111 protein-coding genes and 1 pseudogene (2 of these 112 running past the window's edge) are annotated in these 110408 nt (G+C 70.4%); 57 read left to right on the forward strand and 55 right to left on the reverse strand.

Annotated elements, in window-relative coordinates; all coding sequences use genetic code 11:
- The 3 genes in view from JI739_RS06045 to hda are tightly spaced (at most 58 nt apart) and all read right to left on the reverse strand, a layout consistent with a single transcriptional unit that may run on beyond the window.
- Positions 1 to 540, reverse strand: partial view of a histidinol-phosphatase gene (locus JI739_RS06045; protein ID WP_201682900.1) — the 5' portion only. 138 nt of this gene lie to the left of the window's left edge; only the first 540 of its 678 coding nucleotides appear in the window; the start codon lies at positions 538 to 540; its stop codon lies off the left edge, out of view.
- The gene (locus JI739_RS06050; RefSeq protein ID WP_201682901.1) at positions 537 to 1595 is read right to left on the reverse strand and encodes a GSU2403 family nucleotidyltransferase fold protein; all 1059 of its coding nucleotides are present in this window, start codon (positions 1593 to 1595) and stop codon (positions 537 to 539) included. Before JI739_RS06050 ends, JI739_RS06045 begins: the two co-directional genes overlap by 4 nt.
- A 58-nt stretch (positions 1596 to 1653) precedes the next feature.
- Positions 1654 to 2328: a DnaA regulatory inactivator Hda gene (gene hda / locus JI739_RS06055; RefSeq protein ID WP_201682902.1), complete on the reverse strand. Its 675-nt coding sequence runs from the start codon at positions 2326 to 2328 to the stop codon at positions 1654 to 1656.
- A gap of 111 nt (positions 2329 to 2439) precedes the next feature.
- Between hda and purM the strand changes: the two genes are divergently transcribed.
- Positions 2440 to 3471: a phosphoribosylformylglycinamidine cyclo-ligase gene (purM, locus tag JI739_RS06060; RefSeq protein WP_201682903.1), complete on the forward strand. Its 1032-nt coding sequence runs from the start codon at positions 2440 to 2442 to the stop codon at positions 3469 to 3471.
- Here the strand turns inward: purM and JI739_RS06065 are convergent.
- A complete protein-coding gene (locus JI739_RS06065) occupies positions 3465 to 4316 on the reverse strand; it encodes a SirB1 family protein (RefSeq protein ID WP_201682904.1) in 852 nt (283 codons plus the stop codon). The two genes, purM and JI739_RS06065, sit on opposite strands and share 7 nt — an antisense overlap.
- Before the next feature lie 56 nt (positions 4317 to 4372).
- Entirely contained in the window at positions 4373 to 5938 is a 1566-nt protein-coding gene (gene murJ, locus JI739_RS06070) for a murein biosynthesis integral membrane protein MurJ (RefSeq protein WP_201682905.1), read from the reverse strand.
- 106 nt (positions 5939 to 6044) lie between these two features.
- Between murJ and rpsT the strand changes: the two genes are divergently transcribed.
- Positions 6045 to 6365 (forward strand): 30S ribosomal protein S20, encoded by a 321-nt coding sequence (gene rpsT / locus JI739_RS06075; RefSeq protein WP_201682906.1) that lies wholly within the window; start codon positions 6045 to 6047, stop codon positions 6363 to 6365.
- Positions 6366 to 6555: 190 nt separating this feature from the next.
- On the opposite strand, the gene JI739_RS06080 is transcribed toward rpsT, so the two are convergent.
- Positions 6556 to 6870, reverse strand: coding sequence for a DUF3579 domain-containing protein (locus JI739_RS06080; protein ID WP_201682907.1), 315 nt, complete (start codon positions 6868 to 6870; stop codon positions 6556 to 6558).
- A 207-nt stretch (positions 6871 to 7077) separates the two neighbouring features.
- Here JI739_RS06080 and JI739_RS06085 point away from each other — a divergent pair, with 207 nt between their 5' ends.
- Genes JI739_RS06085 through JI739_RS06100 form a run of 4 tightly spaced genes read left to right on the forward strand, consistent with a single transcriptional unit; the run spans position 7078 to position 11711 of the window.
- Positions 7078 to 8271 carry an aspartate aminotransferase family protein gene (locus JI739_RS06085; protein WP_201682908.1) on the forward strand — a complete coding sequence of 398 codons (1194 nt, stop codon included), beginning with the start codon at positions 7078 to 7080 and terminating at the stop codon, positions 8269 to 8271.
- A gap of 2 nt (positions 8272 to 8273) precedes the next feature.
- Positions 8274 to 9224: an ornithine carbamoyltransferase gene (gene argF / locus JI739_RS06090; protein ID WP_201682909.1), complete on the forward strand. Its 951-nt coding sequence runs from the start codon at positions 8274 to 8276 to the stop codon at positions 9222 to 9224.
- A gap of 21 nt (positions 9225 to 9245) precedes the next feature.
- On the forward strand, positions 9246 to 11375 hold the full coding sequence (locus JI739_RS06095) for a TonB-dependent receptor family protein (RefSeq protein WP_201682910.1): 2130 nt from the start codon (positions 9246 to 9248) through the stop codon (positions 11373 to 11375).
- Between the two features lie 6 nt (positions 11376 to 11381).
- Positions 11382 to 11711 carry a YkgJ family cysteine cluster protein gene (locus JI739_RS06100; protein WP_201682911.1) on the forward strand — a complete coding sequence of 110 codons (330 nt, stop codon included), beginning with the start codon at positions 11382 to 11384 and terminating at the stop codon, positions 11709 to 11711.
- On the opposite strand, the gene JI739_RS06105 is transcribed toward JI739_RS06100, so the two are convergent.
- Positions 11708 to 13129: an aldehyde dehydrogenase family protein gene (locus tag JI739_RS06105; RefSeq protein WP_201682912.1), complete on the reverse strand. Its 1422-nt coding sequence runs from the start codon at positions 13127 to 13129 to the stop codon at positions 11708 to 11710. The genes JI739_RS06100 and JI739_RS06105 overlap by 4 nt on opposite strands.
- Before the next feature lie 17 nt (positions 13130 to 13146).
- Complete coding sequence (locus JI739_RS06110; protein ID WP_201682913.1) at positions 13147 to 14127, reverse strand: Bug family tripartite tricarboxylate transporter substrate binding protein; 981 nt, start codon at positions 14125 to 14127, stop codon at positions 13147 to 13149.
- Between the two features lie 224 nt (positions 14128 to 14351).
- Here JI739_RS06110 and JI739_RS06115 point away from each other — a divergent pair, with 224 nt between their 5' ends.
- The 4 genes from JI739_RS06115 (at position 14352) to JI739_RS06130 (ending at position 17838) form a co-directional block, all read left to right on the forward strand.
- Positions 14352 to 14825: a MaoC family dehydratase gene (locus JI739_RS06115; RefSeq protein ID WP_201682914.1), complete on the forward strand. Its 474-nt coding sequence runs from the start codon at positions 14352 to 14354 to the stop codon at positions 14823 to 14825.
- Positions 14826 to 15019: 194 nt separating this feature from the next.
- On the forward strand, positions 15020 to 15481 hold the full coding sequence (locus tag JI739_RS06120; RefSeq protein WP_354003683.1) for a MaoC family dehydratase: 462 nt from the start codon (positions 15020 to 15022) through the stop codon (positions 15479 to 15481).
- Positions 15482 to 17068 carry a class I adenylate-forming enzyme family protein gene (locus JI739_RS06125; RefSeq protein ID WP_201682916.1) on the forward strand — a complete coding sequence of 529 codons (1587 nt, stop codon included), beginning with the start codon at positions 15482 to 15484 and terminating at the stop codon, positions 17066 to 17068.
- A complete protein-coding gene (locus JI739_RS06130) occupies positions 17065 to 17838 on the forward strand; it encodes an SDR family NAD(P)-dependent oxidoreductase (RefSeq protein ID WP_201682917.1) in 774 nt (257 codons plus the stop codon). Before JI739_RS06125 ends, JI739_RS06130 begins: the two co-directional genes overlap by 4 nt.
- Before the next feature lie 7 nt (positions 17839 to 17845).
- Here the strand turns inward: JI739_RS06130 and JI739_RS06135 are convergent, their stop codons facing one another.
- Positions 17846 to 18619 (reverse strand): fumarylacetoacetate hydrolase family protein, encoded by a 774-nt coding sequence (locus JI739_RS06135; RefSeq protein ID WP_201682918.1) that lies wholly within the window; start codon positions 18617 to 18619, stop codon positions 17846 to 17848.
- Positions 18620 to 18728: 109 nt separating this feature from the next.
- Between JI739_RS06135 and JI739_RS06140 the strand changes: the two genes are divergently transcribed.
- The 9 genes from JI739_RS06140 to JI739_RS06180 all read left to right on the forward strand — a co-directional run bounded on the left by JI739_RS06140 (position 18729) and on the right by JI739_RS06180 (position 26341).
- Complete coding sequence (locus JI739_RS06140; protein ID WP_201682919.1) at positions 18729 to 19751, forward strand: NAD(P)-dependent oxidoreductase; 1023 nt, start codon at positions 18729 to 18731, stop codon at positions 19749 to 19751.
- 60 nt (positions 19752 to 19811) lie between these two features.
- A complete protein-coding gene (locus tag JI739_RS06145) occupies positions 19812 to 20579 on the forward strand; it encodes a DNA-binding transcriptional regulator (RefSeq protein ID WP_201682920.1) in 768 nt (255 codons plus the stop codon).
- 120 nt (positions 20580 to 20699) lie between these two features.
- Positions 20700 to 21641 (forward strand): amidohydrolase family protein, encoded by a 942-nt coding sequence (locus tag JI739_RS06150; RefSeq protein ID WP_201682921.1) that lies wholly within the window; start codon positions 20700 to 20702, stop codon positions 21639 to 21641.
- The gene (locus JI739_RS06155) at positions 21638 to 22285 is read left to right on the forward strand and encodes a flavin reductase family protein (protein WP_201682922.1); all 648 of its coding nucleotides are present in this window, start codon (positions 21638 to 21640) and stop codon (positions 22283 to 22285) included. The genes JI739_RS06150 and JI739_RS06155 overlap by 4 nt, the downstream gene beginning before the upstream one ends.
- Positions 22282 to 23037 carry an HpcH/HpaI aldolase family protein gene (locus JI739_RS06160; RefSeq protein WP_201682923.1) on the forward strand — a complete coding sequence of 252 codons (756 nt, stop codon included), beginning with the start codon at positions 22282 to 22284 and terminating at the stop codon, positions 23035 to 23037. Before JI739_RS06155 ends, JI739_RS06160 begins: the two co-directional genes overlap by 4 nt.
- Positions 23034 to 23885 carry a cupin domain-containing protein gene (locus JI739_RS06165; RefSeq protein ID WP_201682924.1) on the forward strand — a complete coding sequence of 284 codons (852 nt, stop codon included), beginning with the start codon at positions 23034 to 23036 and terminating at the stop codon, positions 23883 to 23885. Before JI739_RS06160 ends, JI739_RS06165 begins: the two co-directional genes overlap by 4 nt.
- The gene (locus JI739_RS06170) at positions 23882 to 24862 is read left to right on the forward strand and encodes a ketopantoate reductase family protein (RefSeq protein ID WP_201682925.1); all 981 of its coding nucleotides are present in this window, start codon (positions 23882 to 23884) and stop codon (positions 24860 to 24862) included. Before JI739_RS06165 ends, JI739_RS06170 begins: the two co-directional genes overlap by 4 nt.
- A gap of 10 nt (positions 24863 to 24872) precedes the next feature.
- Positions 24873 to 25742 carry a fumarate hydratase gene (locus tag JI739_RS06175; RefSeq protein WP_201682926.1) on the forward strand — a complete coding sequence of 290 codons (870 nt, stop codon included), beginning with the start codon at positions 24873 to 24875 and terminating at the stop codon, positions 25740 to 25742.
- Positions 25739 to 26341 carry a fumarate hydratase C-terminal domain-containing protein gene (locus JI739_RS06180; protein WP_201682927.1) on the forward strand — a complete coding sequence of 201 codons (603 nt, stop codon included), beginning with the start codon at positions 25739 to 25741 and terminating at the stop codon, positions 26339 to 26341. The genes JI739_RS06175 and JI739_RS06180 overlap by 4 nt, the downstream gene beginning before the upstream one ends.
- Here the strand turns inward: JI739_RS06180 and pcaF are convergent.
- Genes pcaF through JI739_RS06195 form a run of 3 tightly spaced genes read right to left on the reverse strand, consistent with a single transcriptional unit; the run spans position 26322 to position 28894 of the window.
- Positions 26322 to 27530 (reverse strand): 3-oxoadipyl-CoA thiolase, encoded by a 1209-nt coding sequence (gene pcaF / locus JI739_RS06185; protein ID WP_201682928.1) that lies wholly within the window; start codon positions 27528 to 27530, stop codon positions 26322 to 26324. The genes JI739_RS06180 and pcaF overlap by 20 nt on opposite strands.
- A 16-nt stretch (positions 27531 to 27546) precedes the next feature.
- Positions 27547 to 28191, reverse strand: a complete 645-nt coding sequence (locus tag JI739_RS06190; RefSeq protein WP_201682929.1) for a 3-oxoacid CoA-transferase subunit B — start codon at positions 28189 to 28191, stop codon at positions 27547 to 27549.
- 1 nt (position 28192) lies between these two features.
- A complete protein-coding gene (locus JI739_RS06195) occupies positions 28193 to 28894 on the reverse strand; it encodes a 3-oxoacid CoA-transferase subunit A (RefSeq protein ID WP_201682930.1) in 702 nt (233 codons plus the stop codon).
- A gap of 116 nt (positions 28895 to 29010) precedes the next feature.
- Here JI739_RS06195 and JI739_RS06200 point away from each other — a divergent pair, with 116 nt between their 5' ends.
- Positions 29011 to 29808 (forward strand): IclR family transcriptional regulator domain-containing protein, encoded by a 798-nt coding sequence (locus JI739_RS06200; protein WP_201682931.1) that lies wholly within the window; start codon positions 29011 to 29013, stop codon positions 29806 to 29808.
- 28 nt (positions 29809 to 29836) lie between these two features.
- Here JI739_RS06200 and JI739_RS06205 read toward each other — a convergent pair whose 3' ends face one another.
- From JI739_RS06205 to JI739_RS06245, 9 genes are all read right to left on the reverse strand, one after another.
- On the reverse strand, positions 29837 to 30976 hold the full coding sequence (locus JI739_RS06205) for a sensor histidine kinase (RefSeq protein ID WP_201682932.1): 1140 nt from the start codon (positions 30974 to 30976) through the stop codon (positions 29837 to 29839).
- A 102-nt stretch (positions 30977 to 31078) separates the two neighbouring features.
- Positions 31079 to 33124: an exodeoxyribonuclease V subunit alpha gene (gene recD, locus JI739_RS06210; RefSeq protein WP_201682933.1), complete on the reverse strand. Its 2046-nt coding sequence runs from the start codon at positions 33122 to 33124 to the stop codon at positions 31079 to 31081.
- Positions 33121 to 36717 carry an exodeoxyribonuclease V subunit beta gene (gene recB / locus JI739_RS06215; protein ID WP_201682934.1) on the reverse strand — a complete coding sequence of 1199 codons (3597 nt, stop codon included), beginning with the start codon at positions 36715 to 36717 and terminating at the stop codon, positions 33121 to 33123. The genes recD and recB overlap by 4 nt, the downstream gene beginning before the upstream one ends.
- Positions 36714 to 40226 carry an exodeoxyribonuclease V subunit gamma gene (gene recC, locus JI739_RS06220; protein WP_201682935.1) on the reverse strand — a complete coding sequence of 1171 codons (3513 nt, stop codon included), beginning with the start codon at positions 40224 to 40226 and terminating at the stop codon, positions 36714 to 36716. Before recC ends, recB begins: the two co-directional genes overlap by 4 nt.
- Positions 40227 to 40233: 7 nt before the next feature.
- Complete coding sequence (locus JI739_RS06225; protein WP_354003691.1) at positions 40234 to 43275, reverse strand: AAA family ATPase; 3042 nt, start codon at positions 43273 to 43275, stop codon at positions 40234 to 40236.
- A gap of 5 nt (positions 43276 to 43280) precedes the next feature.
- Positions 43281 to 44447, reverse strand: a complete 1167-nt coding sequence (locus JI739_RS06230) for an exonuclease SbcCD subunit D (protein WP_201682937.1) — start codon at positions 44445 to 44447, stop codon at positions 43281 to 43283.
- Between the two features lie 127 nt (positions 44448 to 44574).
- Entirely contained in the window at positions 44575 to 44934 is a 360-nt protein-coding gene (locus tag JI739_RS06235; protein ID WP_201682938.1) for an H-NS histone family protein, read from the reverse strand.
- A 100-nt stretch (positions 44935 to 45034) separates the two neighbouring features.
- Positions 45035 to 45382 carry a nucleotide pyrophosphohydrolase gene (locus tag JI739_RS06240; RefSeq protein WP_201682939.1) on the reverse strand — a complete coding sequence of 116 codons (348 nt, stop codon included), beginning with the start codon at positions 45380 to 45382 and terminating at the stop codon, positions 45035 to 45037.
- Between the two features lie 49 nt (positions 45383 to 45431).
- A complete protein-coding gene (locus tag JI739_RS06245; RefSeq protein WP_201682940.1) occupies positions 45432 to 45761 on the reverse strand; it encodes a hypothetical protein in 330 nt (109 codons plus the stop codon).
- A 108-nt stretch (positions 45762 to 45869) separates the two neighbouring features.
- On the opposite strand from JI739_RS06245, the gene JI739_RS06250 reads away from it, so the two are divergent.
- Complete coding sequence (locus JI739_RS06250) at positions 45870 to 46148, forward strand: HU family DNA-binding protein (protein WP_201682941.1); 279 nt, start codon at positions 45870 to 45872, stop codon at positions 46146 to 46148.
- Positions 46149 to 46259: 111 nt separating this feature from the next.
- On the forward strand, positions 46260 to 46532 hold the full coding sequence (locus tag JI739_RS06255; RefSeq protein ID WP_201682942.1) for a DUF4242 domain-containing protein: 273 nt from the start codon (positions 46260 to 46262) through the stop codon (positions 46530 to 46532).
- 10 nt (positions 46533 to 46542) lie between these two features.
- On the opposite strand, the gene JI739_RS06260 is transcribed toward JI739_RS06255, so the two are convergent.
- Positions 46543 to 46761: a DUF3606 domain-containing protein gene (locus JI739_RS06260; RefSeq protein WP_201682943.1), complete on the reverse strand. Its 219-nt coding sequence runs from the start codon at positions 46759 to 46761 to the stop codon at positions 46543 to 46545.
- A gap of 282 nt (positions 46762 to 47043) precedes the next feature.
- Between JI739_RS06260 and JI739_RS06265 the strand changes: the two genes are divergently transcribed.
- A complete protein-coding gene (locus JI739_RS06265) occupies positions 47044 to 48192 on the forward strand; it encodes a YeeE/YedE family protein (protein WP_201682944.1) in 1149 nt (382 codons plus the stop codon).
- 9 nt (positions 48193 to 48201) lie between these two features.
- Here the strand turns inward: JI739_RS06265 and JI739_RS06270 are convergent, their stop codons facing one another.
- Positions 48202 to 49134, reverse strand: coding sequence for a LysR family transcriptional regulator (locus tag JI739_RS06270; RefSeq protein WP_201682945.1), 933 nt, complete (start codon positions 49132 to 49134; stop codon positions 48202 to 48204).
- Between the two features lie 115 nt (positions 49135 to 49249).
- Here JI739_RS06270 and JI739_RS06275 point away from each other — a divergent pair, with 115 nt between their 5' ends.
- From JI739_RS06275 to JI739_RS06300, 6 genes are all read left to right on the forward strand, one after another.
- Positions 49250 to 49900 (forward strand): FMN-dependent NADH-azoreductase, encoded by a 651-nt coding sequence (locus JI739_RS06275; RefSeq protein WP_201682946.1) that lies wholly within the window; start codon positions 49250 to 49252, stop codon positions 49898 to 49900.
- A gap of 111 nt (positions 49901 to 50011) precedes the next feature.
- The gene (locus JI739_RS06280) at positions 50012 to 50329 is read left to right on the forward strand and encodes a c-type cytochrome (protein ID WP_201682947.1); all 318 of its coding nucleotides are present in this window, start codon (positions 50012 to 50014) and stop codon (positions 50327 to 50329) included.
- A 13-nt stretch (positions 50330 to 50342) separates the two neighbouring features.
- Positions 50343 to 51623: an NAD(P)/FAD-dependent oxidoreductase gene (locus JI739_RS06285; RefSeq protein WP_201682948.1), complete on the forward strand. Its 1281-nt coding sequence runs from the start codon at positions 50343 to 50345 to the stop codon at positions 51621 to 51623.
- A gap of 500 nt (positions 51624 to 52123) precedes the next feature.
- On the forward strand, positions 52124 to 53479 hold the full coding sequence (locus tag JI739_RS06290; protein ID WP_201682949.1) for a glycosyl hydrolase family 8: 1356 nt from the start codon (positions 52124 to 52126) through the stop codon (positions 53477 to 53479).
- A gap of 150 nt (positions 53480 to 53629) precedes the next feature.
- Entirely contained in the window at positions 53630 to 54094 is a 465-nt protein-coding gene (locus tag JI739_RS06295) for a metallophosphoesterase family protein (protein ID WP_201682950.1), read from the forward strand.
- 62 nt (positions 54095 to 54156) lie between these two features.
- On the forward strand, positions 54157 to 54564 hold the full coding sequence (locus JI739_RS06300) for a MarR family winged helix-turn-helix transcriptional regulator (protein ID WP_201682951.1): 408 nt from the start codon (positions 54157 to 54159) through the stop codon (positions 54562 to 54564).
- A gap of 47 nt (positions 54565 to 54611) precedes the next feature.
- Here JI739_RS06300 and JI739_RS06305 read toward each other — a convergent pair whose 3' ends face one another.
- Positions 54612 to 56108 carry a UDP-glucose dehydrogenase family protein gene (locus JI739_RS06305; RefSeq protein ID WP_201682952.1) on the reverse strand — a complete coding sequence of 499 codons (1497 nt, stop codon included), beginning with the start codon at positions 56106 to 56108 and terminating at the stop codon, positions 54612 to 54614.
- 189 nt (positions 56109 to 56297) lie between these two features.
- On the opposite strand from JI739_RS06305, the gene JI739_RS06310 reads away from it, so the two are divergent.
- The 3 genes from JI739_RS06310 (at position 56298) to JI739_RS06320 (ending at position 59462) form a co-directional block, all read left to right on the forward strand.
- The gene (locus JI739_RS06310) at positions 56298 to 57482 is read left to right on the forward strand and encodes a DNA topoisomerase IB (protein WP_201682953.1); all 1185 of its coding nucleotides are present in this window, start codon (positions 56298 to 56300) and stop codon (positions 57480 to 57482) included.
- 73 nt (positions 57483 to 57555) lie between these two features.
- Positions 57556 to 58521: a UDP-glucuronic acid decarboxylase family protein gene (locus tag JI739_RS06315; RefSeq protein ID WP_201682954.1), complete on the forward strand. Its 966-nt coding sequence runs from the start codon at positions 57556 to 57558 to the stop codon at positions 58519 to 58521.
- A complete protein-coding gene (locus JI739_RS06320) occupies positions 58518 to 59462 on the forward strand; it encodes a hypothetical protein (RefSeq protein WP_201682955.1) in 945 nt (314 codons plus the stop codon). Before JI739_RS06315 ends, JI739_RS06320 begins: the two co-directional genes overlap by 4 nt.
- Here the strand turns inward: JI739_RS06320 and JI739_RS06325 are convergent.
- The 3 genes from JI739_RS06325 to JI739_RS06335 form a co-directional block, all read right to left on the reverse strand.
- Positions 59440 to 60066, reverse strand: a complete 627-nt coding sequence (locus tag JI739_RS06325; RefSeq protein ID WP_201682956.1) for a histidine phosphatase family protein — start codon at positions 60064 to 60066, stop codon at positions 59440 to 59442. The genes JI739_RS06320 and JI739_RS06325 overlap by 23 nt on opposite strands.
- Before the next feature lie 371 nt (positions 60067 to 60437).
- Positions 60438 to 61376 carry a beta-xylosidase gene (locus JI739_RS06330; protein WP_201682957.1) on the reverse strand — a complete coding sequence of 313 codons (939 nt, stop codon included), beginning with the start codon at positions 61374 to 61376 and terminating at the stop codon, positions 60438 to 60440.
- 18 nt (positions 61377 to 61394) lie between these two features.
- The gene (locus JI739_RS06335) at positions 61395 to 62528 is read right to left on the reverse strand and encodes an inositol-3-phosphate synthase (RefSeq protein WP_236589079.1); all 1134 of its coding nucleotides are present in this window, start codon (positions 62526 to 62528) and stop codon (positions 61395 to 61397) included.
- 167 nt (positions 62529 to 62695) lie between these two features.
- On the opposite strand from JI739_RS06335, the gene JI739_RS06340 reads away from it, so the two are divergent.
- From JI739_RS06340 to JI739_RS06395, 12 genes are all read left to right on the forward strand, one after another.
- A complete protein-coding gene (locus JI739_RS06340; RefSeq protein ID WP_201682958.1) occupies positions 62696 to 63811 on the forward strand; it encodes an NAD-dependent epimerase/dehydratase family protein in 1116 nt (371 codons plus the stop codon).
- A complete protein-coding gene (locus JI739_RS06345) occupies positions 63808 to 64875 on the forward strand; it encodes an NAD-dependent epimerase/dehydratase family protein (protein WP_201682959.1) in 1068 nt (355 codons plus the stop codon). The genes JI739_RS06340 and JI739_RS06345 overlap by 4 nt, the downstream gene beginning before the upstream one ends.
- A 26-nt stretch (positions 64876 to 64901) precedes the next feature.
- Positions 64902 to 65855, forward strand: coding sequence for an MDR/zinc-dependent alcohol dehydrogenase-like family protein (locus tag JI739_RS06350; protein ID WP_201682960.1), 954 nt, complete (start codon positions 64902 to 64904; stop codon positions 65853 to 65855).
- Positions 65852 to 66889, forward strand: a complete 1038-nt coding sequence (locus tag JI739_RS06355) for a Gfo/Idh/MocA family protein (RefSeq protein ID WP_201682961.1) — start codon at positions 65852 to 65854, stop codon at positions 66887 to 66889. The genes JI739_RS06350 and JI739_RS06355 overlap by 4 nt, the downstream gene beginning before the upstream one ends.
- Entirely contained in the window at positions 66879 to 68000 is a 1122-nt protein-coding gene (locus tag JI739_RS06360; protein ID WP_201682962.1) for a glycosyltransferase family 4 protein, read from the forward strand. Before JI739_RS06355 ends, JI739_RS06360 begins: the two co-directional genes overlap by 11 nt.
- The gene (locus tag JI739_RS06365; RefSeq protein ID WP_201682963.1) at positions 67991 to 69160 is read left to right on the forward strand and encodes a CgeB family protein; all 1170 of its coding nucleotides are present in this window, start codon (positions 67991 to 67993) and stop codon (positions 69158 to 69160) included. The genes JI739_RS06360 and JI739_RS06365 overlap by 10 nt, the downstream gene beginning before the upstream one ends.
- Complete coding sequence (locus tag JI739_RS06370; protein ID WP_201682964.1) at positions 69157 to 70251, forward strand: CgeB family protein; 1095 nt, start codon at positions 69157 to 69159, stop codon at positions 70249 to 70251. The genes JI739_RS06365 and JI739_RS06370 overlap by 4 nt, the downstream gene beginning before the upstream one ends.
- Complete coding sequence (locus tag JI739_RS06375; RefSeq protein ID WP_201682965.1) at positions 70248 to 71366, forward strand: CgeB family protein; 1119 nt, start codon at positions 70248 to 70250, stop codon at positions 71364 to 71366. Before JI739_RS06370 ends, JI739_RS06375 begins: the two co-directional genes overlap by 4 nt.
- Positions 71363 to 72199, forward strand: a complete 837-nt coding sequence (locus JI739_RS06380; protein WP_201682966.1) for a TIGR04290 family methyltransferase — start codon at positions 71363 to 71365, stop codon at positions 72197 to 72199. Before JI739_RS06375 ends, JI739_RS06380 begins: the two co-directional genes overlap by 4 nt.
- 1 nt (position 72200) lies before the next feature.
- Complete coding sequence (locus JI739_RS06385; RefSeq protein ID WP_201682967.1) at positions 72201 to 73196, forward strand: NUDIX domain-containing protein; 996 nt, start codon at positions 72201 to 72203, stop codon at positions 73194 to 73196.
- Between the two features lie 230 nt (positions 73197 to 73426).
- Positions 73427 to 74944: a WD40 repeat domain-containing protein gene (locus JI739_RS06390; protein WP_201682968.1), complete on the forward strand. Its 1518-nt coding sequence runs from the start codon at positions 73427 to 73429 to the stop codon at positions 74942 to 74944.
- A 240-nt stretch (positions 74945 to 75184) separates the two neighbouring features.
- Positions 75185 to 76438, forward strand: coding sequence for an MFS transporter (locus tag JI739_RS06395; protein ID WP_201682969.1), 1254 nt, complete (start codon positions 75185 to 75187; stop codon positions 76436 to 76438).
- Here the strand turns inward: JI739_RS06395 and JI739_RS06400 are convergent.
- Positions 76428 to 77009 carry a VTT domain-containing protein gene (locus tag JI739_RS06400; protein WP_201682970.1) on the reverse strand — a complete coding sequence of 194 codons (582 nt, stop codon included), beginning with the start codon at positions 77007 to 77009 and terminating at the stop codon, positions 76428 to 76430. The genes JI739_RS06395 and JI739_RS06400 overlap by 11 nt on opposite strands.
- A gap of 147 nt (positions 77010 to 77156) precedes the next feature.
- Positions 77157 to 77648 carry a hypothetical protein gene (locus JI739_RS06405; protein WP_201682971.1) on the reverse strand — a complete coding sequence of 164 codons (492 nt, stop codon included), beginning with the start codon at positions 77646 to 77648 and terminating at the stop codon, positions 77157 to 77159.
- A gap of 121 nt (positions 77649 to 77769) precedes the next feature.
- Here JI739_RS06405 and JI739_RS06410 point away from each other — a divergent pair, with 121 nt between their 5' ends.
- Complete coding sequence (locus tag JI739_RS06410; protein WP_201682972.1) at positions 77770 to 79035, forward strand: phospholipase D-like domain-containing protein; 1266 nt, start codon at positions 77770 to 77772, stop codon at positions 79033 to 79035.
- Positions 79036 to 79119: 84 nt separating this feature from the next.
- A complete protein-coding gene (locus JI739_RS06415) occupies positions 79120 to 79482 on the forward strand; it encodes a hypothetical protein (protein ID WP_201682973.1) in 363 nt (120 codons plus the stop codon).
- Between the two features lie 8 nt (positions 79483 to 79490).
- Here JI739_RS06415 and JI739_RS06420 read toward each other — a convergent pair whose 3' ends face one another.
- Complete coding sequence (locus JI739_RS06420; protein WP_201682974.1) at positions 79491 to 80414, reverse strand: hypothetical protein; 924 nt, start codon at positions 80412 to 80414, stop codon at positions 79491 to 79493.
- A gap of 95 nt (positions 80415 to 80509) precedes the next feature.
- Between JI739_RS06420 and JI739_RS24385 the strand changes: the two are divergent.
- Positions 80510 to 80725, forward strand: a pseudogene (locus tag JI739_RS24385) (Bcr/CflA family drug resistance efflux transporter); the annotation flags it as partial.
- Here the strand turns inward: JI739_RS24385 and JI739_RS06425 are convergent.
- From JI739_RS06425 to orn, 7 genes are all read right to left on the reverse strand, one after another.
- A complete protein-coding gene (locus tag JI739_RS06425; RefSeq protein ID WP_201682975.1) occupies positions 80703 to 81278 on the reverse strand; it encodes a DUF6692 family protein in 576 nt (191 codons plus the stop codon). The pseudogene JI739_RS24385 and the gene JI739_RS06425 sit on opposite strands and share 23 nt — an antisense overlap.
- Positions 81278 to 81733, reverse strand: coding sequence for a DUF305 domain-containing protein (locus tag JI739_RS06430; RefSeq protein ID WP_201682976.1), 456 nt, complete (start codon positions 81731 to 81733; stop codon positions 81278 to 81280). Before JI739_RS06430 ends, JI739_RS06425 begins: the two co-directional genes overlap by 1 nt.
- A gap of 9 nt (positions 81734 to 81742) precedes the next feature.
- A complete protein-coding gene (locus tag JI739_RS06435; protein WP_201682977.1) occupies positions 81743 to 82375 on the reverse strand; it encodes a c-type cytochrome in 633 nt (210 codons plus the stop codon).
- A gap of 134 nt (positions 82376 to 82509) precedes the next feature.
- Positions 82510 to 83373: a universal stress protein gene (locus tag JI739_RS06440; RefSeq protein WP_236589080.1), complete on the reverse strand. Its 864-nt coding sequence runs from the start codon at positions 83371 to 83373 to the stop codon at positions 82510 to 82512.
- Between the two features lie 5 nt (positions 83374 to 83378).
- Positions 83379 to 84857 (reverse strand): SulP family inorganic anion transporter, encoded by a 1479-nt coding sequence (locus JI739_RS06445; RefSeq protein ID WP_201682978.1) that lies wholly within the window; start codon positions 84855 to 84857, stop codon positions 83379 to 83381.
- Positions 84858 to 85186: 329 nt separating this feature from the next.
- The gene (locus tag JI739_RS06450; protein WP_201682979.1) at positions 85187 to 86830 is read right to left on the reverse strand and encodes a DEAD/DEAH box helicase; all 1644 of its coding nucleotides are present in this window, start codon (positions 86828 to 86830) and stop codon (positions 85187 to 85189) included.
- A gap of 240 nt (positions 86831 to 87070) precedes the next feature.
- Complete coding sequence (orn, locus tag JI739_RS06455) at positions 87071 to 87655, reverse strand: oligoribonuclease (protein WP_201682980.1); 585 nt, start codon at positions 87653 to 87655, stop codon at positions 87071 to 87073.
- A 57-nt stretch (positions 87656 to 87712) separates the two neighbouring features.
- Between orn and JI739_RS06460 the strand changes: the two genes are divergently transcribed.
- From JI739_RS06460 to rsgA, 3 genes are read left to right on the forward strand one after another with little or no spacing between them, the layout of a single operon-like run.
- Positions 87713 to 88975, forward strand: a complete 1263-nt coding sequence (locus JI739_RS06460; protein ID WP_201682981.1) for a M48 family metallopeptidase — start codon at positions 87713 to 87715, stop codon at positions 88973 to 88975.
- Positions 88972 to 89310 (forward strand): 4a-hydroxytetrahydrobiopterin dehydratase, encoded by a 339-nt coding sequence (locus JI739_RS06465; RefSeq protein ID WP_236589082.1) that lies wholly within the window; start codon positions 88972 to 88974, stop codon positions 89308 to 89310. The genes JI739_RS06460 and JI739_RS06465 overlap by 4 nt, the downstream gene beginning before the upstream one ends.
- A gap of 9 nt (positions 89311 to 89319) precedes the next feature.
- Entirely contained in the window at positions 89320 to 90243 is a 924-nt protein-coding gene (rsgA, locus tag JI739_RS06470; protein WP_201682983.1) for a ribosome small subunit-dependent GTPase A, read from the forward strand.
- A 19-nt stretch (positions 90244 to 90262) separates the two neighbouring features.
- On the opposite strand, the gene JI739_RS06475 is transcribed toward rsgA, so the two are convergent.
- From JI739_RS06475 to rpsP, 6 genes are all read right to left on the reverse strand, one after another.
- On the reverse strand, positions 90263 to 91261 hold the full coding sequence (locus JI739_RS06475) for a CobD/CbiB family protein (RefSeq protein ID WP_201682984.1): 999 nt from the start codon (positions 91259 to 91261) through the stop codon (positions 90263 to 90265).
- A 72-nt stretch (positions 91262 to 91333) separates the two neighbouring features.
- Positions 91334 to 92053 (reverse strand): CoA pyrophosphatase, encoded by a 720-nt coding sequence (locus JI739_RS06480; protein ID WP_201682985.1) that lies wholly within the window; start codon positions 92051 to 92053, stop codon positions 91334 to 91336.
- A gap of 455 nt (positions 92054 to 92508) precedes the next feature.
- Positions 92509 to 92895, reverse strand: coding sequence for a 50S ribosomal protein L19 (gene rplS / locus JI739_RS06485; protein ID WP_201682986.1), 387 nt, complete (start codon positions 92893 to 92895; stop codon positions 92509 to 92511).
- Between the two features lie 109 nt (positions 92896 to 93004).
- Positions 93005 to 93748 (reverse strand): tRNA (guanosine(37)-N1)-methyltransferase TrmD, encoded by a 744-nt coding sequence (gene trmD, locus JI739_RS06490; RefSeq protein ID WP_201682987.1) that lies wholly within the window; start codon positions 93746 to 93748, stop codon positions 93005 to 93007.
- Between the two features lie 45 nt (positions 93749 to 93793).
- On the reverse strand, positions 93794 to 94357 hold the full coding sequence (rimM, locus tag JI739_RS06495; protein WP_201682988.1) for a ribosome maturation factor RimM: 564 nt from the start codon (positions 94355 to 94357) through the stop codon (positions 93794 to 93796).
- A 22-nt stretch (positions 94358 to 94379) separates the two neighbouring features.
- The gene (rpsP, locus tag JI739_RS06500) at positions 94380 to 94652 is read right to left on the reverse strand and encodes a 30S ribosomal protein S16 (RefSeq protein WP_201682989.1); all 273 of its coding nucleotides are present in this window, start codon (positions 94650 to 94652) and stop codon (positions 94380 to 94382) included.
- Positions 94653 to 94881: 229 nt separating this feature from the next.
- Here rpsP and JI739_RS06505 point away from each other — a divergent pair, with 229 nt between their 5' ends.
- Positions 94882 to 95328, forward strand: a complete 447-nt coding sequence (locus JI739_RS06505; protein WP_201682990.1) for a TM2 domain-containing protein — start codon at positions 94882 to 94884, stop codon at positions 95326 to 95328.
- On the opposite strand, the gene JI739_RS06510 is transcribed toward JI739_RS06505, so the two are convergent.
- Together JI739_RS06510 and JI739_RS06515 are read right to left on the reverse strand one after the other, a co-directional pair.
- Positions 95322 to 96341 (reverse strand): inorganic phosphate transporter, encoded by a 1020-nt coding sequence (locus tag JI739_RS06510; protein ID WP_201682991.1) that lies wholly within the window; start codon positions 96339 to 96341, stop codon positions 95322 to 95324. The genes JI739_RS06505 and JI739_RS06510 overlap by 7 nt on opposite strands.
- Before the next feature lie 201 nt (positions 96342 to 96542).
- A complete protein-coding gene (locus JI739_RS06515; RefSeq protein WP_201682992.1) occupies positions 96543 to 97190 on the reverse strand; it encodes a DUF47 domain-containing protein in 648 nt (215 codons plus the stop codon).
- Between the two features lie 22 nt (positions 97191 to 97212).
- On the opposite strand from JI739_RS06515, the gene JI739_RS06520 reads away from it, so the two are divergent.
- The 3 genes from JI739_RS06520 to JI739_RS06530 all read left to right on the forward strand — a co-directional run bounded on the left by JI739_RS06520 (position 97213) and on the right by JI739_RS06530 (position 99353).
- Positions 97213 to 97908: an RluA family pseudouridine synthase gene (locus JI739_RS06520; RefSeq protein ID WP_201683330.1), complete on the forward strand. Its 696-nt coding sequence runs from the start codon at positions 97213 to 97215 to the stop codon at positions 97906 to 97908.
- Between the two features lie 62 nt (positions 97909 to 97970).
- Positions 97971 to 98591, forward strand: coding sequence for a dioxygenase family protein (locus tag JI739_RS06525; RefSeq protein WP_201682993.1), 621 nt, complete (start codon positions 97971 to 97973; stop codon positions 98589 to 98591).
- Positions 98592 to 98594: 3 nt separating this feature from the next.
- Positions 98595 to 99353, forward strand: coding sequence for an SDR family NAD(P)-dependent oxidoreductase (locus tag JI739_RS06530; RefSeq protein ID WP_354003684.1), 759 nt, complete (start codon positions 98595 to 98597; stop codon positions 99351 to 99353).
- A gap of 19 nt (positions 99354 to 99372) precedes the next feature.
- Here the strand turns inward: JI739_RS06530 and JI739_RS06535 are convergent, their stop codons facing one another.
- The 8 genes from JI739_RS06535 to JI739_RS06570 all read right to left on the reverse strand — a co-directional run bounded on the left by JI739_RS06535 (position 99373) and on the right by JI739_RS06570 (position 106113).
- On the reverse strand, positions 99373 to 100110 hold the full coding sequence (locus tag JI739_RS06535) for a 2OG-Fe dioxygenase family protein (protein ID WP_201682994.1): 738 nt from the start codon (positions 100108 to 100110) through the stop codon (positions 99373 to 99375).
- A gap of 35 nt (positions 100111 to 100145) precedes the next feature.
- Positions 100146 to 100427 (reverse strand): DUF427 domain-containing protein, encoded by a 282-nt coding sequence (locus JI739_RS06540; RefSeq protein WP_201682995.1) that lies wholly within the window; start codon positions 100425 to 100427, stop codon positions 100146 to 100148.
- Between the two features lie 56 nt (positions 100428 to 100483).
- Positions 100484 to 101461 (reverse strand): L-histidine N(alpha)-methyltransferase, encoded by a 978-nt coding sequence (egtD, locus tag JI739_RS06545; protein WP_201682996.1) that lies wholly within the window; start codon positions 101459 to 101461, stop codon positions 100484 to 100486.
- Positions 101461 to 102702, reverse strand: coding sequence for an ergothioneine biosynthesis protein EgtB (egtB, locus tag JI739_RS06550; RefSeq protein WP_201682997.1), 1242 nt, complete (start codon positions 102700 to 102702; stop codon positions 101461 to 101463). The genes egtD and egtB overlap by 1 nt, the downstream gene beginning before the upstream one ends.
- A 117-nt stretch (positions 102703 to 102819) precedes the next feature.
- A complete protein-coding gene (locus JI739_RS06555) occupies positions 102820 to 103200 on the reverse strand; it encodes a hypothetical protein (protein WP_201682998.1) in 381 nt (126 codons plus the stop codon).
- 222 nt (positions 103201 to 103422) lie between these two features.
- Positions 103423 to 104328: an NAD(P)/FAD-dependent oxidoreductase gene (locus JI739_RS06560; protein WP_201682999.1), complete on the reverse strand. Its 906-nt coding sequence runs from the start codon at positions 104326 to 104328 to the stop codon at positions 103423 to 103425.
- A gap of 4 nt (positions 104329 to 104332) precedes the next feature.
- Positions 104333 to 104809 (reverse strand): DUF2269 family protein, encoded by a 477-nt coding sequence (locus JI739_RS06565; protein ID WP_201683000.1) that lies wholly within the window; start codon positions 104807 to 104809, stop codon positions 104333 to 104335.
- Entirely contained in the window at positions 104809 to 106113 is a 1305-nt protein-coding gene (locus JI739_RS06570) for an SDR family oxidoreductase (RefSeq protein ID WP_201683001.1), read from the reverse strand. Before JI739_RS06570 ends, JI739_RS06565 begins: the two co-directional genes overlap by 1 nt.
- A gap of 104 nt (positions 106114 to 106217) precedes the next feature.
- On the opposite strand from JI739_RS06570, the gene JI739_RS06575 reads away from it, so the two are divergent.
- The gene (locus JI739_RS06575) at positions 106218 to 106706 is read left to right on the forward strand and encodes a hypothetical protein (protein WP_201683002.1); all 489 of its coding nucleotides are present in this window, start codon (positions 106218 to 106220) and stop codon (positions 106704 to 106706) included.
- A gap of 82 nt (positions 106707 to 106788) precedes the next feature.
- On the opposite strand, the gene JI739_RS06580 is transcribed toward JI739_RS06575, so the two are convergent.
- Entirely contained in the window at positions 106789 to 107136 is a 348-nt protein-coding gene (locus JI739_RS06580) for an ElaB/YgaM/YqjD family protein (RefSeq protein ID WP_201683003.1), read from the reverse strand.
- A gap of 220 nt (positions 107137 to 107356) precedes the next feature.
- Here JI739_RS06580 and JI739_RS06585 point away from each other — a divergent pair, with 220 nt between their 5' ends.
- Entirely contained in the window at positions 107357 to 107953 is a 597-nt protein-coding gene (locus tag JI739_RS06585; protein WP_201683004.1) for an ATP-dependent Clp protease proteolytic subunit, read from the forward strand.
- Complete coding sequence (locus JI739_RS06590; RefSeq protein WP_201683005.1) at positions 107950 to 108954, forward strand: P1 family peptidase; 1005 nt, start codon at positions 107950 to 107952, stop codon at positions 108952 to 108954. The genes JI739_RS06585 and JI739_RS06590 overlap by 4 nt, the downstream gene beginning before the upstream one ends.
- Here JI739_RS06590 and ettA read toward each other — a convergent pair.
- Positions 108947 to 110408, reverse strand: the 3' portion of a protein-coding gene (ettA, locus tag JI739_RS06595; protein ID WP_201683006.1) for an energy-dependent translational throttle protein EttA. It continues 200 nt past the right edge of the window; 1462 of the gene's 1662 nt are visible here — the last part of the coding sequence; its start codon lies beyond the right edge, outside the window — the gene reads right to left on this strand; the stop codon is at positions 108947 to 108949. The genes JI739_RS06590 and ettA overlap by 8 nt on opposite strands.

Raw genomic sequence — 110408 nt, forward strand, 5'->3', positions numbered from 1 at the left:
GAAAGTGGTCACGATGCGGTCCCACGCGAGCCCGTTCGCGCCGAGCCACTCCTCGAAACGGTGCACCTTGCCCTCGCGCATGGAGGGCACGCCGTCGATATCGCCGGTGATCCAGCCATCGGCGCCACGCGCCAGCCGCACGGCGATCAGCTCCTGCACGCCCAGCGCGTCGGCGATGGGGCGGGTGACGAACTCGTTGGTGGCCGTGATGATGAGGATGCGGTCACCGGCCTCGCGGTGCCGCTCGACCAGCTCGCGCGCCGCCGGCAGGATGGCCGGCCGCACCACCTCCTGCATGAAGCGCCGGTGCGCCTGGGCCGCGGCTTCGGGCCCGCGCAGGCGCACGGCCTCGGTGGCGAAGCGCACGTACTCGTGCACGTCCAGCGTGCCGGCCTGGTACTGCGCGAAGAACGCGTCGTTGCGGGCACCGAACTCGGCCGGGTCGCACCACCCGATCGCCTGGGTGAAGGCCCCCCAGGCATGGTCGGAGTCGATGGGCAGCAGGGTGTGGTCGAGGTCGAAGAGCGCGATGTTCGTCATGTGGTGGCAGCGGTGAATTCGGCCAGCGGCAATTGAGGATGGGCGCGGCGAAGTGCAGCCATGCCCTCGACCGCGCGCTTGCGCCAGCCAGGGCCACGCCCGGTGGCGTCGTTCCATGCACTGTGCAGGTCGTCGGGCCGCGTGGACAACAGGTGTTCGAACAGCGCCGCTGCCTGCTGGACATCCTTGTTGGCTTTGGTGCGAAGGGTGCCACTGCGCTCGCCGGCCACCAGCAGCTTGTGGACCGCGTAACGCTCGGGGGCCGGAATGCTCACCACCACCGCACCTCCGTTGCGGTCGATCAGCACAGCCTGAGCCACCTGTTCGAGCGAGAACTCCATGAAGCGCAGCGGCTGCAGCCCCACGTTCAGGTTGGGCAGCATCACGGGCGCGTCGGCACCGCGATGGTTGGACGTGAGGAAATCGATCTGGAATTCGGGGTCGCCACTGAGCTTGTACGAGGCACCGGCCCCGCCGCTGAGCTGCACCATGGGAATGAACCCCTGTTCGAAGCTGGTGAGGGCCTCGTGCACGTCGATGCGCACATCGGCTGGTAGCGCCACCGAGATGTTCTTGCCGGCGTGCGCAAAATCCACGTCCGTGGTGGAGTTGCCATCTCGCCACCGAACGCCCAGCAGGTTGCCCATCGCCAGGAACGCGTGGGTGCCGACGAGCACGCCGCCGGCCCTGAAGAAACCATAGTCACCCAGCTTCCGAACAGCCCGCAGGTGCTTGGGGAGCGCCGCCGCGCAGCCCAGGGCCACTGCGGAGCGTGCCAAGGGAGCCAACGATTCGTCCGGCCGGACCTGGGCGTTGCGGGCGCGCTCCACTGCGCCGCGCACCGCCTCGGTATCGGGTCCTACATACAGCTGGCGAACGCGACCGTCCAGGTCGCGGAAAGCGAAGTACCAGTAGCGGGCGCCCTGCACGGTCTTCGTCGAAAAGCTGCCGTGCAGGTGCTCGATGCTGCGGTCGAGCTCCAGCGACAGCGCCACGTCCGTCAACTGGGCATAGGCCGTCTGGGCAGACAGGGGCAATTCGGTGTGCAGGAGCATCGGGCGGCCGCAACTATACAACAAACAATTTTTTGTTGTATAGCTCAAACCTCTCGGGTCAACCCTCTTCGAGCATGGCCCGGATCAGGGGGATCGTGATCGCCCGCTGGGTGCGCAACGCATAGGCGTCCAGGTGGTCGAGCAATTGCATCAGGCTGCCGAGGTCGCGCGAGAAACGCTTGAGCATGTAATCCATGACCTCGTCGCCCAGGAACACGCCGCGCTCGTCGGCCGCCTGGCGCAGCACGGAGCGGCGCTCGTGTTCGGTGAGGGCCTGCAGCTGGAAGACATGGCCCCAGCCCAGGCGGGTGCGAAGGTCCTCGCGCAGGCGCAGGTCGGCCGGTGGCAGCTCGCCGGCGGCCAGCACGCCACGCTGCAGCGACTGCGCGTTGATGAACCAGTTGAAGGCGGCGTGCTGCTGGGTGGCCGTGTACAGGTGCACGTCGTCCATCAGCACCGCGGCCCAGCGCTCGTCGAAGGCAGGCGGGTCGGTGCGCGTCGGGTCCAGCCAGCCGCAGAAGGCGCCCTGCTCGCGCAGGGCCTCGGCCACCGCCTTGAGCAGGTGGGACTTGCCGCTGGCGGACTCGCCCCAGAGGTAGGTGGGCACCGGTGAGCGGGTCGGGCTGCCGGTCCAGAGCAAGAGATGGGCGAGCGCCGCCTGGTTGGGGCCGGGACAAAAACTCGCCAGGGTGGGAGGTCGGGCCAGCCCGATGTCCAGGGCGATCTGTTTCATGCAAGGGCCAGGCGCCACGCGAGGAGCGCCCGGATCGGGGTGGGGACGGTCAGTAAAATCCCGCAAATTCTATCGGCCCGTTTCGGCGCTCCACGCGCAGCGCACACCCCCATGACCCAACCCCCCCTGTCGTACAAGGATGCCGGCGTCGACATCGACGCTGGTGACGCCCTCGTCGAGCGCATCAAGCCCCTGGCCAAGAAGACCCTGCGCGAAGGCGTCATGGCCGGCATCGGCGGCTTCGGCGCTTTGTTCGAGGTGCCCAAGCGCTACCGCGAACCGGTGCTGGTCAGCGGCACCGACGGCGTGGGCACCAAGCTCAAGCTGGCCTTCGAATGGAACATGCACGACACCGTGGGCATCGACCTGGTGGCCATGAGCGTGAACGACGTCCTGGTGCAGGGCGCCGAGCCGCTGTTCTTCCTCGATTACTTCGCCTGCGGAAAGCTCGATGTCGACACGGCGGCGGCGGTCGTCGGCGGCATCGCCCGTGGCTGCGAGCTGTCCCACTGCGCGCTGATCGGCGGCGAGACCGCCGAGATGCCCGGCATGTACCCCGATGGCGAATACGACCTGGCGGGCTTCTGCGTCGGCGCGGTCGAGAAGTCGAAGATCCTCACCGGCCGCGACGTGAAGCCGGGCGACGTGGTGCTGGGGCTGGCTTCGTCGGGCGTGCACTCCAACGGCTTCTCCCTCGTGCGCAAGTGCATCGAACGAGCCGCCGGCCAGCTGCCGCAGACGCTTGATGGCCAGCCTTTCCGCGACGCCGTCATGGCGCCCACCCGCCTGTACGTGCGCAGCGTGCTGGCGGCGCTGCAGCAGCATCCCATCAAGGCGCTGGCCCACATCACGGGCGGCGGGTTGCTGGAGAACATTCCGCGCGTGCTGCCCGATGGAATGGCGGCGCACCTGCGCGCCGGCAGCTGGCCGCAGTCCGAGCTGTTCGCCTGGCTGCAGCGCACCGCGGCCATCTCCGACCACGAGATGAACCGCACCTTCAACAACGGCATCGGGATGGTGGTGGTGGTGGACGCGGCGCGAGCCCCTGCGACGGCGCAGACGCTGCGCGCGCAGGGTGAAACCGTTCACGAGATCGGCCGGATCGCCGTGCGCGGCGCCGGCGCCGCCGTGGAAGTTCAGTAGCGCGCCCGGCGCAGGCTCGCCACGCGCTCGGTGATGGCGTCGATGTCGAGCGCGTCGCGTGCGTGGGCCAGGTAGGTCTCGAGGTCGCGCACGGCCTGCGCCGCGTGGCCCTGTTCGGCGTGCGCCAGGCCGCGGTCGCGCCACTCGCCCCAGGCCTCGGGCATGAGGATCACCAGCCGGTCCTGCACCGCGATCAGCCGCAGCCAGTCTTCCTGGGCGCGGTGGATCTCCTTCAGGTTGCGCAGCATGCGGGCGATGATGTCCCGCGGCATCGCCGACTGCAGGTACAGCCCCAGCGGCACCTCGAATTCACCCGTGAGGCCGCTGCGCCGCTTGTAGGGCTCGAGCCGCTCGGACAGCTCCTCGCGCGAGAGCGACTGGCCGGTGAAGGGGTCGATGACCACCTGGCCCTTGGGCAGGTTGACCTTGACCATGAAATGCCCCGGAAAGCACACGCCGCGCGCATGCAGCCCCAGGCCCTGCGCCAGCTCCAGCCAGAGCACGGCCAACGAGATCTGGATGCCGCGGCGGGTGCGCAGCACCACATTGAGGTGGCTGTTGTCGGGGTCGCAGTAGTCGTTGACGTTGCCGCCGAAGCTCAGGTCGCGGAAGAAGAACTGGTTGAGGCTGCGCAGCCGGTGCAGCGCCGGCGCGTCGGCGGGGATGCGGCGCTTCAGGCGCCCGAGCAGCAGGTCGACTTCATCGAGCACCTCCTGCACATCGAGCTCGGGGTATTCGTCCTGCGCGATGCTGGCCGCCGCCTCCAGCAGCGGGAACTGGTCGTCGCTATGCACCAGCGAGCTGAAGTACTCGAGGGGAGTCGGGACCGTGAGGTTCAGCTGCATCAAAGCGTTGTAAATCGCCGTCCCCGCTGCCGTCAAGCCAGGGGCACCGGGCACTTTCACCGAGTTACAAACTGCCGAAGGCGCACGCCACTGGCGGCGAGCGCCGCGAAGTAGATGGCCCCCGCGCCGGCGAGCAGGCCGGCCAGCAGGCTCACCCGCAGCAGCGCCTGCTGGCGCAGCTGGATCCAGGCGAAGCTGCCCGAGGCCCACATCAGGAACACCGCCAGCAGGGCGGTGGCGGCCAGCACCTGCAGCAGGAAGCGGCCCCAACCCGGGCTGGGTTGCCAGCTGCCGCGGCGGCGCAGGCCGAACGCCAGCCACCCCGCGTTGAGCATCGCGCCCATGCCGATCGACAGCGCCAGCCCGGCGTGTCCGAACAAGGGCACGAAACCGATATTCATCAGCTGCGTGGCGATCAGCACCACCACCGCGATGCGCACCGGCGTGCGCATGTCCTGGGTGGCGTAATAGCCTGGCGCCAGCACCTTGATCGCCACCAGTCCCAGCAGCCCGGCGCCGTAACCGGTCAAGGCGAGCGACACCATCCGCACGTCTTCCGCGGTGAAGGCGCCGTAGTGGAACAGCGTGGTGACCAGCGGCACGCCGAACACCAGCAGCGCCACCGAGCTGGGCACCGCCAACAGCACGACCAGCCGCAGGCCCCAGTCGAGCATGGCCGAATAACGCTGGTGGTCCTCGGCCGCGCGGGCCGCGGCGAGCTGGGGCATCAGCACCACGCCGAGGGCGACCCCCAGCAGTGCGGTCGGGAACTCCATCAGCCGGTCGGCGTAGCTCAGCCAGGTGACGCTGCCACGCGGGAGCCAGGAAGCGATCTGGGTGTTGATCAGCAAGGAGATCTGGGCCACGCCGACACCCAGCAGCGCCGGCAGCATCAGCCCGCCGACGTGCCGCGTGCCCGGATGGGCCCAGGCCGTTCGCAATCGGCTCCAGCTCAGGCCGATGCGCGGCACCCGGTGCAGCCGCCGCAGCACCGGCACCTGCACCGCCAGCTGCAGCACGCCGCCCAGCATCACGCCGCCGGCCATGGCGTAGATCGGCTCGATGCCTCGCGCCTGCAGCCAGGGCGCCCCGAACCAGGCAGCGGCGATCATCGCGAGATTGAGCAGCACCGGCGTGGCCGCGGGCGCGGCGAAGCGCCGCCAGGTGTTGAGGATGCCCGCCGACAAGGCCACCAGGGACATGAAGCCGATGTAGGGGAACATCACCCGCGTCATCAGCACGGCCGCGTCCATGACCTCGGGCTCTTTCAGGAAGCCGCTGGCCGTGGCGAGCACCAGCAGCGGCGCCGCGGCCACCCCGACGACGCAGGCGGCCACCAGCACCCAGAACAGCACCGTGGCCACCTGGTCGATCAGCTCCTGGGTGGCCAGCTCGCCATCACGCTCCTTGGAATGCGACAGGGCGGGCACGAAAGCCTGGCTGAACGCGCCTTCGGCGAACAGCCGGCGAAACAGGTTGGGAATGCGGAACGCGACGTTGAACGCGTCGGTCATCGCGCTCGCCCCGAAGATGGTGGCCATGGCCAGGTCGCGCACCAGGCCGGTGATGCGGGATGCCAGCGTCAGCAGGGAGACGGTGGAGGCGGCTTTGAACAGGGACACCGGCTGAGTTTAGCGGCGGGCCAACCCGGCGCCGGCTGCGGTCATGTGCGTGGAATACAATCGCGGGCTTTGCTGGCAACATCCTCAGACACAAAGGAACACATCCATGGCATCCGCCAAGCCCAAGAAAAAGAACCCGCGCCTCGCGTCGGGCCGTAAACGCGTCCGCCAGGACACCAAGCTCAACGCCGCCAACACCTCGCTGCGTTCACGCTACCGCACCGCGGTCAAGAACGTCGAGAAGGCCGTCGCCGCCGGCGACAAGACCCGCGCCACCGAACTCTTCGCCAAGGCCCAGTCGGTCATCGACACCATCGCCGACAAGCAGATCTTCCACAAGAACAAGGCAGCTCGCGACAAGAGCCGCCTGTCCGCCAAGGTCAAGGCCCTGAGCCTGGCCCAGCAGACGCAACAAGCCGCCGCCTGAGGCCCACGCCTCCAGGCCCCGCCCGGGCCCTCGCCTCGCGAGAGCCTGCCGTTTGAAACGGGTGCGCTGACAGCAAGAAACGCAATAACCGCCTTCGGGCGGTTTTTGCGTTTCAGGGGTCAGGTCTAGGCGAACAGCCAACGCCCGCCTGCGTTCGCGCCGCAGGCGCCGTTCCCTGATCCCTGGCCCCCTACCCCCTTCTCTCGGGCACCAGGCACGCCTCCCCCACCTGCAGATCGTTGTCGCGGGCGAAGTTCATGACGAAGTCCCAGGCCATGGGTTCGTGCTCGCGCAACTGGCTGTTGACCACCACGCATTTGACGCCGCCGATGACGGTGGGCACGCACCAGGGGGAGTAGCTCAAGTGGCTGCCGGGGGAGGCGCCGCCTGGCCGGAAGGAACTCATCACCCCCGCCAGGCGCTCGGCCCAGTCGCTCGGCCGGAAGGTGCGGCCCTGGCTGGTGATGCCCTGGATGCAGATCTCTTTGGGGGTGTTCGAATCCATTGAAAACGCAGGAGAAAAGCCGCTGCAGTCAGCGCGAGCGCGTCGTGCTGCACTGCGCAAGTAGTCTATCTTATATAAGAGTTGGACCCGTCCCGGGCGGCGCGGCCCACAGCCCCGGATCATCCTCCAGCGTTGCAAAGACGTGTGCCTAAAATCAGGCCTCAACGGCTCACCGCGTTGAGCCGCTTTTCATTTCTGGAGGATCGAATGGCACTCGCCCCGGCTGCGTCGCCGCACGTCATGAACACCTATGCCCGCCTGCCGCTGGCGTTCTCGCACGGCAAGGGGGTGCGCGTCTGGGACGTCGACGGCAAGGAGTACCTCGACGCGCTGGCCGGCATCGCCGTGAACACGCTGGGCCACGGCCATCCCAAGCTGGTGGCGGCCCTGCAGGACCAGGTGGCCAAGCTGATCCACACCAGCAACTACTACCACGTGCCCGACCAGGAGCGGCTGGCGGCCAAGCTGTGCGAGCTGTCGGGGCTGAGCAAGGCCTTCTTCTGTTCCAGCGGGCTGGAGGCCAACGAGGCCGCGATCAAGCTGGCGCGCAAGTACGGGCACGACAAGGGCATCGAGCGGCCGCAGATCGTGGTGTACGAAAAGGCCTTCCACGGCCGCAGCATCGCCACTCTCTCGGCCACCGGCAACCCCAAGGTGCAGAAGGGGTTCGAGCCGCTGGTCGAGGGCTTCATCCGCGTGCCGCTGAACGACATCGAGGCGCTGCGGCGCGCGACCGAAGGCAACCCCGAGGTGGTGGCCGTGTTCCTCGAGACCATCCAAGGTGAAGGCGGCGTGAACCCGATGCGTGCCGAGTACCTGCGCGAAGTGCGCCAGCTGTGCGACGAGCGCGACTGGCTGCTGATGATCGACGAAGTGCAGTGCGGCATGGGCCGCACCGGCAAGTGGTTCGCGCACCAGTGGGCCGGCGTCGTGCCCGACGTGATGCCGCTGGCCAAGGGCCTGGGCTCGGGGGTGCCCATCGGCGCGGTGGTGGCGGGCCCCAAGGCGGCCGACGTGTTCCAGCCCGGCAACCACGGCACCACCTTCGGCGGCAACCCGCTGGCCATGCGCGCCGGGGTCGAGACCATCCGCATCATGGAAGAAGACGGGCTGCTGGCGAACGCGGCGCGGGTGGGCGATCAGCTGCGTGGCGCACTGGAGCGAGAGCTGTCCGGCCTGGACGGCGTCACCCAGATCCGCGGCCAGGGCCTCATGCTGGGCATCGAGCTGGCCCGTCCCTGCGGCGTCCTCACCGGCCGAGCCGCCGATGCGGGGCTTCTGATCAGCGTCACCGCCGACAACGTGGTCCGCCTGGTGCCCCCGCTGATCCTCACCACCGCCGAGGCCGACGAGATCGTCGCGCGGCTGGTTCCCCTCATCCGCGCCTTCCTGGCGGAATGACGATGCCCATCCAGCACTACCTGCAGTTCACCGACCTCACGGCCGACGAATACGCCTGGATCTTCGCGCGCGCCGCGGCCATCAAGGCCAAGTTCAAGGCCTACGAGAAGTACCACCCGCTGGTCGACCGCACCCTGGCCATGATCTTCGAGAAGGCCTCGACCCGCACGCGCGTGAGCTTCGAGGCCGGCATGTACCAGCTGGGCGGCAGCGTCGTGCATCTGACCACCGGCGACACCCAGCTGGGCCGGGCCGAGCCCATCGAGGACACCGCGCGCGTGATCAGCCGCATGGTCGACCTGGTGATGATCCGCACCTACGAGCAGGAAAAGATCGAGCGCTTCGCCGCCCATTCGCGCGTGCCCGTGATCAACGGCCTGACCAACGAGTTCCATCCCTGCCAGATCCTGGCCGACATCTTCACCTTCCTCGAGCATCGCGGCCAGGGCGAGGAGGGCCGGCCCGACCTGCAGCGCCTGGCCGGCAAGGTGGTGGCCTGGGTCGGTGACGGCAACAACATGGCCAACACCTGGCTGCAGGCCGCCGAGCTGCTGGGGTTCACGGTGCACCTGAGCACGCCCAGCGGCTACGAGGTGGACCAGTCCGTGGCCGGCGTGCGCAGCAGCGCCAGCTACCGCGTCTTCAAGGACCCGCACGAGGCCTGCCGCGGCGCCGACCTGGTGACCACCGACGTCTGGACCAGCATGGGCTACGAGGCCGAGAACGAGGCGCGCCGCCAGGCCTTCGCCGACTGGTGCGTGGACACCGGGATGATGGCGCTGGCCAAGCCCGACGCGCTCTTCATGCACTGCCTGCCGGCCCACCGCGGCGAAGAGGTGCAGGCCGAGGTCATCGACGGTCCGCAGTCCGTCGTGTGGGACGAGGCCGAGAACCGCATGCACGTGCAGAAGGCCCTGATGGAGTACCTGCTGCTCGGCCGGGTCGACGGCTGACAGCCCCCCGTCGCGCGGACGATGTCGTTCCCCCGCGCCCGCCTGCTCGGCGTCGCCCTGTGCGCCGGCCCCGCCCTGGCCCAGCAGGCGACCCCGCCCGAAGCGCCCACGCTGCGCGCCGTCACCGTCACGGCGCAACCCGGTGTCGCACAGTCGGCCTTCGACACGCCGGCCTCGGTGGACGTGGTCGAGGGCGGCGTCCTGCGAAGCGGCCAATGGGGGGTCAACCTGTCCGAGGGCCTGGCGCGCGTGCCCGGGCTGGTGGTGCAGAACCGCCAGAACTTCGCCCAGGACCTGCAGATCTCCTCGCGCGGCTTCGGCGCGCGTTCCACCTTCGGCGTGCGCGGCATCCGGCTGTATGCCGACGGCATCCCCGCCGCCAGTCCCGACGGCCAGGGCCAGGTGTCGCACTTCGACCTGGCATCGGCCCAGCGCGTCGAGGTGCTGCGGGGACCGTTCTCGGTCCTGTACGGCAACGCCTCCGGTGGCGTCATCAGCATCGTCACCGCCGACGGCGGGCCCGACACCGAGATGGAAGCGTCGGCCGCGATCGGCTCGAACGACACGCGGCGTGCCAGCACGCAGGCCTCCGGCCAGACGGGCCGCCTGCGCTGGCGTGTCAGCGGCACCCGGCTGGACACCGACGGCTGGCGCGGCCACAGCGCCGCCCGGCGGGACAACCTCAATGCCAAGCTGCGCTGGCAGGCGAGCGACGACACCGAGCTCACCCTGGTGCTCAACGAGCTCTCGCTGCCGCGCGCGCTCGACCCACTGGGCCTGCGCCGCGCCGAGTGGGAAGCCGACCCGCGCCAGGCCAGCCCCGACGCGCTGCGCTTCGACACCCGCAAGACGGTGGACCAGCTGCAGGTCGGCGCCCTGCTGGCCCACCGGCTGGACGCGGACCACCGCCTCCAGCTGACGGTGTATGGCGGCCAGCGCGACACCCTGCAGTTCCAGTCCATCCCGCCATCGGTCCAGGCCGCCCCCTCCCAACCCGGCGGAGTCATCGACCTGACCCGCGCCTACCGGGGGCTGGACCTGCGCTGGATCCGCCAGGGCCGCAGCGCGGCGGGGCCCTTCACGCTGACCGGCGGGCTGGCGGTGGAAGGCACGCGCGACCACCGCCGCGGCTGGGAGAACTTCGTCGGCGATCAGCTCGGCGTGCAAGGCGGCCTGCGCCGCGACGAGATCAACCGCGCCTGGAGCGTCGCCCCCTATGTGCAGGGACAGTGGGTGCTGGGCGAGCGCTGGAGCGCGCTGGCCGGCCTGCGCCAGACCTGGGTCCGCCTCGAGTCGGAGGACCGCTACATCCGGCCCGGCAATGCCGACGACAGCGGCCGCGTGCGTTATGCCGCGCTCACCCCGGCCGCCGGCCTGGTGTTCCATGCCACCGAGGGCCTGAACCTCTACGCGGCCTGGGGCCGCGGCTTCGAGACCCCCACCTTGAACGAGCTGGCCTACCGCGCCGACGGCTCGGCCGGCCTCAACGACCGGCTGGAGCCGGCGCTCAGCCGGCAATGGGAGCTGGGCCTCAAGGCCGGCCGCGAGGCCGACTGGAGCCTGTCGGCCGCCCTGTTCCAGGCCCGCACGCGCGACGAGCTGGTGGTACTGGCCAATGCCGGCGGCCGCGCCAGCTTCCAGAACGCGCCGGGCACGCGCCGGCGTGGCGTCGAACTCGCCGGCCACGCCCGCTGGGCGTCATGGTCGGGCCTGGTCTCGGCGACTTGGCTGGACGCCACCTACACGCAGGACTTCCTCACCTGCGGCGCGCCGCCCTGCCGCGCGCCCACCCTGCCGGTGGCGGCCGGCAGCCGCATGCCCGGCATCCCCCGCACCAGCCTGTACGGCGAGCTCGCCTGGGCGCAGCGGCCCTGGGGGCTGCACACCGCCGTGGAACTGCGCCGGGTCGGCGAGGTGCCGGTCGACGACCGCAACACCGACGCCGCGCCGGCCTACACCGTGCTGGGCTGGCGCGCAGGCCTGGAGCAGGTCCGCGGACCCTGGCGCCTGCAGCAGTTCGTCCGCATCGACAACCTGGCCGACCGGCGCTTCGTTGGTTCGGTGATCGTGAACGAGGGCAACCGGCGCTTTTTCGAGCCGGCGCCGGGGCGCCAGTGGATGCTGGGCCTGCAAGCCAGCTACCGCTTCTGACTCCACATGAGCAACACCGCCCATCCCTGCCTGAGCTGCGGCGCCTGCTGCGCCAGCCTGCGCGTCGACTTCTCCGCCTGGGAGACCGAGGACCGCGGGGGCTCCGTGCCCTGCGGACTGGTGGTGCCGATCACCGACGAGCTGTGCCGGCTGCGGGGCACCGACCACAGCCCGCCACGCTGCGCCGCCCTCACCGGCACCGTGGGCCAGCGGGTGGCCTGCGGCATCTACGAGTGGCGCCCCTCGCCGTGCCGGGAGTTCGAGGCCGGCAGCGATGCCTGCGACCGGGCCCGGATGCGGCTGGCCCTCCTGCCGCTGCAGACCCTGGCCGGCTAGTCGCGCCAGCCCAGGAGCGCCTTGACCTCGAGGTATTCCTCGAAGCCAAAGACGCCGAACTCCCGCCCGTTGCCCGACTGCTTGTACCCGCCGAAAGGAAGGCTGCGGTCGAAGGGTGCGCCATTGAAATACACCCTTCCCGCCCGGATGCGCCTGGCGACGGCACGGGCGCGCTGGGGATCCCCGGACTGGACGAAGCCCGCCAGGCCGAACGGCGTGTCGTTGGCGATCGCGATGGCCTCCTCGTCGGTGTCATAGCTGATGATGGACAGCACCGGGCCGAAGATCTCCTCCCGGGCAATCCGCATCTGCGGCGTCACGTCGCCGAACACCGTCGGCTGCACGTAATAACCCGGCTCCTGCCTCGGTCGCCCCATGCCGCCCGCCACCAGGGTGGCCCCCTCGTCGATGCCCGACTGGATCAGGGCCTGCACCTTGTCGAACTGGGACTGGCTGACGAGCGGGCCCATGGTGGTCCCGGGGTCCAGCGGGTCGCCCAGGCGAACGGCTTGCACCGCCTCACGCGCCGCGTCGAACGCCGCCTGCCGATGTGCGCGGGGGATCAACATGCGGGTGGGCGACTGGCAGTTCTGGCCTGCGTTGGTGTAGCAGGCGTGCACGCCCTCGATCACGGCTTTGCGGATGTCCGCGTCATCCAGGATGAGATTGGCGGACTTGCCTCCCAGCTCCTGCGCCACCCGCTTGACCGTGTCGGCGGCCAGCTTGGCCACCCGGATGCCGGCGCCGGTGGAACCGGTGAATGACACCAGGTCGATCTCGGGATGGGAGGCGATCGCCTCGCCGACGGTCGGCCCGTCTCCGTTCACGAGGTTGAACACGCCCGGCGGCAGCCCGGCTTCGTGAACGATCTCGGCGAAAAGCATCGAACTCAGCGGCGCGACCTCGCTCGGCTTGAGCACCACGGTGCAGCCTGTGGCCAAGGCCGGGGCCACCTTGGAGGCCACCTGATTCAGCGGCCAGTTCCACGGGGTGATCAGGCCGCACACCCCGATGGGTTCGCGCCGCACGATGCCCGGCCCCATGCGCTGCTCGAACGGGTAGTCCGCCAGCACCCGGGCGGCCTCCTCCAGGTGGAACAGCGCCACCGTCGCCTGGCGCTCGGTGGAAAAGGTGATCGGCGAGCCCATCTCGAGCGTCATCAGGCGCGCGAGCTCCGGCAGGCGCGCGCGAAAGCCGTCGATGATCCTGTGCAGGTAGGCCAGCCGCTCCTGGCGGCTGGTCTCGGAGTAGGTTGCGAATGCCCGTCGCGCCGCCCGCGCGGCCCGGTCGACATCGGCAGCCGAACCCAGGCTGATGCGAGCGAAGATTTCTTCCGTGGCCGGATTGAGCACGCCCAGGGTGGCTGGCGCGGCCGGCTCCACCCACCCGCCATCGATGTAGAACTTCAGCTTGTCCATGGCGCGTTCCGAGGACCTCACTGCACCGAGATCTTGGCCGACTCCACCACCTGCTTCCACCGATCGGACTCGGCGGACATCTTCTCGCGCAGCTGGACCGGCGTGGCGGCCAGAGGCACCAGGCCCAGAGAAGCCAGCTTGGCCTTGCCTTCGGCCGAGCTCGTGTAGCGGTTGATCTCCTGGTTCAGCGTCTCGACGACGGCCGGCGGCATCCCGGCGGGGCCGACCAGCGCATTCCAGACGGTGGCTTCCAGCGGGATGCCCTGCTCGGCGGCCGTGGGCACGTTGGGCAGCCCCGGAAACCGCGTCCTGGAGGTGACGGCCAGCCCCTTGAGCTTGCCCGCCTGGATGTTGGGCGCCAGGGAGGTGACGGGTGCGGCCACCGCATCCACCGAGCCGCTCATGGCGTCGGTCATCGCCGGCGAATCGCCCTTGTAGGGGATGGACTGGAGCTTGGCCCCGGTGTTCATGCGCAAATACTCGGCCGCCAAATGTCCGATGGTGCCGTTGCCGGGGTTCGCGATGGTCACGTCACTCGATGCGGCCTTGCTCATGGAGACGAATTCCGCCAGGTTGCCGGCCTTGACCTGCGGGTTGACCGCGATGACCAGTGGAATCTCGCCGATCAGGGCAATGGGCGACAGGTCCTTCTCGGGATCGAAAGGCATGCGCTTGTAAAGCCACTTGTTGTTCGCCAACGGACCCGAAGTCGCCACTGCCAGGGTGTAGCCGTCCGGCGCCGACTTGGCCACATGGTCGACGCCGATATTGCCGCCCGCGCCGACCCGGTTCTCCACGATGAACTGCTGCCCGAACCGAGAGCTCAGGTGCTGCGCCAGCTGCCGCGCCACCAGGTCCGAGCTGCCGCCCGGCGCGAAGATGGCGATGATGCGAACCGGCTTGCTGGGCCACTTGTCCTGCGCGTGGACGGGGGCCTGCAGGGCCATCAGCAGCCCGGCCGCGGTGGCCAGGGCGCGAACGAAAGTCATTGTCTTCATCGGGTGTCTCCGGTTTGGGTCGGCACAGTGTCCCGAGAGATCGGGACGGCAACAACCGGGCTTTTCCAACTTTCCGCGCAGCGGAATATCGCCGTCGGCGCGGTGCCGCCGGGCGGCAAGCGCCCAGATTTCGCGGCGCGGAAAGCCCGAACAATCCGCATCGGCGCTTCGTGGCTTGCGGCATGCTCGACCCTCAACGCAGACCACTGCCAATCCAGAGGAACATGGCCCCGCGCTTTTTTGAAGACTTCACGATCGGCGAGACCTGGGTGAGCCCGCCCACCCAGGTCACCGCCGAGGAGATCGTCGCCTTCGCCCGCGACTTCGATCCGCAGCCCATGCACACCGATGCGCAGCAGGCCGCCCGCGGCCCGTTCAAGGCACTGGTGGCCAGTGGCTGGCACATCGCCGCGCTGGCCATGCGCGTCTTCGTGCAGTCGGGCGGGTACGGCAGCACGCCCATGGTCGGCCTGGGCATCGACGAGTTGCGCTGGCGCGCTCCGGTGCGTGCCGGCGACACCCTGACGGTCCGGCGCGAAGTGTTCGAGCTGCGCGCCTCGCAGACCAGCCCGAGCCACGGCATCGTGCGCACCCGGGTTTCCGTGATCAACCAGGATGGCGCGGTCGTCATGACGCTGATCAGCGCCGGCCGCGTCCCGACGCGGGCCGGCCGCGCAACGGATCCGGAGCCGGCATGAGCGCCGCCCGGCCGCCCGAAGGCGCTCAGCCCCCTCCGCTTGCGGAGGGGGGAGGAGCAGCCCGCGCAGCGGGCAATCCTGGGGGAGGCATTCCAATGCCCGCCGCCCGGCCGCCCGAAGGCGCTCAGCCCCCTCCGCTTGCGCAGGGGGGAGGAGCAGCCCGCGCAGCGGGCCATCCTGGGGGAGCGTACCCAGTGAGCGTGGTCGTGGCGCATGCCGCCGACCTGGCGGCCTACGTCGGACAGCCGTTGGGCGCCAGCGACTGGATCTGCCTGGACCAGGCCAGGATCGATGCGTTCGCCGCCCTCACCGGCGACGACCATTGGATCCACGTGGACGTGGAGCGCGCCGCGCGCGAGATGCCGCATGGCAAGACCATCGTGCATGGGTTCCTGATGCTCTCGCTGATCCCCGTCCTTCAGCGCGGCATCTACACCATCCAGCAGCGCGGCAGGGGCCTGAACTACGGCTGCAACCGCGTGCGTTTCACCGCGCCGGTGCCGGTGGGCTCGCGGGTGCGCCTGCGCCAGTCGGTGAAGGCCTGCACGCGGCTGGAGGACAGCACCCGGATCGCCTTCGAATCCACCATCGAGCTCGAGGGCGAGGAACGGCCCGCGCTCGTCGCCGAAACCCTGCTCCAGATCTACGACCGCTAGATGAACAGCACCGACCCCCCTCGCGGCTTCAGCCCCTTTCCTGCCCTGATCGCCTCGCACGCGCAGCTGCGCGGCACGGCCACTGCGTTCCGGGTGGACGAACAGACGCTGGACTGGGCCACGCTGCATGCCCGCGTGGGCCACGTGGCACGTGCGCTGGAACGCTGCGGCCTGGCACCTGGCGACCGCGTGGCCTTGCTGGGCGGCGCCAGCCTGCCTTACGTGGAGTGCTTCTTCGGCGCGGTGGCAGCGCGCGCCTGCGTGGTGCCGCTGCCGGTGTCCGCCAGCGTCGAGACGCTGCAGGCGCTGCTGGCCGACTGCGATGCCAGGCTGCTGTTCCTGGACCCCGGGGCGGGCGACGCCGTCATGGACATGGGCACGCGACTGGCCCGTGAGTCGGCGCTGCAGGTGGTGCACTTCGGGCACGACGGCGCCGCCACCCAGGCCTACGCCGCCTGGCGCGCCTCTGGCGAGACCCACGCCGCCCTGCCTGCGGCCAGCGCCGAAGACCCGTTCAACATCATCTACAGCTCAGGCACCACCGGCCTGCCCAAGGGCATCGTGCACCTGCATGGCATGCGGCAGGCGCAGGCCAGCCGCAAGGGCCTGTTCACGCCGCAGGCCCGCACGCTGCTGTCCACGCCCGTCTACTCCAACACGACCATCATGCCCATGCTGGGCACCGTGGCCCAGGGCGGCACCTGCATCCTGATGCGCAAGTTCGACGCCGGCCGCTTCCTCGCGCTGGCCGCTGAACAGCGCGCGACCCACACGATGCTGGTGCCGGTGCAGTACAAGCGCCTGCTGGCCCACCCCGACTTCGACGCCCACGACCTGTCCGCGCTGGAGCTGAGCCAATCGACCGGTGCGCCGATGGAGCTGGACCTGAAGCGCGAGATCCTGCGCCGCTGGCCCGGCCGCTTCCTCGAGGTGTATGGCCTGACCGAAGGCGGCGTGTCCTGCTTCCTGGACGCCCGCGCCCACCCCGACAAGCTGGGCACGGTCGGCAGGCCGGCCTTCGGCGGCGAGGTATTCCTGATCGACGAGAGCGGACGCCGCGTGCCGCCGGACCGGGTGGGCGTCGCCGGCGAGGTGGTGGGCCGCTCGCCCTTCATGATGGCCGGCTACCACAACCGGCCCGAAGCCACCGCGCAGATCCGCTGGTACGACGAGCAGGGCGCGGTGCACCACCGCAGCGGCGACATCGGCCGGTTCGATGCCGACGGCTTTCTGACCCTGCTGGACCGCATCAAGGACGTGATCATCTCCGGCGGCCACAACGTTTATGCCGCCGACCTGGAGGCCGTGCTGCTCCGCCACGCCGACGTGCAGGACGCCGCCGTCATCGGCGTGCCCAGCCCCGACTGGGGCGAGACGCCGCTGGCCCTGGTCACCCCGCGTGCCGGCGCGCAGATCGACCCCGGTGCGCTGCGCGACTGGGTCAACGCCCAGGTCGGCAAGACCCAGCGCCTGTCGGCGGTGGAACTGCGCACCGAACTGCTCCGCTCGGCCGTGGGCAAGCTGTCGAAGAAGGAACTGCGCGCGCCCTACTGGCCCTCCCGACCAACCCCTGAAGTGAGCCCATGAACCCTTCCGCCTCCAGACCGGTCTGCATCGTCACCGGCGCGTCGTCCGGCATCGGTGCCGCCACCGCCCTGCTGTTCGCCCAGCGTGGCCACGACGTGGTGATCAACTACGCGCGGCAGTCCGAAGCGGCCGAGCGCGTGGCCGATCAGTGCCGCGCCGCCGGCGCGCAGGTGCTGGTGGTGCAGGCCGACGTCGGCGAGGACGCGCAATGCCGCGCCCTGGCCGCCCAGGTACGCAGCACCTGGGGCCACGCCGACGCCCTGGTCAACAGCGCCGGCATCACCACGAAGTTCGCCGACCTCAAGGACCTGGACGCATTGGACGCCCACGACTTCGCCGCCATCTACCGCGTCAACGTGATCGGCACCTTCCAGATGTGCCGCGCCGTGGCGCCGCTGATGCAGGGCCGGCCGGCCCCCGGCATCGTCAACATCTCGTCCATGGGCGGGCGCATGGGGTCGGGGTCGTCGATGGCGTATGCCGCGTCCAAGGGCGCGGTGAACACGCTCACCCTGTCGCTGGCGCGCGCACTGGCTCCGGCGATCCGTGTCAACGCGGTGCTCCCGGGGATGGTCGATGGCGAGTGGCTGCGCCGCGGGCTGGGCGAGGAGGTGTTCGCGCAGCGCCGCAAGCGCTACGAGTCGCGCGCCTTGCTGGCCGACGTGGTGCAGCCGCAGGACGTGGCGCGCACGGCCTACTGGCTGGCCTGCGAAGCGCGCAAGGCGACCGGCCAGCTGATCGACGTCGAAGCCGGCTTCATCCTGGGCTGAGCCCCCACTAGCACTGCACGCTCGCGGCGCCGATCCCCGGAAACTCCACCAGCACCCGCTCCCCGGGTTGCGCCTCCAGCAGCCCGCACCAGGTGCCGGTGCTGACCACCGTCCCCTGGCGCACGGGCGCGCCGTCCCGCGTGACGTGCCGCATCCAGTCGGGCAGCACCCAGGCCGGGTCGCCCACCCCGAGGCTGCCGGTGAACACGCGCGGCGGCGCGTCGCCGAGACGCACCCGGCACTCCTGCGCGGCCCAGTTCCCGGGCGCATAGGGCACGAACTCGCCCAGCACCAGGGCGCCATGCACCAGCAGGTCGGCCACCTTCAGCAGCGCCGGTGCGTCGCGCCCGGACTGCCAGCGCGAATCCACCAGTTCGATCGAGACGCACATGCGGTCCACCAGGGCACCCGCCTGCTGCACCGTGAGGCTGCGGGCTTCCTCGGCGCCGACATCGCGGCCGATGCGCAGCGCGACCTCGGCTTCGATCCAGCGGTGGCGCAAGTGCAGGCCTTCCAGGCCGGCGCCGCAGGCGCGTACGCCTGCCGGGGGCAGTGGCGCATGGCGCATCGGCTCCGACCGCGAGGGGCCGCCGGATTTCCAGTGCATCGGGCCCTCCGGGGGCACGCCCAGTTGCGCCAGCAGACGCTCCTGCACCGCATAAGCCTGCGCCAGGGAAGTGACACGACCCTGCAGGGCGTGGTCGTCGGCCGGCGGACCGCCGCGCCAGGCGCGCGCCAGGGCGAGGGCAACTGTATCGATGGGTTCGTGGTTGGCAGGCATGCCGCATTGTCCTGCGGCCCGAGGTGGCCGGATTCCGCCCGGCGGAACGGACAGAATCCTCCGTGGTGCCGGCGCACCGGCACGGCTACGCTGCACCCCCGACTACCCCATGCCCACCCTGCTCGTCTCCCCCCGCATCGCCCGCGATTTCGGCGCTGAGTTGCGCGCCGCCGGCGGACCCGGCCTGCACCTGGCCGTGGTCGATGCCGCCATGCCGCTGTCCCCAGGGCAGCTGGAGGAGGTGGACGTCGCCCTGGTCTCGCTGGACGTGATCGGCTTGTCGACGAAAACGGTCCTCACGCCCTACATGCGCCTGTTCTGCGAGCAGCTGCTCGGCGCGCCCCGGTTGCGCTGGATGCACATACCGAGCGCCGGCGTCGACCGGCCGGTCTTCCAGGAACTGCTGCGACGCGGCGTCCGGGTGACCACGTCGTCGGGCGCCAACGCGCAGGCGGTGGCCCACACCGCGCTGATGGGCGTGCTGCTGCTCGGCCGGGGCGGGCTGCACTGGATCCAGGCCCAGCGCGCCCACCAGTGGGCGCCGCTGCGCGGCGCCGAGGCCCCGCCCGACCTGGCGGGGCAGACCGCCATCGTGGTCGGCCAGGGGCCGATCGGGCGGAGCATCGCGCAGCTGCTGCGCACCCTGGGCCTTCGCGTGCACGGCCTGCGCCACCGGCCGCAACCGGGCGACGCCGGGCAGCAGATCCACGGCTATGCGGCACTGGGCGAACTCGCCCGCGAAGCGCACTGGCTGGTCCTGGCCTGTCCCCTGACCGAAGCCACCCGCCGGCTGGTGGACGCCCGGGTGCTGAATGCGATGCCGCGTGGAGGCCGCGTGGTCAACGTGGGCCGCGGCGGCGTGCTCGATGAAGCCGCGCTGCTGGCGGCGCTGGAGTCGGGCCAGATCAGCGGCGCGCACCTGGACGTCTTCGAGCAGGAACCGCTGCCGCCTGGCTCTGCGTTCTGGGCGCGCCCCGACGTGCTGGTGACGCCGCACAACGCGGGCTCCTCGGCCGGCTATGCGGACCGCTGTGTCCACCTGTTCCTCGACAACCTGGCCCGCTGGACCCGCGCCGAGCCGCTGCTGCAGGAGGTGGCCGGTGACCTGAGGCTGCCGCTGCCGCCTCGGTGAAAGGCCAGGGTGCAGATGAGTCCGCCGGCTACACTGCCGACCCGACACCGCACACCGTCCATGGCCACTGCGCGCCCCATCAACGTCGTGCTCCGGGCGCTGCAGATCCTGCGGGCGCTCAACCAGCAGCCCGTCTCCAGCGTGGACGCGATCCACAAGCACACCGGCATTCCCAAGCCCACGATCGTGCGCCTGCTGCAGACGCTGGAGGCCGACGGCCTGGTGCGGCGCGCACCTCAATACGGCGCCTACTACCTGACCTCCCAGGTCACGGCACTGGCCAGCGGCTACCACAGCGAGCCGCGCATCGTGGAAGCGTCGGCCGCCATCGCCGACGCCCTCACCCAGGAGCTCAAGTGGCCGGTATCGGTGGCGGTACCCGACGGCGACGCGATGATCGTGCGCTACAGCACCATTCCCAACTCACCGCTGTCGTTCTTCCACTCCACGATCAACATGCGCCTGAGCCTGTTGAACCAGGCGCTGGGCCGCGCATTCCTCGCGTTCTGCGAGCCGACCGAGCAGCAGGCGCTGCTCGAGTTGCTGGCGCGCACCAGCGGCGAGCCCATCGTCGGCCACGAGCCCTCCATCCTGCAGATGCTGGCGCAGGTGCGCGAGCGCGGCTATGCGCTGCGCGACCCACGCGTGCGGCCCGAGTCCTCCACCATCGCGGTCCCCATCATCGAAGGCGCACGCGTGGTGGCGACCATCGGCCTCACCTGGTTCAGCTCGGCACTGGACACGACGCAGGCGGTCACCCGCTTCCTGCCGCCGCTGCAGCAGGCGGCGCAGGATATTTCCCGCGCGCTCGCCGCCACGGCGACCTGAGGGCGACGGCAACTTTCCGCTGCGCGGAATCCGCGCAAACTTGGCTTGGCACCGCAAGGGCCGGTGCCGATGATGGGCAACCGCGCAACCGCAAACCGTCCTCCCCCTCCGAGCGAATCGATGAGCCCTCCCCGTCCCCTGCTGTTCGACTCCCATGCCCACCTGGTCGCCGATGACCAGGTGCGCTATCCGCGCCAGCCCATGCAGCGCGCCGCCGACGCGCCCTACCGCCCGCCCGGCGTGATCGGCCGCCCCGGTGGGCACCACGGACCGCACCCGATCAACGAAGTGCCCGACGCCTCGCGCATGCTCCGCTGGATGGCCGAGGAGAACGTGGACGGCGCGGTGGCGGTGCAGAAGCGGATGATCTACCGCTACGACAACAGCTACATCCTGGACTCGTCGGACGCGCACCCCGACACCTTCCTGGCGGTGGTGATCCTGGACGCCGAAGACCCCGCCACGCCCGAGACGGTGCGGCGCTGGGTGGGCGAGCACGGCCTCACGGGCCTGCGCCTTTTCGGCGGCCGCAAGGCCGACGGCAGCATGCCCTGGCTCAATTCCCCGCAAGCGCTCGAGAGCTGGAAGGCGATCGACGACGCCGGCCTGGTCATGGAGCTGGAAGTGCTGGCCCAGGGCGGCGGCGGGCCCTCGATTCCCGCCATCCTCGAGCTGGCCGAGCAGTTCCCCCACACCCGCATCGTGCTGGACCACCTGCTCGAGCCCGAAATGGACGAGGGCGGGCACTTCGGCCTGGACGAACGCTACGAGCGCATGGCCGGCCACCCGCGCATCTTCTTCAAGTTCACCTCCATCAACCTGGACACCTGCCGGGAGACCGGCATTGCCGCCAACCGGCTGCTGCGCCGCGCGGTGGACCTGTTCGGCGCCGACCACCTCATGTGGGGCTCGGACATCGGCACCTCGTCGGGCACCTACAAGGACATGGTGCAGCGCATGGTCGACGCCTCCGACCTGCTCAACCCCGACGAGCAGCGCGCGGTGTGGCACGACACCGGGCGCCGCGTCTTCTTCAAGCCCGAAGCCGGGTCCGGCCGGTGAGCGCCCATCGCTTCACCGTCGTGCCCACCGAGGGCATGGACACCGCCACCGCCTATCGCCTCATCTGCGGCGTGGTGGTGCCGCGGCCGGTGGCCTGGATCACCACCATCAGCCGCGAGGGGCGCGTGAACGCCGCGCCATTCAGCTCCTACAACTACGTGGCGCACAGCCCGCCCATGGTGGCCGTGAACATCGGCACCCGGCTCGGCGAGCTGAAGGACACGGCGCGCAACATCCGCGAGACCGGCTGGTTCTGCGTCAACGTGGCGACCGAGGCCGTGATGGAAACCATGCACCTGTGCGGCGCCGACTACCCGCCCGAGGCGGGCGAGCCCGAAGCCCTGGGTATCGAACTGCTGCCGGGCCAGGCGACCCCGGTCCCACGCATCGCGGCGTCCCCCATCCACATGGAGTGCCGGCTGGATCAGGCCGTGCCCCTGGGCCGCGGCCTCAACACCCTCTACATCGGCGAAGTCCTGACCTTCCACCTGGCCGATGCCGTCTACGACGGCCGCCACGTGGACAGCGTCAAGCTCCGCCCGGTGGCCCGCCTGGGCGGGCCCTACTACGCGGGCCTCGGCGAGATCTTCCACCGACCCGCGCTGCAGCGTCCGCCGGGCGAATCCGCTGGGGAGGCGTCATGAGCTACACCCTTCCGCCGCCGGGCGACTGGCACGTCGGGACCTTCGTCAAGACCACTTCGCCGCAGGTCGTCGAGGTCCTGGGCGGCGCCGGGCTGGACTTCGCCGTGCTCGACGCCGAGCACGCCCCGTACGACCGGGCCGCGCTGGACCTGTCCTTGCTGGCCGGCCGGGCCGCCCGCCTGCCCCTGTTCGTGCGGGTGCAGGACCGCAGCGCCGCCAGCCTGCTGTCGGTGCTGGACCTGGGGGCTGCCGGCGTGCTGGTCCCGCACGTGGACAGCGAGCAGGACGCGCGCGAGGTGATCGCGCACTGCCGCTACGTGGACGGCGACCGCGGCTACTCCAGCTCGCCGCGCGCCGCCGGCTATGGCGCGCTCGGCATGAAGCAGGCGATCGCCCACGGGGACCGCAGCATCGTGATCTGCCAGATCGAAAGCGTGGCGGCGGTGCAGGACGCGGCGCGCATCGCCGCCGTGCCCGGCGTGGGCGCCGTGTTCATCGGCCGTGCCGACCTGGCGCTGTCCATGGGCATCCACGACGCGCAGGACGCGCGGGTGCTCGAAGCCACCGAGGGCGTGATTCGCGCGGCGCAGGCCGCCGGCACGCCCGTCGGCATGTTCGTCGGCAGCAGCGCCGAGCGCGAGAAGTACCGCGCCCTCGGCGTGCGCTGGTTCATCCAGGGCTCGGACCAGTCCCTGCTGCGCCAGGCGGCGCAGGCGATGGCCCGCCCTCGTACTCCGGAGCAAGCAGCATGAGCCCTTCTTCCCCCACCCGTCCCGCCTCCGTCGCGCGCTGGCACGACCAGGCGCCGCAGTCCGAAGCGCCGGGCGCCCGCACCTGGGTCGCGCGCGGCGCCAACTTCGTGGTGGCGCACAGCCAGGCCGCGGACGGCGCGCGCCTGGAGCGCCGCGGCCAGCCCGACGAGTACATGCTGTTCCTGCCCGAGTGCGGCGCCACCATCGAAGCCGGCGGCGAGCGACTCGAGGTCGGCCCCGAGTCGCTGACCATCGTGCCGCCAGGCGACAGCACGGTCACCGTGCACGGCGGCGGGCAGGTGGTGCGGCTGTTCTCGCACCAGGCGCAGGACCTGCTGGCGCTGGCCGGCAATGCCGCCGACTACGCCCAGCCCACGCCCGAGGTGGCGCCGCTGGTGCCCTGGCCCACCCCGGCGGGCGGCTTCCGGCTGCGCAGCTACGAGGTGGCGCGCTACACGCAGGAGGGCAGCAACATGCGCATCTTCCGCAGCACCAACCTGATGCTCAACGTCATGACGCAGCGCATGGTGGCGCGCGACGTGCACAAGCTCAGCCCGCATTCGCACGCCGACTTCGAGCAGGGCTCGCTGGCGCTGCGCGGCGACTGGGTCCACCACATGCGCTACCCCTGGGGGCCCGACATGGCGACCTGGCGCGAGGACGAGCACATCGAGGTGGGCAGCCCTTCGCTCATCGTGATCCCGCCGAAAGTGGTCCACACCAGCCGCAACGTCAACGACGGCGGCGCCTGGCTGCTGGACATCTTCGCGCCGCCGCGCATGGACTTCTCCAGCAAGCCCGGCAAGGTGGCCAACGAGAACGACTACCCGCTGCCGCCGGCCGCATGAAATTCGCCGTCGTCGGCGCCGGGGCGATCGGTGGCTGGCTCGCCGCCCGGCTGGCGCTGGCGGGTGAAGACGTGAGCGTGATCGCCCGTGGGGCCACGCTGGCGCGCATCGATCGGTGCGGCATCCAGCTGCACTCGGACGGGCGGAACGCGCTGGCCCGGGTGCGCGTGGCCTCGTCGGCCCAGGCCCTGGGCGCGCAGGACGTCGTGCTGCTGGCGGTGAAAGCCCCGGCGCTGCCCGGCCTCGCGCCCACCCTGGCCCCGCTGCTGCGAACGGACACGCTGATCCTCCACGCCGGCAACGGCCTGCCCTGGTGGTACTTCCTGCCGCCGGGCCAGCCGTGCTCGGGACTGCGGCTGCGCGGCGTGGACCCGCAGGGCACGGTCGAGGCCGCCTTGCCGCTGCCGCAGGTGCTGGGCCTGAGCGTGTTCGCGGCCTGCCACTGCCCGGAACCCGGTGTGGTGCAGCACGACTCGGGCGGCCGGCTGGTGCTGGGCGAGCCGGCCGGCGGCGAGAGCGCGCGCACCCAGCAGCTGGCACTGCGCCTGCAGCGCGCCGGGCTGGACGCGCTGCCCAGCAGCGACATCCGGCGCGAGATCTGGCTCAAGCTGCTGGGCAATGCCTGCTTCAACCCGGTGAGCCTGCTCACCGGCGCAACGACGGACGAGATGATCGACCAGCCCCAGCTGCACGCCCTGTTCGTGCAGCTGATGGAGGAGGTCATCGCCATTGGCGGCCGGCTGGGGCTGCGCCTGCAGGTCGATCCGGCCAGGCGCATCGCGCAGGCCCGCAGCCTGGGCCCTATCCGCACCTCGATGCTGCAGGATCTGCAAACGGGTCGCGCCGTGGAACTGGATGCCATCGTCGGCACGGTGCTGGAATGCGCCGCCGCCGTCGCCATGCCGGCCCCCACGCTGGCCGGCATCCTGGCCATGGCCCGGCTGCGCGCGCGTCACGCCGGCTTGCCGGCACTCTGAGGAGTTGGCCATGCCCATCACCGCCGAGCAGATCACCCAGGTCACCGCGGACCTGTACGAGTGGTCGCTCAAGAAGGTCCCCGACGACACCAAGGCGGCGCTGGCGCGGGCCGCTCCGCGCGAGCGCAACCCGACCGGCCGCCAGACCCTCGCCATCATGCTCAAGAGCGCCGACGCCGCCGAGCACAGCGGGCACCTGGTGTGCTCCGACGTCGGCATCCCCACCTACAGCGTGAAGATCGGCACCCGGGTGCGGTTCGACGGACCGGTCCGCCAGGCCATCGTGGACGGCTTCGCGCGCATGGCCGCGCGCAGCGACCCACCCATTCTCAAGATGGTGACCAACCCGCTCACGCACGAGCGTGGCCACGCCGGCAAGGACATGCCCATCGTCAGCTTCGATGTGGTCGACGGCGCCGACTACATGGACATCGTCTGCGCACCGAAAGCCATGGGCACCGGCCGCTGGGAGGCCGCGCAGATCTTCGTCTACCCGACGCTCGAGCAGATCGAAGCGTTCGTGCTCGACACCGTGCTCCAGTGCGGCTCCCAGGTCTGCCCCCCGATGGTGGTGGGCGTGGGCATCGGCGGCACCTTCGACCACGCCGCGCGCATGGCCAAGGATGCCGTGCTGCGGCCCTTCGGGCAGGTGAATCCCGAGCCGCTGCTCGAGGGGATGGAGGCGCGCCTGCTGGCCGCGATCAACGAGCTGGGCTTCGGCCCCATGGGCACCGGTGGCGACACCACGGCCATGGCCGTGCACGCCAACTACGCCGCCTCGCATGGCTTCGTGCCGGTGGCGGTCAGCCTGAACTGCTGGATCAACCGCCGCACGCACGCGCGCATCCACGGTGATGGCCGGGTGGAGCGCATCGAATGAAGCAACTGCATCTGCCGCTCTCGCGCGCCGACGTGGAGGCGCTGGAGCTGGGCGAGCTGGTGCTGCTCAGCGGACAGGCCACCATGAGCATCGGCCTGCCCACGCACCAGCGCATGGTGGATCACCTGGACAGCGGCACCGCGCTGCCGGTGGACCTGCGAGATGGCGCCTTCTTCCACCTGAGCTGCTTCAATCGCGAGCGCCCCGACGGCAGCGCCGAAGCCCTGTACCTCAACCCGACCACCAGCACCCGCTATGACGCCTACATGCCGCGCCTGATCGAAGGCTGCGGCCTGCGGCTGGTGGGCGGGAAAGGCGGCCTGGGCGATGCCAGCGTGCAGGCCATGCAGCGCCAGGGCTGCGCCTACCTGTCCTTCCTGGGCGGCGGCTGCACCTTGCTGTCGCAGGCCATCCGGCGCGTGGTGTCGGTGCACTGGACCGAGGCCATCGCCCAGTTCCGCCTGCTCACGCTGGAGCTGTCCGGACTCGGCCCGGCCACGGTCGCCATCGACGCCCACGGCCGCAGCCTCTACCAGCAGTTGCAGGCGCAGGCGTCGCAGCGGCTGCAGGCGTCGCGGATCAGACCCGCTCGAGAATGACCGCGATGCCTTGCCCCACGCCGATGCACATGGTGCACAGCGCGTAGCGTCCGCCGCCGCGGTGCAGCTGGTTGACCGCCGTGGTGGCCAGCCGCGCGCCGCTGGCGCCCAGCGGATGCCCCAGCGCGATCGCGCCGCCGTTGGGGTTGACGCGCGGATCGTCGTCGGCGAGTCCGAGCTGGCGCAGCACGGCCAGCCCCTGGGCGGCGAAGGCCTCGTTCAACTCGATCACGTCCAGCTGCCCCAGCGTCATGCCCGCCTGCGCCAGCACCTTCCGCGTGGCCGGTGCCGGGCCGATTCCCATGATGCGCGGCGCCACGCCGGCGGTGGCCATCGCCACCACCCGTGCGCGCGGCGTGAGGCCGTGGCGCGCGGCCGTGGCCTCGTCGGCCAGCAGCAGCGCGCAGGCGCCGTCGTTGACGCCGCTGGCGTTGCCGGCGGTCACGCTGCCGTCGGGACGCACCACGCCCCTGAGCTTCGCCAGCGCTTCGAGCGAGGTCTCGCGCGGGTGCTCGTCCTTGTCCACCACCAGCGCCTCGCCCTTCTTCTGCGGGATGGTCACCGGCGTGATTTCGGCATCGAAGAAGCCGGCTTTCTGCGCGGCCACGGCCTTCAGCTGCGAAGCCAGGGCCATGCGGTCCTGTGCTTCGCGCTCGATCCCGTAATCCACCGCCACGTTCTCGGCCGTCTCCGGCATCGAATCCACGCCATGCATCTCCTTCATGAGCTTGTTGACGAAGCGCCAGCCGATGGTGGTGTCGTGGACGGCAGCGGTGCGCGAGAAGGCGCTCTCGGCCTTGGGCATGACGAACGGTGCGCGGCTCATGCTCTCGACGCCCCCGGCGACCATCAGCCCGGCTTCGCCGGCGCGGATGGCGCGCGCCGCGGTGCCCACCGCATCCAGGCCCGAACCGCAGAGGCGGTTGACCGTGGCGCCCGGCACGCCGACGGGCAGCCCGGCGAGCAGCGAGGCCATCCGCGCGACGTTGCGGTTGTCTTCGCCAGCCTGGTTGGCGCAGCCGTAGATCACGTCGGCCACGGCTTCCCAGTCGACCCCGGCGTTGCGCGCCATGAGCGCGCGCAGCGGGATGGCAGCCAGGTCGTCGGTGCGTATCGACGACAGGGCGCCGCCGTAGCGGCCGAAGGGCGTGCGCACGGCGTCGCAGATGAAGGCCTGGGGGGTGGTCATCGGGTGCTCCTGTGATTCAGCCGGCCAGGATCGGCAGGCGGGTGAGTTGCTCCAGTTCGTCGTGCGACAGGCCGGGAACCGCGTCGATGAGCTTGAGCCCCCGGGGCGTGCACTCGAACGTCGCGACGTCCGTGTAGACGCGCTTGACGCAGCCCACGCCGGTGAGCGGGTAGTTGCAGCGGGCCACCAGCTTGCTCTCGCCCTTCCTGGTGAGCAGGTCCATCATCACCCAGGTCTGCTTGGCACCGATCGCCAGGTCCATCGCGCCACCGACGGCGGGGATCGCGTCCTTCTCGCCGGTATGCCAGTTGGCGAGGTCGCCGGTGGCCGAGACCTGGAACGCGCCGAGCACGCAGATGTCCAGGTGGCCCCCGCGCATCATGGCGAAGCTGTCGGCATGGTGGAAATAGGCGCCGCCTGGCAGCAGCGTCACGGGCTGCTTGCCGGCGTTGATGAGGTCGTAGTCCTCCTCGCCCGCGGCGGGCGCCGGCCCCATGCCCAGGATTCCGTTCTCGCTTTGCAGGATCACTTCCACGTCCGCGCGCAGGTGGTTGGCCACCTGGGTGGGCATGCCGATGCCCAGGTTGACGTAGGCACCGTCATGGATGTCCTGCGCCACGCGGCGCGCCAGCTCGTCTTTCGTTCGCTTCGTCCAGCCCATCTCAACGCTCCTGCTTGAAACCGGCGCCCTGGGTGGGGACGCGGGCGACCTGAACCACGCGGCTGACGAAGATGCCCGGTGTGACCACGTGCTCCGGATCCATCGCCCCGAGCTCCACCACCTCGTGCACGCTGGCGATGGTTTGCCGCGCCGCCATCGCCATCACCGGCCCGAAGTTGCGGGCGGCCTTGCGGTAAGTGAGATTGCCCCAGCGGTCGCCGCGCTCGGCCTTGATCAAGGCCACGTCGGCGTGGATCGGATGCTCCAGCACATAGTGGCGGCCGGCGATCTCGCGCGTCTCCTTGCCTTCGGCCAGCGGCGTGCCGTAGCCCGTGGGCGTGAAGAAGGCGCCGATGCCGGCACCCGCGGCCCGGATGCGCTCGGCCAGGTTGCCCTGCGGGACCAGTTCCAGCTCGATGCGGCCGCTGCGGTAGAGGCCGTCGAACACCTGGCTGTCGGCCTGGCGCGGGAAGCTGCAGATCACCTTGCGCACACGTCCCGCCGCGAGCAGCGCCGCCAGGCCCGTGTCACCGTTGCCCGCGTTGTTGTTGACCACGGTCAGCTCGCGCGCCCCTTGCTCGATCAATCCGTCGATCAGTTCATTGGGGATGCCGGCCGTGCCGAAGCCGCCGATCATCACCGTGGCGCCGTCCGCGACGCCCTCCAGGGCCTGCGCCACCGATGCCACCACCTTGTCGATCATTCGCCAATCTCCTTCACGTCCGATGGCTTGCATCCGCCCAAGCACGCGTGCTTTAATCTCTGTTCGAATTACGAACGTTTGTTCGAATAAAGAATTCTAGACGAGGAGAGATCCGGATGGCAAACCGCGCGTTGACCGAAGGGCCGCGCCCGGGCGACGGCTATGTGCAGTCCTTCGCCCGGGGGCTGGAAGTGATCCGCTCCTTCAGCGCGGCGGCCCCGCGCCAGACCCTGACCGAGGTGGCCAGCCGCACCGGGCTCACCCGCGCGGGTGCGCGCCGCATTCTGTTGACGCTGCAGGCCCTGGGCTACGTGCACGGCGATGGCAAGCTGTTCTCACTGACGCCTCGCATCCTCGACCTGGGGTTCGCCTACCTGTCCTCCATGCCGATCTGGAACCTGGCGGAGCCGGTGATGGAGGCCCTGGTGGAGGAAGTCAAGGAGTCCTGCTCGGCCGCCGTGCTGGAAGGCACCGACATCGTCTACGTCCTGCGCGTGCCCACCCGCAAGATCATGAGCATCGGGCTCGGCGTGGGCTCGCGCCTGCCGGCCTACTGCACGTCGATGGGCCGCATGCTCCTGGCCGGTTTGCCGGACGAGGACGTGGCGCGGCTGCTCGCCAGCACCGACCTGCGCGCCTGCACCCGCCACACCATCACCGATGCGGCCGCACTGCTGGCCCGGGTGCGGCAGGCGCGCAGGCAGGGTTGGTGCCTGGTCAACCAGGAGCTCGAGGAAGGGCTGGTCTCGATGGCCGCGCCGGTGGTGAACGGGGCTGGACAGTTCGTCGCCGCGCTCAACATCAGCGGCCAGGCGAACCGGACCACGCCCCGGCAGATGCAGGAGCTGCTGTTGCCGCCCTTGCTCGCCGCGGCAGCGGAAGTCTCGCGCAGGGTCTCGCGCAGCCCCCAGTGACAGCGGCTACCAGCGACAACGGCCGGGGTCATCCAGCGCAGGCCGGCAGCCGCACCACGAAGCTCGCTCCCTGGCCGGGGCCTTCGCTGTGGGCTTCGACGGTGCCGCCGTGCAACTCCACCAGCTGCCTGACCAGCGCCAGGCCGATGCCCAGTCCCCCTTGGCGCAGGCCCGTCCCCTCCTGCTCCTGGGAAAACAGGTCGAACACCCGATCCAGCGCCGCCCGGCTCAGGCCGATGCCATCGTCCGCCACGCACAGCACCGCGCGCGGTCCCGATTCCTCCAGCCGCACCTCCACCCGACCCTGGACCGGCGTGTACTTGGAGGCGTTCGTCAGCAGGTTCACCAGCACCCGCCGCAGCTTGAGCGCATCGCCCATGACCTGCACCGGCCGTTCGGGCAGCAGCACCGACGCCACCTGCTGGCGCTCCTGCAGCGCCGGGGCGCAGGTGTCGAGCGCGTCGCGCACCACGGCCTGCAACACCACCGGCTCGCAGCGCGCCAGCACGGCGCTGCCCAGCTTGATGCGGGCCACGTCGGACAGCTCGTCCACCAGGGCACCCAGGCCGCTCGCCTGCCGCTGGACGATCCGCAGCATGCGGCCCACCAGGGGCTCGCGCGCGACCTGCGCACGGGCCAGCACGTCGACCGCGCCGCGGATGGCGCCCAGCGGGCTCAGGAGCTCGTGGACCAGCTTGGACAGGAAGATGTCCTGGTTTTTCTCGGCGATGCGGTGGGCCTCGGCCATGCGGTGCAGCTCCGTCACGTCGTGCGCCTGGAAGAAGATGCCGGCCATCGCGCCACGCTGGTCGAACACCGGCTGCATCACGAAGTCCACGAACATCTCGCGCGCATTGGGCTTGTGGGTGCCGATGCGCACGCGCATGTGCTTGCCCACGTAGGGCTCGCCGGTCGCCCAGACCCGCTCGATCAGTTCCTCGAAGCCCTGGCCGCGCACGCCCGAGAGCACGTCGAAGGCCGGCCGGCCCTTGATCTGCACGACGGGCAGGCCCAGGAAGTCGCTGTAGGCGTCATTGACGAACTCGAAAACGTGCGAGCGCCCCATGACCAGGGCCACGAAGCCCGGGGCGTGGCGCAGGCACTGCGCAAGCACGCCAGGAATGTCGGCGGTGTTCCTGGAGCCGAGGCTGGGGCTGTCGGTCTGCATGGGTTCGGGCGGCTGTCTGGCTGGCTGGGGCCTCCCATGGTGCTAGCCCGGCACGGCCGTGCTCGGCCGGAAAAACACCCTTGACAGCCGCCGCAGGTCAGCTCAACCGAACGATCCGCCGGCACGCCGCACCCGCCGGGCGACCGCCTGCGCCAGCACGTCGCCCCCGCCGGCACGCGCCAGCGTGAACCACTGGCGGGCCCGCGTGATGCCGGTGTAGACCAGCTCGCGCGTGAGCACGCGGCTGTCGGCAGCCGGCAACACCAGGGCGGCGTGCCCGAACTCCGAGCCCTGCGACTTGTGCACCGTCATCGCATAGACGGTCTCCACCGCCTGCAGGCGGCTGGGCAGCACCCAGCGCGGCCCCCGGCCGGCGCCGGGGGATTCGGCGGCGAAGGCCACCCGCAGTTTCCAGCGCACCGCGCCGTCCTCCAGCACCGGCGTCGCCAGGGTGATGCCCACATCGCCGTTCATCAGGCCCAGCCCGTAGTCGTTGCGCGTGACCATCACCGGCCGGCCCGCGTACCAGCCCTGGTCGGTCTCGACCAGGCCTTCGCGGCACAGGATGGCCGCCACCGTGCGGTTCAGGGTCTCCACGCCCTGCGGCCCCTGCCGCAGCGCGCACAGCAACTGGAATTCGCCGAAGGCTGCCAGCACGCGGGCCGCCCACTCGTTCCATTCCTCGGGCCCCGCCAGCGGCGCCGGCAGGCCCTCGCGCATCACCCGCAGGTAGTGCGCATGGCCGGCCGGGGCGGCGCGGCCACCGCTGGGGCCACCCGCGCCGCCGTCCGCCCCCAGCACCAGCCGGCGCAGGCCCTCGCCGCCCAACTCGACGAAGGCCAGGTCGCGCGGCGCGGCGGCTTCGATGCGGGCCAGCCGCGCCGCGTCGCCGGCATGGACCGCCGCCGCCAGCTGGCCGATGCCGCTGTCCTCGCGGAAACGCCAGCTGTGGCGCAGCTTGACCACGACCTGGTCCAGCGGCGTCCCGGCCGCATCCACCAGCGCACTGGGAATGACCTGGCCGGTGAGCGCCTGCAGCTCGCGCCGGTTGTCCTCGGTGTAGTGGCCCTGGTCGGCGCGCCGGCACAGCTCGCCCAGCACGGCGCCGGCTTCGACCGAGGCGAGCTGGTCCTTGTCGCCCAGCAGGATCAGCCGCGCCTGCGGCGGCAAGGCCCGCAGCACCGCGGCCATCATCTCCAGGTCGACCATGGAGGCCTCGTCCAGCACCAGCACGTCCAGCGGCAGGCGATTGCCCTCGTGGTGGCGGAAGTGCCGGCTGTCCGGCAGGCTGCCCAGCAGCCGGTGCACCGTGGACACCTCGGTCGGGATGGCGGCGCGCACCGCCTGCGGCTGCGGCAGGCCCTCCAGCGGCAGTTGCTGCACCGCCCCGGCGATGGACTCGTTCAGCCGCGCGGCGGCCTTGCCCGTGGGGGCGGCGAGCCGGATGCGCAGGGGCCGGCCGGGCATCAGCCCCTGCACCTGCCCCTGCAGCGCGAGGTGCTGCAGCAGGGCCAGCACCTTGACCACCGTGGTGGTCTTGCCGGTGCCCGGCCCGCCGGTGATCACGCTGAAGGCATGCCGGGCGGCGGTGGCGCAGGCCAGCCGCTGCCAGTCCGCGGTCTCGCCAGGGGGCTGCGCGAACAGCACGCGCAAGGCCGCGGCCAATCCTTCGGGCGATGCCGGCCCCGCCGCCAGCCGCGCGGCGATGCCCGCACGCACGGTGCGCTCGTGGTCCCAGTAGCGCCGCAGGTACAGCCGCCCGTCATCGAGCACCAGCGGCGTGTCGCCCTCGCCCGGCGCGACCAGCCGCGGGTGCGCCAGCCGGCGTGTCCAGCCGGGAAGGTCCAGGCCGGCCAGCAGTTCACGCGGGTGTTCGGGCGCGGCGGCCGGGTCGTCCGGGGCGTCGTCGTCATGGCCGCCGCGCTCGGGCGGCAGCGCCAAGGTGCCCACCGGGTCGTCGAGCAGCGGCTGCAACTCCAGGCAGGCGTGGCCCCGCCCGAGCTGGTGGCTGGCCAGCGCGGCGGCCAGCAGCAGGGCCGGATCGGCGTCGGGCGCTTCGCGCGCCAGGAACGCGGCGAAGGCGCGATCGAGTTCGCGGATCCAGCCGGCCCGTACCCAGCGTTCGAGTCGATCCAGCACGCCCCTCATGCCGCCACCTCCTGCGCGAACAGCGCGTCCAGGCCGTCCATCAGCGCGCGCGGCGGACGCTCCAGGTGCAGGCCGCCAGCGGGTCCGCCGTGGCCGCGCAGGAACAGGTAGGCGGCCCCGCCCACGTGCCGGTCGTAGTCGTAGTCGGGCAGCCGGCTGCGCAGGTGCCGGTGCAGCGCGAACAGGTACAGCGCGTACTGCAGCTCGTAGCGATGGCGCAGCACCTCGGCGCGCAACGCCTCGGCGGTGTAGTCGCCATCGACCGCGCCGAGGGTGTTGGACTTGTAGTCGGCCACCCACCAGCGGCCCTGGTGCTCGAACACCAGGTCGATGTAGCCCTTGAACAGGCCGTTCAGCTCCTGCGGCTGCAGCCGGCGCCTGGGCGCCGCGTCCAGCGTGTGCTCGCAGACCAGCGCGTCGATGCGGCGGGCATCGACGCGCCGGGTGGCGAACCAGAACTCCATTTCGACCTGGTAGCCGGCCAGGTCGGCCGGGCTCGGTGCGCCCGGCAGCCGCAGCGGGGCGCGCAACCAGGCGAGCAGCCAGTCGGCCAGCGGCCCGGCCCATTCGGCCCAGCCGCGGGCGCGGCAGCGCTGCTCGAGCAGCCGGCGCAGCCGGCCCGGATCGGCCGCAACGTCCGCGAAGCCTTCGCGACCGGCCCATTCCAGCAGGCCGTGCAGGAAGCTGCCCGGCCCCGCGCCGCGTGGAAAGCCGTGCAGCCCGGGTCCGGCGCCGCCGCGCCAGGCCCCGTCGGGCGCAACGGCCTCTTCCAGGAAGGTGGCTTCGGCGGCGCTTTCGGGCGCGTCGGCCGGCCCGCCCGCCGCCCCCTGCTCGGTGCGCAGGCGCGAGTAGCTCGCCACCCACCACGGCGGATGCGGCGTGCGGCGCAGCGGCGGCTCGGGGGCCCAGTCGCGCGGCGGCCCGGTCTCCTGCCAGCGGCCGGTGGCGGCGGGCGGCACCGGCTGCACCGCGATGGACGGGCATTCGCCGGCCAGCGTCGCCAGCAAGCGCGGCAAGGACGCCGCCTCGAAGGGCTCGGGTCCGCCGAGCAGGCAACCCAGCGCGCTGCGATGCGGCTCCTTGCCCGGCGCCAATCCCACCCAGGTGGCGAAGCGCGCCCGGGTCAGCGCCACGTAGAGCTTGCGCAGGTCCTCGGCCAGCCGCTCGCGGTCGGCCCCGGCCACGGCCTCGGCGTCCGGTCGCAGCGCCAGCCGCCGGCCCCGGCCGTCCTGCCAGGCCAGCGGCCGGTCCCCCTTGACCGCTTTCGCGTGGCAACCGAAAGGCAGGAACACCAGCGGGTACTCCAGCCCCTTCGACTTGTGCACCGTCACCACCTTGAGCAGATCGGCGTCGCTCTCCAGACGCAGGATGCGGCTGTCGTCGCTGGCCGGGCGCTGGGCGGCGCGCTGCTCGGCCAGGTGGCGCACCAGCGCATGCTCGCCCTCCAGTTCGGTGGCCGCCTGCTGCAGCAGCTCGGCCAGGTGCAGCACGTCGGTCAGGCGCCGCTCGTCGCCGGCGGCCAGCAGCCGGTGCGGCACCTGGTGCTCGTGCAGCAGCCGGCGCAGCATGGGCAGCACGCCCTGGCGGCGCCACTGGTCGCGGTAGCGGCGGAAACGCAGCACCGCGTCTTCCCAGGCGGATTCGTCGGCATGCAGCCGTTCCAGCGCCGCCCAGTCCAGCCCCAGCAGGCCGGTGGCCAGTGCCGCGCGCAGCAGGCGATCGTCCTCGGGCGCGGCGCAGGCCTGCAGCAGCCGCTGCAGGTCGGCGGCCGCCTCGCTCCAGTACACCGGGTCCTGGTCCGACAGGTAGACGCTGCGCACTCCCGCCCGCTGCAGCGCGGCGCGCACGCGCCGGGCCTGGGTGCCGGTGTGGACCAGCACCGCCATGTCGCCGGGGCGCACCGGCACCAGCGAGCCGTCGGGCCGGCGAAATCCCGCCCGCCCCTGCTGCCCGGCCTGCAGCAGCCGCAGCACCTCGGCGGCGCAGGCCTCGGGCAGCTGCCGCTCGTCCTCGGCCCACCAGCAGGTCAGCGCCGGGGCCGGTTCCCCCTGCAGCTCCCAGGCCTCCTTGCGGCCGTGCGCCTGCACGGGCAGGAAGGGCAGCGGGTTGCCCGCGGGGGTGCCGAAGCCGAAGGCACCCGCGGGGTCTCGCCGCTCGGCGCGGCCGAACAGGTGGTTGACCGCCTCGCACATGGCTTTGGACGAGCGGAAGTTGGTGCCCAGCGTGTGGTGCTTGCCCTGGGTGTCGGCACGGGCCGCGAGGTAGGCGTGGATGTCGGCGCCGCGAAAGCCGTAGATGGCCTGCTTGGGGTCGCCGATCAGCACCAGGGCCTGCTCGCGGGCGCCGGCGCGCACGGCGTAGATGGCATCGAAGATGCGGTACTGCAGCGCGTCGGTGTCCTGGAACTCGTCGATCAGCGCCACCGGGAACTGCGCCCGGATGCGCTGCGCCAGCCGCGCATCCGCCGACCGCGCCAGCGCGGCATCCAGCTGCACCAGCATGTCGTCGAACCCCATCTCGGCCCGGCGCGCCTTCTCCTGCGCCAGGCGCTCGGCCACCCAGTGCACCGCGTGCTGCTGCACGGCGTCGCGTCCGTCAGGCAGCTCGCCCAGGCGGCGGCGCAGGTCGGCCAGTTCATGCAGCAGGGGGTGGTCGAAGACCGTGCCGGTGGCGCTGGCATCGCGCATGCCGGCGGGGCTCAGGCGGTCCCAGGCCTTGTCGGTGAGCCGGGGCAGGCGGTCGTCGCCATGCGCCCAGTCGTGCAGGGACTGAAGCCAGCGGCCGCGATGACCGAGCGGCCTCGCCTGCAGTTGCCCGGACCGCAGGCTGGCGTCGATCGCCTCGCGCAGCACCGCCACGTCGCGCTGCCACGGCTGCTTCCATTGCGCGAGCGCGGCCTGGCCCGCCGTGCGCGCGATCCGCAGCGCCTCTTGCGGCGCCGCGCCGGCGGCCAGCAGCTCGCGGTGCGGGGCCAGGCTGCGCAGCAGCTCGGCCAAGGCCGCGGGCGTCTTCCACCAGCCGCACAGCGTGGCCGCGTCGGCCGCGTCGAGCGGGTAGACGAAGCTGCGCCACCAGTCGCGCACGGCCTCCAGGAACAGCTCGCCGGGGTCGGGCTGCAGGGTCTGCGCGAGCAGGCTGCCACTGTCGAAGGCGTGCTCGCGCAGCATGCGGTGGCACCAGCCGTGGATGGTGGAGATGGCGGCCTCGTCCATGCCCTCGGCCGCCAGCTGCAGGCGATGGGCGCAGGCCGGCCACGCTTCGGGCGGGTAGCTGGCGCGCAGGTCGTGCAGCAGGTCGCGGCCTGCAGGCAGGGATGGCACCTGGGACGGATCGATCCGGAAGGCCGCCGCGCCTTCGGCCAGGCGCTGGCGCACCCGGTCGCGCAGCTCCTGCGTGGCCGCCTCGGTGAAGGTCACCACCAGGATCTCGGCTGGATCCAGCGGGCGGCCGAAGCCGGCCGCCTCGCCCCCGTGGCCGAGCACCAGCCGAAGGTAGAGCGCGCTGATGGTGAAGGTCTTGCCGGTGCCCGCGCTGGCCTCGACCAGCTGCGAGCCGCGCAGGGGAAACGAGAGCGCATCCAGCAGGCGGGTCATCCGCGCTCCCCCCGTGGCTTGTTGCGCGGCGCCTCGCGCAGCGGCCCCAGCAGGCGCTGCGCGAGCCGGGCGAACTCGCCGTCGGACCAGAGCGCGTCGAAGCCGGGGTAGGTGCGGCCCAGGCAGGGATCGCGCCGGGCCTCGGCGAACTGGTGGCGGCGAGGCTCGTGCTCCTCGTAGCAGCGGCGCGCGGCCTCGCGGGCGGTCTCCTCGCCCTTGGGGAGCTTCTCCAGCCATTCGCTGGCGCTGCGCAGCGCGAAGGGCAGCGGCCGGCACAGGCCCTCGGCCAGCAGCACGCACAGGTCACGCCAATGCCCCCGGGCCACCTCGATGGACAGCGGCAACAGCGTCAGCGTGCCGGCCTTGCTGGCCACCACGCTGGTCATCGGCTGCCCGCCCAGGTGGCCGGCCAGGTGCGCCACCCAGTGGCCCACCAGCTTGTCGAAGCGCCACTGATCCGTGTCCTTGCCGGTGGCCTTCCTGATCAGCCCGGTGCTTTCGAGCACCAATCGGCAACGCGCGCCCTGCCCGTCGGTGCGCAGCTCGCCCAGCCAGTCCTGCACGCGCGGCGCCTGCGCGAGGTCGGCGGGCGCGTGGTCCAGCCACTCGTCGGGCAGGCGCTGCGGCCACTGCTCGCAGGCGGCGGCATGTTCGGCGAACAGGCGCTCCATGGGTTCGGCCAGCGTGGCGCGCACCGGCGCGGCCAGGGCGCCCACCGGCAGGCTGCCGCGCGCGGTCATCACGTCCAGCCCGCGTGCCAGTGCCGCTTCGCGGTCGGCGCCGTGCTCGATGGCGGTCTTCTGCAGGCGGATCAACTCGTCCTGCAGCTGCCAGCGGCGAAGCGGGTCCAGCTCGAAGGGCTCCTGGTCCTCGGCCACCGGGTCGTCGTGGCCGAAGTGGACCTGCAGCCGTTGGTCGAAGAAGAAGCGCACCGGCTCGCGGGCGAAGGCGGCGAACTCGCGCAGCGTGAAGACGCGCTCGCCCGCCGGCGCCGGCAGGGGCTGCGGCGGCTGCGCGAGGGTCGTGGCTTCGCGGGCCACGCGCCATTCGCGCGCGTAGCTGGCCAGGCGCGGATCGCGCCCGTCGAAATAGGCCTCGTGGAACGGCTGCAGCCGATGCTCGCAGGTCAGCGCCTGCAACAGGGCCGGCCCGGCCAGCGCCTGGGGCCGCGCGTCGCCGGCGCGGCGCCAGCAGGCGGCGACGTGGTCGCGCAGCTGCGCCACCAGCACCGAGGCCGGCCGCTCCTGGTTGTCGCGGATGCTGCGCCCGACCCAGCTCACGTGCAGGTGCTCGCGCGCCGACAGCAGCGCCTCCAGGAACAGGTAGCGGTCGTCCTCGCGCCGGGAGCGGTCGCCGGGGCGCACCTCGCGCGCCATCAGGTCGAAGTCGATGGGCGTGCGCGGACGCGGGTAGTCGCCATCGTTCATGCCCAGCAGCGCGATCCAGCGGAACGGGATGGCGCGCATCGGCATGAGGGACGCGAAGGTGACGCCGCCCGAGAGGAACAGCTGCGACAGGCTGGGCCGCTCCACCCGATCGAGCCAGTGACCGCCCACGACAGCCAGCGGCAGGGCATCGACCAGGCCCGCCTCGGCGCATTCCTGCTGCCACGCGTGCAGCGCGCCGCGCAGCCGCAGCAGCACCAGCGATTCGTCGCTGCCGTCGGGCGCCTCGAAGAAGTCGTCCAGCAGCCGTTCCAGCCGCTCGACCCACCGGTCGGGCGCGGCGTCCTCGGTCAAGGCGTGCCAGTGCGCATCGAGCCGGTCCAGCAAGGTGGCCAGCGGGCCGAGCAGCGCGGCGTCCAGCCCGCCGATCTCGTCCATGGGCGCGATGCCCTGCCAGGGCTCGCCGCTGCCCACGGCATAGCCCAGGAACATGCGGCGCAGGCCGAACTGCCAGCTGTTCTGGTCCAGCCCCGGCGGCAGGCCCAGGTGCTCGCGCTGCGGCGCGTTCAAGCCCCAGCGCACCTCGGCGCGCGCCACCCAACGCCGCAGCAGCGGCAGCTCGGCCTCCTGGATGCCCAGGCGGCGGCGGAAGGCCGGCACGTCCAGCAGGTCCAGCAGCTCGCTCGCGGCCCAGCGCGCCTGCGGCAGCGACAGCAGCTTCGCGATCGCGGCCAGCAGCGAGTCGTGCCCGCGCTGCCCGCGATCGGCGATGCCGAACGGGATGTGGCGCGGATCGTCGCGCTCATACAGGCCGAACACGGCTTCGATGTGCGGCGCGAAGGCGGCGACGTCGGGCACCATGACCATCACGTCCTGCGGCCGCAGCTCGGGGTCGGCCGCGAACGCCGCCAGCAGGCGGTCGTGCAGCACCTCCACCTCGCGCAGGGGACCGTGCGTGACGTGGAAGGCGATGGAACGGTCGCCCGCCGCGACCTCGGGCGCGAGCTGGCGCGACTCTTCCACCGGCCGCAGCTCCAGCATGTCGTCCTGCAGCCGGTGCAGCAGGCTGCGCGAGCCGGCGTCGGCATTGGCTTCGAACACATCGACCTGGCGCAGCACGGCCTCGAAGCGCCGGGCATGGGCTTCGTGCTCGTCGTGTTCGTCGAGCATGCGGATGAAGTCGCGGCCCTGCCGGCCCCAGGCGGCGAGCAAGGGGTGGCCAGGCGCCGGCAGGCCGGCGACCGGCCCGCGCGGTGCCTGCCGATGGCGGCGCGCGCGAAGCAGTTCGTGGTCCGGCACGATGCGCGACCAGTCGTGGCGGCAGGGGTTGTGCACGAAGACCAGCACCTGGCTCCAGCGTGCCAGCGCCGCCAGCACCTGCAGCGCCTGGGCCGGCAGGGACGAGACGCCGATCACGGTGATCCGGCGCGGCAGGCCGCGCGGCCGCTGCGCATCGGGCTGCGCGGCGGCGCGCAGGAAGCGCTGGTGCACCTCGGCCCGGCTGCCGTGCGCGGCGGCCTCGCCGGCGTCTTGGCGCAGCACGCGCCACAGGGCGGGCTGCCAGGCGTCGCTGGCGTCCAGCGGCTGCTCGGCGCCGCGCACCGCGATCCGGTCGCGGCCTGAGGCCCAGGCTTCCAGCCAGTCGGCCCGGTACACCTGGTACTGGTCGAACAGGTCGGCCACGCGCTCGCACAGCTGGTGCAGCTTGCGCGGATCGGCCGCGCCGCCCTCGCCACCGCGCAGGAAACGCTCCAACGGCTGGAACACCGGCTCGGCCAGCAGGCCCGGCAGCAGGCGCATCAGCCGCCACACCAGGCGCGACTTGTCGAAAGGCGAATCGGCCGGCACCTGCGCCGCGCCGAGCAGCGCGCGGTAGGCGCGCCAGGTGAACTGCGAGGGCAGCTGCACCTGCAGCGCGGCGGCGATGCCCAGGCCGCCGCGCGAGGCGTCGCTGGCCAGGTGCAGCTTGATCCACTGGGCCACGCCGTTGCTTTGCACCAGCACGGCCTCGTCTTCCAACGGGCCGAGGCTGGCGGCCTGCATCCACTGCGCCATCAGCGCGCGCAGGGTCTCCGGCCGGTTGCCGTGGACCACCATGAAGCCGGGGGACAGCTCGCCGCTCATGTCTTCCTCAGGTGACAAAGCGGGCGCGGCTGCCGTCCTGCGAGGGCAGCAGTTCCAGCCGCGCGTCCATCCATTCGCGCAGCTCGGCGACGTGCGAAATGATGCCCACCATGCGCCCGGAGCGCTGCAGGTCCTTGAGCGTGCGGATGGCGAAATCCAGCGCCTCGGGATCGAGCGTGCCGAAGCCCTCGTCCACGAAGATCGCATCGAGCCGGATGCCGCCCGCGTGGGACTGCACCACGTCCGACAGGCCCAGCGCCAGGGCCAGCGAGGCCAGGAAGGACTCGCCGCCCGAGAGCGTGTCCACGCCGCGGGTGGTGCCGGTGTAGTGGTCGAACACGTCCAGGTCGAGCCCGCCAGCGCTGCGCGCATCCATCGCCACCAGGCGCCGGCGCATTTCGTAGCGGCCCCGGCTCATGACGCGCAGGCGCAGCGTGGTCGCGGCCAGCACCTCTTCGAGCAAGGTGGCCAGCACGTAGCGCTGGAAGGACATGCGCTGCGGGTTCTGGCCCACCGCCGCGTCGGCGAGCGTGCGCAGGTCGGCGTGGCGGCGCTCGATGTCGTCGAAGCTTTGCGCGATGCGGGCGAGCGAGCCGATGAAGCCGCTGGTGTTCTGCAGCTTCGCCAGCACATCGCGCACCGCGTCGCTGGCGGCGGTCTGGCGGGCCTGGGCGTCGCGCAACGCGATCTCCGCCGCGGCCACGTCGGGGCGCAGCAGGTCCTGGACCGCGGCCTGGCTGCGGACGACCCGCTCGCTGGCCGCGGCGAAGGCGCGGTCGAAGGCGGCGGTGTGCTCCTCCTGTGCCGCGATGGTGGGGTCGTCGGCGTGGGCAGCGCGCCAGTCATCGGCATCGGCAAAGCCGAGTTCCCGCAGGCCGTCTTCGAACGCGCCCGCCCGCGCCTGTTCCAGCTGCTCGCGCTGGGTGCGGGTCCGGGCGCTCTCTTCGGCGAAGGCGATGGCACGCGCGAGCGCGCTCGCCTGCTGGGCCGCCGCGTCCTGCGCCTGCTTGAGCGCCTGATGCATCGCCTGTGCCTCCAGGCGGGCCTGCTGCAGCGCGTGCGCCAGCGCGGCGGGCTGCGCCAGTTCGGCGGGAATGCCGGCCTGCCGCTCGGCGCACTGGGTGGCGCGGTGCTGCAGCTCGCGCGCCGCATCGGCGCCGTCGGCCTGCGCCCGCTCCAGGGCCGTGGCGGCCTCCTGCAGCCGCTGGCGCGCGGCGTCCAGGCGCTGCCGCAGCTGGGGCAGCCCGGCGGCCGCGGCTTGCGCGCGTTTCAGTGCATCGGTGGCGGCGGTGAGCACGCCGCCGAGGTCATCGGACGCCTCGGCGCCCAGCGCCGCCTGCGCCGTCTCCAGTCCGCCCTCGGCTTGCGCCAGCCGCAGCCGTGCGGCGGCGAGCGCCTCCTGCGCCTGCCGGTGTTCGTCGGCCGCACGGTCGCGGGCGCCTTCGGCGGCGGCCAGCTGCTCGTCGCTGGCCGCATCGCCGGACGCGTGAGCCGGACTCGGATGCTCGTGCGATCCGCAGACCGGGCACGGTTGCCCGGCTTGCAATTCGCGGGCGATCCGCGCCGACTGGCCAGCCAGCCAGTGGGCCATCGCTTGCTGCCAAAGCTGCATCGCCTGCTCGGCACGGGCACGGCGGGCCTCGCAGGCGGATTGAAGCGTGTCCACCTGCCGCCGCGCGGTCTGGCACAGCGCCAGGAGCCGGTCGCGTTCGAGCCGCTGCGTGCGCAGGGACTGCGCGTGGCGCAGCGCCGCGCCTGCGGCTTCGAGCGACGCCGCTTCGGCACCGACTCGGGCCAGCTCACCTTGCAGTGATTCGCAGGCCTGGCCGGCTTCGGCGTGCGCGCGGCCGGCCTGCTCCAGCTGTTGCGATGCACGCTGCTGCCGCTGCCGGGCCGCCGCATGGTCCGCCTGCGCCTGCGCCAGCAGCCCCACCCGCCCGGACAGCTCAGCGAGCTGCGCGATGCGCCCGGCCAGCTGTTCGCGTCGCGGCGCCAGCGCCTCCTGGCGCTCGCAGGCGCTGCGTGCCGCCGCCTCCTCCTGGCCAGCCCGCTCCAGCGCCTGCGTCCGCTGCGCCGCCAGCGCCCGCGCCTGCACCGACTCGGTACGGGCCTGCTGCCAGTGCTGCTCCAGGGGGCGCAGGCGCGCGGCCAGTTTCATTCGAGCCAAGGCTTGCCTGCGGGCCGACTCCTGGTCCTGCTGCGATCGAAGCGCCTGGAGGGCCAGGGCCGCGGCGTCGTGTTCGGCAAAGCGCTGGGCGTCCTGCCGGGCCTGCGCCAGCCGGTCCTCGGCCGCGCGGGCTTCGACAGCGCTGTGCGCCGCGGTGGCTCGGGCCTCTTCGAGCACGGCGCGCTGCCCCGCTTCGCGCGTGGCGAGCTCGGCCTCGTCCACGACAGCGGCCTGCTCCAGCAAGGCGGCGCGGCGCTCGCGCTCGGCGCGGCCGCGTGCCTGCAGCTCGTCGGCCGCGCGCTTGAGCGACTCTTCGACGCGCTTGTACAGCTCGGTGCCGAACAGCACCTGCAGGATCTTTTCGCGCTCCTGCGAACTGGCCTTGAGGAACTCGAAGAACCGGCCCTGCGGCAACACGATCACCTGCCGGAACTGGCGGCTGTCGAAGCCGAGCAGCCGCACGATGTACTCGTTGACCTTGGACCAGCCGGTGGCCAGCGGGCGTTCGGTGGCGTCGGCGCCCTCGCCCTCGACGGCGAACAACTCGGCCCGGGGCTTCTGGTTCACCTCGCCGCCGCCGCGCAGCGCCTTGCGCGTCTGCTCGGGCACCCGCAGCACGCGGTAGCGGGCCTGGCCCAGCGCGAACTCGAATTCCAGCTGGGTCAGCGTGGCGGCATCGGCATGGTGGCTGCGCATCTGCCGCCCCTCGCGCTCGCCCCCCGAGCTGTCGCCGAAGAGCGCGAAGCACATGCCGTCCAGCACGCTGGTCTTGCCCGACCCGGTAGGCCCGTGGATCAGGAAGAAGCTGTTGCCGCCGAGGCGGCGGAAGTCGATCTCCTGCACGCCCGCGAAGGGGCCGAAGGCCTGCAGCCGCAGCAGCACCGGTTTCAAAACAGCACGCCGTTGGGTGGCGCCTCGAGCAGTTCGCGGGTGGACGCCTCGAACGCGGCGCGCTGCGCCTCGGTCCAGTCCTGCCCCTGCATGTCGCGGAAGAACGAGGCGAACAGGTCGGCCGGGGTGCGGCGGCGGTGGTCACCGGCCCCCGCCCCATCGACTGTCGGGCCGGTGGCGGCCTGGCGCGCGAAGCGGATCTCCATCAGCTGCGGGTAGACCTCGCGCAAGCGGGCCATGGCGTCGAGCACCGGGCCGTCGTCGGTGATGCGGGCACTGAGGTAGTCGGTGCGCGGACCGAAGGCCTCGGCCCCGGCCAGCAGGTCGGCCATGCGGCCTTCGATCACCCGCACGTCACGGCGCGGGCGCAGCCGGTGGGGCGTCACGCGGCAGTTGCCATCGGCCTCGAACTCGAACTCGACCAGCGACACGCTCTTGTCGTGCGCCGCTTCGTCGAAGGAATATTTGAGCAGGCTGCCGGCGTAGCGGATGCGGTCCGATCCGGCACGCTGCGGCCGGTGCAGGTGTCCCAGGGCCACGTAGTCGAAGCCCTCGAACACCGAGGGCGGCACGCCGCCCGATCCGCCCACCGAGAGGGGCCGTTCGGATTCGGACTCGCTGCCACCGGCCACGAAGGCGTGCGCCACCAGCACATGGCGACGATCGGGCTGGAATCCGGAACGGATGCGCGCCAGCACGTGCGACATCGCCTGTGCATGGTCGGTCACCGATTCGCCGCCCTCGAGCGCGCGCGCGAATGCGGGCTCGACGTAGGGCAGCGGGTGGAAGTCGACCGGGCCCTGCCGCCCCTGAAGGGTCACGGCTTCGAGGCGCGAGAGCGTGCCGCGCAGATGCAGGCCCTGGCGCTCGAAGATGGGTCCGCCGAAACCGATGCGTTCGGCACTGTCGTGGTTGCCGGCGATCAGGACGACCGGGATGGCATGTCGCACCACCAGCCGCTCGAGTACGTCACCGAGCAGCGACACCGCATCGGCCGGCGGCACGGCGCGGTCGTAGACGTCGCCGGCGATGACCACCGCATCGACCCGCTCGCGGGCCGCGAGCTCGACGAACTGGTCGAGCACATGGGCCTGGTCCTCGAGCAGGGAACTACCGTGGAACCAGCGGCCCAGGTGCCAGTCGGCGGTGTGGAGAAAACGCATCGTGCCTCAGCGATTCGAAGGAGTCGCAGCATATCGTGAGGCGGTGCGGGCTCATCACGTGAGCCCGCGGGACGAAGCAAGGAAGTGGCGAACGCGGCAATTCACCGCAATTCGCGCAAGGGGGCGTTCAGCCGACCCGGAATTCCTCGAGGCTGCGGCCGGATTCGAGCGCCTCGCGCAGCCAGCGCGGGCGCGGACCACGCCCGGACCAGACCTGGCCCGACGGGTCGCGGTACTTGGGAGCGCCGTCGGCCCCGGCAGCGGCGCGACGCCCGGCCGCGCGGCCCGCCGGGCGCCGCCCCCCGCGCGATGCCGATGCCGATTCGGAACCCGAGAAGCCGAGGTCCCGCGCGGTGATTCCATACACCTCGATCGCTTCGCGCATACGCTCGATGACACCGGCCACTTCGGCTTCACGAACGGATTCGGCTTCCTGCTGCAAGCGTGCGATCTCGGCCTGGATTTCCGCGTAGGTCTTTTTTGCCATGGTCTTATCTAGTAGGTAATTGGGAGCACGAAGTATAGGCAATCCGCGCAATCGCAATCAGGCCAATCAGCCCATCCGCGACGATTTCATTCATTTTTAATCACCCGTCATCGTCGATCGGGTACTTGCGTGCATTGACCTCCAGCTTGTGCCGCACGGCTTGATCGAGGTCGACACCCAGGACATCGGCCAGACGCACGAGATACAGCAGCACGTCGGCGATTTCCTCGCGCACGGCCAATGACGTCGCGGGATCGCGGCCGGCTTCGCGCGACTGGGCTTCGTCCATCCACTGGAAGATCTCATTGAGTTCCCCCACCTCGCCGGTGAGCGCCATCACGAGGTTCTTGGGCGCGTGATGACGCTCCCAATTACGCTGCGCGGCAAAGTGCCTCAAACGCTGCACCAGGGCACTCGCATCGATCAGCATTGAATTTGAATCGGTCATGTCTTGGGTGTTCCGGGCGCGTTGCAGCGATAGCGGCCAATTGCACCGTTCAGGCCTGCCAGACACCCCAGCCGATCCTGCGCAATGCAATGGCGAGTTCCACCTCCATCTGGCGCGCGGCTTCGTAGGTCATGGGGTTGTAGGACTCATAAAGATGCGGCAGCAGGCGCAATCCGAACTCGCGGGCGAATCGGTTCGACTGGATGCCGGCCTTGTGCCGGTCGAAACGAAGGTCGGGATCGAGCCCGGTCATTCCCACATAGACGAGCGGCCGGCCCGCCCGGTATCCAGGGTTGCACTGGCGGAACCGGGCCACTTCCCACGCCGCTCGCGCGAGCTCGACGACATAGACATGGTGATGGCCGGCTGGGCGGGGCACGGCGCATTCTAGGAGCCGGAAGAGTACGCGCTGGCACGCGCGGCGCCCGCGCCGGCCTGCGGACCGCGTGCCGCCGGTACACTCACGCCCTTTTGGAAAGGAGACACCATGAAAAAAGGCGAACTCGTCGAAGCACTGGCGCAAGCCACCGGCGAATCCCAGGCCACGGCCGCCAGGCACCTGGATGCCTTCATCGACGTGATCAGCCAGCAGCTGTCCAGCGGTGACGAAGTGACCATCACCGGCTTTGGCAGCTTCAAGGCCAGCAAGCGCGCGGCCCGCACCGGCCGCAACCCCAGCACCGGCGAATCGATGGACATTCCCGAGTCCACCGCCGTGCGCTTCACCCCCGGCGCCAAGCTCAAGGCCGCCGTCAACGGGCAGTAAACCCGCGCCGCCCCCGGCGGCGCAGACCTTTGGGCCTACTGTGCGTGAACACACCTTGCGCAGGGTGGTCCCAAGGCGCCGAATGACGAGCCGCATCCCTGGAGGTGTCACATGCCCCGCTTCGTCATCGAGCGCGAGATCCCCGATGCCGGCAAGTTGTCCGGCCCTGAACTCAAGGCTGTCGCGCAAAAGTCCTGCGACGTGCTGCGCAGCATGGGCCCGCGGGTCCAGTGGCAGCAGAGTTACGTCACCGACGACAAGATCTACTGCGTCTACTACGCCGAAAGCGAGGCGGACGTGCGCGAGCACGCGCAGAAGGGCGGATTCCCGGCCGACAAGGTCTCGGTGGTCCGCAACGTGATCGATCCGGTCACGGCGGAATGAGCCAGGCGCCTCAGGCGTCTTTCGTTTCCTGCATCCGGTCGGCGTTGGTCGTGCTGTGGCTGCCCTTGAGCCACATCTCCACGTCCGCGGCCCGATCGCCCACGGCCTGCACGGCCTCGCGCAACTGTTCACGGCTGCAGTCGAGCCGACGGGCCCACTGATCGGCTTCGGCGGGGTCGTCCAGGTCGATGCGGTCGGGCTCATGGCCCGGCGGTGATGATGTCTTCATGTGCGGTCTCCGGGTTGGGGCGGTTTCCGCCCAGCCTAGCCGCTCTGCGCGCGCGAGGCTGTAGGTCGCCACACCGTCAGCGAAGGACCTCGTTTGCGGCCGCGGACAGCCTGCGGCTGCAGCAGCGAAGCGCGGGGCACGGCAACTGCTCATAAACGGGTCGCGCACCGACAGGCCCGGCGCAACGATGGCCGCCTGCCGCGCCAGCGCTTCCCCGCATGTCCGCAATGCCTTGGCCCACTCGGTAAACTCCGCCGCTTTGCCCCAGCCTGCAGTCACCCGATGAGCCCCGACGTCGCCCCCCAGACCCTCACCTCCTACGTCCTCTGGGGCGGCCTGCTCCTGGGCCTGGGCCTGGGCGTGGTGGGCCAGTCCACCCGCTTCTGCGTGCGCGGCGCCATCGCCGACTGGGTGGAGTCGCGCAAACCCAGCCGGCTGCTGGCCTGGTTGGTGGCCATCGCGGTCGGCGCGGTGTGCGTGCAGTTGCTGGTGGCCACCGGCAGCCTGGACGCCACCCGCACCCTGGCCTGGGCGCCTCGGCTGCCGTGGGCGTCCTACCTGGTCGGCGGTCTGCTGTTCGGCTACGGAATGATCCTGGCCGGCGGCTGCCCGCAGCGCAGCCTGGTCAAGGCCGGCTCGGGCAACATGAAGTCGGCCGTCACGCTGATCGTCATCGCGGTGGTCGTGCTGATGACCCTTCGCGGCATGCTGGCCAACGTGCGCGTGTCGTGGCTGGACCGCTGGGCGATCGAGCTGGGCACGCCGCAGGACCTGGGCTCGCTGCTGTCGCCGCTGCTGTCCCTGTCGGCCACCTCGACGCGCTGGCTGCTGGCGCTGCTGGTGCTGGGCGCCGTCGGGGTGCTGGCCTGGCGGCTGCGCCGCTCGCTCGACGGCCGCATGGTCGCCGGGGGCGCGGTGGTCGGGCTGCTGCTGGGTGCGGCGCTCTACCTCACCGGCCAGGTCGGGTTCATGGCCGAGCACCCCGAAACACTGGAGCCCGCCTGGTTGGGCACGCAGTCGCGCCGGCCCGAGGGCCTGAGCTTCGCGGCCCCCATGGGCCACCTGCTGGACCTGGCCACGCTCTGGACCGACCGCAATACGGTGCTGAGCTTCGGGGTGGCGCTGGTGCTGGGTGTGCTGGGCGGGGCCATCGCCAGTGCGCGACTGCGCGGCGAATTCCGCTGGGAAACGTTCAGCTCGCCGCGCGAGCTGGGCGAGCATGCCGCGGGCGGGCTGCTCATGGGCTTCGGCGGCATCACGGCCCTGGGCTGCTCGGTCGGCAACGGCGTCACCGGCCTGGCGCTGCTGTCCGCCGGTTCGGTGCTGGCGGTGCTGGGCATCGTCGCCGGCGCGCGGCTGGCGCTGTGGGTGCGGGACCGGCGCGGTGCGCGGGTGGACCGCCCATCGCCGGCCGGCGCGGCGGCCGCCTGAGTCGTTCGCTCACCCCGGCCGGCCACTGCAGCTGGCCATGAGCCGTTCGGTCGTCACCTGCTCGCCCAGGTAATCGAGGAAGCGCCGTACCGCCGGCACCATGCCCCGGCGCGACGGAAACACCGCGTGCATGACACCGACCGGCGGCGCCCAGCCGGGCAAGACCTCCACCAGCCGTCCGCTCGCGAGTTCGTCGCAGCACAGGTAGTCGGGCAGCGTGCAGATGCCGCTGCCTTGCAGCACCGCCGACTTCAGCGTGAGCAGGTCGCCGCTGGTGTAGCGCGGGCGGTGCTGCAGCTCCCATTCGCGCTGGTGCGGACCGACCAGCTTCCAGCTGGCGCGGCCGTCGGGCGCCGCCGACATCGCCACCGTGGACAGCCGGGCGAGGTCTTCCACGCCGCTGGGGCGCCCCTCCCGCTGCAACTGCTCCGGGCTCGCCAGCAGCAGCGTGCGTGACACGCCCAGCCGCTTGACCACCAGGCTGCCGCTGTCGTCGACGCTGGGACGCACGCGCAGGGCCACGTCGATGCCCTCCTCCACCAGGTCCACCACCCGGTTGTCGACCTCCATGTCGACGCGAACCTGGGGATGCCGCGCCAGGAAGTCCGGCATGAGGGGACCCACGGTGGTCTGCGCCAGGGTGACCGGGCACACCACGCGAACCGTGCCGCGGGGCTCTTCCCGCACATGGGCCACGGCTTCCTCGGCGGCCTGGGCCTGCTCGCGCAGCGCGACGCAGTGCCGGTGGTAGGCCTCGCCGGCCTCGGTCAGCGAGAGCTTGCGGGTCGTGCGCTGCAGCAGGCGCACGCCCAACCGGTCCTCCAGCTCGGCGATCCGGCGCGACAGGCGCGACTTGGGAATGCCCAGCGCCCGGCCCGCAGCGGCAAAACCGCCGCGGTCCACGACCTCGGCGAAGTAAAGCATGTCGTTCAGATCCTGCATGGATCGTCCTGTTCATGGAACGAAGTTTCCTGATTCTGCCGTCTTATCGCCGAATACCTCCATCCCCACAATCAATGCCATGCCGAACGCGGCTCAACGAATAGGAGAAACCCTCATGAAACTGCTTCACATCGACTCCAGCGCCCTGGGTAGCCAATCGGTCTCGCGCCAGCTCACCCGCGACATCGTCTCGCAGTGGCGTGCCGCCCACCCCGGCGCCACGGTGGAGTACCTCGACCTGGCCGCGGACGCGCCGAGCCACCTGGACGCGAACTCGCTGGGCTTTCGCCTGGGCACCGCCGCCGCCGAGCTGAGCGAGGTGCAGCGCCGGGAGAACGAGCGGTCCGAGCGGCTGGTGTCGCAGTTCCTCGCCGCCGACGTGGTGGTGGTGGGCGCACCCATGTACAACTTCGCGATCCCCACCCAGCTCAAGGCCTGGATCGACCGCGTGGCGCAGGCCGGGCGCACCTTCCGCTACACCGACAAGGGTCCCCAGGGGCTGGCCGGCGGCAAGACGGTGATCGTGGCGTCCAGCCGCGGCGGTGCCTACGCCGGCACGCCCATCGAAGCGGTGCTCGACCACCAGGAGAGCTACCTGAAAGCGGTCTTCGGCTTCTTCGGCATCACCGACGTGCGCATCGTGCGCGCCGAGGGGGTCAGCATGGGTGAAGCCGCCAAGGCGGATGCGCTGGCCCAGGCGCGGGTGCAGATCCGCAGCCTGACCGATGCGGCGGCCAACCAGGACGACGCCGCCCTGGTCGCCTGACGGACCGTCCGCCCCCGTCGGGGGTTGCCCCGTCTTGTAAGGCGCCGCGGCTGAGGCTTACCCTCGGTTGTTCCGGGACCTGCGTCCCGGAACAACAACAAGGAGAACCTCATGTCATACCGCCTCCTGGCGGCGGCATTGCTGGCCATGTCGGCCAGCGCGCCCGTGCTGGCGCAAGCGCCGCAGAACAGCCTTTACGTGGCCAGCCTGGCCGCCACCTGTGCCAACTGCCACGGCACCCAGGGCCGGGCGGCCGCCGCCTCGCCCTTGCCCACCCTGGCCGGCATGCCGCGCGAGCAGATGCTCGCCCAGCTCAAGGCGTTCAAGGACGGCAGCCGCCCCGCCACGGTCATGCACCAGTTGGCCAAGGGCTACAGCGACGCGCAGCTGGAACAGATCGCCGGCTATTTCGCGGCCCAGAAGCGCTGAAGGAGGCGGCACCATGCAAAGACGATCCTTCCTCCAGTCCTCCGCCGCCATGGGCCTGCTGGGCCTGGGCGCCTGCGCCACGACCGGCGCCATCCCCGACAAGGCCCGCGTGGTGGTCGTCGGCGGTGGCTACGGCGGCGCCACGGCCGCCAAGTACGTTCGCCTGCTGTCCGACTACAAGATCGACGTGGTGATGATCGAGCCCGAAGCGGCCTTCATCTCCTGCCCCTTGTCCAACCTGGTGCTGGGGGGCAGCCGCCAGATCGGCGAGATGACCAATCCCTACACCCAGCTCGCGCGCCGCCATGGCGTGCAGGTGGTGCGCGATTCGGTCAGTCGCATCGACACCGCCGCGCGTCGCGTGCAGTTGGCCGGCGGCCCCAGCATCGGCTACGACAAGCTGGTGGTCGCGCCCGGGGTGGACCTGGAGATGACCGCCATCCAGGGCCTGCCCGCGGCGCATGCCTCGGGCCAGGTGCTGCAGGCCTGGCGCAAGGCCGGCCCCGAGACGGTGCAACTGCGCCGGCAGCTCGAGGCCATGCCGGACGGTGGCGTCTACGCGCTGACCATCCCCGAACAGCCCTACCGCTGCCCGCCCGGCCCCTACGAGCGGGCCTGCCAGGTGGCGTGGTACTTCAAGCAGGCCAAGCCGCGCAGCAAGGTGCTGATCCTGGACGCCAACCCCGACGTGACCTCCAAGGGCGCGCTGTTCAAGCGGGTCTGGGCCGAGCAGTACCCGGGCCTGATCGAGTACCGCCCGCAGCACAAGGTGGAAGCGGTGGACCCGCGCGAGGGCCGCATCCGCTTCGAAGTGCAGGAGGACGTGAAGGCCCAGGTGATGAACGTGCTGCCGCCGATGCGTGCCGGCCTCATCGCCGCGCAATCGGGACTGAGCAACCTGGCCAACAACCGCTGGTGCGGCGTGGACTACCTGACCTTCGAGTCCACGGCCGCGCGTGACGTGCACGTGCTGGGCGACGCGATCCAGATCGCGCCAGGCATGCCCAAGAGCGGGCACATGGCCAACAACCACGCCAAGGTGGCGGCCGCCGCCATCGTGGCCCGCCTGAGCGGCTGGGAGGTCAACCCGGCGCCCATGCTGACCAACACCTGCTACAGCTTCGTGGATGACAAGCAGGTGATGCACGTGGCGAGCGTGCATGCCTACGACCCCAAGGACCGCACCTTCAAGACCGTGCCGGGCTCCGGCGGCCTGAGCCCGGGACCCACGGAGCTCGAAGGCGTGTACGCGTGGAACTGGGCGCGCAACATCTGGGCGGACGCGCTGGCCTGAGCTGAATCGAACGATGCGGGGGCTGCCTTGGGCAGCCCTTTTTCATGGGCGAAGGCCTCTCGCATCTCGCGTTCAAACGTAACTTCTGTGGCTGAACCTTGCTTCGGCCTCCATGGCTCTGCCGGGCCTGAATCTTCCGGTCCCGCAAGAGCTTCGTGGCTGAGTCTTCACATCCCAGCCTCAGCCGTGAAATAAACCTCAGCCTTGATCCGCATCAAGTGCTCGCCAGCCGCCCTGCCTGGGGTTTGCCCACCCGCGCTTTAGCCAAACATTCCTCGGAAATCGTTACGACTGTAGGCGGCGCCGCCGGCGCCTTGTCGGACTTCTCCTACTAGAGTCCGGGCCTTGCTGAGGTTGGCACCGTGCTCGACCGCGAGGCCCCAGGGGGGTCGGCGGCCTGAGGGGACCGGTCCTGAAAAGCCGCAGCTCATCTTTCAACCACGGGAACGCCCGGCCCAGCGCCGCTGCCGAGCCGAACCCTTTTTACAAGTCGTTGAACCATGAGAAGACGCCTGTTCCTTCAGTCCGGCTCGTCCGCTGCCGTCGCCCTGGCCCTGCAGGCCTGCGGAGGCGGTGGCGGTGGAGATCCCAAGCTGGCTGCGGACCTCGCACCGGCCGCGGAACCGACGCCCGGCCCGGCGACGCAGGCCGTTGCCGCCCCGGCCGCCGAGACCACGGCCGCGCCCGCGCCGACCAAGGGCTACCCCTTCGGCTCGCGCCTGGAGCGCTACAAGTTCGGCATCCAGCCGAACCACGTCAGCCAGGAGCAGATGGACCACACCATCAAGTCGCTCTACGACCGCTGGAAGCGCGAGAACGTGGTCGACGTCCCCACCGTCCCGGGCGGCAAGGCCGTCAAGTTCGGCAACAGCACCAGCTATCTGACCGTCTCGGAAGGCATGGGCATGGGCATGGTGCTGGTGGTGCTGATGGAAGGCCACGACCCGCAGGCGCGCGAAGTCTTCGACGGGCTGCTCACCACCGTGCGCGCCCGCCCCGCCTACAGCATCCCCGACCAGCGCGCCCGCCCCTGGCTGATGGACTGGCGATTGGTGCGGGACGGCTCGTCCACCGACGCGGCGGGCGGTGGCTGGAACGCGATGGACGGTGACCAGGACATCGCCATGGCGCTGCTGATGGCCGACCGCCAGTGGGGGTCCGACGGCAAGTGGAACTACCTGCAGGAAGGCATCAACACCATCCACGCGATGAAGTACTGGAACATGAAGGAAGACGGCACGACCAAGGGCCTGCCGCGATCCCATGTGAGCCGTACCTCCGACTACATGATCGGCCACTTCCGCGCCTACAAGAAGGCAACGGGCGATGCGCTGTGGGACCGCGCGGTGGACCGCTCCTACGAGCTGATCAACCTGATGCAGACGCGCTTCGCGCCCGGCACCGGCCTGATGCCCGACTTCATCATCCACACCGACACCGCCAGCCCGATTCCCTCGCCCGGCGGCTACGGCGACTTCGTGGACACCGAGGGCTACTACTACGCCAACGCCCAACGCAACCCGTGGCGCTACGGCACCGACTACGTGTGCTCGGGCGACGAGCGCTGGAAGAACGTGCTGAACAAGCTGATGGCGTTCATCAAGCAGGACACCGGCGGCGACCCGGCGCGCGTGTCGGCCGGCTACCACCTGAACGGCTATGCGATGAGCCGCGCCTACAGCCCCAAGGGCATGATCGGCCCGTTGCTGTGCGGCGCCATGGTCGACCCCGCGCACCAGGAGTTCCTCAATCGCCTGTGGACCTGGAACACCGAGAACTTCACCACGCTCTACTACGACTCCGAGCTGCAGTTGATCCCGCTGATCGTCGCTTCGGGCAACTGGTGGAGGCCTTGACCCCCCCCGAAGCGGCCACCGGCCGCTTCCCCCCCAGGGGGGCGCCAACAGCGGCCCGGCGAAGCCGGTTCCGCGTTGGCACTGGAGCGGCCTACCGCTGCACGGTGGCCTGAGGCCGCGATCGGGAGATGAGCGGATTTTTCTTTCCTTATGACCCACCGCATCGGACTGATCTCGGACACGCATCGGCTGCTGCGGCCGGAAGCGGTGGAGTTCCTGCGCGGGTGTGAGCTGATCCTGCATGCGGGTGACCTGGTCACGCCCGACGCACTCGAGGCCTTGCGTGAGTTGGCGCCGGTGGTGGCCGTGCGCGGCAACAACGACCACGGCGAGTGGGCGCAGGCGCTGCCCGAACGCGCCCTGGCCGAGGTCGGGCCGGTGCGCGTGCTGGTGCTGCACGACCTGGCCGACCTGCGGCACGAGCCGGTGCCCGCCGGGGTGCGGGTGGTGGTGTCCGGCCATTCGCACAAGCCGCTGGTGCAGCAACGCGACGGGCTGCTGTTCGTGAACCCGGGCAGCGCGGGGCCCCGCCGCTTCTCGCTGCCGGTGAGCGTGGGTGAGCTGCGAATCCGGGACGACGGCCACGTCCAGGCCGGCATCCACACGCTCGCCTGACGCCCGTGCGCCGGGCCGGCGTGTACATTTGCCCGGTTGAGTATCCGAGGGTGCGACGCAGGATGACCGGAGGCCAGATCAAGCACGTCGAGAAGACGCAGTGGGAGCGCTTGTCGCAGTTCCGCTACCAGCTCAGGCGCTTCCTCCGGGTCAGCGAAGACGCGGCCCGCCGCGCCGGCATCACCACCTTGCAGCACCAGCTGCTGCTGCATACCCAGGGCTTCGAAGGTCGGGATTGGGCCAGTGTGGGCGAGTTGGCCGAGCGCCTGCAGGCCCAGCCACATGGTGTCGTCGCCCTGGTCACGCGTTGCGAACAAGCCGGCCTGGTGCGCCGCCGCGAGAACGACCTGGACCGCCGCCTGGTCGAAGTACACCTCACCGCCAAGGGCCGACGCACCCTGGAAAAAGTATCGGCCAGCCTCGACGCCGAGCGGCTCGCACTGGCCCAGGTTGCGGACCGGGCCGGCTGACCCCGGGCGCCCACCCCAGGGAGGCGCCGAAGTCCGCTGCGGGGGGCCTAGCCCACCGCCGGCAGGGCGTCGCCGGCGTTGGGGGTGCGCGTCGACGAGACCGCCCCATTGCGCAGCTTCTTCTTGGCAAGCGCCAGCTGCTGGGCGGGCTGGGGCGTCGGGTTCGCCTCGCGCATCTGCGCCAGGTTGCTGCGGCCCACGCCGAGGTAGGTGACGCCGGCCGCGGCCAGTTGGTCCGGGTCCCAGAGGTTGCGGCCGTCGAACACCACCGGCGTGCGCATCGCGCGCTTCAGCTGCGACGGATTGAGCACCCGGTACTGCTTCCACTCGGTCACCAGCAAGAGCGCATCGGCGCCCACCAGCGCTTCGGCCGGGCGCTCCACGTAGCGCAGGCGCTGCAGCAGTTCAGGCTCGTCGGCCAGGTCCTGCGCCAGCGCGCGCGCCGCCGACTCCTGCGCCACCGGGTCGTGGGCCGCCACCCGGGCGCCCGCCCGCAGCAGGCCGGCGATGATGGCCCGGCTCGGTGCCTCCCGCATGTCGTCGGTCCCTGGCTTGAAGGCCAGCCCGTACACCGCGAATTCACGGCCCGCGAGGTCATCGCCGAAATGGCCCAGCACCTTCTGCAGCAGCACCAGCTTCTGGCGCTGGTTGACCGACTGCACCGCCTCCAGCACGGACAGCCGCTGCCCACGCTCGAGCGCCGTGCGGCACAAGGCATCGACGTCCTTGGGAAAGCAGCTGCCGCCGTAACCGGCGCCGGCCTGCAGGAAGCTGTAGCCGATTCGCGGGTCCGATCCGATGCCCTGTCGCACCAGTTCGATGTCGGCGCCCAGCCGGTCGGCGAGGTTGGCCAGTTCGTTCATGAAGGAGATCCGCGTGGCCAGCATCGCGTTGGCCGCGTACTTGGTCAGCTCGGCACTGCGCACGTCCATCACGCGGGTGCGTTCCTGGTTGCAGTTGAAGGGCCCGTAGAGCTGGCGCATCAGCCCGAGCGCCCGCCGCCCGGGCAGATCGTCGTCCACGCCCAGCACGATCCGGTCCGGGTTCATGAAGTCGTCGATCGCCGCACCCTCCTTGAGGAACTCGGGGTTGCTCACGACGGAGAAGTCCAGGTCCTTGGCCCGCGCGTGCAGCTCGGCGCGCACGATGCGCGACACCTGCTCGGCGGTGCCCACCGGCACGGTGGACTTCTGCACCACGACCTTGAAGCGGTCCATGTGGCGGCCGATCGCCTTGGCCGCCGCATGCACGAAGCGCAGGTCCGCGCTGCCGTCCGCGCGCGGCGGTGTTCCGACGGCGATGATCTGGAGGTCACCGAATGCCACGCTCGCCTTCACGTCGGTGGAAAAGCTGAGGCGTCCCTCGTCACGGTTGCGCGCCACCAGCTCGTCCAGCCCGGGTTCGTAGATGGGCATGCGACCGTCGTTGAGCATCGCCACCTTGGCCTCGTCGGCATCCAGGCAGAACACATGGTGACCCAGGTCCGCCAGGCAGGCACCGGTGACCAGACCCACGTAACCGGTGCCGACGATCGTGACGTTCATACGGGCTGCACTCCCTGCGTTTGGGTTCGCTTTGGCGAGCTCCGAGGGTAAGCAGCAGAACCTCGACCAAGTGGTCGTCTTCGCCCGTCTGCGCGTAAGCACGCTCCTACCTCGATTCGGGTGCCCACGGACCGTGCGAAGCGGCGGACTCCACGCTTCCACGCAGCTGCTGCCACCCAGCATCGGCCGATGGACAAGACCGCCGAGAACGCCGCGCCGGCCCGCATCGCCGAAGCGATGCAATCCGCCGAGGAAGCCGGCCTGCGCTACGTGTCGCCGGACCGCCCGGGCATCCGCCGTGAGCGCGAGGGGGATGGCTTCGCGTACGTCAAGCCGAACGGCGAGCCCATCGAGGACGAGGCCACGCTGTCGCGCATCCGCAAGCTGGCGATCCCGCCGGCGTGGACCGAGGTGTGGATCTGCCCCAGCGCCAACGGACACCTGCAGGCCACCGGGCGCGACGCACGCGGTCGCAAGCAGTATCGCTATCACGCGCAGTTCCGCGAGGTTCGCGAAAGCAACAAGTACCAGCACATGCTCGAATTCGCCCGCGCGCTGCCGGCCATCCGGGCCCGGGTGGCCGAGCACATGGCCCTGCCCGGCCTGCCGCGCGAGAAGGTGCTGGCCACCGTGGTGCACCTGCTGGAGACCACCCTGATCCGCGTCGGCAACGACGACTACGCACGCGACAACAACAGCTTCGGCCTCACCACGCTGCGCAACCGGCACGTCAAGGTCGAAGGCACCCAGCTGCGCTTCCAGTTCACCGGCAAGAGCGGCAAGACCTGGCGCCTGCAGACCAGCGACCGGCGGGTCGCGCGCATCGTGCGCGCCTGCCAGGAGCTGCCGGGGCAGGAGCTGTTCGCTTACGTGGACGAGCAGGGCCAGCCCTGCGACGTGAGCTCGGACGACGTCAACGCCTACCTGCGCGAGATCACCGGGCAGGACGTCACCGCCAAGGACTTCCGCACCTGGGCCGGCACCGTCATGGCCGCGCTGGCCCTGCACGAGCTGGAGGCGGCCGACACGCAGCAGACGGCCAGGAAGAACCTGAAGGCAGCCATCGAACACGTGGCCTCGCGGCTGGGCAACACACCGGCCATCTGCCGCAAGTGCTACGTCCACCCCGAGATCCTGGACGCCTACGTCTCCGGCGGACTGCTGCTGCAACTCAAGCGGCGTGCGGACGCCGAGCTGCGCGACGCGGCCGGCCTGAAGGAAGAAGAGAGGGCCGTGCTGAAGCTGCTCGACCAGCGCATCAACCGTTCGCTCGAAGGCGCGCTGGCCGACAGCCTGGTGGCGCTGAACGGCAAGGGCAAAGGCAAGGGCGACGCCCCGCCGAAGCCCAGGCAGGAGGCGCGTGCGGCCGCCTGAGGCTGCCCCACGGCTCGGCGGTTTGTCGGTATAACCCACCGCTGTCGCCACCGACGCGAGGGAGAAACAAGGGATGCGCACCTATAACGAACGCCGGCAGGTCCTGGTCACCGGCGGCGCGGGTTTCCTGGGCAGCCACCTCTGCGACAGGCTGCTGGACGACGGCTACGAGGTGGTCTGCCTCGACAACTTCTTCACCGGCAGCAAGCGCAACATCGCCCACCTGCTGGACCATCCGCGCTTCGAGTTGATTCGTCACGATGTGACGGAACCGCGTGCGCTCGAGGTCGACGAGATCTACAACCTGGCCTGCCCGGCCTCCCCGGTGCACTACCAGCACGACCCGGTGCAGACCACGCGCATCAGCGTGCTGGGCGCGCTCCACATGCTCGAGCTGGCCCGGCGCAACCGGGCCCGCATCTTCCAGGCCAGCACCAGCGAGGTGTACGGCGATCCCGAGCAGCATCCGCAGGCCGAGAGCTACTGGGGCCACGTGAATCCCATCGGGGTGCGCAGCTGCTACGACGAAGGCAAGCGCTGCGCCGAGACGCTGTTCTTCGACTACCACCGCCAGCACCAGGTCGACATCCGCGTGGCGCGCATCTTCAACACCTACGGCCCGCGCATGCATCCCAAGGACGGCCGGGTCGTCTCCAACTTCATCGTGCAGGCCCTGCGCGGCGAACCCATCACGGTCTACGGCGACGGCAGCCAGACGCGCAGCTTCTGCTACGTGGACGACCTGGTCGATGGCTTCGTGCGCTTCATGCGGCTGGATGCGGCCTGTCCCGGCCCCATCAACCTCGGCAACCCCGGCGAGTACACGGTGCTGCAGCTGGCGCAGGCCATCATCGAGCTGACCGGGTCAGGCTCGCGCGTCGTGCACGAGGCCTTGCCGCAGGATGACCCCACCCAGCGGCGACCCGACATCCGGCTGGCGCGCGAGAAGCTGCAGTGGCAACCCACCGTGGCCTTGCAAGAAGGCCTGCAGCGCACCATCGCGTACTTCGACCAACTGCTTTCGACCGAGAAACCGTGAACGCGCAAGACCTGGCCGACGTCGGCGCCCGCTGGCAGGCCGCCATGCTCGCCGGGGACTGGGAGGCGGCGTGGCAGCAGACCGACCGCATCGAGCTCCCGCGCCGCGCGGCGCAGGGTCGCCCCGGCTTCGTGCGCGATGCCAGCCAGCTGGTCTGGGACGGCACGCCCGTCGCCGGCCGCTCGGTGCGGGTGCGCTGCCTGCGCGGGCTGGGCGACGCGCTGCAGTTCATGCGCTTCGTACCGGCACTGCAGGCGCAGGCGCGCGAGTTGCACTTCCTGGTGCCGCCGGCGCTGCTGGGCCTGCTGCAGGGCGCGCCGGGCCTGGGCCTGGTGAGCAACGCCTGGACCGACCATCCGCCACCGCACGAGGTGGAATTCGAAGTGATGGAGCTGGCCTACGCCTGCCGCAGCACCCCGGCCACGGTGCCGCCGCCGTATCCGCTGGCCGACTGGGTGCGCCAGCGCGAGGTCTTCATGCTGCCGGCGCGGCCCGAGGAATGGCGTGTGGGCCTGGTCTGGGGCGCCAGCGCATGGGACGGCAGCCGGTCGATTCCCTTGGACCGGCTGGACCCGCTGCTGCGCACGCCGGGCGTGCGCTTCTACGACCTGCAGCAGGAGGCCACCGAGCGCGACGCGCGCATGGTGCCGCTTTGGCGCCGCACTGCCGACGCGCTGTCGGCCGCGGCGGCGCTGCTGGAGCTGGACCTGGTGATCACCATCGACGGCATGCCGGCGCACCTGGCGGCCACGCTGGGCCGGCCCACCTGGCTGCTGCTCAAGCACGAGGCCGACTGGCGCTGGGGCCAGAGCCGCAGCGACACGCCCTGGTACCCCACGATGCGCCTGTTCCGGCAGCCGGCGCCCGACGACTGGGACGGGGTGATCAGCGAGGTGACCCGCGCCCTGGCGGACGAAGTCAAGGCCAGCCGCTGGCGTTGAGGGCGAGCACGCGCGACCACGGCGCGCCGCTCGCATCCAGGCCCATCTCCACCGCACTGACGGAGGCGCAGCCGATCTCGAGGCGCTCCAGCGCATCGAGCGACAGGCCCAGCTGCATGGCGATCAGCGCCTTGATCACGTCGGCATGCGACACGACGGCAACCACCTGGGACGGATGCCGGCGCGCGAGCTGCTCCAGGCCAGCGTGTGCCCGCTCGGCCACCTGGGCGAAGGGCTCACCGCCTGGCGGCGTGGCGCGTGAGCGCTGGTCACACCAGCAGGCCCAGCGGTCCGCATCCTGCGCGCGCAGCTCCTCGAAGCTGCGCCCCGTCCACTCACCGAAGTCGATCTCGTCGAAAGCCGGTGCCAGCTCCACCGGCAGGCCCAGTCGCGCGGCCAGTGCCTGCGCGGTCTCGCGCGTTCGCGGCTGCGGACTGCTGTAGAGGGCGGTCGGTGGCTCGCGGCTGGCGGCCAAGGCTTCACCCAAGGCTCGCGCCTGCTCGCGCCCCCGCTCGTTCAGGCCCACGCCGGGCAGGCGGCCCGCCAGCGCCCGACCGGCGAGCGCGTGCTCGGCATGACGCACCAGCAGGACTTTCAAAGCCACAGCGGGCAGCAGCCCGCGCGCCGAAATGCGAGGCCGAGCGCAGCGATGGCCCGTGAAGAAAATCCCCTGTGGCTGCGCCGAGGAGCGCAGGGCGGCGGGGAAAAAGAAGCGCAGAGTGTCTGAGCCCCGCAGGGGCGAGTTTCTGCGCTTCCCCCGCCGGCCGAGCACCGCAGGTTGCCCTCGGCGCCCGCAGGGCGGCGAGGGACGCAGACAGTGGGGTCGCCTTTCTTTGGTTCCTTTCTTTGGCGAGACAAAGAAAGGGACTCGCCCGCCGGGGCGAAATCCCGGCTAGCCGCGACCGCTACAGGAACCACTACAAAGAAACGGACCATGCTCACGCGAATGACAAGATTCCGTTCGAGCCCGTCGCATCAAGCCAGCAGCGCCTCGGAGGCAGGAGCAGCTTCCACCGGCGTGGCGCTGCCGCCCACATACCGCCGCACCATGCGCGCGCAGAACTCCGCGTACTCCTCGGGCACCTGCGGCGCGCTGGTGTGGTGCGGCTGGATGCCCCGGTGCTCGGGCGTGAAGCAGAACGTGAGCGTGAGGTCGAAATCCTCCAGCGCCTTCATCTGCCGGTCGAACCAGGCGTCGGCGTTCGGCCGGAAGCTGTCGGCCCAACTGAGGCCGGTGCGCAGGCGCGTGACGCCCAGGCGCTTGAGCCAGCGCACCGCGTCGTCGAGCCGGTGGTCCTCGAAATGGAACCACTGGCAGATGCCCAGTTCGGGGGTGAAGGCGGAGAACTCGTGCGCTGCCAGCTTGGGCGTGCCGTCCTCGCGCAGCAGGCCCATGTGGAAGTGCCGGTAGTAGCTTGAACCCTCGGCCTCGCGATGGCGGGTGGTGGCCGGCCAGGCCTTGGGCAGGTCGTACAGCGAATACCAGTGGATGCGCGGCGCCCGTCCGATCAGCAGTTCGGCACTGCGCTTGAGGCCCCAGGCCTGCACCTCCTCGGCGCCGAAGGTGGACACGCCCACCTCGGTCACCCAGACCGGCAGCGTGGTCACCGCCTGGATCTCGGCCAGCTTCTGTGGCCACTCGTGGATCGCCCAGTGGTTCCAATCGAGCGGAAAGCCGTGCACCGCGACCGCGTGCACCCCCTGGAGCACACCCGCGCCGTCCAGCCGGGCGATGAACGCCGGATCGATGGGCGAGATGCCGCCCAGTACCCGGGTGAGATGCGGGTTCTCGGCCGCGCAGGCCGTGCTGGCCAGCCGCACCATGTGGCTGAACTGCTTCCACTCGGGATCGAGTTCCAGGTCCCAGTGCGATTTGTTGTTGGGCTCGTTCCAGAATTTGATGGCTTCGATCATTTGTTCTTCTGGGTGTGATCAAGCCGTTTTCACGGCCGTCGGTTTCGCGGAGTGGTTGCGGCGGCGGCTCTTGATGGGCACCGCGTCGCCCCGGATGAAGGCCTCGACCAATTCACGCGCCTCGTCATCCGTGAACTGGATGGGCGGACTCTTCATGAAATAGCTGGAAGGCCCATTGAGCGCGCCGCCAATTCCCCGGTCGAGCGCAATCTTGGCGCAGCGGATGGCATCTATCACGACACCGGCCGAATTGGGCGAATCCCACACTTCCAGTTTCACTTCGCATTGCATCGGTACATTGCCGAACCCCGTGCCTTCCATGCGGATATGGCAGAACTTGCGATCGGCCAGCCAGGGTACGTAGTCGCTGGGGCCCACGTGCACGTCCTTCTCGGCCATGGCGTGCCCGAGCTGGCTGGTGACGGCCTGCGTCTTGGACACTTTCTTGGACACCAGCCGCTCGCGTTCAAGCATGTTGAGGAAATCGGTATTGCCGCCGAAATTGAGCTGGTAGGTGCGGTCCAGCCGCACGCCGCGCTTCTTGAACAGGTCGGTGAGGATGCGGTGCACGATGGTGGCGCCCACCTGCGACTTGATGTCGTCGCCCACGATGGGCAGCCGCCGCTGGGCAAAACGCTTGCTCCAGTAAGGCTGCGAGGCGATGAACACCGGCACGCAGTTGACGAAGGCGCAGCCGGCCTCCAGCACCTGCTCCACGTACCACTTGGTGGCCATCTCCGAGCCCACCGGCAGGTACGAGACCACCACGTCGGTGCGCGTGTCCTTCAGGATGCCCACGATGTCGTCGGTGCTGGCGGTCGACTTGGGCACCACGTCCTTCAGGTAGGTGCCCAGGCCGTCGTGCGTCATGCCCCGGTGCACCGGCACGCCCAGGCGCGGCACGTCGGCGAAGCGGATGGTGTTGTTGGGCTCGGCGTAGATGGCCTCCCCCAGGTCCAGGCCCACCTTGTGCGCGCTCACGTCGAACGCCGCGCTGAATTCGATGTCGCCCGGCCGCAAGCCCCCCAGGTCGACGTGCATCAACCCAGGCACGAAATCGTCACCGGTGGCATCGCGATAGAAGTGCACGCCCTGCACCAACGACGACGCGCAATTGCCGACGCCGATGATGGCAACGCGAAGCCTTTTCATGATTCATAGCCCCCTTAGCACAGCGGAAAAGCATCCTACACAGCGCGAATGGAGCCGTGGGGCGAGCAATGCTCTGCAATTAAAAAATAGCAATTGCAGAGCAGAACCGGCCCCGGCATATCGGCAAACGGCATAGCATTCCGTGGCGCAACAATGGGCTAACTCGAATGAAGAAGATTCTGATCACGGGAGGCGCCGGTTTCATTGGCTCGCATCTGGCCGATGAGCTGTTGGCGCACGGCTACCAGGTGCGGGCGCTGGATGGCCTCAGTCCACAAGTGCACGGGCCCGAGGGCCGCCGCCCCGACTACCTGAACCGCGATGTCGAGCTGATGGTGGGCGACGTCTGCGACCGGGAGGCGCTCGACCGCGCCCTGGAGGGCGTGGACGCGGTCTACCACTTCGCCGCCGCGGTCGGCGTGGGCCAGAGCATGTACGAGGTGGCCCACTACACGCGCGTGAACAACCTGGGCACGGCGGTGCTGATGGAAGCGCTGATCGCGCGCCCTGTCGAGCGCCTGGTCATCGCCTCCAGCATGAGCCTGTACGGGGAAGGCCTGTACAAGACGCCGCACGGCGAGGTGCGCGAAGGCGGCGAGCGCTCGCTCGACCAGCTGCGGCGAGCCGACTGGGAGCTGCGCGACACCGATGGCGCGGTGCTGCGGCCGGTGCCCACGCCTGAGAGCAAGAGCCCCGCCCTGGCGTCGATCTACGCGCTGTCCAAGTACGACCAGGAGCGCATGGCGCTGATCACCGGGCGCGCCTACCAGATCCCCACCGTGGCCCTGCGCTTCTTCAATGCCTACGGGCCGCGCCAGGCGCTGTCCAACCCCTACACCGGCGTGCTGGCCATCTTCGCCTCGCGCCTGCTCAACGACAGCCCGCCCAAGATCTTCGAGGACGGCCTGCAGCAGCGCGATTTCGTGAGCGTGTACGACGTGGCCCGGGCCTGCCGGCTGGCGCTGGAAACGCCCGAGGCCGCCGGCGAGGTGTTCAACGTGGGCAGCGGCCAGCCGCAGACGGTGCGCGCCATCGCCCAGCGCCTGGCCCGCGTGATGGGCAAGGAGCACATCGAGCCCGAGATCCTGGGCAAGTACCGTGTGGGCGACATCCGCCACTGCTTCGCCGACATCACCAGGGCCCGCCGCCTGCTGGGCTACGAGCCGCAGGTGCGGCTGGACGACGGCATGGCCGAGCTGGCCGAGTGGCTGGCCGACCAGTCCGCCGAGGACCGCGTGGCCCAGGCGAGCGCCGAGCTGTCGGCGCGGGGGCTGACGGTATGAGGGGCACGGTCACGCTCATCACCGGTGGGGCCGGTTTCGTCGGCAGCAACCTTGCGCACCGCCTGCTGGCCGAGGGTCGGCGGGTGCGCGTGCTGGACAACCTGTGCCGTCGCGGCGTCGAGCAGAACCTGCAGTGGCTGCGCAAGACCCATGGCAGCAACCTGGAGGTCAGCGTCATCGACGTGCGCGACGCCGAGGCCGTGAAGGCCGTCATGCACGATGTCTCGCAGGTCTTCCACTTCGCCGCGCAGGTGGCCGTGACCACCAGCCTGGTCGACCCACGCGAGGACTTCGACACCAACGCGCTCGGCACGCTCAACGTGCTGGAGGCGGTGCGGGCGCAACCGTTGCCGCCGCCGGTGGTGTTCACCTCGACCAACAAGGTCTACGGCGGCCTGTCCGACGTGCCGCTGGTACTCGAAGGCCAACGCTACCTGCCGCAGGACGCGCAGTGGCGCGCGGGCGGCGTCACCGAGGCACGGCCGCTCGACTTCCACAGCCCCTACGGCTGCTCCAAGGGCACGGCCGACCAGTACGTGATCGACTACGCACGCAGCTTCGGCCTGACCACCACCGTGCTTCGCATGAGCTGCATCTACGGCCCGCGCCAGTTCGGCACCGAGGACCAGGGCTGGGTGGCGCACTTCCTGATCCGCGCGATGCGTGGCGAGCCCATCACCATCTACGGTGACGGCAAGCAGGTGCGCGACGTGCTCTTCATCGACGACCTCGTCGATGCCTTCCTGCTGGCCGAACAGCACGGCAAGCGGCTGTCCGGCCGCGCGTTCAACATCGGCGGCGGCGCGCGCAACACCATCAGCCTGCTCGACCTGGTCGACCGCCTCGAGGCCCTGCACGGCAGCCGCCCGCGCCTGGCCTTCGACGACTGGCGCACCGGCGACCAGCGCTACTACGTCTCGGACACCAGCGCCTTCCAGCAGGCCACCGGCTGGCAGGCGCGGGTGCCCGTGGCCGAGGGCACGGCGCGCCTGTACCAGTGGCTGGCCGAGCGCGAGCGCAGCCCCGAGGCCGGCAGGACCCCGCTGGTGGCCACCGCCGCCTGAACCGCTTCGCAAGGAGATTCCAAGGCATGCAAGCCTGTGTGATCGCGTCGCCGCAGCAGGCGGCGCTGCAGTCGGTCGACATTCCCGAACCCGGTGCCGCTCAGGTGCTGCTGCGGCTGGAAGGCTCGGGCGTGTGCGCCTCCAGCCTGCCGCTGTGGGAGGGCCGCGAATGGTTCAGTTATCCGCAGCCGCCCGGCGCGCCGGGGCATGAAGGTTGGGGACGCATCGAGGCGGTGGGCCCCGGCGTCACCGGCCTGGCCGTGGGCGACCGCGTCGCCGCCCTCAGCTACCGCGCGCACGCCGAATTCGACGTGGCCGACGCGAGCGCGGTGGTGCCGCTGCCGGCCTCGCTGGCGAGCACGCCGGTGCCGGGCGAGCCGCTGGGCTGCGCCTGGAACATCTTCCAGCGCAGCCAGATCGAGCGCGGGCAGACCGTGGCCATCGTGGGCATCGGCTTCCTCGGCGCGCTGCTCACGCAGATGGCGGTGCATGCGGGCGCGCGGGTGATCGCCCTCTCGCGCCGGCCCTTCGCGGTGGACCTCGCCCGCCGCTGCGGCGCCGCGCATTCGCTGGCCCTGGACGACCACTACCAGATCCTCGAGAAGGTCAAGCAACTCACCGACGGCCGCTGGTGCGAGCGCGTGATCGAGGCCACCGGGCTCGAATGGCCACTGCAGCTGGCCAGCGAATTGACCGCCGAGCGTGGCCGGCTGGTGATCGCCGGCTACCACCAGGACGGCATGCGCCAGGTCAACGTGCAGCTGTGGAACTGGCGCGGCATCGACGTGATCAACGCGCACGAACGCGATCCCCTGCGCTACGTGCAGGGCATCCGCGAGGCGGTGAAGCTGATCGAGCAGGGCGTGATCGATCCCGATTCGCTCTACACCCACCGGCTGCCGCTCGATCGCCTGGGTGAAGCCCTGGAGCTCACGCGCAAGCGGCCCGACGGTTTCCTCAAGGCACTTGTGACCGTATGAGCGTTCAGACCGAGATCGATTTCGCCGATCCGCCGGCGGTGAGCCCCGCGCGCACGCCTCGGCTGGGCTTCCTCGGCCTGGGCTGGATCGGGCAGAACCGCCTGAAGTCGCTGCTGGACGCGCAGGCCTGCGAGGTGGCCGTCGTGGCCGACCCGTCGCCGGCCGTGCACGAGCGGGTGGCGCAGCTCGCGCCGCGGGCCGCGTCGGCGGGCTCGCTGGACGAGTTGCTGGCGCACGCCCTCGACGGCGTGGTGATCGCCACGCCCAGCGCCCTGCACGCGCAGCAGGCCCTGCGGCTGCTGGAGCGCGGGTTCGCGGTGTTCTGCCAGAAGCCCCTGGCCCGCACCGCCGCCGAAACCCAGGCCATGGTGGACGCCGCGCGCCGCGCCGACCGGCTGCTGGCCTGCGATTTTTCGTACCGCCACACGGAGGCCATGCAGCGCGTGCGCCAGGCGGTGAGCGATGGCGAGATCGGCCCCGTGCACGCGGTGGACCTGGTCTTCCACAACACCTGGGGGCCGGACAAGTCCTGGGCCCGTGACATGGCCCTGGCCGGCGGCGGCTGCGCCATCGACCTGGGCACGCACCTGGTGGACCTGGCGCTGTGGGTGCTGGGCTTTCCCGCGGTGCGGCAGGTGTCCAGCCGGCTCTATGCGCAAGGCCGATTGCTCGCGCCCGGCGCCAGCGAGGTGGAGGATTACGCCGTCGCCCAGATCGACCTGGACGGCGGAGCCACCGTGCGCCTGGCCTGCTCCTGGAACTTCTCCGGCGGGCGCGACGCCATCATCGAAGCCGCCTTCCACGGCGCCCGTGCCGGCGTCGCGCTGCGCAACCAGGACGGCTCCTTCTACGACTTCCGCGCCGAGCGCTACGACGGCAACCGCAGCACGCTGCTGGCCGCGCCGCCGGACGACTGGGGCGGCCGCGCCATCGTCGAATGGGCGCGCCGGCTGGCCGCCGGGGCCGGCTACGACCCCGCCATCGAGCGAGCCGTTCCGGTGGCCCGCGTGCTCGACCAGATCTATGGCCGGTGAACGCCTGTCCGTGCTGATGACGGCCGACACCGTGGGCGGTGTCTGGACCTATGCGCTCGAACTCGCCCAGGGGCTGGGCCGGCGCGGCTGGCGCGTGCACCTGGCCACCATGGGCGCACCGCTCTCGCCGCACCAGCGGGCGCAGGCCGCGCGCGTGCCGCGGCTGAAACTGCACGAGAGCAGCCACAAGCTCGAATGGATGCCCGACCCGTGGGACGACCTGGAGCGCGCCGCGCGCTGGCTGCTCGCGCTGGAAGCCGAGATCCAGCCGCAGGTGGTGCACCTGAACCAGTACGTGTTCGGCGCCCTGCCCTTCCACGCGCCGACGCTGCTGGTGGCGCATTCCTGCGTGTCGTCCTGGTGGCGGGCGGTGCGCCGCGAGGACGCCCCGCCCGCGTGGGACCGCTACCGGGACTGCGTGAGCCGCGGGCTGGCCGGCGCCACGCTGGTGGCGGCGCCCACGCGGGCCATGCTCAACGCCGTGCAGCGCCACTACGGCACCGGCGCCGACGGCCTGGTGCTGCCCAACGGGCGCGACCCGGCGCTGTTCCAGCCGGCGACCAAGCAGGGCTTCGTGCTCGCGGCCGGCCGCCTGTGGGATCCGGCCAAGAACCTCGCGGCGCTTGAAGCGGTGGCGCCCGGCCTGCCCTGGCCGGTGCGGGTGGCCGGTGCCTGCACCGGACCCGACGGCACCGTGCAGGCGCCCACCTGGGTGCAGGCCCTGGGCCAGCTGCCGCCGTTCGAGCTGGCCCGCCAGATGGGGCGCGCCTCCATCTACGCCTTCCCGGCCCGCTACGAGCCCTTCGGCCTGTCCATCCTGGAAGCCGCCCTCAGCGGCTGCGCGCTGGTGCTGGGCGACCTGGACAGCCTGCGCGAGATCTGGGGCGATGCGGCCTTGTACGTGCCGCCGGACGACCACCTCGCGCTGCGCGACACGCTGGTGCGCCTGATCGTCGACGCCGACCTGCGCGCCGCCCTCGCCCAGGCCGCCTACGAACGCGCCCAGCACTTCGACCCCGAACGCATGACCCAGGCCACCCTGTCCGCCTACGGCCGCCTCCCGGCCCTGAAGGCCAAAGCCCGCCGCAAGGAGGAAACGCCTTGCGCCTAGTCCTGTTCTGCCACTCGCTGCGGTCCGACTGGAACCACGGCAACGCGCACTTCCTGCGCGGCATCTGCACCGAGCTGCTGGCACGCGGCCATGAGCTGCGCGTGTACGAACCGGCCGATGCCTGGAGCGTGAGCAACCTGGTGTCCGAGCATGGCGAGCAGCCGCTGGCCGACTTCGCCGCGGCCTACCCGCGGCTGCGCAGCACGCTGTACCGGCTCGATGCCGGCCAGCCCGGCAACGCCCCGGTGCTCGACCTGCACCAGGCTCTCGACGGCGCCGACCTGGTGCTGGTGCACGAGTGGAACGACCACGAACTGGTGCGCCGCATCGGGGACCATCGACGCGACCACCCGGGCTTGCGCGTGCTGTTCCACGACACCCACCACCGCAGCAGCACCGAGCCGGCCAGCATGGCCGCCTACGACCTGCGCCACTACGACGGCGTGCTGGCCTTCGGCGGCGTGATCCGCGACCTGTACCAGCGGCACGGCTGGGCCCGCCAGGCCTGGACCTGGCACGAGGCGGCCGACACCCGCGTGTTCGGGCCGCGCCCCGGTGAGCCGCGCGAGGGCGACCTGGTCTGGATCGGCAACTGGGGCGACGAGGAACGCACCGCCGAGCTGCACGAGTTCCTGCTGGAGCCGGTGCACGCACTCGGCCTGTCGGCCCGGGTGCACGGCGTGCGCTACCCCGAGCACGCACGCCGCAGCCTGCGGGCGGCCGGCATCACCTACGCCGGCTGGCTGCCCAACTACGAAGCGCCCCGGGTGTTCGCGCGCCATGCGGTCACCGTGCACGTGCCGCGCCGGCCTTACGTCCAGGCGCTGCCGGGCATCCCGACCATCCGCATGTTCGAGGCGCTGGCCTGCGGCATTCCGCTGGTGTCCGCGCCCTGGAACGATGCCGAGGGATTGTTCGAGCCGGGCGCCGACTACCTGGTGGCGCGCAACGGGGCGCAGATGCAGCGCCACCTGCGCGAGCTGCTGAACGAGCCGGGCATGGCCCGCGAGCTGGCCGCGCACGGGCGCCGCACCATCCTCGCGCGCCACAGCTGCGCGCACCGGGTGGACGAGCTGATGGCCATCCATGCGGCCATCGCGCCGGCAGCGCCGCGCACTCCGCCCCTTCGCCGCGAACCGTCGGAGACCCCCACCCCATGAACCTCGCCTTCTTCGCGTCCAGCCTCGTCTCGGCCTACTGGAACGGCGCCGCCACCTACTACCGCGGCATGGTGCGTGCGCTGCACGAGCGCGGCCACCACGTCACCTTCTACGAGCCCGACGCCTTCGGCCGCCAGCAGCACCGCGACATGGAAGACCCGCCCTGGGCCGAGGTGGTGGTGTATGCGGCCGAGACCGAGGCGCAGGTGCTGCAGACGGTGGCCCGTGCGCGCGGCGCCGACCTGGTGGTCAAGGCCAGCGGCGTGGGCGTGCACGACGCGCTGCTGGAGCGCGCCGTGCTCGACCTGCAGGGCCCGGGCACGCGGGTCGTGTTCTGGGACGTGGACGCGCCGGCCACGCTGGACCGCATGCACGCCGACGCCGCCGATTCGCTGCGCGCCCTGGTGCCGCGCTACGACCTGGTGCTGACCTATGGCGGTGGCGAGCCGGTGCGCCAGGCCTACCTGGGGCTGGGCGCGCGCGAGTGCGTGCCGATCTACAACGCGCTCGACCCCGCCACGCACCACCCCGTGCCGCCCGACCCGCGCTTCGAGGGCGAGCTGGGCTTCCTGGGCAATCGCCTGCCCGACCGGGAAGCACGGGTCGAGGAGTTCTTCCTGCGGGCCGCGTCGCTGCTGCCCCAGCACCGCATGCTGCTGGGTGGCAGCGGCTGGCAGGACAAGCCCATGCCGGCCAACGTGCGATACCTGGGGCACGTCTACACCGCCGACCACAACGCATTCAACTGCTCGCCGCTGGCGGTGCTGAACATCAGCCGCGAGAGCATGGCGCGCTACGGTTTTTCGCCGGCCACGCGCGTGTTCGAGGCCGCCGGCGCCGCGGCCTGCCTGATCACCGACGCCTGGGAAGGACTGGAACAGTTCTTCGAGCCCGGGCGCGAGGTGCTGGTGGCGACCAGCGGCGACGAGGTGGCGCAGCGCCTGGCCGCGCTCGACCCCGCCTCGGCGCGGCGCATCGGCCAGGCCGCTTATGCCCGGGTGCTGGCCGAGCACACCTATGCGCATCGCGCCGCGCAGCTGGACGCGCTGCTCGAGGGCCGCACCGAATCGACCCCCGAGGTGGCCGCATGAAGATCGTCATCCTGGGCCTGTCCATCACCTCGTCCTGGGGCAACGGGCACGCCACCACCTACCGCGGCCTGGTGCGCGAGCTGGTCGCGCGCGGACACGAGATCCTGTTCCTGGAGCGCGACCAGCCCTGGTACGCGCAGAACCGCGACCTGGCCCATCCGCCCTACGGCCGCACCGAGCTGTACCAGGGGCTTGACGACCTGCACCAGCGCTTCGAGGCGCCGGTGCAGGGCGCCGACCTGGTGATCGTGGGCTCGTTCGTGCCCGAAGGCGTGGCCGTGGGCGACTGGGCCCAGCGCACCGCGCACGGCATCACCGCCTTCTACGACATCGACACGCCGGTCACGCTGGCCCGGCTGGGGCGCGGCGAGCACGACTACCTGGCGCCGCGCCAGATCGCCGGCTACGACCTCTATCTGTCCTTCACCGGCGGGCCCACGCTGCAGCGCCTGGAACGCGAATGGGGCTCACCCCGCGCGCGGGTGTTCTATTGCTCGGTGGACCCCACGCTGTACTTGCACGAGCCGCAGCCGGCCAGCTGGGACCTGGGCTACATGGGCACCTACAGCCCCGACCGCCAGCCCGGGCTCGACCGGCTGCTGCTGCAGCCGGCGCGCGAGCTGCCCACGGGGCGCTTCGTGGTGGCCGGGCCGCAATACCCGGCCGAGATCGGCTGGCCCGCCAACGTGCAGTGGCAGCCGCACCTGCCGCCCAGCGAACACCGCGCCTTCTACAACCGCCAGCGCTGGACGCTGAACATCACCCGTGCGGACATGATCGAAGCGGGCTGGTCGCCCAGCGTGCGCCTGTTCGAGGCGGCCGCCTGCGGCACGCCCATCGTGAGCGACCGCTGGCGCGGCATCGAGGACGTGCTGGTCCCCGGTCGCGAGATCGTGCTGGCGGACTCGTCGGCCGAGGTCCTGGCGCTGCTGCGCGAGGGCGGCGAGGACGAGCGGCTGCGCATGGCCGAACGCGCACGCCAGCGCATCCTGTCGGCGCACACGGCGGCGCACCGGGCCGAGCAGCTGGAAGCCTATGCCCTCGAACTCGGAGCAGCCGGTGCCGCGCGGGGACCGCTGCCCCACACCACCCCTGCGGAGGCCTTGCAGCCATGAAGTCCCACGACCAGGCCCTTCCCGCCACCCGCGGCGCCGAACGCGACGACGGCGCCCATGACCCGGCCGAGGCGTTGCGGCGGCAGGTCGAGGCGCTGGGGCCCTGGTTCCACAACCTGCACCTGCCGCACGGGGTGCAGACCGCGCCGGTGCATTTCCTGCAGGCGGATTTCCCGCGCTTCAAGTGGGAGCAGATCGCCAGCCACGTGCCGGCGGACCTGAGCGGCTGGCGCGTGCTCGACGTCGGCTGCAATGCCGGGTTCTACAGCTTCGAGCTGGCGCGGCGCGGCGCCTCGGTGCTGGCCATCGACCATGACCCGCACTACCTGGAGCAGGCGCGCTGGGCGGCCGGGCAGTTCGGCCTGGAAGACCGCGTCGAGTTCCGCCAGCAGGCGGTCTGGGACGTGGCCGCGGGCGACGAGTCCTTCGACCTGGTCTGGTTCATGGGCGTCTTCTACCACCTGCGCTACCCGCTGCTGGCGCTGGACCTGCTGGCGCGGCGCACGCGGCGGCTGATGATGTTCCAGACCCTCACCATGCCCGGCGACGCCGTCTATCCCGACACGGGCGACCACCCCATCGACGAGCGCGAGCCCATGCTCGACCCCGGCTGGCCCAAGCTCGCCTTCATCGAGCACCGCTTCGCCGGCGACCCGACCAACTGGTGGGCGCCCAACCACGCCGCGTGCGAAGCGATGCTGCGCTCGGCTGGCTTGCGCGTGACGGCGCGGCCCGCCGGCGAGGTGTACCTGTGCGAACCACACGAGTCCCGGCCCTGGTCCACCGGGCAGCTCGACGAGGTGCTCGCGGCCCTGCGCTCCGGCAGCCGCTGACATGGAGCGGGTCGCGGCCTGCATCGGCCCCTTCCAACTGCCCTCGCACGCCGACTTCGCGCGGCTGCGGCAGGCGCTGGCCGGCGCGGCGCGGCTGCACGTGTTCCTCACGGGGGCTCATCGCCCGCACTCGCCGCGCCATCCCTTCACCTGGACCGAACGCGCCGGCTTGCTGCGCGACGGACTGGCGCCCGACGAGCAGGCCCGGGTGAGCTTCCATCCGCTGCGCGAAGGGGTCGGCCTCGCGCGCATCCACGCCGAGTTGCAGCAGGCGGTGCCGGAGGGCGCCGTCGCCCTCGCGTTCGTCGAAGGCGTTCGCGAGTTCGAGCCTCCGCCCGGCTGGCACCTGGCTGCGCCCGCCGCCCCCGACCAGGACCGCTTGCGCGAGCAGCTGGTCAGCGGCGCCGACCTCGCGCCGCTGCAATCGCAGCTGCCCGCCCACGTGTGGGAGTTCATCTCCCGCTGGGTTGCCGGTCCTCATTACGCACAGGTGCGCGAGGAGTACGAGCAGCTCGCGAGCGAGAAGGTGGCGTGGTCGGTCGCTCCCTACCCGGTGGTGCTGGTCACCGTCGATGCGGTGGTGCGCGTGGCGGACCAGGTGCTGCTGATCCGCCGCGGCCGCCAGCCCGGCAAGGGCTTGCGCGCCCTGCCCGGCGGCTTCCTCGACCCCGGCGAGACGGTGCTGGCGTCGGCCCTGCGCGAACTGGCCGAGGAAACCGGATTGCAGACCCCCGAGCTGCGCCGGGCGCTGCGCGGCGTGCGCGTCTTCGACGACCCCGAGCGCAGCCAGCGCGGCCGCGTCATCACCCACGCCCACTACTTCGACCTCGGCCCGCGCCCGCTGCCTGGGGTCAGCGGCGAAGACGACGCCGCCGCCGCCGAGTGGGTGCCGATCGCCACCCTCCCCACCCTCGAGGCCGAGTTCCTCGACGACCACTTCCTCATCCTCGACCATTTCCTGCACGTGATGCCCGCGGCCGCAGCCGCCGGCGCCTGACGTCGAAGGGAAGCTCCCCGCCGCCGCGCAGCGGCCGGCAGCTCCAGGGCCACCGAGGAACCGGCTTTGCCGGGCCTCTGGTGGCGCCCCCTCGAGGGGGAGGCGCCGAAGGCGCTTCGGGGGTGGACAGGATCCCGTCCTACATGCGCCTGCTCTCGAATGGCAATGCCGATGCTGAGGCAAGGCTTCAACATCCCGCCACGTCTGTCACGCAAATGAAGGAAGTTTCGATGTCTCAGGGAGCAAAAAACCCGCGGCTCCACGCGGTGACGGTGCTGGCGGCACTGGTTCTGGCCGCCTGTGGCGGCGGTGGTGGTGATGACGGTCCCGTGGCCGTCGCCCCGCCTCCGCCCGCCCCCGCACCCGGGCCATCGGCCCCCCCGCCCGCCCCGGCCCCCACTCCCGCACCGCCCGCGCCAGCGCCCGCACCGGCCGCCATCTCGATCACCAGCGACACACAGGCCCAGCCCAACCTGCGTTACCAGGTGGAAGCGCCGGCTGGCGCCCGCGTGGCCATCACCCTGCCGGACTCGCCCACATTGGCGGTCGGCGACACCGTCACGGTCACCGGCATGACCGACGCCGCCTGGGAGATCCGGCAGAACGCCGGCCAGCTGGTCGCCACGGAGAACCTGCCCGGCAACACCGCACCCGGCCAGGCCTGGACCACCCCCGCCGCCATCGGCGAGCGCTCCTGGTGGTCGGTGGCGTCCAACGCCAGCGGCGACGTGCTGGTGGGCGTGGAGAACCATCCCTTCGTGACCACCTCGAGCGGCGTCCACGTCTCGCGCGACGGCGGCGCCACCTGGGTCGACGCCGGGGTGGCCGGCCTGGCCGGCAGCCCGATCTGGATCGGCGTGGCGATGAACGCCAGCGGCCAGCGCATCGTGGCCGTCGAGTACGACGGCTATGTGCACCAGTCCGACGATGCCGGCGCGCAGTGGACGCGCGTGGCCGCGCTGCCGCGCGGCTTCTGGGAGGGCGCGGCGGTCTCGCGCCAGGGCGACACCATCGCCGTGGTCGGCCTGAACCAGATGATCCGGGTGTCGACCGACGGCGGCCAGACCTGGCCCAGCACCCACATGGCCGCCGCGTGGCGCAGCATCGCCATCTCGACCGACGCCCAGCAGCTGCTGGCCGCCGACCACTCCGGCTCGGTGCACATCGGCCGGCGCAGCGACAGCGGCTGGATCTGGTCGGTCGCGCCGATCCCGGCCACGCTGTCCAACTGGTACCGCGTGGCCTCGTCGGCCGACGGGCAGGTGCTGGTGGCGGCGCAGGGCTTCAACCCGGGCGGCGGCGCCAACGAGATCTGGATCTCGCGCGACCGCGGCGCCAGCTGGACGCCGGCCGTCAATGCCGCCGGCCAGCGCCTGAACGGCTCGTGGACCGGCGTCGCCGTCTCCGGCGACGGCCAGCGGATCGCGGCGACCGCGACCGGCGGCCAGGTGGTGATGGCCGAGGGCGGCACCGACACCTTCACGGCGCTGCCAGCGCCCGGCACGGACGACAACTGGCGCAGCGTGGCCCTGTCGGCCGACGGCAACCGCCTGGTGGCCGTCACCGGCGGCGCCGTGGGTGCGGCCCCCGTGCCGGGGCGCCTGCACCTGTCGGCCGGCAACCGCACCAGCATCGGCACCCTGGGCAGCATCGCCGCGGACGCCGGCGACATGGTGCAACTGGAATACCTCGGCGCGGGCCGCTTCCAGGTGCGCGAGGCCAGCGGCGGCCCGTTCACGATTCGCTGATGCGAACCCGCGGCGGCCGACCTGACGCGGGTCGGTCGCCACGGGTAGACTCGCACGCGATTCAACCGGGCGCCGGTGTCCTGCCCCGCAAATTCGCTGCACATGAAACCGCGTCCTTGCGCCCATGGCGTCGTTGCAAATCCTCGCGATACCTACAGGTATCGCTGCGGTTTGCGCCTCGCCCTGAACGCAAATCCATCGCTTCCATTGAGTGCAGAAACCTGCGGGACAGGACACTAGTTGAAGATCTTCCACGGCTGGCGCATCGTCGGCGCCGGCGCCACCCTCCACTTCCTCCACGCGGGCCTGCTGATGCAGGCCTTCGGCGCGTATGTGGCCGCCCTGTCGGCCGAGCTGGGCTGGAGCAAGACCTCGCTGGCAGGCGGCGCCGCGCTGCAGTCCGTCGAAGGCGCTTTGCTCGGCCCCATCCTGGGCTGGCTGATGGACCGCTTCGGCGGACGGGTGCTGGTGCACGTGGGCGTCCTGGCCTTCGGGCTGGGCCTGATCGCGCTGAGCCAGATCGAGACCATGGGCGGCTTCTATGCGGCCATCATGCTGGTGGCCATCGGCACCAGCCTCTCGGGCTACTTCCCCCTGAGCATCACCGTGGTGCACTGGTTCCGGCGCCAGCGTGCCCGCGCCCTGTCCATCATGGGCATGGGCATGGCCCTGGGCGGCACATTCGTGCCGGTGGTCGCCTGGACCATGCAGACCTGGGGCTGGCGCACCACCGCCTTCGCCTCGGGCGTGCTGGCGATCGTGGTGGGCCTGCCCCTGGCGCGCATGCTGCGGCGCCGGCCCGAGGACATCGGCGAACACCCGGACGGCGTGCCGCCGGAACCCGATGCCGGCGTGCGCGCCAGCAATGCGTTCGACGCGGGCCCGGAACGCGTCACCGCGGCGCAGGCACTGCGAACGCGGGCGTTCTGGCTGCTGGCCGTGGGACACGGCACCGCCCTGCTGGTGGTCACGGCCATCAACGTGCACGCCATCTCGCACATGAAGGAAGGCCTGGGCTACACGATCTCGCAGGCTTCGTTCGTGATCACGCTGATGACGCTGTGCCAGCTGGGTGGCGTGCTGGCGGGCGCGGCCTTCGGCGACCGGTTCGAGAAGCGCAAGCTCGCGGCCGCCTGCATGCTGGCGCACATGGCCGGCCTGCTGCTGCTGGCTTATGCACAGCATCCCGCGTGGCTGGTGGGCTTCGCGGTGCTGCACGGCACGGCCTGGGGGCTGCGCGGGCCGCTGATGCAGGCGATCCGGGCCGACTACTTCGGGCTGCATGCGATCGGAATGATCATGGGCCTGTCGGCCCTCATCACCGCCATGGGCCAGGTGATCGGGCCGCTGCTGGCGGGGCTGCTGGCCGACCTCACGGGCAACTACCGCGCAGGCTTCACGGCACTGGCGCTGGTGGCCGGCTCGGGTTCGCTGCTGTTCCTGCTGGCGCGCCGGCCGCGGGCGGGGATCGACCAGCCGACCCTCACCGGCTGAAGGCCCGGGTGCGGGCCCGGGCCCGGGAACGTCGCCGGGCCAGCCACCAGGCCAGTGCCGCGGCCGTGAGCATCACCCCCAGCAGCGCGAGCTGGAATTCACGCGCGTGCCCGAGCACCCGTTGCAGGGTCTCGGCGAACACCCAGCCCAAGGTGCAATAGGTGCCCGCCCAGAGCACGGCGGCCAGCGCGCTGAGCAGGGCGAACTGCACCGGCGGCAGGCCCGAGGCCCCGATCAGCAGCGGGCCGGCGGTGCGCATGCCGTAGGCGAAGCGCACCCCCAGCACGCAGGCGTGCGGGTAGCGCCGCACCAGCCTTCGAGCCCGCACCGCCGCGCGCGCCAGCCGGCGCCAGCGCACCAGCACCGCCGCGCCCTTCCACCGGCCCAGCCAGAACAGGGCCTGGTCGCTCAGCCAGGGCAGGCCGACGGCGAGCGCGAACACCCACGGCAACTCGAGCCATCCGCGATGGGCCGCGAAGCCCCCCAGCAGCACGGCGGTCTCACCCTCCAGCAGCAGGCCCAGCGCCAGGACCGCGTAGCCGTGCTCGAGCAGCAGCGCACCAGGGTTCATGCGATGGACCTGCCGGAAGGGTTCGGGGACGGCGCTGGATGAGGCATGGGCGAATGCGGGTGGGGGTGCGGCGGCGGGACGAGCCCGGGCAGTAGCCCGGAGCTGGCGACGCGCCTGGACAAACGGGTCAGCACAAGCCGGTGCCCCTCACGACAGCCGATCGTCCCCCGCTTCGCAGCGCGGATCGGCGCCGTAGGCCGAGCGGCCGGTGCGGCCGTTGACGATGTCGACCTGCCACCACTGGCAGACCCGCGAGTCGAAACGATAGGACCACACCTGCCCCGGCTGCCAGCCGCCGCCCCGCACATCCGACGGTCGGCCGATGCGGCGCATCAGTTCCTCCACCGGAAGGCCGGGCGGGATGGCATTGAACTGCGCCTCGGTCAGCACCTGCTGCCAGTCGGTGACGCGGCCCTGCGGATCGATGTCGATCATGAAGGTGTGCAACCCGGCCGGGCCGCGCGCGTACTCGAGGCGGCGGCCACCACCGGGCAGCGCGTGCACGGCCGTGGGCGAACCCATCTGGTCGGCCACCTGCTGGACCGACATCCCCGGCTGCACGGCGCGGGGCGAGTAGCTGCCGCAGGCCACCAACAGGAAAGCCAGGGGCAGCGACCAGGAATAAGGTGCGAGGCGCATCTGGAGAACTCCCAACGATGGGCGGACGCCCATGACGACGGATTCTTACGCGTGCTCGCGCGTTCAGGTGACACAGCGGCGAAGCCGGCGCCCTAGAGTCAGAGCTTCAGGAGGTCTTCCGATGCACTGGGCACTACGAGCGGGCGTGGTCGCGGCGACGGCACTGCCATGGTTGATGCTGTGGTCGGCACGCCGCCACACCAGGCCCAGGCTGGAAGGCCTGCATCGCGATGCTCCCGAAGAGGACCTGCTGGGCAGCCTGGCAGGCGTGGGGCTGGGCTCGTCGATCTCGGGCAACTCGGTGCAGGTGCTGGAGAACGGCGCCTTCTTCGACGTGCTGGTCGACCGCATCCGCGCCGCGCGGCGGACCGTGCACCTGGAAACCTACCTGTGGAAGAAGGGCGAGCTGAACGACCGGGTGGTGGAGGCCCTGTGCGACAGGGCGCGGGCCGGCGTGAAGGTCCGCATCCTGGCGGACGCCTGGGGGGCCAAGCGCATCGCGCCGGAGGTGCCTCGCCAACTGCGCAAGGCCGGCTGCCGCCTGGTGTGGTTCCACCCCTTCGGCTTCTACACGCTGGGCGTGTTCGGCGACCGCGACCACCGCAAGCTCACGGTGATCGACGGCCAGGAAGCCTTCGTCGGCGGCCACTGCATCACCGACAACTGGCTGGGCGACGCGCAGGACCACGACCACTTCGCGGACGTGAGCGTGTGGCTCAGGGGTCCGATCGTGCACAGCGTGCAGTCATGCTTCGGCGAGAACTGGGGATCGGCCACCGGCGAGATCCTGATCGGCGACGACGTGTACCCGCGGCTCGATGCCGTGGGTGAGGTCGGCATGCATGCGGCCTTCGTCAAGCCCACCGGCTGGGCCCCGGCGGTGAAGGCGGTGCACCACGCGGCCATCTGCATGGCGCGTGAGCGCATCTGGATCCAGAACCCCTATTTCCTGCCGAAGCCCGAGGCCATCGTGGCCCTGGGGCGGGCCGTGTCGCGCGGGGTGGACGTGCGCGTGCTCACGCCTTCGCCCGGCGCGTCGGACAACCCTGTGGTGCAACACGCCAGCCACCGCAATTTCGAGAACCTGCTGCGCCGCGGCGTGCGCATCTTCGAGTACCCCAGGACGCTGCTGCACCAGAAGCTGATGACCGTGGACGGCCGCTGGTGCGCGGTGGGGTCGAGCAACTTCGATGACCGCTCGTTCGACACCAATGACGAACTGGTGATCGGCATCCAGGACCGGGAGACCACGGCGCGCATCGACGGGATCTTCATGAAATACGCGCAGGAGGCGCGCGAGGTGGACCCGCGCGAATGGGCCACGCGGCGCAAGCCCCTGCAGAAGGCGCGCGACCACGTGTACTACCTGCTGAACGAGGTGTTGTGAGCGGCGCCGCAGCGGGCCCGCATCGGCCGCACAGCACCGCCTGGTTCCAGTGTTCCAGTGTTCCAGTGGACTAGCATCGGCCGCATGCGATTGGATTTCCTCGAGTTCGACTACAGCGAAGACGCCGAGGGCAACGGCAGCTTCGACGCCATGGCCTCGGCCATGCCGGCTCAATGGCCGGCGCTGCAGGCCGAGGTGGCCAGCGTGCTGGCCTGGGCCGAGCGCGAGTTTGCGCATGCCCGCGGCAGCCTCGACGAGGGCGGCCAGTGGGACGTGGAGCTGCAGGGCGTGAGCGAAGTGGCGACACCGCTGGAGCTGCAATGGGAGTCCTCGGGCCTGCGGGTGGAGCCCGGGCAGCCGGCGGCGCCGCGCGTGACCCTCAGCCTCACGGTCAGCGGCACGCCGGCCTTCTGCGCTGCCCTGCGCGCGGCCTTCGAACTCGGCTGACGCCACACTCAGCCCGGCGCGGCGTCCGCGCTGAAGGACCACTTGGCCAGGCCGCTCATCACGCCACCAGCCAGTGCCACGCTGACCGCGACCCACTTGAACCACTCGTCGTCGTGGCCCCGAAGCAGTTCCAGCAGGACGAAGGCGGTCATGGTGCAGGTCGAATAGATGCCGGTGGTCATGCCCATCTCCACGGCATCGACGTAGCGCTGGTGGTTGCGCAGCATCTGCTGCGTCATGTCGGCCGTGGAGGATCGGATGCGGCAGCGCCACTGGCCGACTTCCGCCATGGAGTTGTTGGACTGCACCAGCTTGTAGGCGGCGAGCATGGCGAACATGAACCAGGGGCCGAGCTCCTCGCCTGCCGCCAATCCCGCGACCACCAGCAGGGACGACAGCGTGTCGATGCCACCGCTGGCGGCCAGCGAACGTCCGATCTGCTGCTGGCGCGCGCCGGGCTGCGGAAGCCCGCGCGACCGGTAGGCTTCGGCGAGGTCGAGCTCGTAGGCCTGGCGCGCGTTGGTGAAGATCGCGATGCCGGTCTCGACCGCCGTCACCACGGAAAACACGCTGATGCCCATGGCCGGGTTCCACGCGGCCAGCGAGGTGGCCAGGCTCGCGGCGGCCGCGTTGGTGATGCCGTCTCCGCACTTCTGCCAGTTCATCCGACGCACGCCCCGGTCGTAGTGGGGATCGAGGCGCCGCATCTGGCGATACAAGCCGACCGAAGGCCGGGGCAGGACCTGGCGCTCCGCATCGAACTCGACCGACGAGCCCAGGGACACGGAAACCCGCCGGCTCAACGGGCGCGACACGTCCTGCCGATCGACGCTGGGCCTGCGGCTGGAAGGTGCGTCTTCGAGCGGCAGCACATGGGGATGCGCGGCTTCGTCAGGCAGGACGGTGGGTCTGAGCGAAGGCGTGAGATACATGGTCGACAGGCTCTCCAGTGAACGTTGGGCGGGTCCGGAACGACACGCCGCGCGACTGTACGCACCGATGTGCCGGGGTAAGCCCGTTCGGGTCCATGAATCCTGACGCACGACAACCGTGGCGCGGTCCGCGCTGGGCCCTGGCCCTGCTGCTGGCCGTACCGGGCACCGTCGGCCCGTTCTCGATCGATACCGACCTGCCGGCCTTTTCGGGCATCGCGCAATCGCTGGGCGCCACGCCCGTGGAGATGCAGCAGACGCTGTCGACCTACCTCTTCGGCTTCGCGTTCATGAACCCGTTCCACGGGGCGCGGCCGCGGCGTCGCGCCCGCATTCGAGGTAGCCCGCATAGCCGACGGTCAGCACATCCCCGACCTGGAACACCAGGTCCGCCTCGACCGGCCCGCCACCACCGGGCGGCAGCGATGCCGCGTTCGCGTTGCCGCGCCGCACCTGGATGCGCACGGAGTCGGCGACCAGCGCCCATCCGCCTCCCGCCGCCCTGGCGTCGGGGTCCGGCTGCAGCGGCACGAGATGCCCGTTGAGTTTGACCACCCCCGCTTCAGGGCCGCTGCCGGCGCCCATGCCCGCCGCCAGCACGGGCTTGCCCGAGCTGGTGTAGCGGAAGATGCACAGCGGGCGATTGCCGAGGGCCGCAACGATTTCGGCGCGCACCAGCGTGGCCGGGTCGAGCTTGCGGATCTCGGCCCCGGCGAGCGCCTGCGACGCCGACAGCACCCGGGCCACAGGCGGCGCGGGAGCCTGGGCATCGTCCGGTGCATCGCTCCGGCCGCAGCCGGCCACCAGGCCGAGCACCAGGGAACCGACGGCGGCGCAGGACCGGCGCAAGCCCAGGCTCGCCATCAGTCGCGCCCCTCCAGATCGCGGATCAGGTACTTCATCTCGGCGATCTCCTTTTCCTGGGCCTCGATGATTTCATCAGCGAGCTTCCTCACACGGGGATCGGAGATCTGGGACCGGTTGCTCGTGAGGATGGCAATGGAGTGGTGCGGGATCATCGCCTTCATGTACTCGATGTCGTCCACGCTGGCCTGGCTGCGCACCAGCCAGAGCGCACCGGCGAAGACCGCGACGGAGCCGCCGAAGATCGCGAGGTTGAGGCCCTTGCGCTTGTACATGTTCAGCATGAAACCGAGCATGACCACCGCCATCGACGCGCCCATGACGAGCGCCATCCAGGCGCGGGTCTCGCTCCAGAACACCTGCTCCCACGCGTACGTGTTCAGGTACATCAAGCCGAACATCACCACCGTGGACGTCGCGATCATGGCAGCGAAGCGCCAGTAGGACATCTGCATCCGCACCTCCTAACGCGCCGGCGAGCCGGCCTGGGAAGCCGCTTCGGGAGCCGGTGCCGGGGTCGCCATTCCACCCGGGCTTCCGTGCGCGCCACCGCCGTGTCCATGGCCCGCGCCACCCCCCAGCGAGGCATACCGCTCCGGGGTCATCGCCGGCAGCTGCGCGACGAACGCGACCACTTTCCAGAGCGTTTCGTCGTCGTGGCTGGGGCCGAACGCGGGCATGCCGGTCATCCTGATGCCGTGCTTGGCGATCCAGAACAGTTCGTTCGGCTCCCACTCGGCCGCCGCTTCGGCCAGGTGAGGCGGCCGCGGCCGCATCCCGCCGGCCCACTCCTCACGCTCGACGCCGGGCCCGCCGTGGCAGTGCTGGCAGGTCGACTTGTAGAGGCTCGCGCCGGACTCGAGCATGGCCGGCGTCGCATCTTCCGCGGCACGCGTGATCGCGTCCGCGCGCGATCGGACCGAGCGATGCATGGTGGTGTCGAAGGCCCAGCGGGTCAGTGACAGGTGCTCCTCGGTGGCGGCCACGTTGTAGGCACCCGTGTAGACCACCGCCAAGCCAGCGAGCCCGAGCAACGCGAGGACGCCGACCGCACCGATCGCAGCACCCAGGCCCAGCTTGCTGCGTGCGCTCTCCATGGGCCCGATCATCCCGGATCCGGGCGACGGCAGGCCGCGCATAACGTTTCACTTGCTACTTTTATCGGCTGCTCGGCCACGCCCCGCATGGGCCGCCACGACGCGAAGCCGACTTGCGGCCTCCGCGGAAGGCATCAGCGCAAGAGCAAGGCGGGAATCTTCGACGCGCGCAACAAGTCGGTGGTCTTGCTGCCGAAGACCAGCGAGCGAAGCGGCGCGTGCGTGTACGCGCCCATGACCAGCAGGTCGATCTCACGCGCCTGGACGGACTGCGCGATGACCCGCTCCGGGTCGCCTGCCATGATCGCGCTGCTCACCTCGAGACCCGCCGAGACCAAGGTCTGGGTTGCCCAGTCGACGGAAGAAGCCCGCCGGGACTGGCCGGCCATGAGCACGTGGATCGGCAGGCCCTGGAGCAGCTTGCCGCGAGCGATGCTCTCGACGCCGCGCCGGGTGACGGCGCTGCCGTCGTACGCCAGCAGGACGCGGCTCGGCTCCCGGAACTCCTCGGTCACGGCGAGCACCGGTCGCTGCACGGCCCGGACCGCCCACTCAAGGTTGCGTCCCATGTCGCGACCCGTTCGGGTCGCCGACGCGCCGCGACGCCCCAGGACGACGAGGCCGACACCCGACTGCAACTCCGACAACGCTTCGGCCAGCACGCCATTGCGTTGGCGGACGTCCACCTCCCGGACGCCGGCCGCCAGGGCACGCTGCCGCAACTCGCCCAGGAACACCCGCCCGGACTCCCTCTGCGCGCGGCTGTGGGCCTCGTCGCGCTCGACGAGTTCATGAAGCAGATGCTCCTGCGCGTCCAATCCGATGGCGCCGCTGTGATCACGGCCCGCGGGCGCCTCGTGCGTATCGATCACATGCAGGAACTCGAGCGGCACGCCGGTGCGACGAGCCGCCCATGCGGCGTAATCACCCACGACCGCCGCGAACGGGGACCGGTCGACGCAGGCGAGGACTCGGGCATCCCGGTTGTTCATCGCCATCGCCCTCAATGCCCCAGCAGAAGATCGGCGCCATCCTTGTCGTGGACGGCGAAGCGGTCGACCATGGTGGCGCTGGCCTCGTTCAGGCCCACCACTTCCACGCTCGTCCCCTCGCGGCGGAACTTCAGGACCGCCTTGTCCAGCGCGCTGACGGCGGTGATGTCCCAGAAGTGCGCCCGGCTCACGTCGATGCGCACGGCCTCGATCACCTCCTTGTAGTCGAACGCGTTGGTGAAGCGCTCGGCCGAGGCGAAGAACACCTGGCCGATGACCTGGTAGTGACGGCTGCGGCCGTCATCGGACACCTGCGAGCGCACGGAGAGGATCTGGCCCACCTTGTGCGCGAAGAAGAAGCCGGACAGCAGCACGCCGGTCAGCACGCCCTTGGCGAGGTCGTGCGTGGCAACGGTGACCGCGACGGTGGCGAGCATCACCACGCTGGAGCTTCTGGGGTGATCCCGCAGGTTGCGGATCGAGCTCCAGTTGAAGGTGCCGATGGACACCATGATCATCACCGCCACCAGGGCCGCCATGGGAATCCGGCTGACCCATTCGCCCAGGAACACCACCAGCAGCAGCAGCACCACGCCGGCGGTGAGGGTGGACAGCCGGCCGCGGCCGCCTGACTTCACGTTGATCACCGACTGGCCGATCATGGCGCAGCCGGCCATGCCGCCGATGAAGCCGGTCGCGACGTTGGCGATGCCCTGGCCGACGCATTCGCGGTTCTTGTTGCTTTTGGTGTCGGTGAGATCGTCCACGATGGTCGCGGTCATCAACGACTCGAGCAGCCCGACCACGGTGAGTGTCAGCGAGTACGGCAGGATCACCATCAGCGTGTTCCAGTTGAACGGAACGTCCGGCAGCAGGAACATCGGGAGGCTGTCGGGCAGCTCGCCCATGTCGCCCACCGTGCGGATGTCCAGGCCGAGCCCGATGGACGCGGCCGTGAGCACGACGATCGCCACCAGCGGGGACGGCACGGCGCGGGTGAGGGTCGGCAGCAGGTAGATGATCGCCAGGCCCGCCGCGGTCACGGCGTAGACGTGCCAGGTGACGTTGATGAGCTCGGGCAATTGCGCCATGAAGATGAGGATGGCGAGTGCGTTGACGAAGCCGGTCACCACGGAGCGCGACACGAAGCGCATCAGCGCACCGAGCCGCGCCCAACCGGCCACCATCTGCAGAAGGCCCGTGAGGATGGTCGCGGCGAGCAGGTAGTCCAGTCCATGGTTCTTGACCAGGCTGACCATCACGAGCGCCATGGCCCCGGTGGCGGCCGAGATCATGGCGGGCCGGCCCCCGACGAAGGCGATGAGCGTGGCGATGGAGAACGACGCGTACAGGCCGACCTTGGGATCGACGCCGGCAATGATCGAAAAAGCGATGGCCTCGGGAATGAGTGCGAGGGCGACGACGAGGCCAGCGAGCAGGTCGTTGCGGACGTTGGAGAACCACTCCTGGCGAATTCTTTGGACGGACATGATCAAGGCGGCCGGTGCGAAGGCGCATCGGCGAAAGAAAGGAAGATCAGGGCAAGCAGGCAGGACGCAGCACGCGCCCGCTCAACGGGTCATGAGAGCCCGTGCAAGATCAAGGCGGAGTGACCGAGCAGAAGTAGCCGCGCGGCAGGCCGGATCCGCGGTAGGCGACCGCTCGGATTCGCAAGGATGGCTGGGGCGACATCCGGCCGATTGTAGTTGCGCGGGTCTCGCGCGCGACCAGCGCGACTCGCGGCGATCCCGCTTCACGACCTCGCACCCGCCAACGACAAAGCCCCGCGAGCGGGGCTTTGTCGACTGCGAGGGCGCGATCAGCGCGCCGGCTTGTACGCGCGCTTCTTGGCGTCGCGCGGCACGAACACCTTGCCACCGGTGCCCGGGCGGGCGAAGTCGCCACGCGGCTCGGGTCGGCCGAAGCCGCCGCCGGCGGGCGGCTTTTCCCACGGCGTGGCGCGCTGCTCGTCGCGACGGTCGCGGCCGAAGTCGCCGAAGCCGGCCTTGCGACCGTACTCGGCGCGGCCGGGGCCGCTTCGGCCACCGCCCGCTCGGCCCGGACGGCCGCCGAACCCGCCACCGGGCTGGGGCGCGCGCGGCGGGCGCTGCGTGGGCTCCAGCCCGGGAATGACATCAGCCTTGAACGGCTGCTTGGTGTAGCCCTCGATATCGAAGATGCGGAAGCGGTCGCGGAACTCGGCGAAGGTGACTGCCAGGCCATCGCGCCCTGCCCGGCCGGTACGGCCGATGCGGTGGGTGTAGTCCTCGCTCTTCATCGGCAGCCCGAAGTTGAACACGTGCGTGATGGTGGGCACGTCGATGCCACGCGCGGCCACGTCGGTCGCCACGAGGATCTGCACCTGTCCGTTGCGCAGAGCCGAGAGCCGGCGGTTGCGAAGGCCCTGGCTCAGCGCGCCGTGCAGCGCGACGGCCGAAAAGCCTTCCTGCTGCAGGTCGTTGGCCAGCCCGTCGCATTCGACCTGGGTGCTGGCGAACACGATCGCCTGGTCGATGCTGGTGTCGCGCAGCCAGTGGTCCAGCATCTTGCGCTTGTGCTGGGCGTTGTCGGCCCAGAACAGCACCTGCTTGATGTTGGCGTGCTTCTCCTGCGGGGAGTCGATCTGCACCTTCTGTGGCTCGCGCATCACGCGAGACGCCAGCTGCTGGATGCGCGGCGCGAAGGTGGCGCTGAACATCATGGTCTGGTGACGCTCGATGGTGAGCTGGTTGACTTCGGCCAGGTCGTCCGCAAAGCCGAGGTCGAGCATGCGGTCGGCCTCGTCGACCACCAGGAACTTGACCTGGTCCAGCTTGATCTGCTGCGAACGCTGCAGATCGAGCAGGCGACCGGGAGTGGCCACCACCAGGTTGGCGTTCTGCAGGCGCGCGATCTGCAGCTGGTAGGGCATGCCGCCGACCACGTTGGCGATGCGCAGGCCCTTGCAATGGCGCACCAGGTCGATGGCATCGTGGGCCACCTGCTGCGCCAGCTCGCGCGTGGGGCACAGCACCAGGGCGCCGGGCGTGGCGGCCTTGAAGTTGCGCGGATCGGTGGGGTTGCGGCGCTTGCGCTTGGGAGCCGGCTCGCCACGGGCGGTGGCCTCGTCGGCCAGCCGCTTTTCCTCGGCGCGCTCGCGCTCGTCGGACTCGGCCTGGAGCTGGAGCAGCGTGTGCAGCACCGGCAGCAGGAAGGCCGCGGTCTTGCCGCTGCCGGTCTGGCTGGAGACCATCAGGTCGATGAAGCGGGACGACTCGCCTTCGGCGGAGTTGTCCATGGCCATGGGGATGACCTGGTCCTGCACGGACGTCGGCTGGGTGAAGCCCAGGTCTTCGACGGCGCGGATGAGTTCGGGCGCGAGGCCCAGACGGATGAAGCCGTTGGGCGCGAGGGGCGCGTCGGCGGTGATGGCAATGGAATCGGCAGGCGCGAACTCGCCCTGCACGTCAAACGTGTCGGTCATGGATTTCCCGTGCATCCGCTTCCGGATAGAAAGCGGACGTCATTCAATGGTTTAGAAAACACCAACCATCAAACGACTTCGCAACCCGAAAGGGGCTGCTGGCTCAATCGGAGAGAAGCGACGGGCGATGTGCCCGCTTCTTCTTGAGCCCGTGCATGAAGGTGATGCAAGAGTGCCGCGATGAATTTGCGGCGAAGCCCGCGATTATGGCATGCGGGTTTGCCCGCGGGTTGCTTGCGGCTACTCCAGGCGCAGGAAATGTTCGCGGTAGTGCACCAGCTCGTCGATGGATTCGTGAGCGTCGGCCAGTGCCGTGTGCGCCTGCTGCTTCTTGAAGCCTTCGCAGACCTGCGGGCGCCAGCGGCGGGCAAGCTCCTTGAGCGTGCTCACGTCGAGGTTGCGGTAATGGAAGAATGCCTCCAGCTGAGGCATGTACTTGACCAGGAAGCGGCGATCCTGGCCGATGCTGTTGCCGCACATCGGGCTGGCGTTCTTGGGCACGTAGCGCGCCAGGAATTCCAGGATCTCGGCTTCGGCCTGGGCCTCCGACACGGTGGAGGCCTTGACCCGGTCGATCAGTCCGCTCTTGCCGTGCGTGCTCTTGTTCCACGCATCCATGCCGTCGAGCAATTCGTCGCTCTGGTGGATGGCCAGCACCGGGCCCTCGATGCGAGGCTCCAGCGTCGGGCCGGTCACCACGACGGCGATCTCGATGATGCGGTCGACCTCCGGGTTGAGGCCTGTCATCTCACAGTCGAGCCAGATGAGGTTCTTGTCGTCACGTGCCAGGGAAACGGGGGATGTGCTGTCGGCGCTGTCGGTCATCGGGCGATTGTCACGTACCCGCCTGCGGCACGCGGGCGGCTGGCTACACTCGGCCGGATGAACGCCCCGCTGCTCCTGACCCTCGCGTTCTCCGCGGCCCTGCTGCTGGGCCTGGTGCTGAGGTTCTGGCTCTCCAGCCGACAGATTCGCCACGTCGCCCGGCACCGCGATGACGTACCCGCCGCTTTCGCCGGCACCGTGTCCTTGTCCTCGCACCAGAAGGCGGCCGACTACACGATCGCCAAGTCGCGACTCGGATTGCTGCAGACCGCCTTCGCCGCTGCCGTGCTGCTCGGATGGACCCTGCTGGGCGGGCTGGACCTGTTGAACCGGGCATGGGTCGCGGCCATCGGCCCCGGCATGCTGCAGCAATTGGCCCTGGTCGCATCGTTCGCGATCATCTCGGGCGTGCTGGACCTGCCCTTCTCCCTGTACCAGACCTTCGTGCTCGAAGAGCGCTTCGGCTTCAACCGCATGACGCGGCGACTGTGGCTCACCGACCTGGTCAAGGCCACGCTGGTCGGCGCGGTGATCGGGTTGCCGGTGGTCGCCCTGATCCTGTGGCTGATGGGCGCAGCAGGGCCGTGGTGGTGGGTCTGGGCCTGGGCCGTGTGGATGGGGTTCAACCTGCTGCTGCTGGTGATCTACCCGACCTTCATCGCGCCGCTGTTCAACCAGTTCAAGCCGGTGGAGGACGAGGCGATCAAGGCGCGCGTGACGGCGCTGATGCAGCGATGCGGCTTCGCCGCCAAGGGGCTGTTCGTGATGGACGGCAGCCGCCGCAGCGCCCACGGCAACGCCTACTTCACCGGCTTCGGCGCGGCCAAGCGGGTTGTGTTCTTCGACACGCTGCTGGCCAAGCTCACGCCGGGTGAGGTCGAGGCCGTGCTGGCGCATGAACTCGGCCACTTCAAGCTCAAGCACATCCTCAAGCGCATTGCCGGCATGCTCGCGATCAGCCTGGCGGGCTTCGCCCTGCTGGGGTGGCTGTCCACCCAGACCTGGTTCTACCTGGGCCTGGGTGTGCGGCCCAACCTCGACGGCGCGAACGACGCGCTGGCCTTGCTGCTGTTCCTCATGGTGGTGCCGGTCTTCAGCTTCTTCGTGTCGCCGGTGTTCTCGCGCCTCTCACGCAAGCACGAATTCGAAGCCGATGCCTTCGCCGCGGCCCATGCCGATGCGCGCGAACTCGGGTCCGCGCTCCTGAAACTGCACCAGGACAACGCCTCCACGCTCACGCCCGACCCGGTTTTCGTTTCGTTCTACTATTCCCACCCACCGGCCACGCAGCGGCTGGAACGACTCGGGGGTGCCGCATGACGAATTCCATGCTCAGGAAGAAGGACTGGTCGCAAGTGCCGCGACGCGCGCTGCGGCCCACCGAGGTGGTCACGCGGCTGATCACCGCTCCGGGGTGGAAGCTGGCCGGCGACGGCGACCAGGTCGCCATCGAGAAAACCTACACCTTCGCCAACTACCACGAGACCATCTCGTTCGTGAACGCCGTGGCCTTCATCGCCAACGCGCAGGACCACCACCCCGACTTGTCGGTGCATTACAGCCGCTGCGTCGTGCGCTTCAACACGCACGACGTCGGCGGCATCTCCGAAACCGACTTCGAATGCGCCGCGCTGGTGGACGCCCTGTTGCCATGAGGAGCCCGCGTGGCGGCTGAAAAAGCCACGCTCGATACCGGGCTGGTGGTTGCCAGCCATGGCCGGCACGTGCTGGTGGAGACACCCGAAGGCGATCGCCTGATCTGCCATCCGCGCGGCAAGAAGAACCTGGCGGTGGTCGGCGACCGGGTGCTCTGGCAGGGCAGCCACGACGAAGGCACGATCGAGAAGGTCGAGCCGCGTCGCAACCTCTTCTATCGCCAGGACGAGATCCGCACCAAGTCGTTCGCGGCCAACCTCGACCTGGTGCTGATCCTGATCGCGGCCGAGCCGGAGTTCTCCGAAACCCAGCTGACCCGCGCGCTGGTCGCGGCAGAGGCCGAGGGCATCGCGCCGCTGATCGCCTTGAACAAAAGCGATTTGGTGGAGCCGTTCGAGCGGGCCTGGGAACGGCTGTTGCCCTACCAGCGCATGCACTATGGCGTGATGCCCCTGTCGCTGCGGCTGTCGCGCGAAGTGGACCGCGACCACCTGGTGCCCCGGCTCCACGGCAAGACGAGCCTGGTTCTCGGCCCGTCGGGCGCTGGCAAGAGCACCTTGATCAACCTGCTGGTGCCCGACGCCACCGCGGCCACCGGCGAGATCTCTCGCGCCCTCAACTCCGGCCGGCACACCACGACCAGCACCACCTGGTACTGGGTCGACCGATCGCAAGGCACGGCGCTGATCGATTCACCCGGATTCCAGGAATTCGGCTTGCACCACATTGAGCCGGCGCGACTGGCCAGCCTGATGCCCGATCTGCGGCAGCACCTGGGCCAGTGCCGCTTCTACAACTGCACCCACCTTCACGAGCCGGGCTGCGCCGTGCTTGAAGCGGTGGGAGCGGAAGGCGACGGGGGCATCAGCCCCAACCGTCATCGGATCTATGGCGAGCTGATGGCCGAGTTGTCGCAGCCGCCGCGCTGGTGAGAAACGCGGCTGGAGCTGTTCAACCGAGCAGTCGGGCCGTGGTCAAGAGCGCGAGAAGCACCATCCACAGGACCACGGACCGCCAGACCAGCCCGACCACGCTGCGCAGGTGGCCGACCTCGGCTTCGCGGCCGGGGGTGCTTTCGCTGTCGTCCAGCACGCCGGAAGGCGGCGGCGCTGCGGACAGCGCCGGCAGGGGCGCCGAGACGAAGGCCGCGCGCAGGGCGCCGCCACCGAGCCGCACATTCACCGCCCCCGAAGTGGCGGCCAGGATCACACCATCGTTGTCGTTGGGAAAGCGCTGGGCATGGTGCCGCCAGCAATCGATCGCCTCCTCGAAACTCCCCACCACGGCGAAGGCGATGGCGGTGAGTCGCGCCGGCAGCCAGTCGATCATGTGCCAGGCGCGTACGCTCGCCCATTGCAGGGCCGGGCTCACGGGCTGGGTCTCGTGCAGGCTGCGGTGCGGCCAGTAGCGGGTGACGAATTCACTCATGCGATAGAGCACCGCGCCGGCCGGACCGAAACCGAGCGCAGCCAGCACCGAGAACCAGGCCAACACCCCGAACACATGCCGATGGGCTGCCAACACAGAGAATTCGATGACGTGGCGCACGAGTTCGCTGCGGGGCAGGTCGCTGACCTCCACCTGCTGCCACCGGGCCAGATGCTCGCGCGCCTGCGCTTCGTCGCCCGCTTCGAGGGCGTCGCGAATGGCCGTGAAGTGGTGGCTGAACTGCCGGAACCCCAGCGTGGTGTAGAGCACCGCCACGCTCCAGATCATGGCGAAGGGCCAGCCCAGGAAAGTCACCAGCAGCAGATGGACCCACCAGGCGAGGACGGCCGGCGCGAGCACGGCCAGCGCCCAGCAAACCCAGCCATGGTGCGGCTTGCCGGCATCGAAGTTGCTGCTGGTCCATCGTGCCCACTGGCGCAGCCCCGAATGGACGATGTTCCGCCGTGCCAGCGGCCGCACCTGCTCGAGCAACAGGGCGAACAGGATGGCGAAAAAACTCATCGCGGCATGATAGCGGCCCCTTCGACCAAGCCCATCAATCGGACGCCGCCCGTGGGCGGCGCGCCGCGAAGCTCAGGCCGCCAGGAAACGGTAGAGGTTGCGCAGCATGCCGGCGGTCGCGCCCCAGATGAATCGCTCGGCGGAGCCCTGCATGTACGGCATGGAAAAGAACTCGCGCGAGTTGCCGCCCACCTCGATGCGATGCCGGTGGTGGTGCGCAGGGTTCATGAGGAAGGCCAGCGGGACTTCGAACGCGTCCGACACCTCGTGCGGATTGAGGGCCAGCTGATGGTCGGGAGCGATCAGTCCCACCACTGGCGTGACCACGAAGCGCGTGCCCGTGGTGTAGGTCGGCAGTTCGCCGATCACTTCGATGTGTTCGCGCGCGAGGCCGATCTCTTCGAGCGCTTCCCGCTGGGCCGTATCAGCGGCGTCGCAGTCGGTGTCGTCGCGGCGCCCACCGGGAAACGCAATCTGCCCCGAGTGCGTGGACAAGTGCGTGGCGCGCTCGGTCAGCAGGACCATCGGCTGCTCACGCAACACCACCGGAACGAGCACGGCGGCCAGTGCGATCTGGCGGTCGGTGAAACGCGGCTCCGACCTCACCTCGGGGGTCCACGCCGGCGGGCGGACAAAGCGTTCACGCAAGGCCGCTGGCTGCAGCACCTCCAGGCGAACCGGAGGCAGGTGCGCATCGATCCCCGTGACCGGCACGGCGCGCGGGTCGAAATTCGGCAGCTTGCTCAGCGGCACGAATTCGGGAGGAGGAACAGGCGCGGGATCGATCGGCATATGCACGAATCGGGATGGGAGGGCCGCTATCGTAGCGGCCGCCCCTCCCACACCACCCGGCGTGCGGGTCCGCACCGGGCGGTTCGAGCGTTTGAGGTCATGAGAGACGAGGCAGGCCCTATCAGGCGCAAGGCGAGATCTCCCCAGGCAAGAACGCACTCCTTCATCGCACAGCCGCCGCATTGACGCCCGCGCCCCTTGATCACCAGAGCTTCACGGTGTCATGCCCGCTCGCCCTGGGCGCAGTCGCCTTCCAAGCGGGTCTTGTTCATCGGCTCGCGATTTACGCTCCACGCTTCCCCCCGCAGTCGGTCGCCCTCATGCAGTTGCGCTTCGCTTCCCTCGCAGTGACCAGCTTGTGGCGGGACTTCCACCGCAGGAGTGCGCCCATGCGGGGCGCACATGAAAAAGCCGCCGCAGCGCAAGCTGGGCGGCCTTCTCGATGCAGGCGGGTGTCAGGAAGCGACAGCCAGCTTGCTCGGCAGCTTTTCCTTGATGCGGGCCGACTTGCCACTGCGCTCGCGCAGGAAGTAGAGCTTGGCGCGACGCACATCGCCGCGACGCTTGACTTCGATGTTGGCGATCAAGGGACTGTAGGTCTGGAAGGTACGCTCGACACCTTCGCCGCTGGAGATCTTGCGGACGGTGAAGCCGCTGTTGAGACCGCGATTGCGCTTGGCGATGACGACGCCTTCGTAGGCCTGCACCCGCTTGCGGGTGCCTTCGACGACGTTCACGCTGACCACCACGGTGTCGCCGGGTGAGAAAGCGGGAATCTTCTTGCCCGATTTCTCGGTGAGGCGAGCAATCTCTTCTTGCTCGAGGGTCTGGATCAGGTTCATGGAAAGTCCTTGTCGATCGTGTCCGCGCTGCACTAAAGGCCCCTGCCTGCACAGGCGCTGTGCCTGTGGGCCGAGGCGGCCGGATAGAGGATCGCCGAAAAGCCCGCGATTATAGCTGGCGCAAAAAGCGCTCGTCCTGCGGTGCCAAGCGCCCTGCCGCGCGGGCGGCTTCGATCAGGTCCGGCCGCAGGCGCGCGGTGACTTCGAGGCGGCGCTCCCGCCGCCAGCGATCGATCTGCGCGTGGTGTCCGGAGAGCAGTTCGGCCGGCACCCGCTGGCCGCGCCAGTCTTCTGGCCGCGTGTAGTGCGGACAGTCGAGCAAGCCATCCAGCGCGGGATTGAAGCTGTCGGACTCGTGGCTGCCGGCATCGCCCAGCACGCCGGGCTGCAGCCGCGCCACCGCGTCGAGCAGGGCCATGGCGGCCACTTCACCGCCCGAGAGCACGAAGTCGCCGAGGCTCAGCTGCAGGTCGACATGGCTGTCGACGAAGCGCTGGTCGACGCCCTCGTAACGGCCGCACAGCAGGATCGCCCCTGGGCCGCTGGCCTCGCGCTCGACCCGCGCGTGGTCGATGCGCTCGCCCGTCGGCGAAAACAGCACGAGCGGCGCGCCGTCCGACCGCTCGGCGCGTATGGCTGTCACGCAGCGGGCGAGTGGCTCGGCAAGCATGACCATGCCCGGGCCACCCCCGAAGGGCCGGTCATCGACGCGGCGATACGGGCCTTCGGCGAAGTCACGCGGGTTCCACAGGCGCACGTCGACCTGGCGCGATTCGTAGGCGCGCCGGGTCACCCCACACTGCAGGAAGGCAGTGAACAACTCGGGAAAGAGCGTGATGAGATCGAAGCGCATGGATCGCCCGCTACATGGCCAAGCGGCGGTTCATCGATCGCCGGTTCAGTAATCGGCTTGCCAGTCGACGGTGATGCGCCCGCCGGGCACGTCGACCGAATCGACATAGGCCGACACGAAGGGGATCATGCGCTCGAGCGCCTCGCCGGCTTCTTCATGGGACAGCACCAGCACCGTCTGCGGGCCGGTTGCCATCAAGTCCTTGACCCGGCCGAGCACCTGCCCTTCGCGATTGAACACCTGCAGGCCGATCAGATCGACCCAGTAGTACTCGTCGTCGCCGGCAGTCGGGAAACTCGATCGGGGAATGAAGATGCGCGCGCCCTTGAGCGCTTCGGCTGCGCTGCGGTCGTCGATGTCGTGGACCGATGCGACCACACTGTCGGAGTGCTCCCGTGCCTCGCGAACGCGCAGCAGGACCGTGCCCTGGAAGGCGGGCGCCCCCCGTTCAGAAGGCTGCAGGTACCAGCGGCGGGAAGAAAAAAGCGCCTCCGGGGAAGCGCTGTGGGGCAGGACCTTGATCCAGCCCTTGATGCCCCAGGCATCAAGGATGCGCCCGACTTCAATGGCGTCCGCGGGCAGTTCCGCGGCTTCCAGCGGCAGGCTCATCCGGGGGGCTGCGGCAACCGGATCAGGCAGCCGCGGGAGCGGCGGCCGGTTGGGCCTTGGCGGCTTGCTTGATCAGCCGCTCCACCGTGGGCGAGGGCTGGGCACCGACGCCGGTCCAGTAGGTCAGGCGGTCCTGCTGAAGGCGCAGGCCTTCGACGCCTTCCTTGGCGGTCGGGTTGTAGAAGCCGATGCGCTCGATGAAGCGGCCATCGCGGCGGACGCGCTTGTCGGCCACGACGATGTTGAAGAACGGGCGGTGCTTGGCGCCGCTGCGGGAGAGTCGGATCACGACCATGATTTATCCTTGGGTGCAGGCTCAGCGATTGCGACAGGTTCGGCTCATGCGACACCGGCGACCCGCCAGGCCCGGAGGGTTCTTCCATCGTTGAGACACGCGACACGGCCACCCGGCCAGCCACACGTTGGAAAGCCGGCGATTATAGCCCTGCCAATTTCATGAGCATCTGCGAGAGATCCGGCCGCATCCCGCGGCCGGCCGCAGTGCCCGACCACGAACGCTCCAAATGAAGAACAAGACATTCGCCACCTGGCTCACATTCCTGGGTGGGCCGCTGGGCCTGCACCGCTTCTATCTGCGCGGCCTGGGCGACCTGCTCGGGTGGATGCTTCCGATGCCGACGGCGCTCGGGCTCTACGGCATCCAGCGCGTGCAGGCGTTCGGCCAGGATGATGTGCTGAGCTGGCTGCTGGTGCCGCTGCTGGGCTTCACCATCGCGGGCTGCGCCCTCAACGCCATCATCTATGGGCTGATGTCCCGGGAAGCCTGGAACGGCCGCTTCAACCCCGGCGCCGACCCCGAGGCGCCTGCGGGCGGCACGAACTGGCTGACCATCGGCGCGGTGGTCGCCGCCCTGTTGATCGGCACGGGGGTGCTGATGGCCAGCATCGCCTTCAGCTTCCAGCGCTACTTCGAATACCAGATCGAAGAAGGCCGGAAGATCTCTCAGTAGAGCAGCATGCTCAGCCAATAGGCCGCCGCGGCCACCAGGGCGCTGGCCGGGATGGTGAGGATCCAGGCCCAGACGATGCTGCCCGCGACGCCCCAGCGCACGGCGCTGGCGCGGCGCGTCGATCCCACGCCGACGATGGCGCCGGTGATGGTGTGCGTGGTGGACACCGGGATGCCCAGCGAGGTGGCCAGGAACAGGGTGATGGCCCCGCCCGATTCGGCGCAGAAGCCCCCGACGGGCTTGAGCTTGGTGATCTTCTGGCCCATGGTCCGCACGATGCGCCAGCCGCCGAACAGCGTGCCCAGGGCGATGGCCACATAGCAGCTCACGATGACCCAGGCCGGCGGCGAGGCGGCGCCGGCCGCGGTGTATCCCGTGGCGATCAGCAACAGCCAGATGATGCCGATCGTCTTCTGCGCATCGTTTCCGCCGTGCCCCAGGCTGTACGCGCTGGCGGACACCAGCTGCAGTCGCCGCGACCAGCGATCGACCTTGCGCGGAGGCGCGCGGCGGAACAGGCGCGACACCAGCACCATCATCAGAGAGCCGAGCGTGAAGCCGAGCGCGGGAGACAAGAGGATGAACAGCACGGTCTTGCCGATGCCCGACATGATCAGTGCACTGGTGCCCGCCTTGGCGATCACCGCGCCCACGATGCCGCCGATCAGCGCGTGCGAGGAACTGCTAGGGATGCCGTAGTACCAGGTGACCAGGTTCCAGGTGATCGCACCGACCAGCGCGCCGAACACCACGTGCGTGTCCACCACCTGCGGCAGCACGATTCCCTTGCCCACGGTGGCGGCCACGCTCAGGTGGAACACGAAGATCGCGACGAAGTTGAAGAACGCCGCGAAGACCACGGCCTGCCCCGGGCGCAGGACGCCGGTGGACACGACCGTGGCGATCGAGTTCGCCGCGTCGTGGAAGCCGTTCATGAAATCAAAGGCCAGCGCCAGTGCCACCAGCAGGAGCACGACCCACAGCGCCGCCTGGGTAGCAGTTGCGGTATCCATCGTTGATCAGTTGTCCAAAGTGCTTACGTCACGAGCCACCGTGAAGCGGCAGCCCGACCGACGGGGTGCTCGCGCACCCGCGCCGCGAAGGCGCCGCGCGGCGGCCGCCGTTCCAGGGCAACCGCGGAACCGGCTTGGCCGGGCCGCCGGTTGCGCCCCCCCCTGGGAGGGAGAGCGGCCGCAGGCCGCTTTCGGGGGGCCTCAAGAATGCTCGAGGACGATGCCCTCGATCAGGTTGGCCACGTCCTCACAGCGGTCCGTGACCGCCTCGAGCAGTTCGTACACCGCTTTGAGCTTGAGCACTTCCCGCACGTCGGGCTCTTCCCGGAACAGCCGGCTCATCGCGCTGCGCATCACCCGGTCGGCGTCCGATTCGAGCCGGTCGATTTCCTCGCAGGTCTTGAGGGCGGCCTCGGCCGTGGGTCCGTCCGCCAGCTTGCCGATCAGGGCCACCGCGTCCTTGACCCTCTCGCAGCAGCGCACGGCCAGGTCGGTGAGCTGGTGGATCTCCTGGTTCACGGACCGAAGGTCGTACAGAGCCATGGTCTCGGCCGCGTCCTGCAGCAGGTCGGCCACGTCATCCATGGCGTTGATCAACTGGTGGATCTGGTCGCGATCGATGGGCGTGATGAAGGTGCGGTGGATCTGCCGGTTGACTTCGTGGGTCACCCGGTCGGCCGCACGCTCGGCCTCACCGACCTCGCGGTCGTACTGTTCGCGCAGCCGGCTGTCGCTATAGTGGTTCACCAGCTGCGAGAACGCGCGCCCTGCCTCGACGATTCGCTCGGCATGCTGGTTGAACAGGTCGAAAAAATTGCCTTCGCGCGGTAGCAGCTTGCCGAAGAACATGGTTGCCAATCTTTCCCGTGGAATGCTTCTGGCGGATTGCGAAGCGGCAGGCAGTGTACTGCCGGCCCCGACCGCGGCCGAGCCGGTGGAGCCCCTCCACGAAGACCGCTGGTGCGTGGTCCTGGACAAGCCCGAAGGGCTGCTCTCGGTGCCGGGCCGCGGCCCCGACAAGCAGGATTGCCTCTCAGCCAGGGCGCTGCGGCAGTGGCCCGACGCGCGCATCGTCCACCGCCTGGACATGGCCACCTCGGGCCTGCTGCTGATGGCACGCGGCGAGTCGATGCAGCGTGCCTTCAGCCGCGCCTTCGAGTCCCGGCAGGTGGGCAAGCACTACGTGGCCGTCGTCGCCGGCCGCGTGCCGGCTGCGGCCGCGACCGATGCGGACGGTTGGGCCGAGATCGACCTGCCCCTGGCCGCCGACTGGCCGCGCAGGCCGCGCCAGCAGGTCGACCACGAGAACGGCAGGCCGAGCCGGACCCGCTGGCGCATCCTGCAGGCCCTGCAGGACCGCACGCGGCTCGAGTTGCAGCCGCTGACGGGGCGCACGCATCAGTTGCGGGTGCACCTCCAGGCCATCGGCCACCCCATCCTGGGCGATGCGCTGTACGGCGCGTCCACCCCGCCCGCCACACGGCTGCTGCTGCACGCGCAGGCACTCGAGCTGCGGCACCCCGTCACCGGCGAGCGGCACCGCTGGCAGTCGCCCGCCCCTTTCTGAGCGGAGTCGGAACCGCCGCGCCGCCGCCCGAGTCCCATCGTCGTCATCCCCAGCGAGGCCCCATGAACACCCACCCACGCCGAGCCGTCGTCGCCGCCCTGGTGGCGGCCCCCGCCGTCCTGCTGCTGCACCCGCGTGCGCGCGCCGCCACCCGGCCGCTCACGCCGGCGCAGGCCGAAGGGCCGTTCTATCCGATCCGCCTGCCCGAGGACCGTGACTTCGACCTGTTGCAGACCGGCTCACGCCGCTACACCGCCGGGCAGCCCGCCTGGCTGGACGGCCAGGTGACCGATCCGGAGGGCCGGCCCGTGGCGGGCGCGGTAGTCGAGATCTGGCAGTGCGACCAGGACGGGCACTACCACCATCCGGGCGACTCCGGCCGCGCCGATCCGAGCTTCCAGGGCTTCGGGCAGGTGCAGGTCGGCCGCGATGGCCGCTACCGTTTTCGCACGCTGCGGCCCGCACCGTACAGCGGGCGGACACCGCACATCCACGTGAAGGTGCGGCTGGATCGGCGCGAGCTGCTCACGACCCAGCTGTATGTGCAGGGCGAACCGCGCAACGCACGCGACGGCCTGTGGCAGCGGCTGTCGCCGCAGGCGCGCGAACTGGTGACGGTGCCGTTCCGGCCGGCACCCGACGGCGGCGTGCAGGCGCAGTTCCCGATCGTGGTGGAAGCCTGAGTCGTGGGCGGCCAACCCCTCACCCTCATCACCGGTGCCTCGCGCGGGTTGGGCTTCGCCATGGCCCGGCAGCTGCTGCACTCGAAGCACGAGCTGCTTTGCATCGCCCGCCACCCCCGTCCCGAGCTCGAGGCCGAGGCCACCGCCCTCGGGGTGCGCTGCGAGCAGTGGGCGCACGACCTGGCGCGCCCGGATGCCGTCGCCGCCCGGCTGGAAGGCTGGCTGATGCAGCGCGGCGATGCCGGGCTGGCCAGCATCACCTTGATCAACAACGCGGCCGTCATTCCGCCGGCGGCGCCACTGGCCGAGATTCCGATCCGCGAGCTGAGCGACGCCTTGCGCGTCGACCTCGAAGCCCCGCTGCTGCTGACCAGCGCCTTCCTGCGGGCCACGGCCGCCTGGGCCGTTCCGCGCAAGGTGCTCAACATCTCGTCCGGGCTGGGCCGCCGCGCGATGGGATCGCAGGCCACCTACTGCGCGGCCAAGGCCGGCATGGACCACTTTACCCGGTGCCTGGCCCTGGAGGAGGCGCGCAGCTCGAATGGCGCCCGCGTCTGCTCGCTGGCACCGGGCGTGATCGACACCGACATGCAGGTGCAGTTGCGCAGCGCCGACGTGAACGCCTTTCCGGACCGGCAGGGGTTCGTGGGATTGAAGCAGCAGGGCGTGCTCACCGCACCGGACGATGCCGCCGCCCGCGTGCTCGAGTTCCTGGCACGGCCCGACTTCGGCAGCCAGCCCGTGGCCGATGTGAGGGCCTGAACCGCCTTGCGGCGCAGGTTCAGCGGCCCGGCCCCTGGAAGCCGCCCGAGCGCAGTGTCACCACCAGCGTGTCGCGGTAACCACCCTCCTTGCCCAGCGGCTGGATGGGCGTGGTCTCGTGGATCACGCGCTCGTCGTCCAGCAGCAGCAGGCTCCAGGGCTCGGCGAGGGTGAAGCGCAGGCCCGCAGGACCCTCGGCCTCGAAGATGCGCGTCTCCCCGCCCTTGATGCCGTGCCTTGCCACCAGGAAGACGGCGACCAGGTCCACGCCGTCGCGGTGGGCTCCTTCCGGGGTCGGCCGGCCAATGCCGCCGGCGGTGTCGATGCGGAACTGGTGCGCCTCGAGATACCAGGGCTGCTCGCCCTTGAGCCGGGACGCGTGCCGGGCCAGTCCGCGCAGCAGCAACGGCCAGGCCGGCGTGGCCGTGACGGCCGGCGTCATGGGCTCGAACCAGCGCTCCATGCCACCGTGCAGCGCGTTGTATTCCACCGGCTGCCAGTGCGCCCGGTGCGGCGCCAGTCGGACCTCGCCGGCGTCCAGCACGTAGCTGGCGTGGCGGCGGCGGCGATAACGCCCGCCGTCCTTGAGGTAGTTGTCCGGCGGCAGATCGGCCCAGTCGCCGGCCCATCGCTGCAGGTCGTCGAGTGGACCACCCACCAGCCGCGCCACCTCGGCCGGCGCGAGCACGGCGAAGCCATGCTCGGCCAGTTGCGAATCGAGGTTCTCAAGGAGGGTCAGGGGCGCGGCGAGACTCATCGCGCGAGCTTAGCGCAGCGGCCCGCGCCCCCTGGTCAGGGCTCGACCTTCACGCCCTTCCAGAACGCCACCCGGCCCCGCACCATGTCGGCCTCCGGCTTGGGATCGGCGTAGTACCAGGCAGCGTCGGCATTGAGCTCACCGTCGACCAGCAGCGAGTAATAGCTCGCCTGCCCTTTCCAGCCACAGGTGGTCTTGTGGTTGCTGAAGGTGATGTACTGGCGGTCCAGGGCGGACTCGGGGAAGTAATGGTTGCCTTCGACAACCACCGTATCGTCGCTCTGCGCGATCACCGCGCCGTTCCAGGTTGCTTTCATTCCAATTCTCCAACCGACATGGCCACGCAAGGGCCCTCAGGCCGCCGCGGCGGCGGTCAACTCATCATCCACTGCACACAGAACCAGCGGCGACGGTCGAACCAGATCGGACCCGGCCTGAACCCTGCCCGCATCGCCAGCAGGCGCAGGCGCTCGGGCGTGAACTTATGCGAATTCTCGGTGTGCAGGGTCTCGCCTTCCCGCAGGGTGAAGCGGCGCTCGCCCAGCGTCACCTCCTGCTCGCGCCGGCTGGCCAGGTGCATCTCGATGCGTTGCAGCGGGGCGTTGTAGAACGCCGCGTGATCGAAGGCCTCGAGGTCGAAGCGCGTGCCCAGCTCCCGGTTGGCCCGCGCCAGCAGGTTCAGGTTGAAGGCGGCGGTGACGCCTTGGGAGTCGTTGTAGGCCGCGTGCAGCACCTCGGGCGCCTTCACCAGATCGGCCCCGAGCAGCAACCCGCCTCCCCGCAACACCTGGGCGGCCATGCGCATGAAGGCCAGCGCCTCGCGCGGCGTGAAGTTGCCGATGGTCGAGCCCGGAAAGAAGCCGACCCGCCGCACGCCCGGCTCGGGCGCCGGCAGCAGCAGGCGGCGCGTGTAGTCGGCGGCCATCGGCTGCACGTCCAGGCCGGGGTAGTCGCGCCGCAATCCCGCCGCCGCCGCGTCGAGGTGTTCGGCCGAGATGTCGATCGGGCGGAATCGGCGCGGCCGCTGCAAGGCATCGAGCAGCAACCGCACCTTCTCGCAGGAGCCCGCACCGAACTCCACGATCTCGACATCGGCGCCGAGTTCGCCGGCGATGTCGCCGGCATGCCGGCCGAGGACCTCGCGCTCACAGCGCGTGGGATAGTACTCGGGCAAGTCGCAGATGCGGTCGAACAGGCGAGATCCCTCGGCGTCATAGAAGTACTTGGGCGAGATCTCGCGCGGTCGCACGCTGAAGGCGCGCAGCAGGTCACGTCCGAACGCGCTGGTCTCCAGGGCCGGGGTTGCGGTAGGGGCAGCCTGCTCGCGCACAGGTGAAGCGGATCGAATCATCAGGACACCTCCCGGGCCAGGCGCAGCCCCGTGAACTGCCAGCGCGCGGCCGGCGGGAAGAAATTGCGGTAGGTCGGCCGCGCATGCCCCGAAGGGGTGGCGAAGCTGCTTCCGCGCAGCACGACCTGGCCGATCATGAACTTGCCGTTGTACTCGCCCACCGCCCCCTCGGGGGTGCGAAAGCCCGGGTACGGGTCATAGGAGGAGCGCGTCCACTGCCAGGCCGTTCCGGTCATCTGCTCCAGCCCCGGCGTGCCGTGGGCCGCCTCCCATTCGAACTCGGTGGGCAGCCGCGCGCCGGACCACTCGGCGAAGGCCGCGGCCTCGAAGAAGCTCAGGTGCATGACCGGAGCGGCCAGGTCCAGCGGCCGCAAGCCCTTCAGCCCGAACACCTGCCAGCCGTCACCGGGGCCGCCGGTCCAGTAAGCCGGCGCGCGCCAGCCTTGCGCCTGCACCTGCGCCCAGCCGTCGGACAGCCACAGCGTCGGTCGGGCATAGCCGCCGTCCTCGATGAAGGCCAGCCATTCGCCGCAGGTGACCAGCCGGTGCGCCAGCTCGAAGGGTCGCAGCAGCACCTCGTGGCGCGGCCCCTCGTTGTCGAACGCAAAGCCGGCGCCGCCATGGCCGATCGACCGCACCCCGCCATCCACGCGCAACCAGTGCAAGGGCGAACGCGACGACGACGAAGGAGCCGGCGGCAGCGGCACGCCCGCGCCGTACGCAGGGAACAAGGGATTGCAGGACAAGGCGTGCAGCATGTCGGTGACGATCAGCTCCTGGTGCTGCTGCTCATGGTGCAGCCCCAGTTCCACCAGGCCTGCCGCCGCCTCCCAGGCCGCCGCATCGCCCGCGGCGATGAACCCCTCGAGCGCCCGGTCCACATGAGCGCGGTAGGCGTGGACGGTGGCCAGGTCCGGACGGGTGATCAGTCCGCGCTGCGGCCGCGGATGCCGGGTGCCCAGGGCTTCGTAATAAGAATTGAAGAGATGGAAGAACCGCGGGTCGCACGGCTGGTAGCCAGGCAGATGGGGCACCAGCACCATCGCCTCGAAAAACCAGCTGGTGTGCGCGAGGTGCCACTTGGCCGGACTCGCGTCCGGCATGGACTGGACGCACTGGTCCTCGGCAGAAAGCGGGGCCGTGAGCCCGAGCGTCCAGGCCCGCACGTTCTGCAGGCGATCAGCCAGCGCCTCGCGTGGCAGGGCGGCACCGGTTCTTGTTGTGGGGAGCCTGGCTGGCATGGGCGGCGGCCTTCAAGCAATGCAGGCGCGGGGGCGCCTGCGGCTGCCGCAGGTTACCCCGACCTTGGCACCCGCCGCATGGCGGTGAAGCGTGATGTAACAGAGCGGCTGGCGGCGCTAGCGCAGCCAGGGCTCGCCCACGCGACGGATGTGCTTGCCTTCGACGACGACACGCTGTCCGGGCTCGAACGCCGCGTCCTGGACCATCTGGCGCAGCGTGCCGCTGGACATGCGCACGTAGATGCGCCAGGCCCGGCCTGGCCCATTGGGCTCACGCAGGTTGGCCACCATTTCGACCGTGCCGCAATCCGGGCACAGCATGTCCCAGCGATCGTGCGACTCGGCCGGCCACGGATCGGCTCCGGCGGAGAGCAGTCCGATGCCCCACGCCGAGATCAGGACCGTGAGGACCACGGGCCCCGACAGCAGGGACTTGCGGCCCCCCGGGGGCGACGTGCCCCCCGGGCGCCCAGGAATGAACGCGCGCCATCTCTCCATCTCAGTTCTCTCCCTCCGATTCAGGACCGCCGGTTTTACTGGTGAAGACTGACGGCCAAGCCGAGAAACCTCCTGCCGAGGTGGGAGATCGCGCGAATGCTGTCAGGTGCCCTCGTCGATCACCGCCTGGGCACCTGCAGGTGGTGATCCATTCCCGGACCACGTTGGCGCAGGCCCTCGATTCGCCGCTGATGGTCGACATGGGCGACAGCGCGGCGCGCGCTACCGCATCAGGCTGTTGTGAACCGCCGTCGCCGCGATGGCGGCGTGGCCTGCCGCCACGTTGATCTGGTTCAGGCCGTGGGCCACGTCGCCGGCGGCGTAGAGCCCGGGCACCGCCGTCTGCAGGTGCTCGTCCACCTCCAGCTGGCCGTCCGCGGCCGCGCGGGCGCCCAAGGCGGTGGCCAGGTCGGCGATGTGCCGCAGGCCCAGCGCCGGGTACAGCACGTCGAAGGTCAAGGAGGCGCCGTCCTCCATGGTGACGGTGACGCCCTGCTCGGTCAGGCAGCGGATCTCGCGCGGCACACCATTGGCGATCCGCACGCCGCAGTCCGCCAGGCGACGCAGCTCATCGGCGCCCACTTCGCGGCGCGAGCCCATCGACAGCCACGTCACCTCGTTGTCGAAGCCGGCCACGAAGATCGCCTCGCGCAGCCCGTGGCCCTCGCGCCCCAGCACCGCCACCCGCTGGTGCTGGGTCTCGAACCCGTCGCAGACCGGGCAGTAGCGGACCTGCCCGCGCTGCAGGCCTTCGCGCCATCCGTCGATCCCGGGTTCGACGTCCTGTGCGCCCGTGCACAGGATGACCGTGCGCGCGGACACCTCCCGGCCGTCGACGGTCGCCACGAAAAAGCCTTGCGCATCACGCTCGAGCGCCGTCGCCCGCGCGCACCAGGGCTCGATGCCGTAGCGTGCCGCGTGCTGGCGCAGCCGGTCGAGCAACGACGGCCCGTCGATGCCGTCGGGAAAGCCCAGCACGTTGCGCGTGCGCGGGATCTTGTTCAGCCGGCTCTCGCCGGCGTCCACCACCTGCACCGTGCGGCGGTAGCGCGCCAGGTACACGGCCGCGGTCAGGCCAGCAGGCCCGCCACCGATCACGAGGCAGTCCAGGCAAGGCACTGTGTTCATCGCATCAAGCCCAAGGCAGGTTCTTCGTCACCATCAACCAGAAGATCATCAGGAAGGCGAAGAAGGCCACGAAGCCCAGGCCGACCCACCATCCGAACAGCCGCCAGTACGCCGGCGGCAGCGTCGACCCGGTGGCCGCGGCCCCGCCGGCCAGGTCGCGCAGGCGAAGCTGGATGCCCACCACCGGCAGCCAGCAGGCGATGGCCAGCACGTACAGCCCGATCGACCAGGCCAGCCAGGGGGTGGACCAGGGCAGCCCCAGCCGCAGGACCATCCAGGCCCCGGTCAGTGGCTGCAGGACCGCCGTGGTCGTGGTGAACAGCCAATCCGCCCACACCACCTGGCGGCTGACCGCCGCGACCACCGCCACGTCGCGCTGCATCGTGCTGACCAGCAGGTAGAAGGCCGAGCCCACGCCCGTGCCGAACAACACGGTGGACGAGACCACGTGGATCCAGCTGACGAGCGGGTACCCCTCCATCACCGGCGAAGTGTGGGGCGCGGCTCCAGCCCCCACAGCAGGCCGATGGCCGCGAGGATGGGTAGGTTCTTGCTGATGGGACCGTAGGGGTGGAGCCAGTATTCCGGCAGGAAGAGCGTGATCAGCGCGGTGTAGCCGGCGATCACCAGCAGCTGGAGCGCCCACAGCGCCCGGCGCCAGCGTGCCGGGCAGGCCAGGGTCAGCAGGCCCAGCACGCCGTCGAGCAAGGCCGCGCCATACAGGGCCACGGGTGCGGCGGCGCCGGTGATCCCGACCTGGGCCAGCAGTGCGTAGCTGTCCTGCACCGGATAAAGCCCCAGCGAGACGACCGCGGTCCAGAGCCAGAGCAGGGCCAGGGCGACCCGCAGCACCGGCACCCACACCCCGAGCACGGCCTGGGTGCGAAGCGGCTCCTGCAGGCCTTCGGGCACGAACTGCCGCACCGGCGTGGAGGGGCGGCCCAGCAGCGCCTGCAATCCGTGCGCCGGCGCCGAGTTGCCGCGCAGCAGCATGCCGGCCGTCTCCTCGTCCAGCAGGCCGCCGGGCACGCGGCTCGCCAGCCGCGCACCCCACAGGAACAGCGAGCGCGGCATGGGCAGCACGGGCAGCGGGCCGGCCACTCCCAGCGCGCGGCGCAGGCGGCGCAGGTAACCGGCCATGGTGAGCTGCTCCGGCCCCACGAAGGCGATGGTCTCGATGCGCGCCGGCGGCGCCTGCAGCAAGGCGACGACCCCCTGCACCACGTCCTGCAGGTGGACCGGCTGCAAGTGCATGCGGCCGGCTTCGGGCATCCACAGCAGGGGCGCAGCCGCGAGGCGGTTGAACAGGGCCGTGCTGGCGCCGCCGGCGCCGTACACCACCGATGGCTGGACCACTGCCCCTCGAAGCGGCAGCGACCGCAGCACGTCATCGGCAGCCTTCTTGCTCAGGTGGTAGCGGCTGCGAGCCTGCTCGTCGGCACCCAGCGCGGACACCTGCACCACGACCGCCACGCCGGCATCGACACAGGCCCGGAACAGCTCGGCGGGCGCACGGTGGTGCAGCGCGTCGAACGGCTGCGCAGGCGACTCGCGAATGATGCCGACCGCGTTGACCACGGCATCCACCCCGGCAAGCTGCTCGCGCCACCAGGCGCGGTCCGGCACCCGGGCCAGGTCGGCCTGCAAGGCTTGCCACCGGCCCGGGCCGAGGTCGAGTCGTCGTGGATCGCGCACCGCGCAGACGAGCTCATGCCCCTGCCGCAGCAGCGCCTGCGCCAGGCTGCGCCCGATGAACCCGGTCGCCCCGGTGATGAGAACCCGCATCCACCCCTCCTGTATGGTCGAGCCGCCGTCGAGGGCGCGCGCCACGCGGTTACCGCTTGCAATGGTGAAACATGCGGGCAAGCGCCCGTGCCTAGACTGCCGCCATGAACCCCTGGAACACCGCGTTGCGCGAGGGCTTGGTCGCCGGGTCGATGGCCAGCCTGCTGTCCACCGCCGCACTCATCGCGTTCGGCCGGCGCGAAACCGGCTCGATGGCCGCACCCCTCAACGCCGTGAGCCACTGGGTGCATGAACCCGAGGCCTTGTACGTGGACGAGCCGTCCCTGCGCTACACCGGCGTCGGCTATGCCACCCACCACGCCGCCTCGATCCTCTGGGCGACGTTGTACGCGGCGGGACGGCAGCTGCTGACCCCTGGCCGCCCACCCTCGCTGGCGGGGGCTGCAGCGACAACGGCGGTTGCAGCGCTGGTGGATTTCAAGATGACACCGGCACGCTTTACGCCAGGCTTCGAGCACCGGCTCTCACACACCGCCCTGGTGGGCGTCTACGCCGCCCTGGCACTGGGCACGTACCTCGGCGCGCGCGCCTACCGTCGACTGGACGCCGGGCACGGCCGCACGCCGTTCTGACGCGCCCAACAAAAGGCCTCGCACCGGGTAAGGATGCGAGGCCATCTTGCTGGCCCGGGCGGCATGGCACCGCCCGCAGGCATCAATGCGTGAACAGCTTGCCGAAGATCACCCCGGCCAGGAACGCCACGCCGAGTGCTGCCAGCGGGTTGTCCCGCACCTGCTCGCGCGCATAGTCGCCGTACTCCTGCTGCATGCCCATCACGCGTTCGCTGCCGCTGCCCAGGGTCTGCTCCAGCCGGTCGACGGCCTCGTGGGCGCGCTGGGCCATGCGCCGCACCGTGCCCTCGGACGAATCACCGCTGGCCGTGCCGCCCATCTGGGCCGACGACGATCCGCCCATGGCGCTTCCCCCGGCGCTGCCAGCGGTGCCGCTCGAGCCCATGCTGCTGCTGGTGGGGAATGGATTCTGGCTGGTTTCGCTGTTCATGTGGATCCTCTTGGCGGGTTGAAAAAGGGACGCCAGCGCAAGCTGGCTGGCGATTACTCTAAAGCACAGCGTTGAGGGTCCGTCGGCCAACCGTCGGGTCCGCCTGTAGGACGGTGCCGCACCTCCGGATGGCCGACGCGCGGCCTGCCCGGCGGTCGAAGGGCCGTGCCGATCGCGGCTGCGACAGTGCATGATGGCGGGTCCGAAGGAGCCTTTTCAGATGGAAAACCCCGAATCCGACATCCCCGCATCCACCGCCGAGCCACGCAACTCCTTCCTCGAGGAGAAGGCGTTCAAGTCGCGCACGGTGCTGGTGTTCGGCGCGATCACCGACTCGTCGGCCAGCGAAGTGGCGCGCCGCCTGATCGCCCTGGACGCCGACTCGGCCGCCCCCATCGACATGCTGGTGAGTTCGCCGGGCGGCCATCTCGAATCCGGCGACGCCATCCACGACATCATCCGGTACATCACCGCACCGGTGAACATGATCGGCACCGGCTGGGTGGGCAGCGCCGCCACCCACCTGTACCTGGCGGTGCCGCGCGAGCGTCGCTTCTGCCTGCCCAACACCCGCTTCCTGATCCACCAGCCCAGCGGTGGAGCCGGCGGCCAGGCCACCGACATCGCCATCCACGCGCAGGAAATCATCAAGGCACGCGAGCGCATCGCCCGCACCATCTCCCGCGAGACCGGACGTCCGCTCGATCAGGTGCTCAGCGACATCGAACGCGACCGCTGGTTGTCCGCCGACGAGGCGGTCGACTACGGCCTGGTCGGCCGCGTCATCCAGCACAAGACCGAACTCAAGCGGCATTGAGCGCCAAGCCCACCGCCCGCCCGGCGGGCGCGATCACCGACGTGGCCGGACTGGCGGTCGGCCACTTCACCGACACGCGCCGGCCGACCGGCTGCAGCGTGGTGCTGGTGCCGGATGGCGCGATCGCCGGCGTGGATGTGCGCGGTGCCGCGCCCGGCACGCGCGAGACCGACCTGCTGGCACCCGGCAACCTGGTCGAGCGGGTCCATGCGGTGCTGCTCACCGGTGGCAGCGCCTTCGGGCTCGATGCCGCCGGCGGCGTCATGCGCTGGCTCGAACAACGTGGCATGGGGCTGCCGGTGGGTCCGGTGCGCGTGCCGCTGGTGCCGGCGGCCGTGCTGTTCGACCTGATGGTCGGCGACCCCTCCGTCCGGCCCGATGCAGAGGCCGGCTACCAGGCCTGCCAGGCCGCATCCAGTGCCGCTCCGGCAGAGGGAAACGTGGGAGCGGGCGCCGGCGCGCTCGTCGGCAAGGTGTTCGGCCTGTCGCGCGCCATGAAAGGCGGCATCGGCACGGCATCGGTGCGCGTGGGGGACGTCACCGTGGGCGCACTGGTGGCCTGCAACGCGCTGGGTGACGTGGTCGACCCCGACACCCACCGGGTGCTGGCGGGGGCGCGGGCCGACGACGGCGCGCCGATGGACACGCGGCGGGCCCTGCTGGCGGGGCAGGCGCCGCAGGGCTTGCTGGCCGGCAACCACACGACCATCGGCGTGGTGGCCACCGACGCCGTGCTGGACAAGCCGCAGGCCATGAGGCTCGCGCAGGTCGCACACGACGGGCTCGCGCGAGCCATCAACCCGGTGCACACCGCCTACGACGGCGACACCTTGTTCGCGCTGGCCACCGGCCGGGTCCCGTCGCACCCCGGGCTGCTGGTGCTGGGCGCCATGGCCGCCGAGGCGACCGCGCGCGCCACCGTGCGGGCCGTGCTGGCCGCCCGCAGCCTCGAGCTGTCAGGGCAGCGATGGCCCGCGGCCCACGACACGCCCGTTACTTGAGCGCCTTGTAGCGCATGCGGTGCGGACGGGCGCCCTCTTCGCCCAGTCGCTTCTTCTTGTCGGCTTCGTATTCCTGGTAGTTGCCGTCGAAGAACACCCACTGGCTGTCGCCCTCGGCGGCCAGGATGTGGGTGGCGATGCGGTCCAGGAACCAGCGGTCGTGGCTGATCACCAGCACGCTGCCGGCGTACTCGAGCAAGGCGTCTTCGAGTGCGCGCAGGGTTTCCACGTCGAGGTCGTTCGAGGGCTCGTCCAGCAGCAGCACGTTGCCGCCGGCGATCAGCGTCCTGGCCAGGTGCAGCCGGCCGCGCTCGCCGCCGGACAGCGTGCCGACCCGCTTTTGCTGGTCGGCGCCGTTGAAGTTGAAGCGGCCGCAGTAGGCGCGGCTGGCCATCTGGAACTTGCCGACATTGATGATGTCCAGCCCGCCCGAGATGTCCTCCCACACGGTCTTGTCGTTGGCCAGCGCGTCGCGGCTCTGGTCGACGAACGCCATCTTCACCGTCTGGCCGATCACCACCTCGCCGCTGTCGGGCTGTTCGCGCCCGGCGATCAGCTTGAACAAGGTGGACTTGCCCGCGCCGTTGGGGCCGATGATGCCGACGATGGCGCCCGCGGGTACCTTGAAGCTGAGGTTGTCGATCAGCAGGCGGTCGCCGAAGGACTTGCTCACGTTGTTGAACTCGATGACCTGCGTGCCCAGCCGCTCGGCCACCGGGATGAAGATCTCCTGTGTCTCGTTGCGGCGCTGGTATTCGTAGTCGGACAGTTCCTCGAAACGCGCCAGGCGGGCCTTGCTCTTGGCCTGGCGGCCCTTGGGGTTCTGGCGCGCCCACTCCAGCTCCTTCTTCATGGCCTTGGTGCGGGCGTCCTCGGTGCGCTGCTCCTGCTCCAGGCGTGCTTCCTTCTGCTCCAGCCAGGTGCTGTAGTTGCCCTTGTACGGAATGCCGTGGCCGCGGTCGAGTTCCAGGATCCACTCGGCCGCGTTGTCCAGGAAATAGCGGTCGTGGGTGATGGCCACCACGGTGCCGGGATACCGCTGCAGGAACTGCTCCAGCCACTCCACCGACTCGGCGTCGAGGTGGTTGGTGGGCTCGTCCAGCAGCAGCATGTCGGGCTTGGACAGCAGCAGCTTGCACAGCGCCACGCGGCGCTTCTCGCCGCCGGAGAGCACGCCCACCACGGCCTCCCAGGGCGGCAGGCGCAGCGCGTCGGCGGCAATCTCCAGCTGGTGCTCGGAGTCGGTGCCGGCGGTGGCGATCACCGCCTCCAGCCGGGCCTGCTCGGCGGCCAGGGCGTCGAAGTCGGCGTCGGGTTCGGCATAGGCGGCATAGACCTCATCGAGGCGGGCCTTGGCCGCGTTGACCTCGCCCAGGGCTTCCTCGACTTCCTCGCGCACCGTGTGGTCGGGGTTGAGCTGAGGCTCCTGCGGCAGGTATCCGATCTTCAGCCCG

It is taken from the genome of Ramlibacter aurantiacus, from assembly GCF_016722895.1.
GTDB classification, from domain to species: Bacteria; Pseudomonadota; Gammaproteobacteria; order Burkholderiales; family Burkholderiaceae_C; genus Ramlibacter; species Ramlibacter aurantiacus.

Coding starts and splice junctions, on each gene's coding strand:
- JI739_RS06255 (WP_201682942.1), top strand. CDS start 46,260: ATGCCCCGCTTCGTCATCGAGCGCGAGATCCCCGATGCCGGCAAGTTG.
- JI739_RS06570 (WP_201683001.1), bottom strand. CDS start 106,113: ATGCGGGTTCTCATCACCGGGGCGACCGGGTTCATCGGGCGCAGCCTG.
- JI739_RS06475 (WP_201682984.1), bottom strand. CDS start 91,261: ATGAGTTTTTTCGCCATCCTGTTCGCCCTGTTGCTCGAGCAGGTGCGG.
- JI739_RS06310 (WP_201682953.1), top strand. CDS start 56,298: ATGGACAAGACCGCCGAGAACGCCGCGCCGGCCCGCATCGCCGAAGCG.
- JI739_RS06145 (WP_201682920.1), top strand. CDS start 19,812: ATGGCCACTGCGCGCCCCATCAACGTCGTGCTCCGGGCGCTGCAGATC.
- JI739_RS06180 (WP_201682927.1), top strand. CDS start 25,739: ATGAAGCAACTGCATCTGCCGCTCTCGCGCGCCGACGTGGAGGCGCTG.
- JI739_RS06050 (WP_201682901.1), bottom strand. CDS start 1,595: ATGCTCCTGCACACCGAATTGCCCCTGTCTGCCCAGACGGCCTATGCC.
- JI739_RS06080 (WP_201682907.1), bottom strand. CDS start 6,870: ATGGATTCGAACACCCCCAAAGAGATCTGCATCCAGGGCATCACCAGC.
- JI739_RS06345 (WP_201682959.1), top strand. CDS start 63,808: ATGAGGGGCACGGTCACGCTCATCACCGGTGGGGCCGGTTTCGTCGGC.
- orn (WP_201682980.1), bottom strand. CDS start 87,655: ATGACCGACAGCGCCGACAGCACATCCCCCGTTTCCCTGGCACGTGAC.
- JI739_RS06330 (WP_201682957.1), bottom strand. CDS start 61,376: ATGATCGAAGCCATCAAATTCTGGAACGAGCCCAACAACAAATCGCAC.
- JI739_RS06260 (WP_201682943.1), bottom strand. CDS start 46,761: ATGAAGACATCATCACCGCCGGGCCATGAGCCCGACCGCATCGACCTG.
- JI739_RS06250 (WP_201682941.1), top strand. CDS start 45,870: ATGAAAAAAGGCGAACTCGTCGAAGCACTGGCGCAAGCCACCGGCGAA.
- JI739_RS06460 (WP_201682981.1), top strand. CDS start 87,713: ATGAACGCCCCGCTGCTCCTGACCCTCGCGTTCTCCGCGGCCCTGCTG.
- JI739_RS06390 (WP_201682968.1), top strand. CDS start 73,427: ATGTCTCAGGGAGCAAAAAACCCGCGGCTCCACGCGGTGACGGTGCTG.
- JI739_RS06385 (WP_201682967.1), top strand. CDS start 72,201: ATGGAGCGGGTCGCGGCCTGCATCGGCCCCTTCCAACTGCCCTCGCAC.
- JI739_RS06415 (WP_201682973.1), top strand. CDS start 79,120: ATGCGATTGGATTTCCTCGAGTTCGACTACAGCGAAGACGCCGAGGGC.
- argF (WP_201682909.1), top strand. CDS start 8,274: ATGCCCATCCAGCACTACCTGCAGTTCACCGACCTCACGGCCGACGAA.
- recC (WP_201682935.1), bottom strand. CDS start 40,226: ATGAGCGGCGAGCTGTCCCCCGGCTTCATGGTGGTCCACGGCAACCGG.
- JI739_RS06095 (WP_201682910.1), top strand. CDS start 9,246: ATGTCGTTCCCCCGCGCCCGCCTGCTCGGCGTCGCCCTGTGCGCCGGC.
- JI739_RS06230 (WP_201682937.1), bottom strand. CDS start 44,447: ATGCGTTTTCTCCACACCGCCGACTGGCACCTGGGCCGCTGGTTCCAC.
- recD (WP_201682933.1), bottom strand. CDS start 33,124: ATGAGGGGCGTGCTGGATCGACTCGAACGCTGGGTACGGGCCGGCTGG.
- JI739_RS06405 (WP_201682971.1), bottom strand. CDS start 77,648: ATGCGCCTCGCACCTTATTCCTGGTCGCTGCCCCTGGCTTTCCTGTTG.
- egtB (WP_201682997.1), bottom strand. CDS start 102,702: ATGCCAGCCAGGCTCCCCACAACAAGAACCGGTGCCGCCCTGCCACGC.
- JI739_RS06110 (WP_201682913.1), bottom strand. CDS start 14,127: ATGAAGACAATGACTTTCGTTCGCGCCCTGGCCACCGCGGCCGGGCTG.
- JI739_RS06505 (WP_201682990.1), top strand. CDS start 94,882: ATGAAGAACAAGACATTCGCCACCTGGCTCACATTCCTGGGTGGGCCG.
- rplS (WP_201682986.1), bottom strand. CDS start 92,895: ATGAACCTGATCCAGACCCTCGAGCAAGAAGAGATTGCTCGCCTCACC.
- JI739_RS06555 (WP_201682998.1), bottom strand. CDS start 103,200: ATGGAGAGATGGCGCGCGTTCATTCCTGGGCGCCCGGGGGGCACGTCG.
- JI739_RS06440 (WP_236589080.1), bottom strand. CDS start 83,373: ATGGCGATGAACAACCGGGATGCCCGAGTCCTCGCCTGCGTCGACCGG.
- JI739_RS06065 (WP_201682904.1), bottom strand. CDS start 4,316: ATGCAGCTGAACCTCACGGTCCCGACTCCCCTCGAGTACTTCAGCTCG.
- JI739_RS06425 (WP_201682975.1), bottom strand. CDS start 81,278: ATGGCGAGCCTGGGCTTGCGCCGGTCCTGCGCCGCCGTCGGTTCCCTG.
- JI739_RS06435 (WP_201682977.1), bottom strand. CDS start 82,375: ATGGAGAGCGCACGCAGCAAGCTGGGCCTGGGTGCTGCGATCGGTGCG.
- JI739_RS06510 (WP_201682991.1), bottom strand. CDS start 96,341: ATGGATACCGCAACTGCTACCCAGGCGGCGCTGTGGGTCGTGCTCCTG.
- recB (WP_201682934.1), bottom strand. CDS start 36,717: ATGACCCGCCTGCTGGATGCGCTCTCGTTTCCCCTGCGCGGCTCGCAG.
- JI739_RS06410 (WP_201682972.1), top strand. CDS start 77,770: ATGCACTGGGCACTACGAGCGGGCGTGGTCGCGGCGACGGCACTGCCA.
- JI739_RS06125 (WP_201682916.1), top strand. CDS start 15,482: ATGAACAGCACCGACCCCCCTCGCGGCTTCAGCCCCTTTCCTGCCCTG.
- JI739_RS06170 (WP_201682925.1), top strand. CDS start 23,882: ATGAAATTCGCCGTCGTCGGCGCCGGGGCGATCGGTGGCTGGCTCGCC.
- JI739_RS06535 (WP_201682994.1), bottom strand. CDS start 100,110: ATGAGTCTCGCCGCGCCCCTGACCCTCCTTGAGAACCTCGATTCGCAA.
- JI739_RS06085 (WP_201682908.1), top strand. CDS start 7,078: ATGGCACTCGCCCCGGCTGCGTCGCCGCACGTCATGAACACCTATGCC.
- JI739_RS06335 (WP_236589079.1), bottom strand. CDS start 62,528: ATGAAAAGGCTTCGCGTTGCCATCATCGGCGTCGGCAATTGCGCGTCG.
- JI739_RS06290 (WP_201682949.1), top strand. CDS start 52,124: ATGAGAAGACGCCTGTTCCTTCAGTCCGGCTCGTCCGCTGCCGTCGCC.
- JI739_RS06140 (WP_201682919.1), top strand. CDS start 18,729: ATGCCCACCCTGCTCGTCTCCCCCCGCATCGCCCGCGATTTCGGCGCT.
- JI739_RS06400 (WP_201682970.1), bottom strand. CDS start 77,009: ATGAACCCTGGTGCGCTGCTGCTCGAGCACGGCTACGCGGTCCTGGCG.
- rimM (WP_201682988.1), bottom strand. CDS start 94,357: ATGAGCCTGCCGCTGGAAGCCGCGGAACTGCCCGCGGACGCCATTGAA.
- JI739_RS06515 (WP_201682992.1), bottom strand. CDS start 97,190: ATGTTCTTCGGCAAGCTGCTACCGCGCGAAGGCAATTTTTTCGACCTG.
- JI739_RS06375 (WP_201682965.1), top strand. CDS start 70,248: ATGAAGATCGTCATCCTGGGCCTGTCCATCACCTCGTCCTGGGGCAAC.
- JI739_RS06130 (WP_201682917.1), top strand. CDS start 17,065: ATGAACCCTTCCGCCTCCAGACCGGTCTGCATCGTCACCGGCGCGTCG.
- rpsP (WP_201682989.1), bottom strand. CDS start 94,652: ATGGTCGTGATCCGACTCTCCCGCAGCGGCGCCAAGCACCGCCCGTTC.
- JI739_RS06445 (WP_201682978.1), bottom strand. CDS start 84,857: ATGTCCGTCCAAAGAATTCGCCAGGAGTGGTTCTCCAACGTCCGCAAC.
- JI739_RS06165 (WP_201682924.1), top strand. CDS start 23,034: ATGAGCCCTTCTTCCCCCACCCGTCCCGCCTCCGTCGCGCGCTGGCAC.
- JI739_RS06580 (WP_201683003.1), bottom strand. CDS start 107,136: ATGAACAGCGAAACCAGCCAGAATCCATTCCCCACCAGCAGCAGCATG.
- JI739_RS06450 (WP_201682979.1), bottom strand. CDS start 86,830: ATGACCGACACGTTTGACGTGCAGGGCGAGTTCGCGCCTGCCGATTCC.
- egtD (WP_201682996.1), bottom strand. CDS start 101,461: ATGATTCGATCCGCTTCACCTGTGCGCGAGCAGGCTGCCCCTACCGCA.
- trmD (WP_201682987.1), bottom strand. CDS start 93,748: ATGCGCTTCGATCTCATCACGCTCTTTCCCGAGTTGTTCACTGCCTTC.
- JI739_RS06430 (WP_201682976.1), bottom strand. CDS start 81,733: ATGCAGATGTCCTACTGGCGCTTCGCTGCCATGATCGCGACGTCCACG.
- JI739_RS06350 (WP_201682960.1), top strand. CDS start 64,902: ATGCAAGCCTGTGTGATCGCGTCGCCGCAGCAGGCGGCGCTGCAGTCG.
- JI739_RS06115 (WP_201682914.1), top strand. CDS start 14,352: ATGGCCCCGCGCTTTTTTGAAGACTTCACGATCGGCGAGACCTGGGTG.
- JI739_RS06100 (WP_201682911.1), top strand. CDS start 11,382: ATGAGCAACACCGCCCATCCCTGCCTGAGCTGCGGCGCCTGCTGCGCC.
- JI739_RS06205 (WP_201682932.1), bottom strand. CDS start 30,976: ATGCAGACCGACAGCCCCAGCCTCGGCTCCAGGAACACCGCCGACATT.
- JI739_RS06370 (WP_201682964.1), top strand. CDS start 69,157: ATGAACCTCGCCTTCTTCGCGTCCAGCCTCGTCTCGGCCTACTGGAAC.
- JI739_RS06465 (WP_236589082.1), top strand. CDS start 88,972: ATGACGAATTCCATGCTCAGGAAGAAGGACTGGTCGCAAGTGCCGCGA.
- JI739_RS06355 (WP_201682961.1), top strand. CDS start 65,852: ATGAGCGTTCAGACCGAGATCGATTTCGCCGATCCGCCGGCGGTGAGC.
- JI739_RS06275 (WP_201682946.1), top strand. CDS start 49,250: ATGAAACTGCTTCACATCGACTCCAGCGCCCTGGGTAGCCAATCGGTC.
- JI739_RS06420 (WP_201682974.1), bottom strand. CDS start 80,414: ATGTATCTCACGCCTTCGCTCAGACCCACCGTCCTGCCTGACGAAGCC.
- JI739_RS06175 (WP_201682926.1), top strand. CDS start 24,873: ATGCCCATCACCGCCGAGCAGATCACCCAGGTCACCGCGGACCTGTAC.
- pcaF (WP_201682928.1), bottom strand. CDS start 27,530: ATGACCACCCCCCAGGCCTTCATCTGCGACGCCGTGCGCACGCCCTTC.
- JI739_RS06340 (WP_201682958.1), top strand. CDS start 62,696: ATGAAGAAGATTCTGATCACGGGAGGCGCCGGTTTCATTGGCTCGCAT.
- hda (WP_201682902.1), bottom strand. CDS start 2,328: ATGAAACAGATCGCCCTGGACATCGGGCTGGCCCGACCTCCCACCCTG.
- JI739_RS06195 (WP_201682930.1), bottom strand. CDS start 28,894: ATGATCGACAAGGTGGTGGCATCGGTGGCGCAGGCCCTGGAGGGCGTC.
- JI739_RS06565 (WP_201683000.1), bottom strand. CDS start 104,809: ATGGAGGGGTACCCGCTCGTCAGCTGGATCCACGTGGTCTCGTCCACC.
- rpsT (WP_201682906.1), top strand. CDS start 6,045: ATGGCATCCGCCAAGCCCAAGAAAAAGAACCCGCGCCTCGCGTCGGGC.
- JI739_RS06285 (WP_201682948.1), top strand. CDS start 50,343: ATGCAAAGACGATCCTTCCTCCAGTCCTCCGCCGCCATGGGCCTGCTG.
- JI739_RS06280 (WP_201682947.1), top strand. CDS start 50,012: ATGTCATACCGCCTCCTGGCGGCGGCATTGCTGGCCATGTCGGCCAGC.
- JI739_RS06235 (WP_201682938.1), bottom strand. CDS start 44,934: ATGGCAAAAAAGACCTACGCGGAAATCCAGGCCGAGATCGCACGCTTG.
- JI739_RS06560 (WP_201682999.1), bottom strand. CDS start 104,328: ATGAACACAGTGCCTTGCCTGGACTGCCTCGTGATCGGTGGCGGGCCT.
- JI739_RS06520 (WP_201683330.1), top strand. CDS start 97,213: ATGCTTCTGGCGGATTGCGAAGCGGCAGGCAGTGTACTGCCGGCCCCG.
- JI739_RS06190 (WP_201682929.1), bottom strand. CDS start 28,191: ATGGGCTGGACGAAGCGAACGAAAGACGAGCTGGCGCGCCGCGTGGCG.
- JI739_RS06295 (WP_201682950.1), top strand. CDS start 53,630: ATGACCCACCGCATCGGACTGATCTCGGACACGCATCGGCTGCTGCGG.
- JI739_RS06160 (WP_201682923.1), top strand. CDS start 22,282: ATGAGCTACACCCTTCCGCCGCCGGGCGACTGGCACGTCGGGACCTTC.
- JI739_RS06360 (WP_201682962.1), top strand. CDS start 66,879: ATGGCCGGTGAACGCCTGTCCGTGCTGATGACGGCCGACACCGTGGGC.
- JI739_RS06265 (WP_201682944.1), top strand. CDS start 47,044: ATGAGCCCCGACGTCGCCCCCCAGACCCTCACCTCCTACGTCCTCTGG.
- JI739_RS06585 (WP_201683004.1), top strand. CDS start 107,357: ATGGAAAACCCCGAATCCGACATCCCCGCATCCACCGCCGAGCCACGC.
- JI739_RS06270 (WP_201682945.1), bottom strand. CDS start 49,134: ATGCAGGATCTGAACGACATGCTTTACTTCGCCGAGGTCGTGGACCGC.
- JI739_RS06300 (WP_201682951.1), top strand. CDS start 54,157: ATGACCGGAGGCCAGATCAAGCACGTCGAGAAGACGCAGTGGGAGCGC.
- JI739_RS06380 (WP_201682966.1), top strand. CDS start 71,363: ATGAAGTCCCACGACCAGGCCCTTCCCGCCACCCGCGGCGCCGAACGC.
- JI739_RS06540 (WP_201682995.1), bottom strand. CDS start 100,427: ATGAAAGCAACCTGGAACGGCGCGGTGATCGCGCAGAGCGACGATACG.
- JI739_RS06305 (WP_201682952.1), bottom strand. CDS start 56,108: ATGAACGTCACGATCGTCGGCACCGGTTACGTGGGTCTGGTCACCGGT.
- JI739_RS06135 (WP_201682918.1), bottom strand. CDS start 18,619: ATGCCTGCCAACCACGAACCCATCGATACAGTTGCCCTCGCCCTGGCG.
- JI739_RS06150 (WP_201682921.1), top strand. CDS start 20,700: ATGAGCCCTCCCCGTCCCCTGCTGTTCGACTCCCATGCCCACCTGGTC.
- JI739_RS06480 (WP_201682985.1), bottom strand. CDS start 92,053: ATGCCGATCGATCCCGCGCCTGTTCCTCCTCCCGAATTCGTGCCGCTG.
- JI739_RS06240 (WP_201682939.1), bottom strand. CDS start 45,382: ATGACCGATTCAAATTCAATGCTGATCGATGCGAGTGCCCTGGTGCAG.
- JI739_RS06200 (WP_201682931.1), top strand. CDS start 29,011: ATGGCAAACCGCGCGTTGACCGAAGGGCCGCGCCCGGGCGACGGCTAT.
- JI739_RS06575 (WP_201683002.1), top strand. CDS start 106,218: ATGAACCCCTGGAACACCGCGTTGCGCGAGGGCTTGGTCGCCGGGTCG.
- JI739_RS06525 (WP_201682993.1), top strand. CDS start 97,971: ATGAACACCCACCCACGCCGAGCCGTCGTCGCCGCCCTGGTGGCGGCC.
- purM (WP_201682903.1), top strand. CDS start 2,440: ATGACCCAACCCCCCCTGTCGTACAAGGATGCCGGCGTCGACATCGAC.
- JI739_RS06315 (WP_201682954.1), top strand. CDS start 57,556: ATGCGCACCTATAACGAACGCCGGCAGGTCCTGGTCACCGGCGGCGCG.
- JI739_RS06105 (WP_201682912.1), bottom strand. CDS start 13,129: ATGGACAAGCTGAAGTTCTACATCGATGGCGGGTGGGTGGAGCCGGCC.